At 68.0% G+C, this 113,318-nt stretch carries 106 protein-coding genes and 2 pseudogenes (2 of these 108 running past the window's edge); 58 read left to right on the top strand and 50 right to left on the bottom strand.

What is annotated here, in order from left to right; all coding sequences use genetic code 11:
• A protein-coding gene (locus ACIP5Y_RS08570) for a TetR/AcrR family transcriptional regulator (protein WP_400348787.1) crosses the window boundary here: on the bottom strand, positions 1-264 show its start. 324 nt of this gene lie to the left of the window's left edge; the window shows 264 of its 588 coding nt (coding positions 1-264); its start codon is at positions 262-264; its stop codon lies beyond the left edge, outside the window.
• A 128-nt stretch (positions 265-392) separates the two neighbouring features.
• On the opposite strand from ACIP5Y_RS08570, the gene ACIP5Y_RS08565 reads away from it, so the two are divergent.
• Together ACIP5Y_RS08565 and ACIP5Y_RS08560 are read left to right on the top strand one after the other, a co-directional pair.
• Positions 393-1,238 (top strand): CoA transferase, encoded by an 846-nt coding sequence (locus ACIP5Y_RS08565; protein WP_400348785.1) that lies wholly within the window; start codon positions 393-395, stop codon positions 1,236-1,238.
• Between the two features lie 6 nt (positions 1,239-1,244).
• On the top strand, positions 1,245-2,405 hold the full coding sequence (locus ACIP5Y_RS08560; protein ID WP_400348783.1) for an acyl-CoA dehydrogenase family protein: 1,161 nt from the start codon (positions 1,245-1,247) through the stop codon (positions 2,403-2,405).
• Here the strand turns inward: ACIP5Y_RS08560 and ACIP5Y_RS08555 are convergent.
• A complete protein-coding gene (locus ACIP5Y_RS08555; RefSeq protein WP_400348781.1) occupies positions 2,386-3,009 on the bottom strand; it encodes a TetR/AcrR family transcriptional regulator in 624 nt (207 codons plus the stop codon). The genes ACIP5Y_RS08560 and ACIP5Y_RS08555 overlap by 20 nt on opposite strands.
• Before the next feature lie 69 nt (positions 3,010-3,078).
• Between ACIP5Y_RS08555 and ACIP5Y_RS08550 the strand changes: the two genes are divergently transcribed.
• Both ACIP5Y_RS08550 and ACIP5Y_RS08545 read left to right on the top strand, forming a co-directional pair.
• Complete coding sequence (locus ACIP5Y_RS08550; protein WP_400348779.1) at positions 3,079-3,741, top strand: MSMEG_1061 family FMN-dependent PPOX-type flavoprotein; 663 nt, start codon at positions 3,079-3,081, stop codon at positions 3,739-3,741.
• Between the two features lie 21 nt (positions 3,742-3,762).
• Positions 3,763-4,671 (top strand): PDR/VanB family oxidoreductase, encoded by a 909-nt coding sequence (locus ACIP5Y_RS08545; RefSeq protein WP_400348777.1) that lies wholly within the window; start codon positions 3,763-3,765, stop codon positions 4,669-4,671.
• 100 nt (positions 4,672-4,771) lie between these two features.
• Here the strand turns inward: ACIP5Y_RS08545 and ACIP5Y_RS08540 are convergent, their stop codons facing one another.
• Positions 4,772-5,194 (bottom strand): nuclear transport factor 2 family protein, encoded by a 423-nt coding sequence (locus ACIP5Y_RS08540; RefSeq protein WP_400348775.1) that lies wholly within the window; start codon positions 5,192-5,194, stop codon positions 4,772-4,774.
• On the bottom strand, positions 5,185-5,991 hold the full coding sequence (locus ACIP5Y_RS08535; RefSeq protein ID WP_400348773.1) for an MBL fold metallo-hydrolase: 807 nt from the start codon (positions 5,989-5,991) through the stop codon (positions 5,185-5,187). The genes ACIP5Y_RS08540 and ACIP5Y_RS08535 overlap by 10 nt, the downstream gene beginning before the upstream one ends.
• Positions 5,992-6,055: 64 nt before the next feature.
• Here ACIP5Y_RS08535 and ACIP5Y_RS08530 point away from each other — a divergent pair, with 64 nt between their 5' ends.
• Positions 6,056-6,946: an AraC family transcriptional regulator gene (locus ACIP5Y_RS08530; protein WP_400348772.1), complete on the top strand. Its 891-nt coding sequence runs from the start codon at positions 6,056-6,058 to the stop codon at positions 6,944-6,946.
• A gap of 3 nt (positions 6,947-6,949) precedes the next feature.
• Here the strand turns inward: ACIP5Y_RS08530 and ACIP5Y_RS08525 are convergent, their stop codons facing one another.
• Positions 6,950-8,269, bottom strand: coding sequence for an MFS transporter (locus ACIP5Y_RS08525; protein WP_400348770.1), 1,320 nt, complete (start codon positions 8,267-8,269; stop codon positions 6,950-6,952).
• A gap of 1 nt (position 8,270) precedes the next feature.
• On the bottom strand, positions 8,271-8,912 hold the full coding sequence (locus ACIP5Y_RS08520; RefSeq protein WP_400348768.1) for a GntR family transcriptional regulator: 642 nt from the start codon (positions 8,910-8,912) through the stop codon (positions 8,271-8,273).
• A gap of 159 nt (positions 8,913-9,071) precedes the next feature.
• Here ACIP5Y_RS08520 and ACIP5Y_RS08515 point away from each other — a divergent pair, with 159 nt between their 5' ends.
• On the top strand, positions 9,072-9,536 hold the full coding sequence (locus tag ACIP5Y_RS08515; RefSeq protein ID WP_400348767.1) for a PaaI family thioesterase: 465 nt from the start codon (positions 9,072-9,074) through the stop codon (positions 9,534-9,536).
• Positions 9,537-9,601: 65 nt separating this feature from the next.
• Here the strand turns inward: ACIP5Y_RS08515 and ACIP5Y_RS08510 are convergent, their stop codons facing one another.
• Both ACIP5Y_RS08510 and ACIP5Y_RS08505 read right to left on the bottom strand, forming a co-directional pair.
• The gene (locus ACIP5Y_RS08510) at positions 9,602-9,994 is read right to left on the bottom strand and encodes a hypothetical protein (protein WP_400348765.1); all 393 of its coding nucleotides are present in this window, start codon (positions 9,992-9,994) and stop codon (positions 9,602-9,604) included.
• Between the two features lie 109 nt (positions 9,995-10,103).
• Positions 10,104-10,559, bottom strand: a complete 456-nt coding sequence (locus ACIP5Y_RS08505; protein ID WP_400348764.1) for a cytochrome P450 — start codon at positions 10,557-10,559, stop codon at positions 10,104-10,106.
• A 252-nt stretch (positions 10,560-10,811) separates the two neighbouring features.
• Here ACIP5Y_RS08505 and ACIP5Y_RS08500 point away from each other — a divergent pair, with 252 nt between their 5' ends.
• Together ACIP5Y_RS08500 and ACIP5Y_RS08495 are read left to right on the top strand one after the other, a co-directional pair.
• Positions 10,812-12,395: a carboxylesterase/lipase family protein gene (locus ACIP5Y_RS08500; protein ID WP_400348762.1), complete on the top strand. Its 1,584-nt coding sequence runs from the start codon at positions 10,812-10,814 to the stop codon at positions 12,393-12,395.
• A 126-nt stretch (positions 12,396-12,521) separates the two neighbouring features.
• Positions 12,522-14,231 carry a hypothetical protein gene (locus ACIP5Y_RS08495; RefSeq protein WP_400348760.1) on the top strand — a complete coding sequence of 570 codons (1,710 nt, stop codon included), beginning with the start codon at positions 12,522-12,524 and terminating at the stop codon, positions 14,229-14,231.
• 5 nt (positions 14,232-14,236) lie between these two features.
• Here ACIP5Y_RS08495 and ACIP5Y_RS08490 read toward each other — a convergent pair whose 3' ends face one another.
• The 5 genes from ACIP5Y_RS08490 to ACIP5Y_RS08470 form a co-directional block, all read right to left on the bottom strand.
• The gene (locus ACIP5Y_RS08490; protein ID WP_400348758.1) at positions 14,237-15,031 is read right to left on the bottom strand and encodes an SGNH/GDSL hydrolase family protein; all 795 of its coding nucleotides are present in this window, start codon (positions 15,029-15,031) and stop codon (positions 14,237-14,239) included.
• 135 nt (positions 15,032-15,166) lie between these two features.
• The gene (locus tag ACIP5Y_RS08485) at positions 15,167-15,562 is read right to left on the bottom strand and encodes a nuclear transport factor 2 family protein (protein ID WP_400348756.1); all 396 of its coding nucleotides are present in this window, start codon (positions 15,560-15,562) and stop codon (positions 15,167-15,169) included.
• 74 nt (positions 15,563-15,636) lie between these two features.
• Positions 15,637-16,647 carry an NADP-dependent oxidoreductase gene (locus ACIP5Y_RS08480; protein WP_400348755.1) on the bottom strand — a complete coding sequence of 337 codons (1,011 nt, stop codon included), beginning with the start codon at positions 16,645-16,647 and terminating at the stop codon, positions 15,637-15,639.
• Positions 16,648-16,673: 26 nt separating this feature from the next.
• Positions 16,674-17,204, bottom strand: a complete 531-nt coding sequence (locus tag ACIP5Y_RS08475) for a TetR/AcrR family transcriptional regulator (protein ID WP_400348753.1) — start codon at positions 17,202-17,204, stop codon at positions 16,674-16,676.
• A gap of 4 nt (positions 17,205-17,208) precedes the next feature.
• Entirely contained in the window at positions 17,209-17,901 is a 693-nt protein-coding gene (locus tag ACIP5Y_RS08470) for a type 1 glutamine amidotransferase domain-containing protein (RefSeq protein ID WP_400348751.1), read from the bottom strand.
• Between the two features lie 133 nt (positions 17,902-18,034).
• Here ACIP5Y_RS08470 and ACIP5Y_RS08465 point away from each other — a divergent pair, with 133 nt between their 5' ends.
• Positions 18,035-18,976 (top strand): LysR family transcriptional regulator, encoded by a 942-nt coding sequence (locus ACIP5Y_RS08465; protein WP_400348750.1) that lies wholly within the window; start codon positions 18,035-18,037, stop codon positions 18,974-18,976.
• Between the two features lie 4 nt (positions 18,977-18,980).
• Here the strand turns inward: ACIP5Y_RS08465 and ACIP5Y_RS08460 are convergent.
• The 5 genes and pseudogenes from ACIP5Y_RS08460 to ACIP5Y_RS08440 form a co-directional block, all read right to left on the bottom strand.
• Positions 18,981-20,397: pseudogene (locus ACIP5Y_RS08460) on the bottom strand (oleate hydratase).
• Between the two features lie 10 nt (positions 20,398-20,407).
• Complete coding sequence (locus tag ACIP5Y_RS08455; RefSeq protein ID WP_400348749.1) at positions 20,408-21,265, bottom strand: 3-hydroxyacyl-CoA dehydrogenase; 858 nt, start codon at positions 21,263-21,265, stop codon at positions 20,408-20,410.
• Positions 21,266-21,269: 4 nt separating this feature from the next.
• A complete protein-coding gene (locus tag ACIP5Y_RS08450; RefSeq protein ID WP_400348747.1) occupies positions 21,270-21,920 on the bottom strand; it encodes a TetR/AcrR family transcriptional regulator in 651 nt (216 codons plus the stop codon).
• A gap of 81 nt (positions 21,921-22,001) precedes the next feature.
• A complete protein-coding gene (locus ACIP5Y_RS08445) occupies positions 22,002-22,973 on the bottom strand; it encodes an MBL fold metallo-hydrolase (RefSeq protein WP_400348745.1) in 972 nt (323 codons plus the stop codon).
• Positions 22,974-23,047: 74 nt separating this feature from the next.
• On the bottom strand, positions 23,048-23,941 hold the full coding sequence (locus ACIP5Y_RS08440; RefSeq protein WP_400348743.1) for a serine hydrolase: 894 nt from the start codon (positions 23,939-23,941) through the stop codon (positions 23,048-23,050).
• A gap of 53 nt (positions 23,942-23,994) precedes the next feature.
• On the opposite strand from ACIP5Y_RS08440, the gene ACIP5Y_RS08435 reads away from it, so the two are divergent.
• Entirely contained in the window at positions 23,995-24,963 is a 969-nt protein-coding gene (locus tag ACIP5Y_RS08435; protein WP_400348741.1) for a LysR family transcriptional regulator, read from the top strand.
• Here the strand turns inward: ACIP5Y_RS08435 and ACIP5Y_RS08430 are convergent, their stop codons facing one another.
• A complete protein-coding gene (locus ACIP5Y_RS08430; RefSeq protein WP_400348739.1) occupies positions 24,964-25,839 on the bottom strand; it encodes a LysR family transcriptional regulator in 876 nt (291 codons plus the stop codon).
• A gap of 104 nt (positions 25,840-25,943) precedes the next feature.
• Here ACIP5Y_RS08430 and ACIP5Y_RS08425 point away from each other — a divergent pair, with 104 nt between their 5' ends.
• The 3 genes from ACIP5Y_RS08425 to ACIP5Y_RS08415 all read left to right on the top strand — a co-directional run bounded on the left by ACIP5Y_RS08425 (position 25,944) and on the right by ACIP5Y_RS08415 (position 29,905).
• On the top strand, positions 25,944-27,218 hold the full coding sequence (locus tag ACIP5Y_RS08425) for an MFS transporter (RefSeq protein WP_400349190.1): 1,275 nt from the start codon (positions 25,944-25,946) through the stop codon (positions 27,216-27,218).
• 93 nt (positions 27,219-27,311) lie between these two features.
• Complete coding sequence (locus tag ACIP5Y_RS08420; RefSeq protein ID WP_400348738.1) at positions 27,312-28,412, top strand: TerD family protein; 1,101 nt, start codon at positions 27,312-27,314, stop codon at positions 28,410-28,412.
• 164 nt (positions 28,413-28,576) lie between these two features.
• Entirely contained in the window at positions 28,577-29,905 is a 1,329-nt protein-coding gene (locus ACIP5Y_RS08415) for a hypothetical protein (RefSeq protein ID WP_400348736.1), read from the top strand.
• A gap of 63 nt (positions 29,906-29,968) precedes the next feature.
• On the opposite strand, the gene ACIP5Y_RS08410 is transcribed toward ACIP5Y_RS08415, so the two are convergent.
• Positions 29,969-30,673 carry a haloacid dehalogenase type II gene (locus ACIP5Y_RS08410; protein WP_400348734.1) on the bottom strand — a complete coding sequence of 235 codons (705 nt, stop codon included), beginning with the start codon at positions 30,671-30,673 and terminating at the stop codon, positions 29,969-29,971.
• Between the two features lie 13 nt (positions 30,674-30,686).
• Complete coding sequence (locus tag ACIP5Y_RS08405) at positions 30,687-31,103, bottom strand: VOC family protein (RefSeq protein WP_400348733.1); 417 nt, start codon at positions 31,101-31,103, stop codon at positions 30,687-30,689.
• Between the two features lie 104 nt (positions 31,104-31,207).
• On the opposite strand from ACIP5Y_RS08405, the gene ACIP5Y_RS08400 reads away from it, so the two are divergent.
• From ACIP5Y_RS08400 to ACIP5Y_RS08390, 3 genes are all read left to right on the top strand, one after another.
• Complete coding sequence (locus ACIP5Y_RS08400) at positions 31,208-32,062, top strand: class I SAM-dependent methyltransferase (RefSeq protein ID WP_400348732.1); 855 nt, start codon at positions 31,208-31,210, stop codon at positions 32,060-32,062.
• Positions 32,063-32,150: 88 nt separating this feature from the next.
• Positions 32,151-33,449 carry a DUF1800 family protein gene (locus ACIP5Y_RS08395; RefSeq protein ID WP_400348731.1) on the top strand — a complete coding sequence of 433 codons (1,299 nt, stop codon included), beginning with the start codon at positions 32,151-32,153 and terminating at the stop codon, positions 33,447-33,449.
• 13 nt (positions 33,450-33,462) lie between these two features.
• Complete coding sequence (locus ACIP5Y_RS08390; RefSeq protein WP_400348730.1) at positions 33,463-34,674, top strand: DUF1501 domain-containing protein; 1,212 nt, start codon at positions 33,463-33,465, stop codon at positions 34,672-34,674.
• A 51-nt stretch (positions 34,675-34,725) separates the two neighbouring features.
• Here the strand turns inward: ACIP5Y_RS08390 and ACIP5Y_RS08385 are convergent, their stop codons facing one another.
• Positions 34,726-35,247 carry a hypothetical protein gene (locus tag ACIP5Y_RS08385; RefSeq protein WP_400348729.1) on the bottom strand — a complete coding sequence of 174 codons (522 nt, stop codon included), beginning with the start codon at positions 35,245-35,247 and terminating at the stop codon, positions 34,726-34,728.
• Positions 35,248-35,501: 254 nt separating this feature from the next.
• Between ACIP5Y_RS08385 and ACIP5Y_RS08380 the strand changes: the two genes are divergently transcribed.
• The 5 genes from ACIP5Y_RS08380 to ACIP5Y_RS08360 all read left to right on the top strand — a co-directional run bounded on the left by ACIP5Y_RS08380 (position 35,502) and on the right by ACIP5Y_RS08360 (position 46,544).
• The gene (locus ACIP5Y_RS08380; RefSeq protein WP_400348727.1) at positions 35,502-36,533 is read left to right on the top strand and encodes an AraC family transcriptional regulator; all 1,032 of its coding nucleotides are present in this window, start codon (positions 35,502-35,504) and stop codon (positions 36,531-36,533) included.
• A gap of 71 nt (positions 36,534-36,604) precedes the next feature.
• The gene (locus ACIP5Y_RS08375; RefSeq protein ID WP_400348726.1) at positions 36,605-37,873 is read left to right on the top strand and encodes an LCP family protein; all 1,269 of its coding nucleotides are present in this window, start codon (positions 36,605-36,607) and stop codon (positions 37,871-37,873) included.
• Between the two features lie 120 nt (positions 37,874-37,993).
• On the top strand, positions 37,994-39,040 hold the full coding sequence (locus ACIP5Y_RS08370) for an aldo/keto reductase (RefSeq protein WP_400348724.1): 1,047 nt from the start codon (positions 37,994-37,996) through the stop codon (positions 39,038-39,040).
• 274 nt (positions 39,041-39,314) lie between these two features.
• Positions 39,315-45,428, top strand: coding sequence for an amino acid adenylation domain-containing protein (locus ACIP5Y_RS08365; protein WP_400348723.1), 6,114 nt, complete (start codon positions 39,315-39,317; stop codon positions 45,426-45,428).
• Positions 45,429-45,479: 51 nt separating this feature from the next.
• Complete coding sequence (locus tag ACIP5Y_RS08360) at positions 45,480-46,544, top strand: LLM class flavin-dependent oxidoreductase (RefSeq protein ID WP_400348721.1); 1,065 nt, start codon at positions 45,480-45,482, stop codon at positions 46,542-46,544.
• On the opposite strand, the gene ACIP5Y_RS08355 is transcribed toward ACIP5Y_RS08360, so the two are convergent.
• Positions 46,496-48,292 (bottom strand): ABC transporter ATP-binding protein, encoded by a 1,797-nt coding sequence (locus ACIP5Y_RS08355; RefSeq protein ID WP_400348719.1) that lies wholly within the window; start codon positions 48,290-48,292, stop codon positions 46,496-46,498. The genes ACIP5Y_RS08360 and ACIP5Y_RS08355 overlap by 49 nt on opposite strands.
• 83 nt (positions 48,293-48,375) lie before the next feature.
• Between ACIP5Y_RS08355 and ACIP5Y_RS08350 the strand changes: the two genes are divergently transcribed.
• Positions 48,376-48,804: a MarR family winged helix-turn-helix transcriptional regulator gene (locus ACIP5Y_RS08350; RefSeq protein WP_400348717.1), complete on the top strand. Its 429-nt coding sequence runs from the start codon at positions 48,376-48,378 to the stop codon at positions 48,802-48,804.
• A gap of 15 nt (positions 48,805-48,819) precedes the next feature.
• Here ACIP5Y_RS08350 and ACIP5Y_RS08345 read toward each other — a convergent pair whose 3' ends face one another.
• Together ACIP5Y_RS08345 and ACIP5Y_RS08340 are read right to left on the bottom strand one after the other, a co-directional pair.
• The gene (locus ACIP5Y_RS08345) at positions 48,820-50,406 is read right to left on the bottom strand and encodes an adenylate/guanylate cyclase domain-containing protein (RefSeq protein ID WP_400348715.1); all 1,587 of its coding nucleotides are present in this window, start codon (positions 50,404-50,406) and stop codon (positions 48,820-48,822) included.
• A 20-nt stretch (positions 50,407-50,426) separates the two neighbouring features.
• Positions 50,427-50,996, bottom strand: coding sequence for a TetR/AcrR family transcriptional regulator (locus ACIP5Y_RS08340; protein WP_400348714.1), 570 nt, complete (start codon positions 50,994-50,996; stop codon positions 50,427-50,429).
• 67 nt (positions 50,997-51,063) lie between these two features.
• On the opposite strand from ACIP5Y_RS08340, the gene ACIP5Y_RS08335 reads away from it, so the two are divergent.
• Together ACIP5Y_RS08335 and ACIP5Y_RS08330 are read left to right on the top strand one after the other, a co-directional pair.
• On the top strand, positions 51,064-52,377 hold the full coding sequence (locus ACIP5Y_RS08335; RefSeq protein WP_400348713.1) for a family 1 glycosylhydrolase: 1,314 nt from the start codon (positions 51,064-51,066) through the stop codon (positions 52,375-52,377).
• 104 nt (positions 52,378-52,481) lie between these two features.
• Positions 52,482-53,015, top strand: a complete 534-nt coding sequence (locus ACIP5Y_RS08330; RefSeq protein WP_400348711.1) for a GNAT family N-acetyltransferase — start codon at positions 52,482-52,484, stop codon at positions 53,013-53,015.
• Here ACIP5Y_RS08330 and ACIP5Y_RS08325 read toward each other — a convergent pair.
• Positions 52,962-53,693 (bottom strand): PP2C family protein-serine/threonine phosphatase, encoded by a 732-nt coding sequence (locus tag ACIP5Y_RS08325; protein ID WP_400348709.1) that lies wholly within the window; start codon positions 53,691-53,693, stop codon positions 52,962-52,964. The genes ACIP5Y_RS08330 and ACIP5Y_RS08325 overlap by 54 nt on opposite strands.
• A gap of 152 nt (positions 53,694-53,845) precedes the next feature.
• Positions 53,846-54,592, bottom strand: coding sequence for a VIT family protein (locus ACIP5Y_RS08320; protein WP_400348708.1), 747 nt, complete (start codon positions 54,590-54,592; stop codon positions 53,846-53,848).
• Positions 54,593-54,781: 189 nt separating this feature from the next.
• On the opposite strand from ACIP5Y_RS08320, the gene ACIP5Y_RS08315 reads away from it, so the two are divergent.
• Positions 54,782-55,291 carry a nitroreductase family protein gene (locus ACIP5Y_RS08315; protein ID WP_400348707.1) on the top strand — a complete coding sequence of 170 codons (510 nt, stop codon included), beginning with the start codon at positions 54,782-54,784 and terminating at the stop codon, positions 55,289-55,291.
• Here ACIP5Y_RS08315 and ACIP5Y_RS08310 read toward each other — a convergent pair.
• Complete coding sequence (locus ACIP5Y_RS08310) at positions 55,275-56,705, bottom strand: PLP-dependent aminotransferase family protein (RefSeq protein ID WP_400348706.1); 1,431 nt, start codon at positions 56,703-56,705, stop codon at positions 55,275-55,277. The two genes, ACIP5Y_RS08315 and ACIP5Y_RS08310, sit on opposite strands and share 17 nt — an antisense overlap.
• Before the next feature lie 146 nt (positions 56,706-56,851).
• Here ACIP5Y_RS08310 and ACIP5Y_RS08305 point away from each other — a divergent pair, with 146 nt between their 5' ends.
• The 5 genes from ACIP5Y_RS08305 (at position 56,852) to ACIP5Y_RS08285 (ending at position 62,493) form a co-directional block, all read left to right on the top strand.
• Positions 56,852-57,724, top strand: coding sequence for an NAD-dependent epimerase/dehydratase family protein (locus ACIP5Y_RS08305; RefSeq protein WP_400348705.1), 873 nt, complete (start codon positions 56,852-56,854; stop codon positions 57,722-57,724).
• A 47-nt stretch (positions 57,725-57,771) separates the two neighbouring features.
• Positions 57,772-58,521, top strand: a complete 750-nt coding sequence (locus tag ACIP5Y_RS08300) for an isocitrate lyase/phosphoenolpyruvate mutase family protein (protein WP_400348704.1) — start codon at positions 57,772-57,774, stop codon at positions 58,519-58,521.
• Positions 58,522-58,678: 157 nt separating this feature from the next.
• Entirely contained in the window at positions 58,679-60,769 is a 2,091-nt protein-coding gene (locus ACIP5Y_RS08295) for a neutral/alkaline ceramidase (protein ID WP_400348703.1), read from the top strand.
• A gap of 67 nt (positions 60,770-60,836) precedes the next feature.
• Positions 60,837-61,706 carry a class II glutamine amidotransferase gene (locus ACIP5Y_RS08290; protein ID WP_400348702.1) on the top strand — a complete coding sequence of 290 codons (870 nt, stop codon included), beginning with the start codon at positions 60,837-60,839 and terminating at the stop codon, positions 61,704-61,706.
• A 22-nt stretch (positions 61,707-61,728) separates the two neighbouring features.
• A complete protein-coding gene (locus ACIP5Y_RS08285; RefSeq protein ID WP_400348700.1) occupies positions 61,729-62,493 on the top strand; it encodes a dienelactone hydrolase family protein in 765 nt (254 codons plus the stop codon).
• A 4-nt stretch (positions 62,494-62,497) separates the two neighbouring features.
• On the opposite strand, the gene ACIP5Y_RS08280 is transcribed toward ACIP5Y_RS08285, so the two are convergent.
• Positions 62,498-63,103 (bottom strand): cysteine hydrolase family protein, encoded by a 606-nt coding sequence (locus tag ACIP5Y_RS08280; RefSeq protein ID WP_400348698.1) that lies wholly within the window; start codon positions 63,101-63,103, stop codon positions 62,498-62,500.
• 43 nt (positions 63,104-63,146) lie between these two features.
• On the bottom strand, positions 63,147-63,473 hold the full coding sequence (locus ACIP5Y_RS08275; RefSeq protein ID WP_397011080.1) for a hypothetical protein: 327 nt from the start codon (positions 63,471-63,473) through the stop codon (positions 63,147-63,149).
• A 121-nt stretch (positions 63,474-63,594) separates the two neighbouring features.
• Between ACIP5Y_RS08275 and ACIP5Y_RS08270 the strand changes: the two genes are divergently transcribed.
• The 4 genes from ACIP5Y_RS08270 (at position 63,595) to ACIP5Y_RS08255 (ending at position 66,914) form a co-directional block, all read left to right on the top strand.
• Positions 63,595-63,939, top strand: a complete 345-nt coding sequence (locus tag ACIP5Y_RS08270; RefSeq protein ID WP_400348697.1) for a winged helix-turn-helix transcriptional regulator — start codon at positions 63,595-63,597, stop codon at positions 63,937-63,939.
• Between the two features lie 28 nt (positions 63,940-63,967).
• A complete protein-coding gene (locus tag ACIP5Y_RS08265; protein WP_400348695.1) occupies positions 63,968-64,885 on the top strand; it encodes a ketopantoate reductase family protein in 918 nt (305 codons plus the stop codon).
• 298 nt (positions 64,886-65,183) lie between these two features.
• Entirely contained in the window at positions 65,184-66,167 is a 984-nt protein-coding gene (locus ACIP5Y_RS08260) for a GlxA family transcriptional regulator (protein ID WP_400348693.1), read from the top strand.
• A 15-nt stretch (positions 66,168-66,182) separates the two neighbouring features.
• Entirely contained in the window at positions 66,183-66,914 is a 732-nt protein-coding gene (locus tag ACIP5Y_RS08255; RefSeq protein ID WP_400348691.1) for a DJ-1/PfpI family protein, read from the top strand.
• Positions 66,915-66,947: 33 nt separating this feature from the next.
• Here the strand turns inward: ACIP5Y_RS08255 and ACIP5Y_RS08250 are convergent, their stop codons facing one another.
• A complete protein-coding gene (locus ACIP5Y_RS08250) occupies positions 66,948-67,382 on the bottom strand; it encodes a DoxX family protein (protein WP_400348689.1) in 435 nt (144 codons plus the stop codon).
• A gap of 98 nt (positions 67,383-67,480) precedes the next feature.
• On the opposite strand from ACIP5Y_RS08250, the gene ACIP5Y_RS08245 reads away from it, so the two are divergent.
• The gene (locus ACIP5Y_RS08245) at positions 67,481-68,053 is read left to right on the top strand and encodes a TetR/AcrR family transcriptional regulator (protein WP_400349188.1); all 573 of its coding nucleotides are present in this window, start codon (positions 67,481-67,483) and stop codon (positions 68,051-68,053) included.
• A 3-nt stretch (positions 68,054-68,056) separates the two neighbouring features.
• On the opposite strand, the gene ACIP5Y_RS08240 is transcribed toward ACIP5Y_RS08245, so the two are convergent.
• Positions 68,057-69,289: an ROK family protein gene (locus ACIP5Y_RS08240; RefSeq protein WP_400348687.1), complete on the bottom strand. Its 1,233-nt coding sequence runs from the start codon at positions 69,287-69,289 to the stop codon at positions 68,057-68,059.
• Between the two features lie 157 nt (positions 69,290-69,446).
• Between ACIP5Y_RS08240 and ACIP5Y_RS08235 the strand changes: the two genes are divergently transcribed.
• From ACIP5Y_RS08235 to ACIP5Y_RS08190, 10 genes are all read left to right on the top strand, one after another.
• A complete protein-coding gene (locus ACIP5Y_RS08235) occupies positions 69,447-70,496 on the top strand; it encodes a substrate-binding domain-containing protein (protein ID WP_400348685.1) in 1,050 nt (349 codons plus the stop codon).
• Positions 70,487-71,995 carry a sugar ABC transporter ATP-binding protein gene (locus tag ACIP5Y_RS08230; protein WP_400348683.1) on the top strand — a complete coding sequence of 503 codons (1,509 nt, stop codon included), beginning with the start codon at positions 70,487-70,489 and terminating at the stop codon, positions 71,993-71,995. The genes ACIP5Y_RS08235 and ACIP5Y_RS08230 overlap by 10 nt, the downstream gene beginning before the upstream one ends.
• A 9-nt stretch (positions 71,996-72,004) precedes the next feature.
• Entirely contained in the window at positions 72,005-73,072 is a 1,068-nt protein-coding gene (locus tag ACIP5Y_RS08225; protein ID WP_400348681.1) for an ABC transporter permease, read from the top strand.
• Between the two features lie 20 nt (positions 73,073-73,092).
• A complete protein-coding gene (locus ACIP5Y_RS08220; protein WP_400348677.1) occupies positions 73,093-73,992 on the top strand; it encodes an SMP-30/gluconolactonase/LRE family protein in 900 nt (299 codons plus the stop codon).
• Between the two features lie 127 nt (positions 73,993-74,119).
• Positions 74,120-74,875 carry an SDR family NAD(P)-dependent oxidoreductase gene (locus ACIP5Y_RS08215; RefSeq protein WP_400348675.1) on the top strand — a complete coding sequence of 252 codons (756 nt, stop codon included), beginning with the start codon at positions 74,120-74,122 and terminating at the stop codon, positions 74,873-74,875.
• 110 nt (positions 74,876-74,985) lie between these two features.
• Positions 74,986-75,978 carry an alpha/beta hydrolase gene (locus tag ACIP5Y_RS08210; RefSeq protein ID WP_400348673.1) on the top strand — a complete coding sequence of 331 codons (993 nt, stop codon included), beginning with the start codon at positions 74,986-74,988 and terminating at the stop codon, positions 75,976-75,978.
• Between the two features lie 2 nt (positions 75,979-75,980).
• Positions 75,981-76,880 carry an SDR family NAD(P)-dependent oxidoreductase gene (locus tag ACIP5Y_RS08205; RefSeq protein WP_400348671.1) on the top strand — a complete coding sequence of 300 codons (900 nt, stop codon included), beginning with the start codon at positions 75,981-75,983 and terminating at the stop codon, positions 76,878-76,880.
• A 1-nt stretch (position 76,881) separates the two neighbouring features.
• A complete protein-coding gene (locus ACIP5Y_RS08200; RefSeq protein ID WP_400348669.1) occupies positions 76,882-77,802 on the top strand; it encodes a ferritin-like domain-containing protein in 921 nt (306 codons plus the stop codon).
• Entirely contained in the window at positions 77,799-79,289 is a 1,491-nt protein-coding gene (locus ACIP5Y_RS08195) for a flavin-containing monooxygenase (protein WP_400348667.1), read from the top strand. Before ACIP5Y_RS08200 ends, ACIP5Y_RS08195 begins: the two co-directional genes overlap by 4 nt.
• A gap of 30 nt (positions 79,290-79,319) precedes the next feature.
• Positions 79,320-80,087 (top strand): MerR family transcriptional regulator, encoded by a 768-nt coding sequence (locus ACIP5Y_RS08190; protein WP_400348665.1) that lies wholly within the window; start codon positions 79,320-79,322, stop codon positions 80,085-80,087.
• Positions 80,088-80,127: 40 nt separating this feature from the next.
• On the opposite strand, the gene rplL is transcribed toward ACIP5Y_RS08190, so the two are convergent.
• Positions 80,128-80,514, bottom strand: coding sequence for a 50S ribosomal protein L7/L12 (gene rplL, locus ACIP5Y_RS08185; RefSeq protein ID WP_400348663.1), 387 nt, complete (start codon positions 80,512-80,514; stop codon positions 80,128-80,130).
• Positions 80,515-80,558: 44 nt separating this feature from the next.
• Complete coding sequence (locus tag ACIP5Y_RS08180; RefSeq protein WP_400348661.1) at positions 80,559-80,726, bottom strand: hypothetical protein; 168 nt, start codon at positions 80,724-80,726, stop codon at positions 80,559-80,561.
• A gap of 167 nt (positions 80,727-80,893) precedes the next feature.
• On the opposite strand from ACIP5Y_RS08180, the gene ACIP5Y_RS08175 reads away from it, so the two are divergent.
• Both ACIP5Y_RS08175 and ACIP5Y_RS08170 read left to right on the top strand, forming a co-directional pair.
• On the top strand, positions 80,894-81,955 hold the full coding sequence (locus ACIP5Y_RS08175; protein WP_400348659.1) for a saccharopine dehydrogenase NADP-binding domain-containing protein: 1,062 nt from the start codon (positions 80,894-80,896) through the stop codon (positions 81,953-81,955).
• An 11-nt stretch (positions 81,956-81,966) separates the two neighbouring features.
• Positions 81,967-82,812, top strand: coding sequence for an NAD(P)H-binding protein (locus tag ACIP5Y_RS08170; RefSeq protein WP_400348657.1), 846 nt, complete (start codon positions 81,967-81,969; stop codon positions 82,810-82,812).
• 5 nt (positions 82,813-82,817) lie between these two features.
• Here the strand turns inward: ACIP5Y_RS08170 and ACIP5Y_RS08165 are convergent, their stop codons facing one another.
• From ACIP5Y_RS08165 to ACIP5Y_RS08145, 5 genes are read right to left on the bottom strand one after another with little or no spacing between them, the layout of a single operon-like run.
• Entirely contained in the window at positions 82,818-83,657 is an 840-nt protein-coding gene (locus ACIP5Y_RS08165) for a class II fructose-bisphosphate aldolase (protein WP_400348655.1), read from the bottom strand.
• A complete protein-coding gene (locus tag ACIP5Y_RS08160; protein WP_400348653.1) occupies positions 83,654-84,625 on the bottom strand; it encodes a hexose kinase in 972 nt (323 codons plus the stop codon). Before ACIP5Y_RS08160 ends, ACIP5Y_RS08165 begins: the two co-directional genes overlap by 4 nt.
• Positions 84,613-85,764 (bottom strand): N-acetylglucosamine-6-phosphate deacetylase, encoded by a 1,152-nt coding sequence (locus ACIP5Y_RS08155; RefSeq protein ID WP_400348651.1) that lies wholly within the window; start codon positions 85,762-85,764, stop codon positions 84,613-84,615. The genes ACIP5Y_RS08160 and ACIP5Y_RS08155 overlap by 13 nt, the downstream gene beginning before the upstream one ends.
• Positions 85,765-85,774: 10 nt before the next feature.
• Positions 85,775-86,701 carry an ROK family protein gene (locus ACIP5Y_RS08150; protein WP_400348649.1) on the bottom strand — a complete coding sequence of 309 codons (927 nt, stop codon included), beginning with the start codon at positions 86,699-86,701 and terminating at the stop codon, positions 85,775-85,777.
• A 33-nt stretch (positions 86,702-86,734) separates the two neighbouring features.
• Positions 86,735-87,643: an SIS domain-containing protein gene (locus ACIP5Y_RS08145; protein WP_400348647.1), complete on the bottom strand. Its 909-nt coding sequence runs from the start codon at positions 87,641-87,643 to the stop codon at positions 86,735-86,737.
• A gap of 153 nt (positions 87,644-87,796) precedes the next feature.
• Here ACIP5Y_RS08145 and ACIP5Y_RS08140 point away from each other — a divergent pair, with 153 nt between their 5' ends.
• The 4 genes from ACIP5Y_RS08140 (at position 87,797) to ACIP5Y_RS08125 (ending at position 91,588) form a co-directional block, all read left to right on the top strand.
• Positions 87,797-89,041: an extracellular solute-binding protein gene (locus ACIP5Y_RS08140; protein ID WP_400348645.1), complete on the top strand. Its 1,245-nt coding sequence runs from the start codon at positions 87,797-87,799 to the stop codon at positions 89,039-89,041.
• A gap of 71 nt (positions 89,042-89,112) precedes the next feature.
• Positions 89,113-89,976, top strand: a complete 864-nt coding sequence (locus ACIP5Y_RS08135; protein WP_400348643.1) for a carbohydrate ABC transporter permease — start codon at positions 89,113-89,115, stop codon at positions 89,974-89,976.
• Positions 89,973-90,800 carry a carbohydrate ABC transporter permease gene (locus tag ACIP5Y_RS08130; protein ID WP_400348642.1) on the top strand — a complete coding sequence of 276 codons (828 nt, stop codon included), beginning with the start codon at positions 89,973-89,975 and terminating at the stop codon, positions 90,798-90,800. The genes ACIP5Y_RS08135 and ACIP5Y_RS08130 overlap by 4 nt, the downstream gene beginning before the upstream one ends.
• Positions 90,797-91,588 (top strand): DeoR/GlpR family DNA-binding transcription regulator, encoded by a 792-nt coding sequence (locus ACIP5Y_RS08125; protein ID WP_400348640.1) that lies wholly within the window; start codon positions 90,797-90,799, stop codon positions 91,586-91,588. Before ACIP5Y_RS08130 ends, ACIP5Y_RS08125 begins: the two co-directional genes overlap by 4 nt.
• Before the next feature lie 16 nt (positions 91,589-91,604).
• On the opposite strand, the gene ACIP5Y_RS08120 is transcribed toward ACIP5Y_RS08125, so the two are convergent.
• Positions 91,605-92,231 carry a peptide deformylase gene (locus ACIP5Y_RS08120; protein WP_400348638.1) on the bottom strand — a complete coding sequence of 209 codons (627 nt, stop codon included), beginning with the start codon at positions 92,229-92,231 and terminating at the stop codon, positions 91,605-91,607.
• A 149-nt stretch (positions 92,232-92,380) separates the two neighbouring features.
• On the opposite strand from ACIP5Y_RS08120, the gene ACIP5Y_RS08115 reads away from it, so the two are divergent.
• Positions 92,381-93,424, top strand: a complete 1,044-nt coding sequence (locus ACIP5Y_RS08115; protein ID WP_400348636.1) for an alpha/beta hydrolase — start codon at positions 92,381-92,383, stop codon at positions 93,422-93,424.
• A gap of 396 nt (positions 93,425-93,820) precedes the next feature.
• On the opposite strand, the pseudogene ACIP5Y_RS08110 reads toward ACIP5Y_RS08115, so the two are convergent.
• Positions 93,821-93,952: pseudogene (locus tag ACIP5Y_RS08110) on the bottom strand (helix-turn-helix domain-containing protein); the annotation flags it as partial.
• 89 nt (positions 93,953-94,041) lie between these two features.
• The gene (locus tag ACIP5Y_RS08105; RefSeq protein ID WP_400348633.1) at positions 94,042-95,559 is read right to left on the bottom strand and encodes a cytochrome P450; all 1,518 of its coding nucleotides are present in this window, start codon (positions 95,557-95,559) and stop codon (positions 94,042-94,044) included.
• A gap of 162 nt (positions 95,560-95,721) precedes the next feature.
• Between ACIP5Y_RS08105 and ACIP5Y_RS08100 the strand changes: the two genes are divergently transcribed.
• Positions 95,722-99,216, top strand: coding sequence for a protein kinase (locus tag ACIP5Y_RS08100; RefSeq protein WP_400348631.1), 3,495 nt, complete (start codon positions 95,722-95,724; stop codon positions 99,214-99,216).
• Here the strand turns inward: ACIP5Y_RS08100 and ACIP5Y_RS08095 are convergent.
• Positions 99,213-100,475, bottom strand: coding sequence for a glycosyltransferase 87 family protein (locus ACIP5Y_RS08095; RefSeq protein WP_400348629.1), 1,263 nt, complete (start codon positions 100,473-100,475; stop codon positions 99,213-99,215). The genes ACIP5Y_RS08100 and ACIP5Y_RS08095 overlap by 4 nt on opposite strands.
• 94 nt (positions 100,476-100,569) lie before the next feature.
• Positions 100,570-101,439, bottom strand: a complete 870-nt coding sequence (locus ACIP5Y_RS08090; RefSeq protein ID WP_400348627.1) for a LysR substrate-binding domain-containing protein — start codon at positions 101,437-101,439, stop codon at positions 100,570-100,572.
• A gap of 83 nt (positions 101,440-101,522) precedes the next feature.
• Here ACIP5Y_RS08090 and ACIP5Y_RS08085 point away from each other — a divergent pair, with 83 nt between their 5' ends.
• Positions 101,523-102,572, top strand: a complete 1,050-nt coding sequence (locus ACIP5Y_RS08085) for a bile acid:sodium symporter family protein (RefSeq protein WP_400348625.1) — start codon at positions 101,523-101,525, stop codon at positions 102,570-102,572.
• Positions 102,506-104,125: an FAD-binding oxidoreductase gene (locus ACIP5Y_RS08080; protein WP_400348623.1), complete on the top strand. Its 1,620-nt coding sequence runs from the start codon at positions 102,506-102,508 to the stop codon at positions 104,123-104,125. The genes ACIP5Y_RS08085 and ACIP5Y_RS08080 overlap by 67 nt, the downstream gene beginning before the upstream one ends.
• A 3-nt stretch (positions 104,126-104,128) precedes the next feature.
• Here ACIP5Y_RS08080 and ACIP5Y_RS08075 read toward each other — a convergent pair whose 3' ends face one another.
• Together ACIP5Y_RS08075 and ACIP5Y_RS08070 are read right to left on the bottom strand one after the other, a co-directional pair.
• Positions 104,129-104,791: a hypothetical protein gene (locus ACIP5Y_RS08075; protein ID WP_400348621.1), complete on the bottom strand. Its 663-nt coding sequence runs from the start codon at positions 104,789-104,791 to the stop codon at positions 104,129-104,131.
• Between the two features lie 95 nt (positions 104,792-104,886).
• Complete coding sequence (locus tag ACIP5Y_RS08070) at positions 104,887-106,344, bottom strand: sensor histidine kinase (protein ID WP_400349186.1); 1,458 nt, start codon at positions 106,342-106,344, stop codon at positions 104,887-104,889.
• A gap of 158 nt (positions 106,345-106,502) precedes the next feature.
• On the opposite strand from ACIP5Y_RS08070, the gene ACIP5Y_RS08065 reads away from it, so the two are divergent.
• A complete protein-coding gene (locus tag ACIP5Y_RS08065; protein WP_400348619.1) occupies positions 106,503-107,270 on the top strand; it encodes a glucose 1-dehydrogenase in 768 nt (255 codons plus the stop codon).
• Between the two features lie 2 nt (positions 107,271-107,272).
• On the opposite strand, the gene ACIP5Y_RS08060 is transcribed toward ACIP5Y_RS08065, so the two are convergent.
• Both ACIP5Y_RS08060 and ACIP5Y_RS08055 read right to left on the bottom strand, forming a co-directional pair.
• On the bottom strand, positions 107,273-108,802 hold the full coding sequence (locus ACIP5Y_RS08060) for an alpha/beta fold hydrolase (RefSeq protein WP_400348617.1): 1,530 nt from the start codon (positions 108,800-108,802) through the stop codon (positions 107,273-107,275).
• 79 nt (positions 108,803-108,881) lie between these two features.
• Positions 108,882-110,273, bottom strand: a complete 1,392-nt coding sequence (locus ACIP5Y_RS08055; RefSeq protein WP_400348615.1) for an ammonium transporter — start codon at positions 110,271-110,273, stop codon at positions 108,882-108,884.
• Positions 110,274-110,355: 82 nt separating this feature from the next.
• On the opposite strand from ACIP5Y_RS08055, the gene ACIP5Y_RS08050 reads away from it, so the two are divergent.
• The gene (locus ACIP5Y_RS08050) at positions 110,356-110,520 is read left to right on the top strand and encodes a hypothetical protein (protein WP_400348614.1); all 165 of its coding nucleotides are present in this window, start codon (positions 110,356-110,358) and stop codon (positions 110,518-110,520) included.
• Positions 110,517-111,245: a nicotinamide riboside transporter PnuC gene (gene pnuC, locus ACIP5Y_RS08045; protein WP_400348613.1), complete on the top strand. Its 729-nt coding sequence runs from the start codon at positions 110,517-110,519 to the stop codon at positions 111,243-111,245. The genes ACIP5Y_RS08050 and pnuC overlap by 4 nt, the downstream gene beginning before the upstream one ends.
• A 41-nt stretch (positions 111,246-111,286) precedes the next feature.
• Here pnuC and ACIP5Y_RS08040 read toward each other — a convergent pair whose 3' ends face one another.
• Positions 111,287-112,804: an Hsp70 family protein gene (locus tag ACIP5Y_RS08040; protein WP_400348611.1), complete on the bottom strand. Its 1,518-nt coding sequence runs from the start codon at positions 112,802-112,804 to the stop codon at positions 111,287-111,289.
• Positions 112,805-112,926: 122 nt separating this feature from the next.
• A protein-coding gene (locus tag ACIP5Y_RS08035; RefSeq protein ID WP_400348610.1) for a hypothetical protein crosses the window boundary here: on the bottom strand, positions 112,927-113,318 show its 3' portion. 37 nt of this gene lie beyond the right edge of the window; 392 of the gene's 429 nt are visible here — the last part of the coding sequence; its start codon lies beyond the right edge, outside the window; the stop codon is at positions 112,927-112,929.

Below are 113,318 nucleotides of genomic sequence, written 5' to 3'. Positions count from 1 at the left end.
GGTGACCTCGGCGGGGGTTCCGGTATCGGTGACCGAATGCACGGCTTGGTAGAAGTACTCGCCGATCAGCTGGTCGACGGCGTCGCGGAGGCCGGCCTTGGTCTTGAAGTGGTGCTGGACCAGGCCGAGGGTGACGCCGGCCTCGGCGGCGACCGCGCGCAGGGAGACGCGGGATTCGCCGTATTGGGCGAAGAGGTCCATGGCGGCATTGCGGATGCGCGCCTTGGCGGTCAGGTCGTCGTTGGTCGCTCGTGGATTCAGCATCGCGCCTCGATCGCCCTCGCCTCGTCGTCAGTGGTCGGGTCAGTCTACGTCGCGTAGTAATTGCTGGTCGTATGCCATGGAACCGCTACGGTTGACCCAATCACTATACAAACGTATCGTTCGCTTTCATGGAGGTTCCAACGCTGCGCCCCCTCGCGGGGATCGAGGTCGTATCACTCGCGGTGAATCTGCCCGGCCCGCTCGCGGCAGCCCGATTGGCCGAACTGGGTGCGACGGTCACCAAGGTCGAACCGCCCACCGGCGACCCGCTCGCCGCCGCCGCGCCGGATTGGTACACCCGCCTGGTTGCCGGGCAGCAGGTCGTCACCCTGGACGTGAAGCAGCAGGCCGACCGCGGCAAGCTCGACGAACTGCTCGAATCCGCCGATCTACTCATCACCTCGATGCGGCCGACCGCGCTGGCCCGGCTCGGTCTGGCGCAACCGCAGGAACGGTTCCCGGGGCTGTCGCTCATCGAGATCGTCGGTCACGCCGATGATCCGGAGGTCCCCGGCCACGACCTCAACTATCAAGCCGTGCACGGCACCCTCACTCCGCCGCACATGCCGACCGTGCCCGTAGCCGACATGCTCGGCGCCGAACGTGCGGTGTCCACCGCGCTGGCGGCCCTGGTCGCACGCTCGAAAACCGGTGTGGGACAGCCGTATCGGGTGGCGTTGGAAGAAGCCGCCGCCTGGGCCGGTAATGCCGTGCGCTATCGGCTGATGGGGGCGGGGGCCGTACTCGGCGGGGCCTTCCCCGGCTACGGCATCTACGCCTGCGCGGACGGGCATGTGGCCCTCGGCGCGGTCGAACCGCACTTCTTCCTGGGCGCGCTCGCCACCTTCGGCGCCGACGGCACCCACGAGAGTTTCGCGCAGGCCTTCGCCGACCGGACCATTGCCGAACTCGAAGCCATCGCGGCCAGAGAAGACCTGCCGCTCAACGGTATTCGCACCAACTCCGGAAAGTAGACACCGATGTCCGAACTGTTCCCCGACTACCGCCCCAGCTGGGAAACCGATCAGCACCGCGAGCTGCGCAAGCACGCGGCCGAATTCTTCCGCAAGGAGATCGCGCCCAACCGGGAACGCTGGTCCAAGCAGCACATGGTCGATCGCGAGTTCTGGAACAAGGCCGGCGCCGCGGGCCTGCTCGGCCTGGACCTGCCCGAGGAATTCGGTGGCGCGGGCGGCGATTACGGCCTGCAGTCCGTCGTGCAGGAGGAGCTGGTCTACGCGCACGACAATGGCTTCGGTTTCTCGGTGCACTCGCCGATCGTGTCGCACTACATCTACAACTACGGCAATGAGGAGCAGCGGGCGCGGTGGCTGCCGGGCATCATCAGCGGTGAGCTGGTGCTGGCCATCGCCATGACCGAACCGGGCACCGGCTCGGATCTGCAGTCGGTGCGCACCACCGCCATTCGCGAGGGCGACCATTATGTCGTCAATGGTTCGAAGACGTTCATCTCCAATGGAACTCACTGCGATCTGCTGGTGATCGTGGCCAAGACCGATCCGAGCAAGGGCGCGGCGGGCGTCTCGCTCATCGTGGCCGAGACCAAGGATCTGGCCGGCTTCGAACGTGGCCGGGTACTGGAGAAGATGGGCCAGCACGGGCAGGACACCCGTGAACTGTTCTTCTCCGAGATGCGCGTACCGGTGGCGAATCTGCTCGGCGCGCAAGAAGGTCTGGGTTTCTATCAGCTGATGGAGCAGCTCGCGCGGGAGCGGCTGATCATTGCCAGCCTGTGCTCGGCGCTCGCGGAGGCGGCGGTACTGGAGGCGCTGAAGTACTCGAAGGAGCGCGAAGCCTTCGGCCGCCCGATCGGCAAGTTCCAGCACAATGCCTTCACGCTGGCCGAGGTCAAGACCGAGGCCTTGGCCATCAAAACCCTTGTCGACTATGCGATTCAGCAGTACATCGACGGCAAGAACGATCCCGCCACCGCCTCGATGGCCAAGCTGTTCGCGGCCGAAACCTCCGACAAGGTGGTGGACAAGTGCCTGCAGCTCTTCGGCGGCTACGGCTACATGATGGAATACCCGATCGCCAATATGTACACGGGTTCCCGCGTGAACCGCATCTACGGCGGCACCAGCGAGATCATGAAGGAAATCATTTCCCGCTCGCTCTGAGATAACCGAAAAGCATTGCGGTGAGCTCGTTCTCGAAACGGGGCAGCTCGACCGGCTCGCGGGACGCGATCAGGTGGTGGACCACCAATTCGATCGTGGAGACCACGAGCCGGGCCGCGGTGTAGGTATCGGCGACCCCGACCTCGGGATGGTTCTCGAGCAGGTGCTGGATGTAGGCGATCCGTTCCCGCTGGTGCGCGCCGATCTTCTCCCGGAGTTCCACCGAGGGCTGCATCTGCTCGATCATCACGCGCAGCAGTTGCGGGTCGTCGAGATGGTTCTCGATGGCGATCCGCACCAGCATGCGCAGGATCTCCTCCAGCGAGTCGGGCACTGGCTGTGTGCTGAGGCGTTCGACGGCGGCCTGTCCCGTATCGAGGTGGCGGAGCATCAACTCGACCAGGATCGCATCCTTGTTCGGGTAGTACTGGTACAGCGAACCGATCGAGATTCGCGCCTGTTCGGCAATCCGGTTGGTGGTTCCCGCGGCGTACCCGTATTCGGCGAAAACGTGAGCAGCCGCGGCGAGGATCCGCTGCCTGGTGAGCTCGGCCCGGTGCTGAAGCGGCTGTTTACGTGGGTGTAGCCGACGCTGGTCGGACATCCTGACACCTCCAGATGGGCCGCCGGAAAGCGAGTATTCACGAAGCGAGTAATTGCTCATAATAGTGGCATGACCAGCGGCGAAGTAATGGACAGGCCCATGCTGACCCGTTCGGGACCCCGGCCGCGACGGGTGTCATTGGACGAGATCCGCGCCCGGCTCGGCGAGCCCGAACCCATGATCAAGAGCAAAGTGCTCGACCACATAGACGAGTACTCGCACCGTTTCATCGCGCACTCACCGTTTCTGGCGCTCGCCACCGCGAACCGGGACGGGCTCGGCGACTGTTCTCCTCGCGGCGACTATCCGGGGTTCGTCAAAGTGCTGGACCAGCGCATGCTGGCGATCCCCGACCGCCCCGGCAACAAGCTCGCGGACTCCTTCCACAACATCGTCGAAAACGACGGCATCGGCCTGCTTTTCTTCATCCCGGGCATGCGTGAAGTGCTGCGCGTGAACGGCCGCGGCTACGCCACCGACGAACCGGATGTCCTGGCCCGCATGCGTACCGAGGCCAAGGAACCGATCCTCGCCATCATCGTCGACGTCGCCGAGGTCTTCTTCCATTGCGGCCGCGCCCTCACCCGCTCACGCCTGTGGGATCCCGCGAGTCAGGCGCTCGCACAGGAGATGCCGCCCGTCGGCGAGGTCGCCGTCAAACAGATGGGCCTGGACCTCGACCCGCAGCAGATGACCGACCGGCTCGAAGACGCTTACCGGAAACTCTACTGAGCGAACAGGAGTGATTCGACGATGCAGCACGCCGTGCTCGATCGCATGGACCGGGTGACCGACGACGTTCTATCCCTGGTCCTCCGCGGCGCTGAAACACCGCTGGCCCCATGGGAACCCGGTGCCCACATCGACCTGGCCCTCCCGAACTGGCTGACGCGCCAGTACTCCCTGTGCGGAGACCCAGCGGTCCAGGAGCACTACCGCATAGCAGTCCGCTACGACCCCCTCAGCCGAGGCGGTTCGGAATACGTCCACCTCTTCCTGGAACAGGGCCGCACCCTCGATATCTCCCTGCCTCGCAACAACTTCCCCCTCCTACCCGCCTCCCACTACCTCTTCATAGCGGGCGGTATCGGCATCACCCCCATCCTCCCGATGATGCGTACCGCCACCGAGGCCGGAGCCGCGACCACTCTCCTGTACGTCGGCCGATCCCCCGAAACAATGCCCTTCACCGAAACCCTCCGCTCAACCTACGGCGATCGCGTCCGCACAGTTGCAACCCGAGTGGACGGCAGACCCGACTTCCGCACCCTGGCAACAGAACTCGACCCCCACGCCCTCGTCTACTGCTGCGGTCCGACCTCGATGATGGACCAGGTCGAATCCGTCTTCCCCGCCGACCGGGTACACATCGAACGATTCCGCCCCACTGCCCGCCCCACCGCCCCGAACACCCCCTTCGAGGTCCGCTGCGCCCGAACCGGCGACACAGTCCAAGTCCCCGAAGACATGTCGATGCTCGACGCCCTCAAATACGCCGGCCACCCCCTGCCGTCCGGCTGCCGCGAGGGCGTCTGCGGCAGCTGCGAACTCACCGTCCTCACCGGCACCCCCGACCACCGCGACGACATCGGCGCACCCCCCGCCCGCATCTACCCCTGCGTCTCCAGATCCCTCTCCCACCACCTGGTAGTAGACCTCTGACGCGGGTTTCCCAACGGGAATCGTGTGGAAGCGGCGGATAGCCCTGCACTCGGATCGGCAGGTCGCCGAAGTGCTGGGACCGGTCATCCGCCGTACTTGATCACGGGCGGTCGGGGGTCGCGGCGTCGCGTACCAGTGCGGTGTCGACGAATTGTTCGAAGCGGACTATGAGGCCGGCTCGGACTGTGAAGTGGTGTACCACACGGGTATTCAACGGCTTGCCGGTTGATTTGTGGGTGGCGGTGTAGCGGGCCAGGACTGCTACGTTTTCGCCTTCGGTGATGTAGGTGTCGTCGTGGGCGGTCCAATCCGTCCAGTCCTGGGCGAGTTTTTCCATCACGTTGGTGGTTACGCCGGTGGGGGTGCGGTAGGTGCCGGCCAGGGGGAAGCCGGCCATTTCGGTCCATTCCACGTCTGGGGCAAGCGTTTCGCGGAGGGCTGCCAGGTCGCCTGCTGCCGAGGCGAGGTACTGGCGGCGGACGACGGCGGCGGGGGACTGGTCGGGGATCGGTGTCAGCCCCATGTCATTTCACCCTTTGCGACCTTGGTGCCGAGGGTGGCGGCGATTCTGAGGCCCGCGGCGGGGTACGCCTCGAGGAGGGCGCTCTCGGCGGTGGCTGCGTCGGGGGAGTCGGCGATGACCTTTTCGAAGCGGCGGAGGTAGTCGCGGGTGTGGTGGATCGCGGTGAGATCGGTGGGGGCCGCGGCGATGCGGTGGCCGGCAGAGACGAATTGCGGGTGCAGGGACTCCAATTCGTCGAGGACGCGGAGCCATTCGGTGCGCTGCTCGGTGGTCGGGGTGTCGGCGGTCCAGACGTGCAGGCCCTGGAAGAGGAGGACGCCGCCGAGGAGGGCGCGGGCGGACGGGTCGTAGACGTACCAGGCGCGGTCGCCCAGTTGGTCGGTGGCGCGGCGGATTTCGAGCGGGGCGCCGTCGACGGTGATCGTCGAGGTGGTCAGGGGAGAGATGTCGACGAGGCGGGTGGGGAGGTTGGCCCCTAGATGCGCCCAAGCCTGGCGTTTGCCTTCGTACGACGCGTGGATGTGGTCGATGACATCGGTGGGCGCCAGGAAGACCGCTTCGGGGAAGGAATCGGCGATCACCTCGGCGCCGAAGTAGAAGTCGGGGTCGCCCGCGGTGATGAGGACGGTGGTGAGGCGTTTGCCGGAGTCCAGGAGCTCGGCGACGATGCGGTGGCCGTCGGCGCGGGTGAAGGCGGCGTCCACCACGACGGCTTCGGCCGGGCCGGTGACCAGGACGCTGGTCTTGTTCAGGGAGGAGTCGGCGGAGTCGATGATCCGGTAGTCGAGGTTTGTCATGACACTCACGGTAGGAGCGTGAACAGGGGTTTTCACGGTCGCCGCGGGACGTAGCATGGTGAAAATGGGACATCCCCCAGGTGCGGCCATCCGCCCGGTCCGCTATACGCCGCCGCCCGGTGTGACCGGCGAGATCGAGCTGACCTCATTGGCCCGAATGCGTGAGCGTGGCGGAACCACCGAGTTCCTGACGCCGCAGCGCCTCGACTTCGACCTGCTCATCCGCATCACCACGGGCAGCGCCGTGCATACGGTCGACTTCACCGGGTATCGGCTGGGCGCGGGCGACCTGATCTGGGTACACGCGGGACAGGTGCAGCAGTGGGGAGCCATCGCGGACATCGAAGGTCCGGTCGTGCTGTTCACGCCGGCGGTACTGGATGCGGAGACCAGGGATCGAATCCGCACGGCGAGCGTGACCGATCCGAACTATTGGCCCGCGGCGAGCCTCGGCCCGGCGGTCGCGGCGCTGGACGCCCTGCATGCGACGACCCGGGACGTCACCGACGACACACCGAACCCGGTGGCTACGAACGATATTCGAGATGCGGCGAGAGTGCGGCTGCTGGCCGGAACGCTCCTGCTGCTACTCGCCGACGTCCCCGGGATCGACGAGCAACAGCGCCCGCCTGCCCGCGAAGCCTTCCTCTGGTTCCGTGACGAGCTCGAATCCGGCTTCCGCGCCCGGCATCAGGTCGCCGATTACGCTGCCCGCCTGGGCTATTCGACCCGCACCCTGAACCGCCTGGCCCGCGAGCACACCGGCCTGAGCGCCAAGCAGTTCATCGACGAGCGCATTGTGCTGGAGGCGAAACGCCTGCTGGCGCACGGCCGAGACCCGGTGGCCCGCATTGCGGACCAGCTGGGCTTCGACGATCCGTCCAACTTCTCCAAGTACTTTCAGCAGCGCACGAGCGTCACTCCGGCGGCTTTCCGCCTGAGCGTCGCCCGCTAGCGGTCACACGGAGATCCGGCGGGAGCGCACGATCAGCGTCAGGCACGCGATCGCGCCGGCGGTGAGCACCCCGAACATGACGGGATAGCTGACGCCGGTGGCATCGTGCAGCAGCGCCATCACCACCGGGACGCCGAAGCCCAGGTAACTCACCGCGTAGAACACGGCGTTCAGTCCGGCCAGATCGTCGGGGCGGGCAATGCGTTCGATTTCTTGCAGTCCGGCCACCATGCCGATGCCGTAGCCGAGCCCGAGCATGATCGCCGTGGCGACGGTCAGCCACAGGGTGAGCGCCGCGGAAGCGGCGACGGCCAAGGCCATTCCGGCGATCACGAAGGTCAGGGACAGTGCGGTCAGCCGGATCGTCCCCGGCTTGTCGATACGCCGCGCCACCGACTGGATGCCGAACCCGCAGCCGAGGGTGATGACCGTGATCAGCGCCGAGAAGGCGATGGGAGCGCCGTGCACCTTCGGCATCATGAGGGTCGGCATGATCGCGTAAGCCGCTGCGGAGCAGGTGAACAGCCACAGCGCGAGCGGCAGCGCCACCCGCCGGAAGCGCCGGTGCGCGGCGGCCGGCACCTTCAGATCATCGAGCAGCCGCTTCGGATTCTGCTGCGGGGAAACGGTTTCCGGCGCGCGGATCACCCACACCGCCGCACCCAGGCAGAGCGCGACATTGATCAGATAGGGCAGCGTGTCGGGCAGCGGACCCCACTGGGCCAGCACCCCGGCCACACCGGCGCCGATGCCGAAGCCACCGGTGAGGCTCATGGCCGAGCGTCGCGCACCCACACCGGGCGCGGCGTCCGGGGTGAACGGCGGCTGCGAGAGCTCCTTGAGCCAGCTGGTGCCCACCGCCATGGCCAGACCCAGCGCGATACCGCACAGCACCCGCCCCGCGGAAAGCATCGGCACGGAGGAAGATCCGAAGGCCAGCAGCAGCGACCCGAGCGCGGCGACCAGCGGCGCGGGCCGCATGAGCGGCCGGCGGCCGTAGCGGTCGGAGAGCGGTCCGCCGATCACCAGCGCGGGAATGATGCCTAGCACGTATTCGAACAGCAGCAGATCGACCGTGGTGACCTGCAGGCCCTCGCCCTTGTACATGACCAGCAGCGGGGTGAATTCGTTTCCGCCCCAGGCGATGGCGAAGACGGCCGCGGCGACGCCGAGCCACGCTCTCCTGTTGCCGGAGCTGCCTCTGACGCCCGCGCGAACGCCGTGGCCGGCGCGGGTGCCATCGGCGGTGCGAGTTCCGGTAGCTCGGGCGCTGACGTTCTCGGCCTCGCTGTCGATTGCGGCGGCCGTTGTCGATGTCGCCAAGTCACTGTCCTCTCAAGGTCACGCCGTGCACCGCGGTGAGGTGCTCGGCCAATGCGGCGGCGAAGCCGTCGGCATTGCCGGCCTCGATCAGGTTCGCGATTCGGGTGTGCTGCTCGATGATTCGATCCGTCCGCGTCTCGCCGCGGCGCAGCGCGGCGCTGTTCATGCGGCGCTGGCGTTCGCGCAGGGAGTCGTAGAACCCGGTGAGCAGCGGGTTGTTGGCGGCGATCACGTATTCGCGGTGGAAATCGGCGTCCACGACGGCGAATTCGTCCAGCTCGCCCGCGGCGGCGAGCACGCGCTGGCGGTCCAGCGATGCGCGCAGGCGCGGCAGCAGTGCGGCCCGGTCGTCCGGCGAGAGTGCCCGCACGGCTCCGGTTTCCACGATGTAGCGCGCGTGTGCGACATGGTCGGCCTCGTGTGACGGCACCGGCACCACGAGCGCACCCCGTTTGGGGTACAGCCGCATCCAGCCCTCGGTTTCGAGCCGCAGGAACGCCTCGCGTACCGGTGTGCGTGAGGTGCCGAGTTCGCCGGCGATCTCGTTCTCGCTCACCAGTTCGCCGCCGGGCAGCGCACCGGTCAGGATGCGCTCCTTGATCTCGCGATAGGCCCGCTCAGCAGCCGAATAGGTCTTGGACACGACTTGTATACTAGATGTAGACATCGGATGATTTGCTGGGATGTGTCCAGGGTCACCGGCGGGTAGGGCGGGACTTGCGCGGATCGGGCCGGGCCGACGATGATTCACGTTGTTGGCAGGATGTCAGTAAGCCTGTGAAGTAGGACTGAGGAGGTCCGTGTGTCGACGAGCGACGCCCCGCCCTTGAAAGATGTCGTCAATGGCGCCCTGGAATACACCATTCCGATCGCGCACAAGATGGGAGTCGAGGCGCTCGAGGTGCGGCCCGGCTATGCCGCCAGCAAGGTCCCGGTGGAAGGGAACGGCAATCACTTCGGCGTCATGTACGCCGGTGTGCTGTTCACCGTCGCCGAGATCCTCGGCGGTGCGCTCGCCATCGCGAGCTTCGATACCGCGAAGTACTTCCCGCTGGTCAAGGACCTGCACATCTTCTTCCGCAAGCCCGCCGCCACCGATGTGACCGCCGCGGCGACGCTGTCGGAGGAGGAGATCGCCCGCATCACCGCCGAGGCCGACGCGAAGGGCAAGTCCGACTTCACCCTGAAGGCCGTCGTCACCGACGCGAACGGCGTGGTGGTAGCCGAGACCGAGGGCCTGTATCAGCTGCGCGCCCACGGCAAATAGCCGGGCGAAACAGATGAGCCGCACCCCGGAAAGGGTGCGGCTCATCGGTGTTCGGGTAGCCGGCGTCAGGCGACGATGATCCAGCCTTCACAGCCGGTGCCGGCGCTGCCCGGCCAATCCGAGCCGGAGACCCGGAACGGGATCGCGCCCGGCATCGGCGTGCCGAGATCCACGGTCGTGGTCACCGTCTTGTAGGTATCGGGAAGCGGCGTCACCTTCCCCGCCATATCGATCTTGGCGTCGTCGGTGAAGTTGTTGGAGGTGGTGATCTCCAGCGTGGTCGGCGTGAAGGACGACGCGTGCAGCGTGGTAGCGCCGCACCGCCCCTTCTGGTAGTCGAGCGTGATCTTCTGCGGTGCCGCATCGGCCATGGCGGTCGGCGCGGGTGCGGCCAGCACCGTGGCGCACCCGAGTGCGATGGCGGCCAGGGTGACGCGGCGGAAGTGCACGGTATTCACGAACAGAACCCCTTTTCCTGTGGTCACGGCTTTTCGGCCCCCCGATCGACGAAGATCATGCCGGGTAAGGGGCCTCGACAGCCGGTGACGCGCGGAAGAATTCGGCTCTTCACCGGACGCGCAGCGGCAGGCTCGTGTGGCGGCGCACGAAGATGCTCGGAAACCACTGCGGGGGAGCCGCTTCGATCAGTTCGAAGTGCGCGGTGCGTTCCAGCAGTGCGGTGAGCGCCGCGGTGGCCTCCAGCTTGGCGAGTGCGGAACCCACGCAGAAGTGCACGCCGCGCCCGAAGGCGAGATTGTTCGCACCGGAACGGCGATTCCAGCCGCAGCGCCTCGTCCAGAAAGGCCGGGACGAGCGCCGGTTCGCGGCGCAACTCCGCCTGCAAGGCAGGCGCGCCGGCGAGCAGCCGGGCGGCCATACCCGTCGCCCAGTCGATGCGGTCACCGTCCAGCTGCTCGGACCAGAGCCGGTCGACCAGGGCGTCCACCGCCGGTCCCAGGCCGCGAATTCGTTTGGCCAGCAACGGCTGCACGAGCCTGCGATGTGCGAGATGCACCGGATCATCGGCGGTGGCGAGTACCTGTACCGCCTGACCTGCGCTGTCCATATCGAAGGTGGCGGGCGGCCCGCTCGGCTGCCGCAGCAGCACCCCGTGAGGTTGGACGAGAAGTCAGCGGTGCGAGTCACCAGCGGATTTCCGGCCTTGGACAGAACTGTCGACATGTCTCGTGGCGAGACTGTCCCGGGCCGGTCGGTACGCACGACTAGTATCAGAGGCCCTGTCGGGCGAAACGTGGTGCGGCCGAGGAGGCTCCGGTGATCGTGCGTGATCGGGCAAGGTCAGCGGTGGTGGCGATGCTGGCGGTGGTGGTTTTCCTGTTCGCGGTACCGCCGGGCGGGGTGCGCGCGGACGCGGTCGTGAATGCCCCGGACACCGTCGGTATCGACAGCGGTCAGGTGCAGGGCGGACTCGGCGACGGGTATCGGCTGTTCGACGGAATCCCTTATGCCGCACCGCCGATCGGTGACCTGCGCTGGCGCCCGCCGCAGCCGCCCGCGCCCTGGCCGGGGGTGCGCGCCGCGCGCACCGCCGGGCCGAGCTGCCCGCAGCAGACCGGTATAGGCGGGCCGCGTTCGAACGACGAGGACTGCCTCTATCTGAACGTATGGACACCGCGCACCCTCCCGGTGGATCGGGCGCTACCGGTGATGGTGTGGTTGCACGGCGGCGGCTTCGAATCCGGTTCCGGCAGCATGTACGGTGCCGCTCCGCTGATTTCGCAGCCGGACGGCGACAGCATCGTCGTCACCGTCAACTATCGGCTCGGCGCCTTCGGCTTCCTGGCCGCCTCGGCCCTGAACGAGGGTGCGGGGGCCGGCGATTACGGGCTCATGGATCAACAGGCCGCCCTGCGCTGGGTGCAGCGCAATATCGCGGCCTTCGGCGGCGATCCGGGCCGGGTGACCGTCGCGGGCGAATCCGCGGGCGCCATTGCGATTTGCGCCCAACTCGCCGCGCCGAGCAGTGCCGGACTGTTCCAGGCGGCGATCATGGAGAGTGGCCCCTGCTCGGCGCAAGCGCTGCCACAGGCCGAGGCGGCCGGGGATGCCTGGGCGCAGCGGAACGGTTGCCCCGGACCCGGCGCCGCGGGCTGTCTGCGGGCGCTCCCGGCGGCGCAGCTGGTGGATCAGCCGCTCGATCCGTCGAATGCGGTGTACGGCAATGATTTCCTGCCGCGAGATCCCGCCGCCGCCCTGAAATCCGGTGGGTCGAGATCGGTGCCCGTCCTCGTCGGCTCCAACCATGACGAAATGGCGCTGTGGGCCTGGATGAAGTACGGCATTCCGTTCGGGCCGCAGCTGGCGGCGGCCGACTATCCGCAGGCGCTGGTCAGCAGCCTCGATATCACGTCCGCGCAAGCGGATCGGGTGCAGCGGGAGTATCCGCTCACCGCCTTCCCGCAGCCCGCGCAGGCGCTGACCCGGGCGTGGACGGACGATATCGTATGCGGCGCCTCGGGGGAGAAGGCCGACTTCGGCCGCCGGAGTCCCACCTATGTCTACGAATTCGACGATCCGGCTCCGGTGGCCCCGCCCAGTACCTTCCCGATGGGTGCGTTCCACGCCAGCGAACTGCCGTCGCTGTTCGATCTGGCGGAAGCCGGCGGGTTCCTCAGCGGCGTCATGTCACCGGATGAACGCCGCCTGGCCGCGGAGATGCGCCGCTACTGGATGCATTTCGTCATCGACCACCGCGCCGATCCGGCGGGCTTGCCCGCCATCCCGCAATACGATTCCGGCAGTGCGCGGTTCATCTCCTTCCGGCCGGCGGGCAGCGTGATCACGGATTCGTTCGACGCCGATCATCGCTGCGATTTCTGGTCGGGCCTGACGCCGTAGGGCACTTTCACAGTGCGGCGGCCGGTTTGCTGATCAGCTGCCTAATGACGTGGCGCGGGCCACTTCGTCACGATGCTGGATATGATGCGTTCTTTAGGGCGGGGTTCGCTCTTTTTCGCTGCCGGCGTGTGTTTCGCTGTGCTGCAGCCGATTTCCCCGGTCGCGCACGCGACCGCACCGGTCAGCGCCGCGACGGACCGGCAGGAGCAGGTAATCGACCGGGGTGACGGCGTCATCGTCTCGCAGGTCAGTTTCCTGCTACCGCTACCGCCGAACGCGCCACCGCATCCGCCCGCCTGTGATCGGACGAGCTTCCTGCGTTATCGTGCCGCGGACGGGCCCGCGGATTCCGCCGACGCCGATTCGGTGGTGGTGCAGCAGCAGGGGCTCGACGGCGGTTCCATGAATTCCGACAGCGTGGCCCGCAATACCGTGCGCTCGGCCCATGACACCGGCCGCAAGGTGGAATTCTGGGCCCTCGCCCGGCGCAGCACCTGCCTGGACGAGTCGACCGGATTCGATTACGCGCTGCGTACCCACAACTATCTCGACGCCGTCGATTACTACTTCAATGGCAAGCCCATCGACGGCCGGGTGTTCCCCGGCTTCCGGAATTCCCAGGATCTCGCCGTACTCGATTCGATGGGTCTGGAGCGGGTGCTGCGCGATCAATACGAGATCATGCTGCACGAGATCCCGGATCAGGTTGTACGGCAGCACAAGTACGTGTGCACCGGCATCTCCCTGGGCGGCCTGGTCACCGGATTCTTCGCCGACTGGGATTTCGGCGGCGGTGATCCCGACGCGTCGGGCGACAGCCAGTGCGCCGCCTACGTGGCACAGGATTCCATGGTGTCCTCGGACCCGGCGGCCCTGGAGAACACCCCGTTCCTGAAGGATCTGACCAATGCGCTGATCTCACCGGTGAACAATGTCCTGAAGGCGGTGCAGAATGCCGGCGTGCTGCCGCGCATTTTCGGCGACACTCCCGTCATCGGCACCAAGGCCATGATGTTGTACCGGCTGGCCGGATTGGCGGCGTACCTGGATCCGGGCGGGGAAAGCCAACTGCTGGCGCATCTTCCGCACGATCCGGCCATCGATTCGACATTGAACTTCCTCTTCAGCTCGACCTGGGCGGATTTCGTCACCGATGGCGCGGACGGTTCGGGCACCATGCGCGACTACCGCTTCACCAATACCGCGCTACTGGGCGAGCTCATCGGCAATACGTCCGGCAATTTCGAACTGCTCCAGCAGGGTGTGGGCGCGCTCGACGGCGGCCCGGTGCGGCCGAAGAGTTTCCCGAATCCCGGTGACGCCACGCAGATTCCATTGATCGGCAACTATCTGCGGTTGACCGCGGGACCGCAGGATCGGGTGGCTCCGGCCGATCGCAGCGTGCTCTACACCTGGCGCAACTACAACAATGTGGTGGGCGTCCCGTACACCTCGCCGGGGCATCAGGTCGCCGATATCCGGGATGTGGCAAGGCAATTGGCCTCGGGATCGCCTTCGGCCTATTGGGAGACCTACTTCCCGCTGCGCGTCGTGCTCGATATCGCGGCCGGATACGGTGGCGCCCGCACCGGTGACATGGCGAATCTGCGCTATCACGGCTTGAGCCGGCTCAAGCCGAATCTGGTGTTGTGGGCGGGTGACAGTATCGTGCAGTTCGGTCCCGGCACGGTATTCCCGGTGCCGCAATCGGCGATCGTGCAGACCCTGCCCGGCTACAACCACATCGACACCATCGGGGCGGCCGCCGTGCAGAACAACGGCCAACCCGATTACAGCGGTCGCTATCTCGCGGAATTCCTGCACTCCCTGAGTTAGCGCGATTACGAGGTCAACGTCCGCGGCACCACCGGCAGTGGCTGCGGACGTTTGGCCCGCCGGCGATCCCCCGAGGACTTGCCCTGGATGCGATGCATGATCCACGGCGCCAGCGCGGTTGCCGCCCACTGGAATTCGGTGGCGATGGCATCCATCAGCGCACGATTCGGCAGCGGCGGGGTGAGCGGGCGGGTCCAGGAATGGTCGCTGCCCGGCAGGCGCAGCGCCTCGGCGACGGCGTCGGCGATGCGCTGATGCCCGATCGGGCTGGCGTGCAGGCGATCCGGGCTCCACAGTCGCGGATCGGAGACCACCTCCAGGTGCCCGGTCTCGGCGACGATCACGCCGTACCGGGCCGCCGCCGAGCGCATCCGCTCGTTGAGGGCGTCGACCCGGCGGCGGATCGGCTTGGTCACCGGAATGATCTGTGCGACATCGGGGAAGGTCAGCGTCGCGACGACGGTGCCCTGCGCGGTGAGCGCCGCGAACATGGCGTCGATGTGCCCGTACACCTCGTCCGGGTCGAAGCTGGGGCGCAGCAGATCGTTCATGCCGGCGCACACGGTGGCCAGATCGGGTCGCATGGCGAGTGCGGCATCGAGCTGTTCGGCGCGGATCTGGCGGGCCAGCTTGCCGCGCACGGCCAGATTGGCGTACTCCACATCGGGATTGCCGTGTGCCAGCCAGTCGGCCAGCCGGTCCGCCCAGCCCCGGAGCCCGGTCCGGTCCGTCCCGTCGCCGACCCCTTCGGTCTGGCTGTCGCCCAGCGCGACATACCGCGTATACCTGCCATCGGTCATGGCGGATCGCCCTTTCGCGGAGGTGTTGATGATTCCTCTCAGGAAACCTGAACGGGTCCGCCTGGTCGACCGGTGTTGGGTGAGCACGGCGTAAACCTTTGCCGTGCATTCGAGCTACGGACGTTGACGTCCGCCCTACAGGCTCGCGCGGGCGTCGGCTTCGATCTGTGGGAATTGCGCGGCCATGGCGGCCGCCAGCGCATTGGCGCCGGACAGCGGGCGGACCATGACCATCAGTTCCTCGATCTTGCCGTCGGCGTTGTAGCGCAGGAAGTCGCAGCCGGTGATCTGCTTGCCGTCCACCTTGGCCTCGAAGACCAGCGCGTGGTCGGCGCTGCCGTCGGAGTGGATCTCCCGGAGGTAGCGGAAGTCCTCGAACACCCGCAGCACCCCGCGCAGGATGGCCGCGGTGATGGCCTTGCCCGGGTACGGCTTGAACGCCACCGGGCTGATGAAGACCACGTCATCGGCCAGCAGGGCGTCGAGAGCAGTGGCGTCGCGGGCCTCGACGGCGGCGCGGAAGGAGTTCATACGATCACCTCTCATAGTCAACTAGTTGCATATGTAGGGTGTACCGTGACGCGCCGCTGGTCAAGATCCGAACCTCACTCGGGCAGGCGGACCAGCATCTTGCCGGTGTTCGCGCCGTTCATCATGGCGGTGAACGCCGCGAGGGCCTCCTCGATGCCGTCGACGACGGTCTCCTCGGTGCGCAGCGTGCCCTCGGCCAGCCAGCCGGCGGCCTTGCCGATCCACTCCGGGATCAGCTGGGAATGATCGGAGACGTTCATGCCGCGCAGGTTGATCCGCTTACCGATGGCGAGCGGCAGATGGCTCGGGCCGGGACGCAGCTCGGTGTCGTTGTAGACCGAGATCGCACCGCACAGGGCGACGCGGCCGAAGCGGTTCATGGTCACCAGCGCGGCATCCAGGTGATCGCCGCCCACATTGTCGAAGTAGACGTCGATACCGTCGGGCGCGGCCGCAGCGAGTGCCGAGTAGATATCGCCACCGCGGTAGTCGATGGCGGCGTCGTAGCCGAACTCGTTCAGCAGCCGGGCCGTCTTCTCGGGGCCACCCGCCGAGCCGATCACCTTGGCCGCGCCCAGCTGCTTGGCGATCTGTCCCGCCACCGAACCGACCGCACCGGCCGCGCCGGAGATGAATACGACATCGCCCTCCTTGACGGGGGCGACCTCGGTGAGACCCGCGTAGGCCGTGATGCCGGTGACGCCGAGTACACCCAGATACGCCTGTGCCGGAGCGAGATTCGTGTCGACCGGCTGCACCGCGCCCGCGGACAGCAACGCGTACTCACGCCAGCCCTCGAAGTGGGTCACGGTCGCGCCGACCGGAATCGCATCGGAGCCGGAGGCCACCACGGTGCCCACGGCAGTGCCGGTCATGGCCTCGCCCAGCACGAAGGGCGGAATGTAGGACTCGGCATCGTTCATGCGGCCGCGCATGTAGGGATCGACGGAGAGCCAGTTGTTGCGGACCAGCACCTGACCCGGGCCGGGATCGGCGAGGGTGACGGTGGCGAGTTCGAAATCGGCGGGCTTCGGCTCACCTACGGGCCGGGCGACCAGGCGCCATTCGCGACTTGTGACGGGCATTGTGTTCTCCTTCAAGGGGTTTCGGTTCAGAAGTATTGCGCGGGCAGTACGGCATCCGTGGCCGTGCGCAGCAGATCGGTGCGGCCGGTCGAGAGCAACCCGACGGTCACGGCCAGCAGGATCTGCGCGGTATCGGCGGGTGCGGGCAGACCTGCGCCGGTGAGGACTTCGGTGAGCAGCGTGGCCAGCTCGCCGGTGAAGCTGCGGCAGATATCGCCGCACAGGCGGGCCTGTTCGTCGATCAGTTCCGCGGCATGCGGCGATCCGGCGAACGGACCGGTCGCGAGTTCGACCTTGGCGCAGAGTATTTCGTACACCCGCCCGGCGAGCGGCAACTCGGCGGTGGCCGCGGTCCGGGCCCGGTCCAGGGCCTGATCGTGCAGGCGGTCGGACAGCCGCCGCACGGCATCGTCCTTGTTGCGGACGTACTGATAGACCGCCGACCGGGAAACGCCTGTCTCCGTGGCGATATCGTCCATGGTCGTGCGCCGCACCCCGTAGCGCAGCAGGCAGCGCAGGGTGGCGTCGAGTACCTCGGAGGTCCGGTCGGCGGTCATGGGTTCAGAGCGCCTTCAGGAGCTCCGCGGCGAGCGGTGCGGACGAGGCGGGGTTCTGGCCGGTGTACAGATTGCGGTCCACCTCGACGTGCGGGGCCCACGGCTCGCCCTCGCGGTAGTCCACGCCCAGCGCGATCAGGCGATCCTGCAGCAGCCACTTCGCCTTGTCGGCGAGACCGGCCTGGGTCTCCTCGGCATTGGTGAAGGCCGCGACGCGGTAACCGGCGAACGGGGACTTGCCGTCGGCGTCGGCGGTGGCCAGCAGGGCGGCGGGGGCATGGCAGACCACGCCGAGCGGCTTGCCCGAGGCGAGGGCCGCGGTGAGCAGCCGGCCGGAGTCGGCATTGACGGCGAGATCCTCCATCGGACCGTGGCCACCGGGGTAGTAGACGGCGTCGTAGTCCGCGAGATTCACATCCTCCAGCCGGATGGGGGAGGTCAGTTCGGTGGCCTTGCGCAGGGTTTCGGCGATCTGCTCCGCGCCCTCGGGTCCGCCATTGGCTGCGGGAGCCAGGCTGCCCGCATCGACCGGCGGGACGACCGCGCCCGGAGTGGCCACCACGATCTCGTGGCCCGCCGCTGTGAACGCCTCATACGGCGCGGCGAACTCCTCGGCCCAGTAGCCGGTGGGGTGTTTCGTGCCGTCGGCCAGCGTCCAGTAGTCGGCGCCGGTCATGACGAACAGGATTTTGGCCATCGCTTCTCCTCGGATGGAAGGTGGGTGTGGAAGGTCCGTGGCCGACGTCCTGACATTTCGTATGCGATGTGTCAGTTCGTCGCGAGTTCTACGCTAGGTAGACATTCATCGATAGACCAATAGAATCGCCTATATGGGACATCGGAATATGAATGGCACCGTGGAGTTGGCGCAGCTCCGCACGTTCCTGGCCGTCTACCGGGCCGGATCCGTCACCGCGGGCGCGGCGCAGACCGGCCTGTCCCAGCCCACCGTGACCACCCAGCTGCAGGCCCTCGAACGTCAGCTCGGCCGCCCGCTGTTCGAGCGATTGCCGCGCGGTGTCGCCCCCTTGGCCGCCGCGCACGATCTGGCCGCCCGCGTCGCCGCGCCACTGGACTCGCTGGAGACCGTGCTCGGTGAGACTCCCGCCGACGGCGTCCCCGCGCCCGAACATCCGGTGCTGCTCGGTGGTCCGGCCGAGATGCTGGCCGCGCTGGCGCTCCCGGCGTTGTCCTCGCTCGTGGCGGACGGCGTACGGCTCACCGTCACCACGGGTTTGGCCGATGACCTGCTCACCGATCTGCGGGTCGGCAAGCTCGATCTGGTGCTGTCCACCATCCGGCCGCGGGGCCGCACAGTCCTGTCCGAACCGCTCGCGGACGAGGAATTCGCGCTCGTCGCAGCGCCTTCCATGGCCGCCCGCATCGACCTGGATCGGCTGCGCGGCGGCGACCACACCGCCCTCGCGGCGGTCCCGTTGGTCAGCTACGCCGCCGATCTGCCGATCCTGCGCCGCTATTGGCGGCACGTCTTCGATACCCGGCTGGAGGCCGAGCCCGCACTGGTCGTCGGCGACCTGCGCGCGGTCCTGTCCGCCGTCGTCTCGGGTGCCGGCATCAGTGTGCTGCCGCGCTACCTGTGCAGCCGCGAATTCGCCGCGGGAACGATTGCGGCGCTACTGGATCCCGAAGATCCGCCGATCAACACGGTCTTCCTCGCGCGCCGCGTGGGCGGACCGGCGCAACCCCATGTGGATCGCGTCAGAGACCGCCTCGTGCAGGAGGCGGTCGTCTGGCGTACCTGCGACTACTGAGTTCCTACTTCTCGGTCTCGATCAACCCGAACTGCTCGAGCAGTTCCCCGACCTCATTGTTGCCCAGGCGCTTTGCGATATTGCGCCACAGCAGTTCCGGTCCGGGCAGGCTGATCGGGTCGCCGTCGCGCAGGCGGCTCATCCCGGCGAGCAGACTCCGGATGTCGTAGGTGGAGTTGAAAACCTCCGGGACGCCACGCTCGATATCGAGCAGGCGATACGCGGCCTCCATCCCGGTGCGCACCGAGTATTCGGTGGTGAAGATGCAGTCGCGGGAGGTCTCGGCGAACTGGCCGATGAAGGCGAAGTTGACCGCGCCCTCCGGGACCACCTCGGGACGGTCACCGGCCTTGCGCGGCATGAAGAACGCGGTGACATAGGGCATCATGACCGGCACGCACTTGGCGCCGCTCGCGGCCAGCTCCGGAATATCGGCCTCGGGAACGCCCATGTGGTACAGCCACTCCTGGGTGATCTCCTCACCTGTGCATTCCTGCGTTCAGCTTGGCAGGGGTGTGGTGGTCGCCCTCGTCGGAATTCTCCACCAGCGAGCCGATGGTCATGAGGAGCAGATCGTTCGGGCCGAGGTCGACGCCGCCCTCCTTGCCCTGCTCCACCCAGTGAATCCTGGTGGCCTGCTTGCGATCACCCTTGGTGTCGAAGTCGACATCGGTGACCGTGGTCTCCCACTGGAAGTTGACGCCCTGATCCAGCAGCCACCGGTACAGCGGCAGGACAAGGGATTCGTACTGGTTGTATTTGGTGAATTTCAGCGCCGAGAAATCCGGTAGCCCGCCGATGTGGTGGATGAATCGGTGCAGGTACAGCTTCATCTCCAGCGCGCTGTGCCAGTCCTCGAAGGCGAACATGGTGCGCCAGTACATCCAGAAGTTGCTCTCGAAGAAGTCCTTCGAGAACACCTCGTTGATGCGCTTGCCCTCCATTTCCTCGCGGGTGGCGAGGAAGATCTTCGTAATGTCCTGCTGCGCCTTGTCGTTCAAGGTGAACAGATTCTTCGTCTGCGCGCTCTGGCCGCGGTTCACGGTGGCGCGTTCCAGCGAGAAGTTGGGGTCGTCCTTGTTGAGCCAATAGAACTCGTCGAGGACGCTGCCCTCGACCTCGATCGAGGGGATGGTGCGGTACAGGTCCCACAGACATTCGAAATGGTTCTCCATTTCGCGGCCGCCGCGGATCACGAAGCCCTTCTCCGGTTCCCGGATGCCGTCGAGCGCGCCGCCCGGCAGCTTCAGCTCCTCCAGAATGGTGATCTTGTCACCGGGGAGCTGCCCGTCTCGGATCAGGAACGCCGCACCGGACATCGAAGCGAGGCCGGCGCCGACGAACCAGGCCGTCTTACCGTCCACTCCGGCCGGCTTGCGGGGCCGGGCGAAGGCTTCGTAATTGCCACTGCTGTAGTACATGTGCGCTCCTTTACGAGTACTTGTAGAAGCCTTCGCCGGTGGCGATGCCGAGCTTCCCCTTGTCGATGTAGTTCTCCTTGAGCCACTGCGCGAGTTTCTTCGAGGTGTCGTCGCCGTGCACCAGGATGTTGTAAGGCGTGGTGAGACCGATGACGTCGAGGATCCGGAACGGTCCGGCCGGTGCGCCCGTGCCGATCTGCCAGGTCTGGTCCACCGCCTCGGGATCGGCGTAGCCGCCGGCCGCGAGGTTCATGGCGGCGTCCAGCAGCGGCACCAGCAGCGAGTTGAGGACGTAGCCGGCCTTCTCCTTGTGCAGTTCGATGGGCACCATGCCGATCTTCGTGGCGAAGTCGACGACCGCCTGATACACCTGCGGATCGGTATCCGCGGTGCCCATCACCTCCGCGGTATTGAAGTGCCACACCTGATTCGCGAAGTGCAGGGCCAGGAACTTGTCGGGTCGGCCGGTGAAATCCTTCAGGTCGCTGGGCAGCAGCGTGGAGGAGTTGGTGGCGAAGATGGTCCGCTCGGGTGCGAGCTTGCCCAGCTGCTCGTAGGTGTCCTGTTTGATGGACAGGACCTCGGGAATCGCCTCGATGACCAGATCGGCATCCTGAACCGCCTGTGCCAGATCGGAACTCAGGGCGATACCCGCCGCGGTCCGCTCCGCCTTGCCGTCGCCGCCGCCGGGGACCTGGGTCGCGTACACCGCCGCGAGCTTGCCGAGGCGCTCCTTCGCGGCGGCCAGGGCCTTGTCGTCGATGTCGTAGGCGGTCACCGTGAAACCGCTGAAGGCGGTCTGGAAGGCGATCTGGGACCCGAGCACCCCGGTACCGAGCACGGTCACCTTGCGGATGTCGATGGTCATGTGTCTATCTCCTCTCGACTGTTGCGAAGAATCCGGCGACGATCTGGGCGATCTGCGCGTGCAGGTCGGCGGCGGCGTCCTGACCGGGATGCGCCCCGGTAGCGGGTTGGGCGAGCATCAGATGGGTGGCGGCGAAGACGGTCCGGCCCGCCAATTGCGCTTGACTGTCCAGGTTTTCGGCGACGCCGCCGCGGGACCGGGCCGCGGCGGCCAGTCGCTCGGCGATCATCGCCTCCAGCCGGGCGACCAGGGCCAGGCCCTCGGATCGGTATTTGTCGGCCGGCGATCCGAACAGCAACTCGCGCTGATAGGTGACGGTGTTCTCCGGATGCCGCGCGGCCCGCAGCAGCGGGTCGATCATGGCGAGCACGGCCGCCACCGGATCCGGCGTGCCCTGCGCGGCCTCCGCCCCGGCGTCGAGGGCGGTCCGCAGGTCCTCGTTGTAGACCATGAGCAGCAGCTCGCCCTTGGTGGCGGCGTATCGGAAGAGGGTGCCCGCGGCGATCTCGGCGCGATCGGAGATCTGCTGCGTGGTGACCCCTTCGAACCCGCGCTCGGCAAACAATGTCGCCGCGGCCTCGAAGATGCGGGCCTGTTTATCGCTGACCTTGAGCAGGCGCCTTCCGACCTGTGCGGATTCGGGTGACGCATTCATCCGACACCTCCTACCGGAGATCAAAACTGAGTGAACTCATTTCTGAGCGTACTCCCAGTTACTGATTGTGCAACCCCCGTGTCAGAACCGGTACGAAGTCAGGTAATCCGGCACGATTACCTTGGTCCGGGGACTCGCCGCCCGCACCGCGGCCACGAACGCATCCAGCTGTTTGCGGTCGTCGTCGCCCAGCGGTGGCGGATTCTGCAAGGGGGATTCGAACTGGTCCCAGTGCACGGGCACGACGGTCGCCGGATGGTCGAGGGCGCGCATCAGGCGCGCCGCATAGTCGTGGGTCGCGGTGGAGGAATTGACGGCGAGCATGGCCACGTCGGGAGCCAGGCCGCGCACATTGCGTTCGACGAAATCGCTTGCGCCCATGAAGAACACCGACGGTCCGCCCTTGATGCGCAGCTGGAAGTTCAGCGTGTCGCCCTCGGGCAGATCGGCGATGGTGGCGGGGATCTCGGGACGGCTGATCCGCACGCCCGGGGAGAACATGCTGTAGGACGCGGTGCGGCTGTGCAGCGAGCCGACGACTTCCACGGTGTAGGAATCGAAGTCGAAGACCTCACCGCCGCGCACGGTGCTCAGCTGGGACGGCGGCACACCCATGGCCTGCGCCAGGTTGTAGGCGGTCAGCGTGCCGAAGACCCGGGCTCCGGTGCGGGTCGCGATATGCGGCACATCATTGAAGTGGTCCCAGTGCGTATGCGTGACGAAGATGTGTTTCGGCGTGCCCGCCTGCGGGTCGACGGCGGCCGGATCGACCCGCAGCGGAGTGGCGGTATCGAACGAACCGGAGGCGATGCCGACCGGGAATCGGGTCAGGTACGGGTCCACCAGTACCGTCTCCCCGCCGATGTCGATGCGCCAGCCGGCCACCCCGAGCCAGCGGAATTCGGCAGTGGCGGAGGGTGTTTCGTGCTTCGTTCCCTCGCCGTCCTGATGGTGCGATGCGATGGCGCCCGCCGCGGCCCCGGCTGCGGTGAGTCCGGCGCCGGCGGTGGCCGCGCGGCGCAGGAAGCGACGGCGGTCGATCTGTGAAGTCATGCGCCCGACCAAAGCACCCGCCCCCGCCCGGTGTCCAAGATCGAGCGGCGAATCGCCTGATACTCCGGGCGATATCAGTCCTGGTCGCTGCGGGTGCGGAGGTGCTCCACGGCCAGCCGCGCGGCATGGCTCATGGCCAGGTCCACATCGATACGGCGGGTGCGCAATTCATCGGTGCGGGCGAAGACCGCGACCGCGTACCGGCCGCCGTCCGGATATTCGACGACCCCGGCCTCCATATGCAGTCCGGGCAGGGTCCCGGTCTTCGAGGCCACCTGGACCTCCTCCGGGAAGCCGGCGGCCAGCCGGGTCCAGAACAGTTGCCGCCGCATGAGATCCCGGGTCAGCGCGCACGCGGCGGTCGTGCCCGCCCGGTCGGTCCAGATGAGGGTGAGCAGCCGGGTGATCTCGCCGGGCGTACTGGAGGTGGTATGGTCGGGCCGGAAAACCCGCATGGCGGCGACCTTTTCACGGGTCAGCGTGGGATAGATGCGGGCGAACTGCGCCCCGTCCGCCGCCCCGGCATCGGCGAACATGCTCTCCAGCAGCTGCCGCGGGCCGCCGATGACGCGGGTGCGCTCGAGCCCGAGTTCGGCGGCCAGCAGACCCGGCGTATCCGTCCCGATGCGGCGCAGCAGCAGATCCGCCGCGGTGTTGTCGCTGACCGACATGGCGAAGAAGGCCAGATCCCGCAGCGACATCTCGACATCGTCGGCACACCCCGCACTGCCCCACCCGCCGAGCCGGTCGCCCGCCCGCACCAGCACCCGCTCGGTCGGATCTACCTGCCCCGCGGTGACCTGGCGGCAGAATTCCAGCACCAGCAGGATCTTGAAGATCGACGCGATGACCACCTGATCATCGCCGCGCAAGCCGAACTCCCGGCCGGTATCGACCTCCCGGACATGCAGCCACCCGTCGACCGGGATGGCCGCGAAGACGTCTCGAATATCCTCCGCAACCGGCACCCGGACACCGTAGCGGGACGGGCGATCCATATCGAATGGCCTATCGTTGCCGCGTGGATCTCACCCGGCAGCTGCGTCACTTCCTGGTGGTCGCCGAGGAATTGCATTTCGGCCGGGCCGCCGAGCTGCTCGGCATGGCCCAGCCGCCGCTGAGCCAATCCATCCAGCGCCTGGAACGCGAACTGGGCGTGCAGCTGTTCGACCGCTCCCGCCGGCAGGTGGAACTCACCGTCGCGGGGCGGCTGTTGATCGAGGAGGCGCATCGCCTGTCGGCGGCCGAGGAACGGCTTCGCACCGTCATGCGCAAAGTTCGCGACGGCGACCTCGGCACGCTGCGGGCCGGTGTCCCGCCCGACCTGCCCGCTCCGGTGCTGCAGGCATTGTTACGCCGGCTCGATACCGAATTGCCCGGTGTCGCAGTCGATCTCCTGGAACTGACCACCACCGAGCAATGCCGCATGCTGGCGACGGGCGGCCTCGACACCGGGCTGGTGGACCATCCGGTCGACGCCCCCGAACTCCGCTTCGGCGCGGAGATCGAACTGCCGCTCGGCGTCGTACTGCCGCGTACCTCACCGCTGGCCCGGCTGCGTGAAGTCGCCCTGGCCGATCTGGCCGGGCACGATCTGGTGCTGTTCCCGCGTGAGACCGCGCCGGGATGGTATGACCGGCTGCTGGAACTGTGCCGCACAAAGGGTTTCGTGCCCGCACGCGTTCGCACGGCGCGCAATCCGGAGTTTCTCTTCGGCCTGGTGCTCGCCGGACAGGGTATAGCCCTCGAACGAGAATCGATCGCCCGCCGCGAACCCCGGGTGGCCTGGCGGCCCTTGACCGATCGCCCGCTGGCGCGACGCCTCCTCGTCGTGGGCCCGGACGCCGCCTCACATCCGGCGGCCCCGAGATTCGCCGAGCTGGCCACCGAAATCCTTCGCGCGGAGGCGAATCCGGTGGTGCTGGCGAATATCGGTGCGACCGGACCATGGTCGGTCGTCTACGACGCCGCGGCCGCCGACCATCCCTGATCAGTCCGTCCGAGGCGGGTGGCGGAGGGCGTCGATGACGGTGCGGGCGGCATTGGACGGTGTGCGCTGGGCATCGTGGGCAATGCAGAGCACCCAGGGGACAGGGCGGTCGGCATGTTCGGCGAAGACGATGTCGGGGGAGCGGACGGCGACCGAGCGGGGGAGCAGGACCGCGCCGAAGTTCTTGGCGGCGAGTTCCAGGGCGAAGATCTGGTCCGCGACCTCGATGACGGTGCGCCGCGTGCGGAAATGGGTGTCGGCGATGGTGCGAATGCCCCAGCCGGGCGGGAAGTCGATGAAGCGGATCCCGGTGAAATCGGCTGCGCGCCAGGGTTGCCCGGCCAGCGGATGGTCCGGCGCGGTGCACAGCACCAGGGTTTCGGCGCTGAGAAGATGTGTGGTGAGGCCGGGGAAGTCGGCGGTCATGGCGGCCAGCAGCGCGACGTCCAGGGTCTGGTCGCGCAGGCCCGCGATATTGCCGGCCACGCCCGAGATGCTCTGCCGCATCTGCAGGGTGACCGCGGGATGCCGCCGGTGCAGATCGGCGAAGATGCTCGCCAGGTCCAGGCTCTGGATGGTCATGAGGTTGCCGACGATGACCTCGCCGCGGATCTCGCCGCGTGCGGTCTCGATGGCGTCCACGATGTCGCGGCGGGCATTGAGCAGGGTGCGCGCGGGCTCGACCATGGCGCGCCCGGTCTCGGTGAGTTCGAGGGTGCGCGGGGTGCGGTCGAACAGGCGGGTGCCGAGTTCGTGCTCGAGCTTGGCGACGCTGGTGGAGACGGCGGACTGCACCATGTTCAGGGCGCGGGCGGCCGCGGTGAACGAGCGCTGGTCGCAGCAGGCCAGGAAGCATTCGATCTGACGCAACTCCATGCGCCCAGCGTAGCGCTGCTATCTCTAGAGTAGATGGCAGCATCGAAACTCATCGCTTTTATTGATTGCGCGCGCATAAGACTATTGGTCACGTGACTTCTTCGATGACCTCCCGCGCCGGGGCGCAATTGACCCGTGCGGTGATCCTGATCTTCGCCGTGACCGCGGGCACCTCCGCGGCCGGTCTCTACTACCTGCAGCCGCTGCTGCACGATGTCGCCGCGGATCTGCGGATCTCCACCGCGACCGCGGCGCTGCTGGTGAGTGCGGCGCAGGTCGGCTACCTGGCCGGGCTCGCCTTCCTGGTCCCGCTCGGCGACTTCCTGGAGCGCCGCCGCATGGTGCCCGCCCTGATCCTGGCTTCCTTTGTGGCCCTGGCAGTTTCGGCGGCCGCGCCGAACTTCGCGGTGCTGCTCGCCACCACCTTCGCCACCGGTGTGGCCGCCTCGGCCGCCCAGGTGGTGGTGCCGTGGTCCTCGTCGCTGGCCGAGCCGGAACGCCGCGGCGAGGTCGTCGGCACCGTGATGAGCGGTCTGCTGCTCGGCATTCTGCTGTCCCGGCTGCTGTCGGGCACCATCGCCGAGTTCGGCGGCTGGCGCACGGTGCTGCTGGTCGCCTCGGGCATCCAGTTGCTGATGGCGCTGGCCCTGTACCTGAAGGGCCCGGCGGGCGGACAAGCCGCGGCCGAGGAGAGCTACCCGGAGGTGCTGGTCTCGATCCTCACGCTCATCCGCCGGCACGCGGTGCTACGGCAGCGGATGATCCTGGGCTTCTTCGCCATGGCCTGCTTCTCCGCGGTGTGGACGGCCATCGCCTTCCTGCTGGCGGGTTCGCACGGCAGTCCGTTCCACTTCTCGGAGTTCAGTATCGGACTGTTCAGTCTGGCCGGTGTCGCCGGTGCGCTGGGCGCGCCCGTGGTCGGGCGGCTGGCCGATCGCGGCTACCTGCGCACGGTGACCACGCTGGTGTGGATCGTGGTGCTGGGCAGCTGGGGTCTGCTGGCCTGGGGTGGCCACAATGTGATCGCGCTCGTGGTGGCGTTGCTGGTCTTCGACTTCGGCATCCAGGGCATCCAGCTGAGCAATCAGAGTGCGATCTACGCACTGGATCCCGCCGCGCGCAGCCGCCTGACCACGGCGTACATGGTGATGTACTTCCTCGGCGGCGTGGCCGGGTCGGTGACCGCGGGCGCGGCCTACCAGGCCGGCGGCTGGGCCCTGGTGTGCGAGATCGGGCTGGGCGCAACGGTGGCCGGGCTGCTGCTGTGGACGGTGTTCGCGGTCCGCGCCCGGTGGCAGGGTTCGGAGGAATCGGATGAATCGGATGAATCGGTCGAATTGGTCACTGAGACCCGGCCGGCCATGGCCTCCGGAATCTGATCGCCTGCCCATTGATGTTGTGGCGTAGAACGATTCGACGGCGATATCGGATTGCCTGGTCCCGGCGATGCCGAACTCCCATAGAGTGGTGCCGTGGCCGCACTTCTCACGCAGGGGCAGACAGGTGAGCTGGGCGTCGCCGATATCACCGTCACGGTGAACTACAGCGCGCGGATCGACCTGGCCGCGCTGCTGCTCACCAAGAGCGGCTCGGTGCGCTCGGACGAGGACCTGATCTTCTACAACCAGCCCGCCGCACCCGGCATCCACCTGGTGCCCGGGCAGAACGCCATGGCGATCAGCCTGCAGGCGATTCCCAAGGGCATCGACCACATTCGCATCGTCGTCGCGATGGAGGACCGTACCGGCCGCCTGGGCGATCATCCGGCGCCGCACATCGGCATCGCCGGTGATCAGGGCAATGAACTGTACGAGTACGTGATCGAGGGGCTCGGCGCCGAATCGGCGGTCGCCGCCGTGGATCTCGATCGGGGCGAACACGGCTGGTTCGCCCGCGCCGTCGGCTACGGGCACCACGGGGGCTTCGCGGCGCTGCTCGCCGATCACGGTGTGTCCGTGAGCAATTCGCCGCGCACCGCACAGCAGCAACCGGCCAGGCAGATCATCAAACCCGTACTGCGGCCCGGCGAGACCGCGCCGCTGCGGCGGCAGGGCGCCGACCTCACCTTCGTCAAGATGGGACTGGGCTGGGACCCGGTCCCCGTGCAAGGCAGGTACGGCGTGCGCCCCGCCGAGATCGACCTGGACGCTTCGGCCCTCATCTACGCCGGAAACAATCTGGTCGATGTGGCCTACTACGGGCGGCTGGTGACCGGCGACGGCGCCATCCGGCATTCCGGCGACAACCTGACCGGTGAGGGCAAGGGGGACGACGAGGTCATCACCGTGGACCTCACCCGCATGCCGCCCTACGTCACCGCCATCGTCTTCATCATCACCTCGTATGCCGGGCACACCTTCGAACGGGTGCGCAACGCGTTCTGGCGGTTGATCGACGGCACCACCAACTCCGAGCTGACCCGGTCCAACCTCAGCGCGGGCGGCGCGCACACCGGCATGGTGGTGGCGAAAGTCTCTCGGGAGGACGGTGTTTGGTCCGTGCAGGCGCTGGGTCATCCCATTCAGGCCGGGCATCCGGTCGAGGCGGCCTCGCAGGTGGTCAGGTATCTCTGAGTTTGTTGATCTTTCCGGCGGGTCGCCGGTGCGCCGCGCGATAACAGGTTCATACGACCCCGCCTGATCCGTGGCTGCGGCCATACTGGCGAGCGCTTTGTGTGGTTCACCGTTGTGCAGTTCTACCCCTTCCATGCTGAAATGAGGTAGCTCACATGTTGTGCGTGTCCCGGTCAACCAGATCTTCGCTGAAGGTGTTGCGGCCCTTCGTTCTCATCGCTATCGCCGGGCTGGCGATCAGCGGCTGTTCCTCCTCCCAAGCCTCGTCCACCGCCCCCGGCAGGCTGGATTCGAGTTTCGGATCCGGCGGTAAGGCGGTCACCGATCTCGGGTCACCGGCCGACGTCGCCAATGCCATTGCCGTGCAGTCCGACGGCAAACTCGTACTGGCGGGCAGCACCCGCGACGCCAACCAGGGCGACAACTTCGCCGTGGTCCGCTACACCCCGGACGGCCAGCTGGACAGCGCCTTCGGCGACGGCGGGAAGGTGACCACCGATTTCGGCGGCAAGGCCGATGTCGCCGCCGCGGTGGCGGTGGCGCCCGACGGCAAGATCGTCACCGTGGGCACCAGCCACGGCACGGCCACCGGCGACAATATCGCCATTGCCCGCTACACCACGGATGGCAAGCTGGACAGCGGATTCGGCACCGGCGGCCAGATCAGCCAGGACCTGGGCACCAAGGCGGACCACGGCAACGGCGTCGCGATACAACCCGACGGCAGGATCATCGTGGTGGGCAGCACCCAGGATCCCTCGCAGGGCGACAACTTCGCGGTGCTGCGCTACACCACGGACGGCAAACTGGACCCGGCCTTCGGCGTCGGCGGCAAGGTGAGCACCGATTTCGGCGGCAAATCCGATATCGCCAAGGCCGTCGCGGTGCAGTCCGACGGCAAGATCGTGGTGGTCGGCACCAGCCACGGCACCGCCACCGGCGACAATATCGCCATTGCCCGCTATACCGCGGATGGCAAGCTGGACAGCGGTTTCGGCGTCGCCGGGCAGATCAGCGAGGACCTGGGCACCAAGGCGGACCACGGTAACGGGGTCGCGGTGCAGTCCGACGGCAGGATCATCGTGGTCGGCAGCACCCAGGATCCCGCCCAGGGCGCGAATTTCGCGGTGCTGCGCTACACCACGGACGGCAAGCTGGACTCGGCCTTCGGCAACGGCGGCAAGGTGACCACCGACTTCGGCGGCAAGGATGACACCGCCATGAGCGCCGTGCTCCAGGAGGACGGCAAGATCGTGGTGGCCGGCACCAGTCATGGCACCGGCACCGGCGACAATATCGCCGTGGCCCGCTACAACCCGGATGGCCAGCCGGACAGCGGTTTCGGCAGCGGCGGCCAGGTCAGCACGGATCTGGGCACTCAGGCCGATCACGGCAACGGCGTAGTGCTGCAGAACGGGAAGATCGTGGTCGGCGGTTCCAGCAAGGATCCCAAGTCGGGCGACAACTTCGTGGCTGTGCGGTACACCGCGTAGCGCACGGCCGGCGCGGGGGCTCACCGGAGGCAGCCCCCGTGCCGTCAGCGCCGTCCGATCCGATCAGCAACCGAGCTGATCGGCCAGATCCAGGAAATCCGTGGCGTTGATATCGAATTCGGGCGAGAAGTCGGCATCGGCCAGGGCCGCGTCCCCGTATTCCAGCGGGCGCGCGATGAAGGCGGTGTGGAAGCCCAGTCCGGCGGCCGCGCGAATATCGTATTTGTGGCTGGCGACCATCATGATGTCCGTCGGCTCCAGGCCGAGATAGCGCGCGGCGAGGTGATAGGTGCGCGGATCCGGCTTGAAGACGCCGACCATCTCGGCGGCGAAAATGGCATGCCAGGGCAGATCGCCGTGCCGTGAAATCTGCACCACCGCACTGACATCCGCATTGGACAGGGTCGCCAGGGTGAACTGCTTGCGTAGCCGATGCAGGCCCGGCACGGTGTCCGGCCACGGATCGAGGTTGGCCCAGGCGCCGGCCAGTTCGGCGCGCTCGGCCTCCCCGAGCTCGAATCCCCTGGCGTCCGAGAGGGTATCGAGGGTGCGGCGGTAGACAACCGCGACGCTCTCCCAGGCCGCGTGCTTGGGACGGCTGGACGTCTCCCTGAAATAGGCTGCGCGCCAGTCGTTCACGAAGGCGGACCAGTCCACTTCCGGATATCGTTCCCCGGCAATGGTCGCGGCGGCGCGCCGGATGGTGGAGTGGAAGTCCGTCGCGGTGCCCTGTACATCGAACAGCAATGCCTTCGGCCGGTCGTTCATTTACTCGCCCTCCCTAGCTGTGCTGATTGTCCGGGTAGACCGCGATTTCGATCAGATTGCCGTCCAGGTCGCGGCAGTAGTGCGAGACCATGTCACCGAGGGCGCCCGACTTGAGGACCGGCCCGTTGGTGATCTCGACGCCGCATGAGATCAGATGTGCGGCAACCTGTTCGGGTGCGACGGTGGTGATGAAGCAGAGATCCTCGGATCCGGCCGCCTCGACCGCGCCGGTCGTCCAGGCCGGGTCGTGGTCGAGCGCGCCGAGCGGGCGCAGATTGATCTTCTGATTGCCGAACTTCAGCGCGGTCCGGGCGGCGGGCCCGAACTTCTCCACGGTCATCCCGAGCACCCGCTCGTACCATGCGGCGGTCGCCGCGACATCGCGGCAGTTGAGGACGATGTGATCGAATCGTTCGACGGTGAAGCTCATGCTGGAGTCCTCTCCATTGCTCGGCTGCGCACGATCCTAACAGTACGCGCGTACTGAGTACGGTCGTACTCCTTGTTTTGGGGGCTTGCAGTAGGTTGTCCACCATGGACATCGGGGAACCCAGCCGGACCGCGCAGGCGACGGCTTATGCGCGCGCCTATCACCAGGTCGCGGACGAACCGCGCATCTTCACCGATCCGCTCGCCGCCCGGCTGCTCGGCGTCACGGACGCGGAGCTCGTCGAATTGGACACGGCCACAATGGATCACCCGGGCCACGCCGGTGCCAGCAATCAGCCTCGACGCCTGTTCCTCGCCGCCCGCGCCCGCTTCGCCGAGGACTCGGTGGCGGCGGCGGTCGGCGCGGGCGTCCGGCAGGTGGTCATCCTCGGGGCGGGCCTGGATACCTTCGCCTACCGCAATCCGCACCCGGGCCTGCACGTCTTCGAAGTCGACCACCCCGCCACCCAGTCCTGGAAGCGAGAACGTCTCGCCGCGGCCGGAATCGACCTGCCCGAGACACTGACCTTCGTGCCGGTCGACTTCGAAACACAGACGCTGGCAGCGGAATTGGAGTCCGCCGGGTTCAAGCGGTCGGAGCCGGCCGTGTTCGTGTGGCTGGGGGTCATCTTCTACCTGACCTCCGACGCCATTCGCGGCACCCTCGAATACGTTGCGGGCCAGGCCGGGTCGACCGAACTCATCTTCGACTACCTGCAACCAGCCGACAGTGACGAGGATCGCGCGGCCATGCAGGATCGCGCGGATCGGCTGGCAGCGGTCGGGGAACCCTTGTTCAGTATCTTCGCGCCCGACGAGATCGCCGCACAGCTGCGGTCTCTCGGCTTCACCGGGATCGAGGACCATTGGGCCCCGGACCTCATCGCCACCTACCTCGACGGGGTGGACTCACCGGCTCAGGTGCTGCGGTCGAGCCGCATACTCCGCGCGAGTCGCTGAGGGATACCGCGCGCGAGCCGCTGAGGATTGCCTGAAGGTTCCCCGGCTGCGGTTACTCGTCCGCGCCCTGCGGTCCAATACTCGGGGCATGGGCAAGCCGGTGGAGTGGATGCATACCGCGCGCACACTGCGGCGGACCGGATTCGGCGTCACCGGCGCCGAGGTCGACGCCGTGCCCGACCCGGTGGCCTATCTGAAGTCCGCGCTCGCCGCCGACCCGGAGCGGGATCCCGGCGCGGCGCCCATGCCGGAATTCGCACCACTCACCGCACCCGGCCGGGGCGCCTCGGCCGATGTGCGCAAGGTGTACCAGTCGCAGATCGCCGGCCAACTGGACACGCTCACCGCCTGGTGGCTGCGCCGGATGGCCGCGGTCCGGGTACCGGTGCGGGAGAAGCTGACCCTGGTGTGGCACAACCACTTCGCCACCTCGGCCGTCAAGGTGCGCAGCGCCGCCGAAATGGCCGGGCAGAACCGGACCCTGCGCACCCTCGGCAACGGCGACTTCGGGACGCTGGCCTACGCCATGCTCACCGATCCGGCCATGCTGCGCTGGCTCGACGGCGTTGCCAGCACCGCCAAGGCCCCGAACGAGAACCTGTCCCGCGAATTCATGGAGCTGTTCGCGCTCGGTCACGGCAACGGCTACACCGAAACCGATGTGCGCGAGGGCGCCCGGGCGCTGACCGGATGGACGATCGCCAATGGTGTGGCGTTCTTCGATGCCAAGCGCCACGACGCGGGCTCGAAAACCTTTCTGGGCGTGACCGGTTCGCTCGATGCGCGCGGCTTCTGCGCCGCCGTGCTGGCCCGCCCCGAATCGGCGCGGTACGTGGCCGCGAGCCTGTGGCAGCGGCTGGCCTCCGATGATCCGCCGTCGGCGGCCGCGCTGGATCGGCTCACCGCCGCCTATGGTCCGGACCGGCACCTGTCCGCGCTGGTGACCGCCATCTTCACCGATCCCGAATTCGTCAACGCCCGAGACACAGTCGTGCACGGCCCGGTCGAATGGCTGGTCGGCGCGGTGCGGGCACTGCGGGTGCCGCTCACCGACGACGCCGAAGTGCGCCGGCTGGCGGGTGTGCTGCGCACCCTCGGGCAGCTGCCGTTCTATCCGCCCGATGTCGGTGGCTGGCCGCGCGGGCAGGGCTGGATGTCCAGTGCGGCAGCGCAATTGCGGCTCACCACCGCGACGAATCTGGTCGCGAAGGCGGACCTGTCGCCGATCTCGTCGGCGGGCCGGTCCGATCGGGTGGACGCCGCCGGCTATCTGCTCGGCATCGGCAGCTGGTCGGATCGCAGCGCCAAGGTGCTGTCCGCGGTCGCCGATCATCCGGACCGGCTGGCCGTGCTGGCCGTCAATACACCCGAATACCTCACGAGCTGAAAGCCGCATCGCCATGACCCGAGTCAGTCGCAGGCAGTTCCTCGTCGGCTCCAGCGTGCTGGGCGCGCTCGGCGTCGCGGGCATCTCCGCCGTCACCTGGGACGAGTTGCAGCAGCGCGCGAGCGTCTCCCCGCTGGCCGCCGGTTCCGGAATCCTCGTGGTGCTCACCCTCTACGGCGGCAACGACGGTCTGAACACCGTGATTCCCTACGCGGACAACGCCTATCACGATGCCCGGCCCGAGCTGTCGTATCGCCCGGAGGAAGTGCTGCACCTCGACTCGCAGCTGGGCCTCAACCCGGCCATGAAGGGACTGGCCGACCTGTGGCGCGACAAGAGTCTCGCCATCGTGCGCGGCGTCGGCTATCCGCAGCCCGACCACAGCCACTTCCGCTCCATGGACATCTGGCAGACCGCCGCACCCGGCTCCGCCGCACCCGGCTCCGCCGTCCCGACCGGCTGGATCGGCCGCTGGCTGGACGCCACCGGCGATGACCCGATCCGCGCCGTCAATATCGGCTCGGTGCTGCCCCAACTGGCCCTCGGCACGAAACATACAGCGGCAGCGCTGGATCCGTCCTCCGCGCCCTTGTCGCCCACGCTGTCGGCGGCACTGTCCGGCCTGGCCGCCACCGATCCGGCGGACACCACCGCGCAGGACTGCGTCTGCATCGGATACCAGTCGGAACAGACTGTGACCAAAACCTTTTCGTCGATCACGCCGCCGGACAAGTCGAAGAAGGCCGCGAATCCACTTGCCGCACAACTGGACCTGGTATCCCAGTGCGTCAAGGCAGGCGTCCCGACCCGCGTCTACTCGGTCAGCCTGGGCGGCTTCGACACCCACGCCGACGAACGCCACACCCAAGAGCAACTCCTCGGCCGCTTCGACGAAGCAGTCTCCGGTTTCCTCCGCGACATGGCTGCCCACCCGCGCGGTAAGGACGTGGTGTTGCTGGCCTACAGCGAGTTCGGCCGCCGGGTCCACGCCAATGCGTCACAGGGCACCGACCACGGCACCGCCGGCCCCGTCTTCGTAGCCGGCGCACCCGTCAAGGGCGGCTGGTACGGCGACGAACCCAGCCTCACCGACCTCGACAACGGCGACCTCAAGACCACGGTCGACTTCCGCGACGTCTACAACGAACTGCTGCAGAAGGTGGTGAGCACCGATCCCGTCCCGGTGGTCGGCGCCGGGCGCCGAGACCTCGGTTTCCTCGCCTGAGCCGGATGCGGTGGTGGTTCCCGGGCGGGAACCACCACCGTCACGCGGCAGTCAGCCGATCCGGGCGTTGGTGATGGGGATCGACGCATTGCGGGCATTGCCGGCCAGACAGGGACCGGTCATCGCGACGCCGTCCACCGGGCCCTGCGCGATGGTGAGCTGCTGCCCCGCGCCCGGTCCGCCCGTGATGGCGACCGTATTCGTCTTCGCCGCACCGGCACCGCCCGGGACGTCGAACGGCCCGGATACCGTGCTGGTTTCGCCGTCCGACCAGTTGATGACGCCATTGACCTGGCCGTTCACATCGAGACAGCTGCCGGTGCCGGAGAAGTTGCCCTGCAGCGTGCCCGCCGCGGCCGGGGTGCCCTGGCAGCCGGTGAGATCACCGCCGAAGTTGGCGGTGGTCGGCGCCGCGACCAGCCCGATCGGGCTGCTGTCGAAGGAGATCCGGCCACCCGAGCACGCGCCGGCCACAGGGGCCGCCTGTGCCGATCCGGCCAGGGCGAGGGGAGCGGCGAGCGCAGTGAGGACGAGTGTGACGGCCGCGAACGCGGCCTTTCTGGAAGCGATCATGACAAGCCGACCTTCCTGGAGATTCGTGTGGGATAGGGACGAAAGCTCTTCCAGCTGGGCGAACCATGGGCGCAAAGCGAGAGTAATAGCGAAAACGCATGGCGGATACTGTGATCCGGGCCACCGGTGCGCTCCATCCTCGCCGGACGGCTGAACCCGCCACCCCCGTGTCCGAAGGTGCACATTTCCTGGCCGATAGCGACAGGCCGCGGCGGTGATTGTCGCGGCCGCCCGGGGCGCGCACGATGAGTCGCATGTTCGACTGGGATCTGGTGCGCAACACCTCCAGCGTGCATGTCCTCATGCAGCTCGCGGCGGACCGTGGCATGCCGCCGGAGCAGTTGCTGGCCGGGACCGCGCTCACCGAGCGGACCGTGCTCGATCCGGACGCGGAGGTCACCGCGCGTCAGGAGGTCGCGGTGGTGCGGAACCTGCTGGCCCGGTTCGGTGATGAGCCCGGCCTGGGCGCCGAGGCCGGGCGGCGGTATCACATCTCGCTGTACGGGTCCTGGGGTCTGGCCCTGCTGTCCAGCGGCAGCCTGCGGCAGGTCATCGACGTGGCGCTGCGGTATCTGGATCTCGCATTCGTGTTCGGGCAGCTCATCTTCGAGGAGGGCGCGGAGGAGAGCAGGCTGATCTTCGATGGTTCGGAGGTGCCGCTCGATGTGCGGCCTTTCCTGGCCGAGCGCATCGTGTCCGGTATTCAGACCATCGGGCGCGAGCTGTATGCGGCCGGGGTGCCCGCGACCCGGGTCACCTTCATGCACGCCGCGCCATCCGATACCGCCCACTATCGCGAGATCTTCGGTGTGGAACCGGATTTCGACGCCGCCGAGGATGCCATCGCGTTCGCGAGCGTCTTCCTGGACTTCCCGCTGCCGCAGGCGGACGAGTGGACGCGCAGCACCTGCGAACGACTCTGCCGGGAGCTGCTGGAGCGTCGCCACGCGCGTACCGGGACCGCCGGTCTGGTGCGGGACCGGTTGGCGCGTACTCCGGGGGCGCTGCCCGATCAGGCCACGGTGGCCGCCGATCTGTTCATGAGCCCGCGGACGCTGGCCCGCCGCCTGCGCGAGGAGGGCACCTCCTTCCGGGCGCTGCTGGACGAGGTCCGGCGGCTGCTGGCCGAGGAGCTGCTCGTGCAGACCGGATTGTCGAGCGAACAGGTGGCGGTCCGGCTGGGCTATGCGGATGCCGCCACCTTCATTCGCGCTTTCCGGCGCTGGACCGGCTGCGCACCGCGGGAATACCGGCATCGCTATCCGGGGCGCACCCTCCGGAAGTGAGTGATATCGCATGTGACCTGCGACTATTCTTCAGCTAAATCACAGATCAGGGCGGGACCATACCTATTGGTATGGATGACGGCGGAAACTCTGGCAGCAAGGCCGGGCCCAAGCGGCTGCGGCTGGCTCTGCGCGGGTTCGTCGCCCTCACGGCGACGGCCGTGGTCACCATTACCGGCGCCGGGTGGTACGCCAGCGCCAGCCTCGACAAGGGGTTCGTGCGCGCGGACGTCATCGACAAGAACGATGCGGCCACCCTCGGCGGCGATCTGAACATCCTGCTCATCGGGCTCGATACGCGGAAGGATCTGGACGGGAACGATTTGCCGCAGGCGATTCTCGACCAGTTGCACGCGGGGGACAGTGATGTGGGCGGCTATAACGCCAATTCGCTTATCCTGGTGCATATTCCGAAGGATATGAAGCACATCGTGGCCTTCTCCATCCCGCGTGACGACTACGTGCCGGTGACCGGCATTCCGGGCTACGACCACGCCAAGATCAAAGAGGCGTACGGGCTGAAGAAGGCCGCGGTCGAGCAGCAGCTCATCGATCAGGGCATGACCGATCCCGTCGAACTCGAGCATCGCGGGCGTGATGCCGGGCGCGCCTCCATCGTGCAGACCGTGCGGGCGCTGACCGGGGTGCCCATCAACCGGTTCGCCGAGGTGTCGCTGGCCGGGTTCTACGACCTGGCCAATGTGCTCGGCGGTGTCGATGTCTGCCTGCGCAATCCGGTCGACGACAGCGAATACTCCGGCGCGGTCTTCCCCGCCGGACGCCAGCATCTGAACGCCTCACAGGCCCTGTCCTTCGTGCGGCAGCGGCACGGGCTCCCCGACGGCGACCTCGACCGCACCCACCGGCAGCAGGCCTTCCTGGTCTCGGTGGCACAGCAACTGAAGAAGTCCGGCACCCTCACCAATATCGGCGAACTGCAGGGCCTCATGGATGCCGCGCATCGCGACATCGTGCTGTCGCAGGACTGGAACCTGCTCGACTTCGTCTCCACACTCGGCAAGGCACAGTCGCCGTCGGTGGAGTTCCGCACGCTGCCGGTGCTGCGCTACGACGTGATCAATGACCAGGACGTCAACATCATCGACCCGGACGCCATCAAACGGGAGGTGCGCACCGCCTTCGGCATGGATCCGGGACCGGCCGCGCCGACCACCGGCGCGTCCGCCACCGGCTCGCCGGATGTGGACGCCGATACCCAGTCGACCGACGGGTCGGGCGGAACCGTCACCGCGCCGACGACTTCCGGTGATGTCGCGCCACCGAACTCGGGCGGCCCGCTGACCACCGGTATCGACGGCGACATCCCCTGCGTCAACTGATCCGGCCACACTGGTCACGCGGTGCCCAGGCTGGGCTTGCCTCTGGGTAACCCCGCGCGCATCCCGAAACATCGAGTGCGGCGCCGCATCGGGCGGCGATACCGACGAGGAGCATTCGATATGGGAAACATTCCCACCAGCAGGCTCGGCAGCACGGATATGGACATCAGCCGGATCGGCTTCGGCGCGTGGGCGATCGGCGGCACGGACTGGAGCTTCTCCTGGGGTCCGCAGGACGACGCGGATTCGGTGGCCACCATCCACCAGGCGGTGGAATCCGGCGTGAACTGGATCGACACCGCCGCGGTTTACGGGCTCGGCCACTCCGAGGAAGTCGTCGCGAAGGCGATGGCCGGACTGCCCGAGGCCGACCGGCCCTACCTGTTCACCAAGGCCGGTCTGGTCTGGAACGCGAATGATCGCACGTCCGCACCCAAGCGCATCATGGCCGCCGCCAGCGTGCGCCGCGAGCTCGAGGACTCGCTGCGGCGGCTGCGCGTCGAGCGGATCGACCTCTACCAGGTGCACTGGCCCGATACCGGTGCCGCCCTGGAGTTCTCGGGCCGGGAGGATCCCGAGGCCGTCGCGCCCACTCCGCTCGAAGAGTACTGGCAGACCATGGCCGACCTCGTCACGGAGGGCAAGGTCCGTGCCATCGGCCTGTCCAATCATGATGTGCCGCAACTGGAGATCGCCGAATCCATTGCGCACGTGGATGCCGTCCAGCCGCAGTTCTCCCTGCTGAAGCGCGCGTCGGCGGGCGAACTGTCCTGGGCCGCAGCGCATCGGACCGGCGGCATCGTCTACCAGCCGCTGCATTCGGGACTGCTCACCGGCGCGTTCTCGGCCGAGCGGGTGGCCGCACTGCCGGATGACGACTGGCGCAAGCGATTCCCGGAGTTCACGAGCGAACTCGCGGCCAATCTCGCCCTGGTCGAGGCACTGCGCCCGATCGCCGCGGCGCATCACACCTCGGTGTCGTCGATCGCCATCGCCTGGGCCCTGGCCTGGCCGGGCGTCAGCGGCGCGATCGTCGGCGCCCGCCGGCCCGAGCAGATCGACAGCTGGATCGATGCCGCCGCAATCGAATTGACCGCGGCGGACCTGGCGGGCATCGACTCGGCCCTGCGGGCCACCGGTGCGGGGGAGGGGCCCACGCGCCCATGAGTTCGGGCCGGGCGGTTTAATTATGCAGGCTAACTGCAAACAGCTACGGTGGCCGCGACAATGGGTGTGAGCAGGCGTGCGAAAGCGGTTATTCGCGGTCTGCATGAATTTCCGCGGCGTTACCAGCATTTTCGCAGGATTCGGTAAGGATTTACCTAAGATTTGCCGTGGTAACCTGTCGCAACATATACGAATTGCGCTATTGCTCACTGCTGTTCGACAAGGTTAAGTGGTCGCGAACAGCAGGGGCCGAGTACGTCCGAAAGGGGAACCGGTGAGTGCCGATGTTCACGCGGCACGCCGGGGACAGCGCCCGCGTACCCGCCCTTCGCGAGTACCGACTCTGCCACAACTGCTCGAAACCGCCGTCGGCATCGACCCGGCGGCGCCCGCCGTACGCTGCGGTGACCACACCCTCACCTACGCCGGACTCGACGAGCGATCCAACCGCTTGGCCCGCCTGCTCATCGCGCGCGGGCTCGGTCCCGGCGATCGCGTGGCCCTCGCCCTGCCGCGCTCGATCGAGGACATCGTCGCGGTCTGGGCGGTGGCCAAATCCGGCGCCGCTTTCGTCCCCATCGATCCCCGCTACCCCGCCGACCGGGTTCAGCACATGCTCGGCGATTCACGTGCCGGATTCGGTCTGCGGCTGACCGGGTCGCCCGTGGACGGCGATATCGACTGGCTCGAACTCGATTCACCGGAGTGCACGGCCGAACTCGAAAGCCTTTCCGGCGAGCCGGTGCACTTCGACGAGCGCACGCGCCGCCTGCGGAACAGCAATATCGCCTACGTCATCTACACCTCGGGATCCACCGGGCTGCCCAAGGGCGTGGCCGTCACGCACGGCGGACTGGCCGGGCTCTGCGCCGAGCAGGTCCAGCGCTTCGGGGTGACCGCGGAATCGCGGACCCTGCACTTCGCCTCCCCGAGCTTCGACGCGTCGATCCTGGAACTGCTGCTGGCCGTCGGCGCGGGCGCGCTCATGGTCATCGTGCCCGCGGACGTGTACGGCGGCGGCGAGCTCGCCGAGTTGCTGCGCGCCCAGCGGGTGACCCACGCCTTCATCACCCCGGCCGCGCTCGCGGGCCTGGGCGCGGACTTCCCGGATCTGGCCGCGCTCGTCGTCGGCGGCGAGGAGTGTCCGCCGGACCTGGTCGCCCGCTTCGCGCCGGGCAGGTCCTTCTTCAACCTCTACGGGCCGACCGAGACCACGGTCGCCGCCACCATCAGCGACCCGCTGCACCCCGGGGATCCGATCACCATCGGCGCGGCCATTCCCGGCATGACGGCGCTCGTGCTCGACGCCAGGCTGCGGCCGGTCCCGACCGGCACGCCCGGCGAGCTGTACCTCGCCGGACCGGGTCTGGCCGAGGGCTACCACGGCCGGGCCGGGCTGACCGCCGCCCGCTTCGTCGCGCATCCCGACGGCGACGGCGCTCGCCTCTACCGCACCGGCGATGTGGTGCGCTGGGCCGCGGGCCCCGGCGGCGCACCGCAATTGGAGTACCTCGGCCGCTCCGACACCCAGATCAAGATCCGCGGCTTCCGGCTGGAACCCGGCGAGATCGACGCCGTGCTCGTGGCCGACGAATCCGTCTCCTTCGCAACGACTCTCGTGCGCACGCTGCCCAGCGGCATCGATGCGCTGGTGTCGTACGTGGTGCCCGCACCGGGCGCGACGGCCGACCCGATCGCCTTGACGGACCGGGCCCGGCGGCAGCTGCCCCGGCACGCGGTGCCCGCGGCCATCGTCCTCATCGACCGCATACCGCTCACCCCGGTGGGCAAGCTCGACCGCGACGCTCTGCCCGAGCCCACCGTGACGGCGCGCCCCTATCGCGAGCCCGCCACCTCGACCGCGCGCGCCGTGGCCGCGAACTGCGCCGATCTGCTCGGCCTGGACCGCGTCGGCGCGGACGACGACTTCTTCGAACTCGGCGGAAACTCGCTGCTGGCAACGCGATTGACCGGCCGCCTGGGCGCCGAGGCCGGGCTGCGCATCCCCGCCCGCATGGTCTTCGAGCACCCGATCGTCGCCGACCTGGCCGAGGCCATGGACCTGCTCGACGCCGGTTCCCGTATCCCGCTCGTCGCCCGTGCTCGCAACGGTGAGCATCCGCCGCTGTCCCCGGCGCAGCAGCGCATGTGGTTCCTCTCCCGCCTGGACCCCGCCTCCGCGGCGCACAACATCCCCATCGCCCTCCGCCTCACCGGAGCGCTGGATGTTCCTGCGCTGCAAGCCGCCATCCACGATCTGCTGGGACGTCACGAGATCCTGCGTACCGTCTACCCGGAACGCGGGGCCGAGGGGTACCAGCTCGTGCTTCCCAGAGAATCTGTAGCGCTGCAGGTCGTTTCCGGCAATGCCGCGGATGAGCCGGGTGTGCTGTCGCCGGTGGATATCGCCGAATGGGACCTGCAGACGGAGCTGCTCGCCCTGGCGGGCACTGGATTCGATGTGACGGCGGATGTGCCGTTGCGAATCCGGCTGTTCCGCCTCGCGTCCGAGGACTACGTGCTGGCCGTCGTGGTGCATCACATTGCGGCGGACGGTTTTTCGCTGGGCCCGCTGACCCGCGATCTGATGATCGCGTACGGCTCCCGCGCCCACGGATCGGCGCCGGAGTGGACGCCGCTGCCGATCCAGTACGGCGACTATGCCCTCTGGCAGCGTGAAATGCTCGGAGCGGCAACGGATCCGGAATCGCTGCTGGCGACCCAGCTCGGCTTCTGGCGGGACCGCCTGGCGGGGCTGCCGCCGCTGCTGGAGCTGCCGACCGATCGCCCGCGCCCGCCGGCGGCGAGCAATCGCGGCGCCGTACTGGACTTCCGGATCGAACCCGAGCTGCATCACGCGCTCGAACAGCTCGCCCGCGACAGCGGGGCCACCCTGTTCATGGTGGTGCACACCGCGCTGGCGGTGCTGCTGGCCCGGCTGGCCAATACCGAGGACGTCGCCATCGGCACCCCGGTGGCCGGCCGTGGCGAACCCGAACTCGACGATGTGGTCGGCATGTTCGTCAATACGCTCGTGCTGCGCACGCGCCTCACGGGCGCGGAGAGCTTCACCGGGCTGCTCGCACAGGTGCGCGATGCCGATCTCGCCGCCTTCGCGCATCCGGAGCTGCCCTTCGAAACCCTGGTGGCGGAGCTGGATCCGCTGCGCACCCGGGCGCACCACCCGCTGTACCAGGTCGCGCTGTCGTTCCAGGAGTTCGACGAACGCGTGCTGCGGCTGCCCGGGCTCACCGTCGCGGCGGTCGACCTGGCCGACGCGGTGGCCCCGATCGACCTGCAGCTGACCGTCGTACCGCAGCACCGTGCCGAAGAGGCTGCCGGACTGCACTGTTCGTGGCGCTACGCCACGGATCTGTTCGATGCCGCGACGATCGAGGCCCTGGGATCGCGACTGGCCGAACTGTTGCGGGTGGCGGTCGCCGATCCGGACCGGGCGGTCGGTGACCTGCCGCTGCTGGAGCCCAACGAGGCGGTCGCCCTGCAGGTGGTGAGCGCGGGCCCGGATCGGATCGTGCCCCAGCGGCAGCTGCTCGAGGCCTTCACCGGGCACGCCCGCGTGCGCCCGGAAGCCCCCGCGGTGACCTGCGATGACGTGACGATCTCCTACGGTGAGCTGGCTGCCCGCTCGAATCGCCTGGCGCGCAGGCTGATCGAACTCGGTGCGGGACCCGGGACGATCGTCGGCCTCACGGCGTACCCGTCGGTGGAACTGGTCATCGGGCTGTACGCGATCGTCCAATCGGGCGCGGCCTACCTGCCCATCGATCCGGAGCTGCCCGCGGACCGGGTCGCGCACCTGGTCGAGACCGCCCGGCCGCTGACCGTCCTGACCGCCGCCGACCTCACCGCGGACGGCTACTCGGACGCCCCGATCACCGACGCCGAGCGCAATCGGCCGCTGCACGAGCAGGATCTGGCCTATGTCGTCTTCACCTCCGGGTCGACCGGCCGGCCCAAGGGCGTCGGCGTCCCGCATTCGGCGATCGTCAACCAGGTCGCATACATTCGCGCGGAACATCATCTGACCGCGAAAGATGCGTTCCTGCAGCTGATTCCGTACACCTTCGACGCCGGCCTCATCGGCTACGCAGCCTCGCTGAGCGCGGGGGCGCACCTGGTGATCGCCGCCGCCGAGGGCCGGACCGATCCCGAGTACATCTCCGCGGCCCTGACCCGTCATCGGATCACGACGGTGGTCTTCGTGCCGTCCCTGCTGGAGGCGCTGCTCGACGCCGCTCCGGCCTCGGCCTTCGCCACCCTGCGCGAGGTCTTCGTGGGTGGTGAGGCGCTGCCCGCCGACACCATCGCCCGCTTCGCCGCGATCAGTCCTGCCCGCCTGCACAATCTGTACGGCCCGACCGAGGCGGCGGTGTCCATCACCGGCGCGGATGTCACCGAGACCGGCGACGGCGTGGTGTCCATCGGCCATCCGCACTGGAACTCCCGGACCTATGTGCTCGACGCGCGGCTGCGCCCGGTCCCCGTCGGGACGCCCGGTGAATTGTATTTGGCCGGTACGCAACTCGCCCGCGGCTATGTCGCCCGCCCGGACCTGTCGGCGGAGCGCTTCGTCGCCGATCCGTACGGACCGCAGGGCGCCCGCATGTACCGCTCCGGCGATCTCGTCCGCCGGCTCCCGGACGGCGGCCTGGAGTACCTGGGGCGCAATGACTTCCAGGTGAAGCTGCGCGGACTGCGTATCGAGCCTGGCGAGATCGAGACGGTGCTGCGCGCGCATCCGGCGGTCGGCCGGGCGGCGGTCGCGGTGCGCCGGGAACGGCTGATCGGCTGGATCACCGCCGCGGAGGGCGCGCGGCCCGATCCCGCGCAGGTGCTGGACGCCGCGCGGAAACAGTTGCCGGGCTACATGATTCCCGCGCAACTGATGCTGCTGGACGAGTTCCCGTTCGGTCCCACCGGCAAGCTGGATCGCGCCGCCCTGCCCGAACCGCAGGCCCCGGAACGCGATTACCGCGCACCCGGCACCGCCGACGAGCGGATCGTGGCCGAGGTGTTCGCGGAGGTCCTCGGCGCCGACCGGGTCGGCCTGGACGACGACTTCTTCGTGCTCGGCGGCACCTCGCTGTCGGCCATCAAAGTCCGTGCCGCACTGGCCGAACGGCTCGGCGCTCCGGTGCCGCTGCGCGAACTCTTCGCGCATCCGATCGTCGGCGAGCTCGCGGCCACGCTGCGCGGCGAATCCGCCGAGGCGAATACCGGAGCCGAACTGCTGGCGGACGCCATCCTCGATCCGTCCATCACCATCGAGGGCCTGGCACCCGCGCGGACGGCCGCACCCGAAACGATCCTGCTCACCGGCGCAACGGGTTTCCTCGGCGTCTTCCTGCTGCGCGAGCTGCTCGAACAGACCCGGGCCACCGTGCACTGCCTGGTCCGCGCCGCCGATGAGGATGCCGCACTGCGGCGCGTGCGCGCGGTCGCCGACCAGTACGGCATCGACCTGAGCGAGCACGCATCCCGGATCGTGGCGGTAACGGGCGATCTCGCGCGGCCACGGCTCGGCCTGACCCCGGAGCGGTTCACCGAACTGGCCGGCCGTATCGACGTCATCTACCACAATGGCGCACAGGTCTATCACCTCGCGCCCTACGCACGCATGCGCGATGCCAATGTCGGCGGTACCGCGGAGGTCCTGCGCCTGGCCGCCACCGCCCGCGTGAAACCCATCCGCTACGTCTCCACGGCCTCGCTCACCGGCACCTCCGCCGACACCCCGCCGCTCGGCGCACCCGGCTACACCCTCACCAAATGGGTTGCCGAACAACTGATCCGGGGCGGTGTCGACCGCGGCATCCCCGTCACCATCATCCGGCCCGGCCTCATCACCGGCGACTCCCGCACCGGCGTCACCGCTCCCGACGACGCCTGGTGGACCATGCTGCGCGCCGTGCTCGTCCTCGGCCAGGTACCCGATCCGGGCACGGCCGTGATGGACATGTTCCCGGTCGACCAGGTGGCCGCGACTCTGGTCCGCAATGCCCGCGTCCCCTCGGGCACGATGTTCACCCTCGACCCCGACCACCCGGTTCCGCTGCGCACGCTGCTGGACCTGGCCCTGCGCCGCGGCTACTCGCTGCGGCTCGTGGATCCGGTCGAATTCGCCGCGGCCCTGACCGAGGAAGCGGAACGACGCGCCGCGGCGGGTGACGACTCGCTGTCCCGCGCCGCGGCCTTGAGCGTCAACTACAGCATCAATCCCGAACCCGGCCCGGACACCGAGGCCGAGCCGGCGGAGGCGGATTCGGCGAGCGCTCGGTGCCACGGCGTGGATGTCGCCGTGCTCACCCGCTACTTCGACCACTTCGTGACCACGGGCTTCTTCCCGGGACCGCAACGCACCAAGTGAGCGCCGCCACCCGCCCGGAATCATCGCCGGGCGGGGGCGTTGACATCGATCATGAGTGCCGCGCTGCAGGACGTCCGCTTCTCGATCCTGGATCGCTCCCGGGTCCGGCAGGGCCAGGGGCATCCCGAGGCGCTGCGGGAGACCGTCGAATTCGGGCGGCTGGCGGAACAGTGGGGATATCACCGGTTCTGGGTGTCCGAGCATCACAGTGTGCCGGGCGTCGCCGGCTCCGCGCCGACGGTGCTCGCGGCGGGAGTCGCCGCGGCGACCGAACACATCCGGATCGGTACCGGCGGGGTCATGCTGCCCAATCATCAGCCGCTGGTGGTCGCCGAGCAGTTCGGGGTGCTCGAATCGTTGTATCCGGGGCGGATCGATATGGGGCTGGGGCGTTCGGTCGGGTTCACCGGCGGCGTGCGGCGCGCGCTCGGGCACGGTAAGGACGATGCCGACGACTTCGATGCGCAATTGACCGAGCTACTGGGCTATTTCGCGGGCGGCCGCGACGGTGTGCACGCGTGGCCCGCCGAAGGATTACGAATTCCGGCCTTCCTCTTGGCCACCGGCTCGGGTGCGGCGCGGGCCGCGGCCTTCGGGCTGCCGCTGGTGATCGCGGCCATTGCCGGTGAGGAGGCGATGATCGAGGCGATCGAGCGCTACCGCGGCGAATTCCGTTCCGGCCCTTGGGGCGAGCGGCCCTACGTGATGGTGTCCACCTCGGTGGTCATCGCCGATTCGGCGGAACAAGCCCGGCGACTGCTCCTGCCGGAGGCCTGGTCCGCCGCCTACTCACGGACCAAAGGTGAATTCCCGCAGCTGATCTCGCCGGAGCAGATCGACCGCGAGCCCATGACCGAGCGGCAGCGGGGGATCTTCGAGGAATCGATGCGCGGTCACCTCCACGGCACCGAGGAAACCGTCCTACCGGAACTGGAGGGGCTGATCGCCAGGACGGGCGCGGACGAAATCCTGGTGCACACCAGCACTTTCGACCGCACCGCCCGGCTGGAGTCGCATCGGCGGCTGGCCGCGGCGGTCGGTCTCGGCCGCGCGGCCGACGCCACGGTTCAGCCGACCGGATCGAACAGCTCGTCGCGGGCCAGCAGCGCCGCGTAATAACCGTTGCGCTCCAGCAGTTCCCGGTGCGTGCCGCGTTCCATGACGTGGCCCTGATCCAGCACCACGATCTGGTCCGCATCGCGGATAGTGGACAGCCGATGCGCGATGGTGATGGTGGTGCGGCCCCGGGAGAGGGCGTCGATGGCGTCCTGCACCTCGCGTTCGGTGCGGTTGTCCAGGGCGCTGGTGGCCTCGTCGAGCACCATGATCGGCGGATTGCGCAGGATGGCGCGCGCCACCGCGAGCCGCTGCTTCTCACCGCCGGAGAACCGGTAGCCGCGCTCGCCGACCAGGGTGTCGTACCCGTCGGGCAGGCTCGCGATGTGGTCGTGGATCTGCGCGGCGCGGGCCGCGGCCACCAGTTCCTCGTCCGTGGCATCGGGTTTGGCGAAGCGGAGGTTCTCCGCGACCGAGGCGTGGAACAGGTAGGTCTCCTGCGAGACCACGCCCACATTGGCGGACAGATCGGCGAAGGACAGATCGCGTACATCGGTGCCGTCGATGGTGACCCTGCCCTCGGTGACGTCGTAGAGCCGCGCCACCAGATAGCCGAGAGTGGTCTTGCCCGAACCGGTTTCGCCGACGATGGCGAGGCTGGTCCCGGCCGGGACGGTGATATCGATATCGCTCAGCACCTTCCGATCGGCGTCATAGGAGAAGCCGACATGCTCGAAGCGGACCTCACCATCGGCCTCGGCGGCCGGATGCGATACGGGCAGCACCGGTTCCTCGATATCCGGTCGCAGATCCAGGTATTCGAAGATGCGGTCGAACAGGGCGAGCGAACTCTGCATGTCCACGCCGGTGGACAGCAGCTGCACGGTGGGCCGCAGCAGGCTGGTCTGCAGGGTGGTGAACGCGACCAGGGTGCCGATCGACACCAGGGGGTGGCCGTGGGTCATGGTGAGCCCGGCCGCCCAGTAGATGACCGCCGGCATGGCGGCCATGACGATCTGAATGGTCGACTGCCGCCACCGGCCGGCCATGTTCGAGCGGATCTCCAGATCCACCAGCCCGCGCGATTCGTTCGAGAAGTCCGCGATGAGGGCGGGGGAACGGCCCATGGTGCGGGACAGCAGGATGCCGCTCACCGACAGCGATTCCTCGACGATCGCCGACATGCCGGCCAGCTTGCGCTGCCGTTCCCCGGTGATCTTGCGGCGTTCGGTGCCGACCCGGCGGCTGATCCATACGAAGAACGGCAGCATGATCAGCGAGACCAGGGTGAGCAGCCAGTTCAGCGCGAACATGGCGATCACGGCCGCGACGACCGTGGTGAAGTTGGAGACCAGCGAGGTGGCGGTGGAGGTGACCGTCGACTGCATACCGCCGATGTCATTGGCGATGCGCGACTGCACCTCACCGGTGCGGGTGGTGGTGAAGAAGGACAGCGGCATGCTCTGCAGCCGGGCGTAGACCGCCGAGCGCAGGTCGTGCATGACCTCCTGGCCGACGGCGGTGGAGATATAGGTCTGCAGCACGCTGAACACGGCGGTGAGCGCGGCCACCACGATCATGCCGGCGGCCAGCAGCGTCAGCAGGCCGGTGCGGCCGTGCGGGAGCGCGGTGTCGAGGATGGCGCGCAGCAGGAACGGCGAGGCCAGGCCGATGATCGAGGAGAGTCCGACCAGTGCGGCGACCCCCGCGAGCTGTGCGCGGTACGGGTGGAAGAGCCGGACGATCCGGCGAAGTCTTGCATGCGAGGTCTGTGCCTGCGAGGGCGGTGACGCTTGTTGCGAAGTCATAGGCGCCTCCTTTCGGGGGACTACACGCCATAACTGAGTCTGACTCATAATTGTTCCCGGAACAATGAGTTATGCTCGGAATCATGGCGAGCACCCCCGATGACGACCTACCCGACCTGTTCCTGCGCACCAGCAAGCGCATCCGCGGTAACCAGGTCGCCCGCCTCGCGCCGCTGGGCCTCACCCCCGCTCAGGCCCGCGCGCTGCGCATCATCGGACGCGCCCCCGAACCGCTCACCATGTCCGTCCTGGCCGAGCACCTCGGCATCGTGCCGCGGTCCGCCACCACCGTCGTCGACGCCCTCGCCGCCGCGGACCTCGTCACTCGCGCCCCCGACCCGGCCAACCGCCGCTCGACCCTGGTGACCGCGACCGAAGCCGGGCACAAGGTGCTGGAGAGCATGGCCGACGCCCGGCGCGCCGCCGCCTCGGAACTCTTCTCGGCGCTGACGCCGGAGCAGCGCACGACCCTGCACGACCTACTGGAAGTACTGCTCGGCGACGCCGAATAGCCGAATGCCGGCGGCTCAGCCGACCTCGCGCCGCCGCTCCGGCCGCGGGCGGGCCAGCGTGGTCGGCTGTACGCGTCCCCGCAGCGTGACGGACTCGCCGAGCTCCCAGTGTCGCTGCTCGTGACTCGCGGCGGTCTGAATGGTGTTGGCGGAGGCCAGGACTCGCAGCTCATCGGTCTTGGCCAGTTCGCACAGCCGTGCGGCCTCGTTGACGGCATCGCCGATCACGGTGAACTCGTAGCGGCGGTCCGCGCCCACATTGCCCGCCACCACGCGCCCGGCCGCGACCCCGATACCGGCATCGAAAGCGATTGCCGCACCGGACAAGCGCTTGCGAATGCGGCGGGCGGCGGCCAGTGCGGAACCCGCGGCGTCGGGTAGCGGGGCCGGGGTGCCGAAGACGGCCAGTGCCGCATCGCCCTCGAACTTGTTGAGCAGCCCGCCGAATCGCTCCACCTCGTCCACCACGATGGCGAAGAAGTCGTTGAGGATGGCGACGATCTCGGCCGCGGGCCGGGTGGCGGTCATGGTGGTGGACCCGATGATGTCGATGAACAGGGCCGCCGCATCGCATTCCACGCCGCCCAGCTCGGGCACGCCGCTGAGCGCCGCGGCCGCGACATCGTGGCCGACGTGCCGGCCGAACAGGTCGCGCACCCGTTCCCGCTCGCGCAGGCCCTCCACCATGTGGTTGAAACCGCTTTGCAGCTCACCCAATTCGGTGCCGTCGTAGACGGTGACCACGGTATCCAGGTGGCCGTCCTCGACCCGTCGCATGGCCTTGCGCACACCGCGAATCGGCGCGACGGTGCCGGCCAGCGTCTGCGCCATCAACAGCAGACCGAACAGCAGGGCCGCGCCACCCAGCGAAAGCACGCACACCGCAAGGCGTTCGCGGCTCACGTCGGTGCCGGCCAGCGCCAGCACCGCCACGATCATGAGCAGCGCGACCGGCGTCCCGGAACCGAGCGTCCACACCAGCAGGGAGCGGCCGAACACGCCCAGTCCCCGGCGGCGGCGCGAGGTCGCGGCGTTCAGCACCCGCGCGGTCACATGGCGCAGGGCGAATTCCGAGACCAGATAGGTGTACGCGCACACCACGACGGCACTGAATCCGATGCCCAGCACGAACTTCGGCACGAAGGCCGGATCGGTCAGCCCGTACAACGGGGTGAGCAGCAGCAGCGCGCCGAACCAGAGCCCGGCCTGCAACAGCATCAGCCGCCGCGGAATGGCGGTGGCGGCAGCCTGTTCCGACTCGTTGGGCACGTGTGCGGGATCGTTGGCCCAGCGCAGCGTGCGCAGTCCCCAGGCCGTGCCCCACCCCAATCCGATCAGGACGGCCAGCCCGCCGTAGATCGGGACGGCGATGAAATCCATCAGGACCAGGTCGTGGGTCAGCAGCGAGGGACCCGGCAGCACCCAGGCGATCAGCACGATGGCCACGGCGATGCCGAGCAGATTGGCCGCCATGGTCGGCACGGTCAGCAGGATCTGCGTCCGCACCCGGCGCATGATCGGGCCCTCGTCGGCCCGGCCCAGCAGTCGTGAACCGTAGGGGTCCGGTCCCAGCGCAGTGGGCGTCACCTCGCTATCGACCATGGGTGCAGCGTAGGCGGGCGCTACGGCCGGGAAGTGAAGCGGCTCCAGGCGAGTGTCAGATGCGCGGTCATATCGATGCTGGGATCGATGAGCCAGCGTGACTGCAGGCCGTCGCTGAGGGCGAGGAAGGTGGCGGCCATGGCTTCCAGATCGGTTCCGGCGGGGACGGTTCCGTCGGCCTGCATGCTGCGCAGGGCCTCGAGGAAGCCTTCGGTGCTGCGCCGGTAGTGCTCGCGCATGTACTCGTGGGCGGGGTGGGCCGGGTCGGCCGCGGCGGCCTGCATGTGGGTGAAGAGTTCGATCAGGCCGGGGACCTCGGTATTGCGGCGGATGAGGCCGATCAGGGATTCGGGGGTCGGCGTCTTGACGATGGCCCGCTCCACCTCGTCGCGTCTGCGCAGGACGGCGATGAACATTTCCTCCTTCGACCCGAAGTAGTGCAGCAGGCCGCTCTGGCTGAGGCCGACCGCCTGGGCGAGTTCGGCGACCGAGGTGGCGTGGAATCCGCGTTCGGCGATCGTGCGCAGCACGGCTTCCAGGATCTGGTCCCGTCGTTCGATGCCCTTGCCGTACGGTCCGCGTTTCGCCACCGATCGAGTGTAAACGTCCTGGTGGGCCCCCTTCCCACCTGAAAACCGTGTGTTGTACGGTTTTGGTATGCGATTCCGACCGCGTTCCATCGCCCTGATCGTCATGGCCGCCTCGGCCGCCCTCGTCACCGCCGCCACCCCGGCCTCGGCGCGGCCGGAGCCGCCGGCGCGGATCGAACCGCTGGGCCCCGGCTTCCTGTGGGGTGTGGCCGCCTCCGGCTTCCAATCCGAAGGGCATGCGCCGGACAGCAACTGGTCGCGGTACGTCGCGGCCGGGAAGACCGAGGACCCGTACCGGGACTCGGTGGACTTCTTCACGAACTTCCGCTCCGACATCCAGCTGGCCGAGCAGCTGGGCGTGAAGGTGTACCGCATGGGCATCGAATGGGCGCGGGTGCAGCCGCAACCCGGCGTCTGGGACGAGAACGGCCTGCGCTTCTACGACCAGGTGATCTCGGATATCACCGCCGCCGGCATGCGGCCCATGCTGACCATCGACCACTGGGTGTTCCCGGGCTGGGAGGTGGATCGCGGCGGCTGGAACAACCCGGGCATGGTCGCGGACTGGGTGGCCAACGCGCGCACCGTGGTCGACCGGTTCGCCTCGTACGATCCGCTGTGGGTGACCTTCAACGAGCCGCTCATGTACCAGCTCAACGAAATGCGCAACGGCGGTCTGCCGGCCACGCAGCTGGGGGTCATGCGGGATCGGATCGCCCAGGCGCACAACGAGATCTACGACTACATCCACCAGGTGCAGCCGGGAGCGATGGTCACCAGCAATGTCGCCTACGTGCCCGCCGTCGAGGACGCCGCCGACGGGCCGCTACTCGACAAGATCGGCGCGAAGCTGGACTACATCGGCATCGACTACTACTACGGTATGTCGCCGGATCAGATGTACACACCCAGCCAGGAACTGTGGAAGAACCCGCTGCAGCCGGAGGGCATCTACTATGCGCTGCAGCACTATTCGAACAAGTACCCGGGTAAGCCGCTGTACATCGTGGAGAACGGCATGCCCACCGAGAACGGGCAGCCGCGCGCCGACGGCTACACCCGCGCCGACGATCTGCGCGACACCGTCTACTGGGTGCAGCGCGCCAAGGCCGACGGCATGAACGTCATCGGCTACAACTACTGGAGCCTCACCGACAACTACGAATGGGGCTCCTACACACCGCGATTCGGGCTGTACACGGTGGACGTGCTGACCGATCCGACGCTCACCCGCAAACCCACGGACGCGGTGCGCGCCTACACGGCCATCACCCATGACGGCGGCGTGCCCGTCGACTACCGGCCCACTCGCGATCCCAAGGCGTGCTCGTTCGTGGATGCGCCGGCCAGCTGCACCGACCCGGTGACCGTGCCGCGCTGAGCTTTCGGGACCGAACGGGCGTGCGTCGGGGGCGCCCGTTCGGGAAATGATCTCGGTGAGCGCAACCGGTTCGCCGCGGCCGGTCCGTGGTTAGCGTGCCGCTCATGACCAGTGCGCGCGCCGAACTCGAGGCGACGGTGGCCGTAGTCGACTGGGAGCACCCGGATGCGGTGCTGCTGCGCGATGAGATGACCGCCGAAGTCCGTCCGCGCTATGCCGAGCTGCTGCGGTCGCTACCGGACAACCCGCAGGTTGTCGCGGCGGAGACGGTGGTGCGGACCTTCGTCGCCTACGTATCCGGACCGGCCGGGCACGTGGCGATCCGATGGAATGCCGGTGCGATCGAAGTGAAGCGCATGTTCGTGCGCCCGCGATATCGCGGCACCGGCGTGGCCGGATTGCTCTTGTCCGCCGCCGAGGCCGCCGCACGGGAAGTGGGTGCGCCACGGGTGATCCTGCAGACCGGGCATTTGCAGCCCGAGGCGGTGCGCTTCTACGAACGCAGCGGCTATCACCGCATTCCGCTCTTCTCGCCGTACGAGAATCTGCCGCTGTCCAACTGCTTCGCCAAGCAGTTGGCTGCGTCAGTGCCGGTCGATCACGATGGCGGTGGAGTTGTCGGAGCCGCCGGCGCGTAAGGCGCTGTCCACCAGGATGTTCGCCGCGATGGCCGGGGTGGCGGCACGCGACAGGGCGTGCTTGATGGCCGGCATGGTGAGCGGTTTGTGCGCGCCGTCGGTGCAGAGCAGCAACCGGCCGTGGCTGGATCCGGTGGCGGCGTGACCGATGGCGTCGGGTTGCACGGTGCGGACCGAAGTGGTGACGACGTGGCTGAGCCGGGGTGCGGCCTGGATGCCGCGGGCGCGCAGGTATTCGGCGACGGTGTGATCCGTGGTGATCTGGTGCAGCATCCGGTCGTTCCACCGGTAGGCGCGGCAGTCGCCGACCCAGGCGATATCCGTGGGGAGATCGGGGAGGCCGGGTCCGGGCAGCACCGCGACCACCAGGACGCAGTCGGCCTGGGGTTCCGGGAACTCGTGCAGCAGCTGTTCTTGCGCCGCAAGGATTCCGGCGCGGGCGCCGTGGCGGGTGGCGGCCAGTGCGGCGGCGGCCGCGGCGACGCGGGCGGCCCGGGCGGCCAGCAGGTGATCGCCGATGCCGTCCGCGACCGCGAAGGCGACGCGGCCCGATGCCGGATCGGTGCGGGTGGCTACCGCATCGGCATTGAGCGAGCGCGAGCCGCGCCGGGTCGCCGAATCGGCGACGAGCGTGGCGAACGCGCTGGGCGGTATGACGATTGCCGCTTCAGTGTCCACGGCCTGACTCCTCGGAGTGGGGTGTCGGTGCTGCCGACCAGCACATGACCAGTCAACGGGTATTGCCCGTGCCCGGGGCCAGAATCACCCGTGCGGTTCCTGTGAATCGTGAACTCGGTGCGCCGACGGCAATCCGGGTGCCTCGAACCGCTTCAGATCGCCAACCCCACCAGGTGTCCGATGCCGTAGGTGACCGCCATGGCCAGCGCACCGCCGAGCGCCACCCGCGCGGTGGCGCGCAGCCGGGGCGCACCGCCCAGCACCGCACCGCCGAAACCGGTGACGGCCAGCGCCACCACCACCGCCCCGAAGGCGATCGGCACCCGCAGCGACGGTCCCGGCAGCAGGATGGCGAGCAGCGGCAGCAGTGCGCCCAGCGTGAAGGAGATCGCCGACGAGATGGCCGCATGCCAGGGGTTGGTGAGTTCGTCCGGGTCGATGCCCAATTCGGCCTCGGCGTGCGCGGCGAAGGCGTCGTGCGCGGTGAGTTCCTCGGCCACCAGCAGCGCGGTATCGGCCGAGAGGCCCTTGGCCCGGTAGATCTCGGCCAGTTCGGCCAATTCCGCCTCGGGCTGTTCCAGCAGTTCGCGGCGTTCGGTTTCGAGCAGGGAGCGTTCACTGTCGCGCTGGGTGCTGACCGATACGTATTCGCCGAGCGCCATCGAGACCGCGCCGGCCACCAGGCCCGCGATGCCCGCGGTGAGGATCGGGCCGCGGGCGGTGGTCGCGGCGGCCACGCCGACCACGATGCCCGCCACCGAGACGATGCCGTCATTGGCGCCGAGTACGGCCGCCCGTAACCAGTTGAGCCGCACCGACGTATGCGTCAGGTGGGGCTCGCCGGCATGCTCGCGCGGTGCGGGCAGTGTGCTGCCCGGAGTGGTCAGATCGACGCTCATGTGCGGAACGGTAACGTTTATAAACGCGCTCCACCAGCAATGGAAGGCTCACCGAAGTGAGGTAACCCATTGCGTGGCAAGGGTTTACATACCTAACTCCGAGGGCTTGTCAGCAAACCGCTGGCATCCCGCACCGGTCTGCCGGTCACGGACAAGATCGACCCTGGGTGGTCGCGATAGGGTCGCCGGGTGGATGAGGCGATTCGAGGACTGCGCGCGGTCCGGCGCTTCCTGCCGGACGACATCCCGGGCCCGGTGCTGGAGCGCATTGTCGACGCGGCCCGCTGGACCGGATCGGCGCGCAACCGCCAGCCCTGGCGCTTCGTCGCTGTAACAAACCCGCAGGTACGCAACGCCTTGTCCGGGTTCGGCGGCTATGCCGTCCATCTCGCCACCGCACCGCTGGTCCTGGTGCTGGCCTCGCGTGACAACGGTTTCTCCGACACCGAATTCGATATGGGCCGGCTCACCCAGTCCGTCTGCCTGATCGCCGCCGCGCACGGTCTGGGCAGCTGCCCGACCACCCTGCACCCCGCCGCGAATGTTGCCCGCGCGGCCGAATTGCTGCGCCTCGATGCGGGCTGGCTGCCCCGGCACGCGATTGCCCTCGGTTATCCGGACCCCGCGGCCGCGCACTCGCCGACGGCCATACCGCAGGGCCGCCGCCCGATTGTGGAATTGCTCACTTGGCTTCCGTGATTCGCGCGAGTGTGCCGAGCAGTGCTTCGAGGGCCGCCGCGTAGGCGCGTTCGGGCGGGGTGCCGTAGCCGATCACCAGCGCCGATGGATAGTGCGCCCGATCGCCGCGGAGATAGTCGCCCAGCGGCTGAGTGCGTACCGCCGCCCGCCGCAACTCCTCCAGGGCCGCCTGCTCACCGAGCCCGGCGGGCAGCTCCAGGATGGCGTGCAGACCGGCGTCTATGCCGTGTATCCGACTGTGCGGCAGCGTATTCCGGACCGCGGCGGCGAGCAGATCCCGGCGGCGGTGATAGCTGCGCCGGACGGTGCGCAGGTGCCGGTCGTAATCGCCGGTGTCGATGAGGTGGGCGAACGCCAGCTGATCGAGGTGCCGCCAGTCGCGGCTGCGGCGTTTGGCGGCGAGGACCGGTTCGAGTAGCGCCGGGGGACAGGCGATCCAGCCCAGCCGCACCGCCGGGCCGATCGTCTTGGACGTGGAACCCACATAGACGATCCGGTCGGGCCGCCGGGATTGCAGGGCGGCAATGGGCTTGCGGTCGTAACGGAATTCACCGTCGTAGTCGTCCTCCACGATCCAGCCGCCGCGCTCCTCGGCCCAGCCCAGCAGCGCGGCCCGCCGCTCGGGCGGCATGGCCACGCCGATCGGAAACTGATGCGACGGCGTGCACACCGCGATCTCGGCCGCCGACGCGGACAGCGCATCGATGGACAGCCCCGAATCATCGAGCGGTATATCGGCGACCCGCATGCGGGCGGCCGCCAGCTCGACATGATCCGGGATGGACGGATCCTCCATCCCGATGCTGGTGAGCCCGAGCTCGGTGAAGGCCTCCACCAGCAACCCCAGCCCCTGCGTGTATCCCGAACAGATGACGAGGTTTTCGGGATCCACCCGCACCCCACGCGATCTGCCGAGATACGCGGCCAGCGTGCTCCGCAACTCGATCCGCCCCCGTGGATCCCCGAACCCGAACGCCTCCCCGGGCGCTTCCCGCAATGCCACCCGCATCGCCCGCGCCCACGCATTACGCGGAAACGCCTGCGTATCAGGCCGACCGGACCGCAGATCGAACCGCGCCCCGACAGGCGCCTGCGAGCCCGCGACGACTTCGCTGATCGCAGTGCCGCCGGTGAGTCCGGTGACCGCGGCGTCCGCAGCGACGGTGGTGCCCGCGCCATGGCGGGCGGTGAACCAGCCTTCGGCCACCAGCTGTTCGTAGGCGGCGGTCACGGTGCCGCGCGAAAGGCCCAGCTGCGCGGCCAGGTCGCGGGTCGAGGGCAGGCGGGTGCCGGTGGGGAGGCGGCCGTCGCGGATGGCCGTGCGCAGGGTCTCTTCCAGGGCGCGGCGGCGGCTGCCGCGGGCGGGGAGTTCGAGTAGTAGTTCGGGGCCCAGGGGCGGGCGTGGGTCGGCCATGTAAGTGGTCCAATCTATCGGCCTCGAAGTGGACCATTCTATTGGACTATTCGTGGACTAACGTCATTGGCGAACGAGACGCCGCGCTCGTGGGGTGTGCGGCGAATTCGATTCCAGAACAAGAGATTCGGGAGTGAGGAGTCATCATGCGGGTGTTCGTGGCGGGCGCCACCGGCGCTATCGGCCGTCCCCTGGTCGAGCAGTTGGTCGCGGCCGGGCACCAGGTCACCGGGACTTCCCGCACCCCGCAGGGCATCGAGCGGGTGCGGGCGCAGGGCGCCGAGGCCGTGCGGCTGGACATCTTCGATGCCGACGCGGTGGCCGATGCGGTGGTGGCCGCGGCGCCGGACGTGGTGATTCATCAGCTGACCGCGTTGAGCGGGGGAATACCTGCGGAGAATGGGCGGATTCGCCGGATCGGGACGCGGCACCTGGTGGATGCGGCCAAGCGGGCCGGGGTGGGGCGGATGATCGCGCAGTCGATCTCGTGGGTGTACCGAGCGGGCGAGGGGCCGGCCGATGAGGCGACGCCGCTGGATCTGGCGGCACCCGAGCCGCGCGGGGCGACGGTCGGCAGCGTGCACGCGCTGGAGGAGACGGTCGCCGAGATCGATCGGCACGTGGTGTTGCGCTACGGCTTCCTGTACGGGCCGGGCACCTGGTACCACCGCACGGGTGTGGCGGCCGAGGTGTTGCGCGGCGATACCGGAAATCCGGCTGCCGCCTTCATGTCCGGTCTGGTCCCCAATGACGCCGTCGCGTCCTTCGTACACGTGGAGGACGCCGCCCGCGCCACGGTCGCCGCCCTCGAATGGCCCACGGGCACGGTCAATATCGTCGACGACGAACCGGCCCCGGGCCGGGAATGGGTGCCCGCCTTCGCCGCTGCCGTCGGCGCGCCTCAGCCGGCCCCGGCCTCCGGCCGCGCGGAGTGGGAGCGCGGCGCCACCAACGCGCTGGCCCGTTCGCTGGGCTGGACCCCGGTCAACGCGAGCTGGCGAACCGGCTTCCTCGCCTGAGTATTTCTTCTTCTCCACCTGAGCAATTCATCCGAAGGGATATGGCCATGACCTCTCTCGCCGACAAGGCCGCGCTTTTCAAGGACCTGCACCGCCCGGGTGATCCGGTGATCCTGCCGACCGTGTGGGATGCGTGGTCGGCGGATCTGGTGCGGCAGGCCGGATTCGCCGGGTTGACGATCGGCAGTCATCCGCTGGCCGCGTCGGCCGGGGCCACGGATCGGGAGGGGATGGCGTTGGGTGAGGTGCTGGCCCGGGTCCGGGAAATCACGGCGGCCGTGGATATTCCGGTGTCGGTGGATCTGGAGTCGGGATACGGGGCCGACGCCGCGAAGCTGGTCGACGGCGTGCTGGCGGCGGGCGCGGTCGGATTCAACATCGAGGACACGGTGCACGCCGAGGGCGGCCGGTTGCGGGAGCCGCGGGAGCATGCCGATTTCATCGCCGAATTGCGCAGTGCCATCGATGCTTCGGGGGTGCCGCTGGTATTGAATGCCCGCACCGATCTGTTCCTGCGCCAGGACGGCGATGCGGCCGATCGGGTGGATCGGGCGGTGGCGCGGTTGCGGCTGGCAGCCGCGGCGGGTGCGGATGTGCTGTATCCGATCGGCCGGCTCGACGACGAGGCGCTGCGGCGGTTGACTGCCGAGTTGCCGTTGCCGGTCAATGTGGTCGCCATGCCCGAGAGCGGGGATCGCGCGCATTTCGCCGAATCGGGTGTGGCGCGGGTGAGTTTCGGCCCGTTCCTGCAGAATCATCTCGCCGCTACCGCGCTGGGCGTGTTGCGGCGCTGGTGACGGGGGATTGCCGACCGGCCTGGATATCGTTCGACCTGTCACCGCGTGGTTAATTTTGCGCGACCGGCTAGCCAAATGGTCATTTGACCAATAGTCTTCGCGGAACGCGTTTTGTAACACGTGTCACTCCGGTGTCAAAGGGTTGAAGGAGCCAGATGTGACGGTATCCCGGCGATCGATGCTGGCCGGCGCCGCGGGCGTGACGCTCGCGGCCGGTGCGGTGACCGCGGCGGCGGCAGGATCGGCCATGGCGAGTCCCGCTGCGGGGCAACCCCTGCGGCGCGACGCGGACGGCCAGGGCTACCTGGTCGGCTGCGGTATGGCCGATGCCACCGGCGCCCCCGCCGGGCAGGGCATGATGGGCTACTCCGAGCTCGACCAGGTCGCCACCGGACTGCTCATGCGGACCTGGGTGCGCGCGTACATCATCGTGGACCGCGCCACCGGCGACCGCGTCGTCTTCGCGTCCGCCGATATCGCCTGCCTCTTCCAATCGGTGCATCTGGCGGTCCTGCAGCAGCTCGCGCAGCGCTTCGGCGACCTGTACACCGAGCGCAACGTCAATATCAACGCCACCCACAATCACAACTCGTGCGGCGGCACCGCCCGCGAATACGCGTATTCGCTGGCCGCCTACGGTTTCCAGCAGAACTCGCACGACGCCGAGGTGAACGGCATCGTGAATGCCATTGCCGCCGCGCACGACCGGCTCGCGCCGGGCACCCTGCTCCTCGGCACCGGCGAACTGCACGACGCCAGCGCCAACCGCTCCAAGGTGGCCTTCGACCTGAATCCGCCCGAGGACAAGGCCGAATTCCCGGCAGCCATCGACCCCATGCTGACCGTGCTGCGACTGCGCCAGGGCGGCAGGGACATCGGGGCCATCACCTGGTTCGCCACCCACGGCACCTCGCTCACCGACCGCAATACCCTCATCTCCGCGGACAACAAGGGCTACGCCAGCTACCGCTGGGAGCACGACGAAATGGGTGTCCGGCATCAGGACGGCCCGGCGGGCTTCGTGGCCGCCTTCGCGCAGACCAATGCCGGCGATATGACGCCCAACCTGAACGTGATCCCGTGGCATCCCAGCGGCCCCACCGAGGACAATCGCGCCAACTGCGCCATCATCGGCGAACGCCAATTCCAGGCCGCCCGTGCGGCTTTCGATTCCGCACGGCCCATGCGCAGCGGCGGCGTGGACTCCGTGCTGCGCTATGTGAACATGGCCGACACCGCCGTCGACGGTGACTACACCCCCGACGGCAAGCCCGCCCGCACCTCGCCCGCCATGATGGGCGCCTCCGCGGCGGCCACCAGTTCGGAGGACAACTGGAACACCCAGCTGCCCTTCCTGCAGGAGGGCGATACCAACCCGCTGGTGGCGGCGCTCGGCGGCCTCGACGGGCCCATCGAGCAGTGGATGCGGGATGTGCAGGCGCCCAAGCTGATCGTGGCTCCGCTGGGCACGCTGCCGCCGCGCCCGTGGAATCCGCAGGTGCTGCCGATCCAGATCATGCGCATCGGCGAGATCGTGCTGGCCTCCGGTCCGGCCGAATACACCATCGTGTCGGGCCTGCGCATCCGGCGGCTGGTGGCCCGCGCCCTGGGCGTGAGTGTCGAGAACGTGCTGTTACAGGGTTACGCCAATGGCTACAGCGGGTATGTGACCACTCCCGAGGAGTACGTCTCCCAGCAGTACGAGGGCGGCGAGACGCTCTACGGCCGCTGGACCCTCTCGGCCTACATGCAGGAATTCGACCGGCTGGCACGGGCTCTGGCGGCGCGTACCGATCTCGGCCGGGGGCCCGCGCCGCTGGACTGGACCTCGGGACTGCAACCGGACTTCCTGCCCGCGGTGCCGCCGGACGTGCCCGCGGCCGGTCACGCGTTCGGTGATGTGGTGACCCCGCCGGCCGCGAACTATGGCAGCGGTCAGACGGTGGCCGTGGAGTTCGCGGGCGCGCACCCCAACAATGATTTCCACACCGGCGGAACGTATTTCGAGGTGCAGCAGGCCGCGGGCGCGGATTGGCGGCGGCTGTACGACGATAACGACTGGTGTACCGAGCTGCACTGGTCGCGGCCGGACGGTCAGCCCGCCGCCTCGATCGTGCGCATCCAGTGGACCGTGCCGGACGGCGCGCCCGCCGGGCGCTATCGCATCCAGTACACCGGCGACAGCCGGGACGCGGGCGGCACGCTGACGCGTTTCACCGGCACATCGGGCGAATTCACCATCGGCTGAGCACGGATCGGACACCCGGGCCGCTACCCTGGCTTCCGGGGGACGGACGGCTCGGGTAGGAGTGCCCATGTGTCGCTTGTTCGGTCTGTCGGCCGCACCGTATCGGGTGCGGGCCACCTTCTGGCTGCTGGATGCGCCGGACAGCCTCTCGGAGCAGAGCCGCCGCGAACCGGACGGTGTCGGCCTGGGCACCTTCACCGCCGACGGCGTGCCGGTGGTGGAGAAGCAGCCGGTGGCGGCGTACCGGGACGCGCAGTTCGCCCGGGAGGCTCGCGAACGCGAATCCACCACCTTCATCGCGCACGTCCGCTACGCCTCGACCGGCGGCCTGGAAGTGCGCAATACCCATCCCTTCGAACAGCATCGGCGTCTCTTCGCCCACAACGGAGTGCTGCACGGCCTCGACGACCTGGAGAAGGAGCTCGGCAGCTACCTCGGACTCGTGCACGGCGACACCGACTCCGAACGCTTCTTCGCCCTCATCACCCAGCGCATCGACAGCCACCGGGGCGATGTCTCCGCCGGCATCGCCGACGCCGTGTGCTGGGCCGCGGACAACCTTCCCGTCTACGCCCTCAACCTCATCCTCACCACCGCAACCGAACTCTGGGCCCTCCGCTACCCCGACACACATCCGCTCTATGTGCTGGAGCGTCCCGCCGGTGGGGCCGACGGCAGCAGCACGTTGGAACAACACACCGGTCGCGTCGGTATTCGGGCCCGCAGTGGCGCGCTGGCCGACCATCCCGCCGTGGTGATCGCCAGCGAGCGGATGGACTCCGATCCGGGCTGGCGCGAGCTCGGGAGCGGCGAACTCCTGCATGTGGACGCCGACCGCCGGGTCGATTCGACCGTCATCCGGGATTCCCCGCCCAAGAACCTGCTCTCCCTCGCCGATCTCGGCGCGCACGCGGCGGCCTCACAGGCCGGTCGCTGAAGCCGTGTGGTAAGCAGCAAGCATGAGCGCATCCGTTGCATTCGACACCATCGAGATCGCACTTTCCGACGGTACGGCAGAGGCTTATCTGGCCCATCCCGACGACGGCGCCGCGCACCCCGGCGTCCTGCTCTACATGGACGCGTACGGTTTGCGGCCATGGCTGGGTGAGATCGTGAAAACCATTGCGGCGCAGGGATTCACTGTCGTCGCGCCGAATGTCTTCTATCGCACCTGGTCGCTGGCCGATGCGCCGGAGGTCGACTTCGACAAGTCGCATACCGCCTTCTTCGCGGCGCTGGGGCCGGCGCGCGAACAGCTCACGCCGGAGGCGGCCATGCGGGATGCGGACGGGTATCTGGCCTGGCTGGCGGCGTCACCGCTGGTCGCGCCCGCGCCCTATGCGACGCTCGGCTACTGCATGGGCGGGCGGCTGGCGCTGCGCGTCGCAACGGAATTCGGTGATCGGATCGCGGCGGCGGCCAGTTTCCACGGTGGGCGCCTGGCCGCCGACGAGCTGCCGGACAGCCCGCATCACCGGGCCGGCGGCATCACGGCGGAGGTGCTGGCGGCGCACGCCGACAATGATTCGTCCATGGACGCCGCCGCGATCGAGCGCTTCGACAAGGCCCTCACCGAGGCGGGCGTCACCTTCACCTCCGTCGTGTATCCCGAAGCGCAGCACGGGTTCACGATGCGGGATACCCCGGCCTATCAGGAGGCCGGGTATCACCGGCACATCGACGATCTGCTGGCGTTGCTGCGCCGGAAGTTCCCGTCGGCCTGACCGGTCAGCCGGGAGCCATCAGCTTGGTGAGGGCGGCGGTGTCGGTGGTGCGCGAACCGCCCGCGAAAGCCAGTGCGGCGTGGGAACGTTCGGCGGCCTCCGGATGGCCCGCGCCGCAGGCGTCGGTGACCACGATGGGCAGGTAGCCCAGGTCGGTGGCGTGCCGCACGGTGGGTTCGATGCCCACCTCCATGGCGATGCCCGCAATGGCGAAACTGCCGATTCCCAAGTCGCGCAGAGCGATATCGAGCGGGGTGCCGGCGAAGGCCGACATGGTGATCTTGTCGAAGACCACCTCGCCGGGGCCGGGCGTGAGTTCGGGGACCAGCTGGTACCGGGGCGAACCCTGCGGGAAGGCGGCAACCACCGCCGCCGGGTCGTCGATGTGCTGCCACTCCATGGCGGTACGCAATTGCGCCACGCCCGCGGCGGCCGGCGGCAGTGACATGTGCCGCGTGTAGAAGACACGGAAACCATTGGCCCGCGCCGCTTCTCGTAATCGCACGCAGGCGGCGACGATGCGGTCGCCGTCCGGTATCTGCTCGACTATTCCGGCTTGCATGTCGTAGATCAGCAGCGCCATGCGCGCCGGATCGCAGGCGTCCTCCACGGTTTGCGGGATCCTCAGGCCGTGCGCGAATCGCATGGCCGCGTCACCGGGTCCGGTCGTAGGGTTCGGCGACGTCGACCGACGGGTCCATGAGCGCCTCGATCGGCAGCGGCGCCATCACCGGGACGTAGGTCCATTCCAGGAAGCCCTTTTTGGTGAGCGGGAAATCGTCGACGTAGCGTTTCGCCTCGGCCACGCTGTCGACCTCGAAGACGATCACCACGCCGGGCTCATCGGCGCGCGCATAGTTCTCACGGACGATGCCGGCCTTCCACAGCCGCCACACATTGGCGACCTCCTCGGGCAGGAACGGGGTGATGGTCTCCATGGTGACCCCGGGCTTGAAACGGTCGAAAGTAATGACCTTCATGGGATTTCGAACTCCCTGTTCGCAACGATGCTGCGGCGCGGTGCCGCATCAGTCCATGGAAGCGCGATGATTACAGTGCAACAAGAACGCACTTTTCGGTGAGTACCCGCGGGAGGCCGGCATGCCCGACAAGCGCTACTACTGCCCGGTCGAGGTGACCGTCGAACTGATCGGCGGCAAATGGAAACCGGTGATCCTCGCCCACCTCAAGGAGGGCGTGCGCCGCTACGGGGAACTGCGCCGCCTCATGGCGGGCACCAGCGAGAAGATGCTCATCCAGCAACTCCGTGATCTGGAAGCGGACGGACTGGTGCGCCGCACGGTGTTCGACACCGTCCCGCCGCAGGTCGAATACGATCTCACCGACGAGGGCTGGAGCCTGGTCCCGGTCCTGACCGCCCTCTACGAATGGGGCGAGAAACGCTCTGCGCGTGCGGGAATCGTCATCGAGCCTATGATCGGATGAATCGGTCGATCTTGGAGGTACGGGCATCGTGAAGGTGACTGTTTTCGGCGCGGGCGGCATGGGCCTCTACTTCGCGGCGATGCTGGCCCGCGCAGGGCACGCGGTGACCGTGGTGGGCCGCCCGGAAACCGTTGCGGCAGCCGCACACCCCCTGCGCCTGACCCGCGCCGGTGCGGATCTCGACGTGCCGGGCGTCCGCGCCGTCACCACGGTCGATCCGGAGCCGGCCGACCTCGTGATCGTCGCGGTCAAGGCCTGGCAGGTCTCCGAAGCGGCCACGGCCCTGCGCCCCGCGGTCGGCCCGGACACCGTCGTTCTCCCCTTGCAGAACGGCGTGGAGGCCGCCTCCGACCTGGCCGCGGTGCTGGGCGAGGACCGGATTCTCGGCTGTACCTGCGTGGTCATCGCCCAGCGCGTCGCCCCCTGGGAGGTGCGCTGCCTCGGCGCCGACGCCACCGTCGAGATCGGGCCCCTGACAGGCGAATTCGACCCGATCTTCACGGCTGTCGCCACCGCGCTGGAAGCCGCCGGCATCGGCGTCACCCGCTCCGCGGACATTCAGGCCACCCTCTGGCGCAAACTCATGCTCATCGCCTCCTATGGCGGCGTCGGCGCCCTGTCCCGCCGGCCGGTGGGCATCACCCGCGCCGAACCCGAGACCGCCGCCCTGGTCCGCACCGCCATGCACGAAGTCCTGGACGTGGCCCGCGCCCGCGGCATTGCCCTCACCACCGATGACGTAGACCGAATGATGAAGGTCTACGAATCCTTCAGCCCCGACACCACCTCTTCCATGCAACGCGATCTCGCCGCCGGACGCCCCTCGGAGCTCGCCTATCAGAACGGCGCGGTACTCCGATTCGGCCGTGCCGCAGGCATACCGACGCCGATTCACCAGACCGTCTACGCCTCCCAGCTGCCGGGCGAAACCCTCGCCCGCGGTTAGTCGCTCGAGGATGTCGACAGATCGGGCATCCAGAAACTCGGGACGGTTTTCAGACCGTCCGGGTCGTGGTGATCAGGAGAGGTCGCCGTCGTGGCAGAAGGTGTCGTCCCGGGTGGAGGTCCGAGGCCAGGAGCACGGCGTTCACCCTTGTTTTCGAAGCGGTCCCGAGAGCGGGATCGGGTGGAAGTTAACGCGGATCGCTGTGAGAACGGCCGGTCGGAGCTGGTAACCGGCTGTGTATGGGCGGTGAGCGGCCGGGGTCGATGGCTCGAATTGCAATAGTCGTGTCGTTGACGCCATGGGTGGGTGGCAGCAGGCTGAGGGCATGCGGGTGGTGCTCATGGTCGTGTTCGACGGTTTTCAGCTGCTGGATCTGGCCGGGCCCTCCGATGTCTTCTCGGGTGCGGCGCTGGCGTGCGGGGACGATGGGTATCGGGTGGAGGTCGCCTCGGTGCCGGCCGGGCCGGTGCGCTCGTCGTGCGGGGTGGAAGTGCAGGCGCCGCACGACCTTTCCGATTGGCGGGAACCGGTGGACACGCTGCTGGTGGTCGGCGGGTGGAGTGCCTGGGCCGCGAGCGCCGATCCCGCCTTGGTGGCCGGCCTACAGACGGCCGCGGCCCGCGCCGAGCGGGTGGGATCCGTGTGTTCGGGGACGTTTCTGCTGGCCCGGGCCGGATTGCTGAACGGGCGGCGGGCCACGACGCATTGGTTCGGCGGGGAGTTGCTGGCCCGTGAGTTTCCGGAAGTCCGAGTCGAGCCCGACCGGATCTATGTCCAGGACGGCGCCGTATGGACCTCGGCGGGTGTGACGGCCGGCATCGATCTGGCACTGGCCATCGTGGCGGCCGATTACGGGCCCGGCGTGGCCCGGGAGGTGGCGCGCTGGATGGTGGTCTATCTGCATCGGCCGGGCGGGCAGAGCCAGTTCAGCGCACCCATGGCGGCCGCCCCGCCCAAGCGGAATTCGCTTCGGGAGCTGCAGGTTTGGCTGGAGGAGAATCTGGCCGGGGATCTGTCGCTGGCGGGCCTGGCCGGGCAGGTGGGGATGAGCACCCGCCATTTCTCACGGGTATTCGCCGACGAGACCGGCACCACGCCCGCCCGGTATGTCGAGCAGGTGCGGATCGCGGCGGCGCGGCGGCTGCTGGAGACGACGGATCAGCCACTGGATCGTGTCGCCGCGGCGGTCGGGCTGGGTTGCCCGGAGACCTTGTATCGAATCTTCCATCGCCACTTGGGCATAGCGCCGGGCGAGTATCGCGCCCGGTTCACGAAATTCTGAAAGAGAGAGTGCGCCATGACATTCCAGACGGCCATCGTGCTGTACCCGGGAATGACCGTTCTCGATGCCATCGGACCCTACGAGGTGCTGCGGAACCTGCCGGACAGCGAATTGCGGTTCGTGTCCGATGCGGTCGGGCCGATCGTGGCGGACAGCGGCGTCCTGGCACTGGGTGCGACGCATACGTTCGCCGAGACGCCCGCGCCGGATCTGGTGCTGGTGCCGGGATCCGGGTCGTCGACGACCGAGGCGATGGCGAACAAGGAACTCATCGGGTGGTTGCGTGCGGTGCATCCGGTGACGCAGTGGACCACCTCCGTGTGCACCGGCGCCCTGGTGCTGGCGGCGGCCGATATTCTGCGCGGGCATCCCGCCACCACGCACTGGTCGGCTCAGCCGGGGCTGGCCGCCTTCGGGGCCGAGTCCCGTCCGCACGACCGGATCGTGCGCAGCGGCAAGATCGTCACCGCCGCAGGCGTTTCCGCGGGTATCGACCTGGGACTCTGGCTGGTGGGGGAGATAGCGGGGGTGGAAGCCGCCCAGCTGATCCAGCTGGGTATCGAGTACGACCCCCGTCCGCCGTTCGATACCGGCCATCCGGACAAGGCCCCCGCGGAGCTGTTGCGCCGGGCGCGCCTGGTGGTTGCCAAGGAGGCCGCCAACCCGCGGGTGCCCCTCGATGTAGCGACCGCATTGTGGCGGCTCACGCTGAACCGCATGCGCGACAAGATGGCCGCGAAGCGCTGAAAGCGGTTCGCGGCCATCGGGTTCGGTGTCGGATCAGAATGCGGCGAGTACGCACGCCCCGATGAAGACGATCTGAACCAGCGTGCGCAGGGGGAGCGGCATGGTCTGCAGGCCCTCCCCGCTGCGGGCGGCGCGCACATTGGCCGGGAACATCACCACCATCAGCACCGCCAGGCAGGCGGCCGCGGCCGGAGCGAAGATCGGGATCAAAAGCCCTACGGCCCCGGCCGATTCGAGGATGCCGGTCAGTGTCACCAAGCGGGCGGGGGCGGGCAGCCGCGGCGGCACCATGGCGATGAGGGCGTCGCGGCGCGGCGGCAGGAAGTGGGCGCTCGCGGTGAGCGCGAACATGGCGGCGAGGCCGAGCCGGACGGTGTGCGGCCAGGAGTCGAGCCATGCGGTGAAGCCGAGCCAGCCGACGAAGCGGGTGACACCGGTGACGACGAATAGAACGATGAGCGGTGCCATGGGTTGCTCCTGAAGCATCCAGCGAATCTTGACACCGGCTAGATTATGCTGACCTGCATAACTTGTCAATGACTAGATTGTGGTCGATGATCGGACCCATGCCCGAGAGCGCGTACCACCACGGTGATCTGAAGGCCACGCTGTTGCGGGCGGCGGCCGGACAAGTGGCTTCCGAGGGCGTGGATTCGATCTCCCTGCGCGCCCTGGCCCAGCGCGCCGGCGTCTCGCATGCCGCGCCCGCCCACCATTTCGGCAACCGTCAGGGCCTGCTCACCGAACTTGCCATCGAGGGTTATGGCCTGCTTGCGGCCGAATTGCGCTCGGCAGCCGGTGATTTCCGTGAGATGGCCGTCGCCTACACCCGCTTTGCCCGTCGCTGTCCAGGGCACTTCGATGTCATGTTCCGCCGCGATCTGCTTGCCGTCGACGATCCGCGCCTGATCGCCGCACGCGAGGGATCGACCGCCGAATTGCGTAATGGGGTAGGCGAATTGCACGTCCCGGCGGCCGATGATCCGGTCGTGCAACTGGCCGCGTGGTCCCTGGTGCACGGCTTCGCTACGCTGTGGCACGAAGGCGCACTGGTGGGTTCGGAACTCGGCGGCGCCGATCCGGAGGAGCTCACGCGCCGGATGATCGCCGCCGTCGGCCATCTCGGCGAGCGTCCCTAGCCGTCAGGTGGAGGAGGCGCGCAGCGCGCGCCGGGCGGCCACCGAGCCGAATCGTTCTCTGTCCGCGAGGAATCCCTCGAGGGCGAAGGTGGCGGCGCCGAGGCTGGCCGGATTGTGCGGCAGGCCGCACAACTGCAGCGTCACCGCCGCGAACGGGTCCGACATGGCATGCCGTTCGGCCGACCGGCGCGTCGCCTCCAGCAGTGGTTCGCCCAGTTGCCGCGCGACCAGATCGGTGAACACCATGCGCCGCGGGTTGAACAGATTCACCAGATTGGCCACGGCCACACCGAGATAGTGGCCGGTCTGCTCGATGACCTCGAGCGCCGCGGCGTCCGCCCGCGCGGCCGCGACGGCGATGGCGCGGATGACGGTGGCATCGTCACCGGCGAGCAAGGGGCTCGCCGGATCGATATTACGCAGTGTCGCAACGATTCCCGGTGCGCTCACATACGCCTCGACGCAGCCGTCGCGCCCGCAGGAGCAGGCGCGCCCGCCGGGCACGAGCGTGGTGTGTCCCCATTCGCCCGCGCTATTGGTGACGCCGCGGTAGAGCATGCCGTCGATGACCACGCCGATGCCGACGCCGGCGCGCAGGGTGACCACGATGAGGTCGTCCACATCGCGCCCCGCGCCGAACCAGAGATGTGCCGCCGTACTGGTTTTGAGCGGATTGTCGAGGTAGAGCGGGTACGGCAGCCGCGGTTCGAGTAGCGCCTTGAGCGGTACGTCGTGCCAATGCCAGTAGGGCGAGAACACCGAGATGCCCTGTTCGGGTTCGACCAGTCCCGGCACGCTCAGTCCGACGCCGAGCACCTTGGCGGAGTCCTCCCCGGTCACCTCGCCGATGCCGCGCACGATGAGGTCGGCGATATCGGCGGGTGTGGTGGCGGTGGGATCGACGGGGATCTCGGTGGAGCGCAGCACCGTCATGGCCAGGTCGAAAACGTCGAAATGAATGCTGGTTTCGGCGAGGTCGACGCCGATCAGCAAGCCGCGGTCCGGGTTCACGGCGAGCTGGGCGCGTGGTCGCCCGATACCGGCTGCCTCGTAACCGAGTTCGGCGAGGACGCCGACGTCCAGGAGTTCGGCGATCATATTGCCGACCGTGGCGAAGGACAGGCCGGTGGCCTGCGCGATCTCCTGCCGGCTGGTGTGGCCCTCGGCGGCGTACACCGCCTGCAGCACGGTGAACCTGTTGCGGCGCCTGATGTCCCGCGCGGTCAGCTGGTACACGGCCGGGCCCACTCTCCTTCCGTTGCGCCCGGAAAAGATACCGGACGGCCTGATCGATGACTTCTTCGAACAGTATTTACAACAGTTATCAGAAGTCCTACTGTAACCGGCATCACGACGGATGCCCAACTGTGGGGCAGATCACCTAGGAGTCCTCATGTCCTGGACCCACCGACGCCGATGGACCAGCGCGATAGTCTGCGGCGCCTCGCTCATCCTGGCCGCGACCGCCTGCTCTTCCGGCAAGGACTCCGGTTCGCCGGCCAGCGCGCCACAACACGACACGGGGTCGATCAGCCTCGTCTACGCCCAGAAACAGGGCGATCAGGAGTACTTCATCGACGAGGCCGACGGCGCCAAGGCCAAGGCCAAAGCACTCGGCGTCGATCTGAAGGTGGTGGACCTCGGCAATGACGCCAACAAGGCCGTCACCGAGGTGCAGAACGCGGTGAACCAGAAGGCGAACGGCGTCATCGCGGTCGTCCCCGACCCGTCGGTCGGCCCGCAGGTGGTGCAGCTCGCCAAGGCGGGCGGCCTGGCCTTCCTCACCTCCGATGATCAGGTCTGCACCAATGGCCCGGATCCCTCGAAGTGCGGTAAGGAAAACCTCGTTCCCCGAGTCGGATTCAGCGGCCAGCAGATGGGTCAGCAGGTCGGCACCAGTGCGGGCCAGCTCTTCAAGCAGGCGGGCTGGAAGCCGGAGGACACCGCCATCGTGGATGCCTGGCAACAGGACGTCACCGTCTGCACCGACCGGGTCAAGGCCAATGAGACGGCCTTCAAGACCGCTGCCGGCGCGGATGTGAAGACCATCGAGGTCGGCACCGACAACACCCCCTCGGACGCGCAGAACAAGATCTCCGCCACCGTCGCCGGCAATCGTTCGGTCAAGCACTGGGTTGTCATGGGCTGCAATGACGAGAACGTCAGCGGCGGCGTCGCGGCCATCCAGAACGCCGGCTTCTCCGCCGACAATGTGATCGGCGTCGGCCTCGGCGCGTACCTCGCCTGCAAGGAATGGCGCGGCGGCAAGCCGACCGGATTCAAGGCGGCGCTGTGGATCAACGGCCAGGACGTCGGCTCCCTCGCCGTGCAGACCATGTACGACTACCTGAAGAACGGAAAGGCCATGCCCGCCGAGGTATTCGCGCCGACCAAGATGGTGGACGCGAGCAACTGGCAGCAGTCGGGCATGACATGCAGCTGACCGGACTACGGGTGTCCGGGCTCGCCAAGAGTTTCGCCGGCGTACCGGCACTGCGCGAGGTGAGTCTGGACTTCCCCGCGGGCATGGTGACCGCGCTGATGGGTGAGAACGGCGCGGGCAAATCCACGCTCATCAGAATCCTCGGCGGCGACCACATTCCCGATGCCGGGTCGATCGAACTCGACGGCGCCGCACTGGAATTGACCACCCCGGCGGATGCGCGCGCGGCGGGCATCCGGGTGATCGGGCAGGAACCGGAGATCGTGCCGCACGTCTCGGTCGCCGAGAACGTCTACCTGGGTTCGCTGCCGCGCCGGGCGGGCCGCATGCTCGATCGGACGGCCCTGCGCACCCGCATGCGCGCCGACCTCACCCGGCTCGGTTTCGACCGGGATCTCGATCCCGACATGCTCGGCTCGAAACTGACCGCGGCGCAACGGCAGATGGTCGAGATCATGCGGGCGCTGACCACCGACGCGAAGGTCATCGCCTTCGACGAGCCGACCTCCTCGCTGTCGGAGCACGAGACCGAATCACTGTTCGCTCTCATCGGCCGCCTGCGGGAGCGCGGACTCGCGGTCATCTATGTGTCGCACCGGATGCGGGAGATCTTCCAGGTGGCCGACCGGGTCGCGGTCCTGCGCGACGGCGCGCTGGTCGGGGTGCGCGATACCGGCGACACCGACGATCAGGAGATCGTGCGCATGATGGTCGGCCGCGATCTGTCGGCCATGTTCGCGCGCAAGCGGGCCGAGCGCGGCCGCGTACTGCTCGAAGTGGACGCCGTCACCACCGACGATGTCCGCGACGTCAGCCTGACCGTGCACGCCGGGGAGGTGGTCGCGCTGGCCGGGCTGGTCGGCGCGGGTCGCTCCGAACTGGCGGGCGCGCTCTTCGGGGACCTGCCCATCCGATCCGGTGAAGTGCGCGTGGACGGCCAGCGGGTGCGCCTGCGGCAGCCGCGCGACGCGGTACGGGCCGGCATGGGTTACGCACCCGAGGAACGCAAGGCGCAGGCCCTGCTCCTGCAGCGCGGCGTGCGCGACAACATCACCCTCGCCGTACTGGATCGCCTGCGGCGCTGGCGTTTCGTGCGGCGCGGCGCGGAACAGCAGCTGGCGGCCGAATACGTGGAGGCGCTGCGCATCCGCACGCCCTCCCTCGACCAGGAAGTGCGCAAGCTCTCCGGCGGCAATCAGCAGAAGGTGGTGCTGGCCCGCTGGCTGGCGCGCAAACCCAAGGTGCTGATCCTGGACGAGCCCACCCGCGGCGTCGACGTGGGTGCGAAGGCCGAGATCTACCACATCATCGAGGATCTGGCCGAGACCGGCGTGGCCGTGCTGGTCATCTCCTCGGAACTGCCCGAGGTGCTCGGCCTGGCCGACCGGATCGTGGTCATGCAGCAGGGCCGGGTCACCGGCGAACTGGACCGCGCCGAGGCCGGCGAGGAGGCCATTCTCGCGCTGGCCATGGCGTCCGATCTGACAGCGACATCCTGAGGAATTCCCATGACCGATCAGAAACTCGAATTGCCCACGGAGCCTGCGATGTCCGCGCCGCAGCCGGTGTTCTCCCGATTGCTCGGCGGCGTGACGTCCCTGACTCCGCGCCGCGTCCTCCGCTTCATCGGCACCACCAATCTCAGCTTGATCGGCGCGCTCGCCGTCATCGTCGCGATTTTCGCCTGGCTCAACAGCGGGTTCCTGGATCCGCGCAATATCGCCGGAATCGGTGACGCGGTCACGGTTTTCGGGCTGCTGTCCATGGTGCAGACGGTGGTGATCATCTGTGGCGCGCTGGATGTCTCGGTGGGCTCGCAGGCCGGTGTCGCCTCGGTCGTGAGTGCCATGGCGTTCACCGCGACCTCCGGTAATGCGTTGCTGGGCATGCTCGCCGCGATCGGCGTGGGGATCCTGCTCGGGCTGCTCAATGGCGTGATCATCGTCTACGGGCGGGTCAATCCGGTGATCGCCACCTTGGCCGGGCTGGCGGCGTACAAGGGCCTGGCCCAATTGATTTCGGGCGGCAAGGCGCAGGGTTTCGTGCTCGACAATGACATCTTCATCTTCGTGGCCCGCGGCAAGATTCTCGGGCTGCCGGTGACGGTGGTCATCCTCGCGCTGGTGGCGCTGGGCGTGCACGTGCTGCTGAAGTACACCGATATCGGGCGGAACGTCTACGCCATCGGCGGAAACGACACTGCCGCACGGCTTTCCGGTATCAATATCAACAAGTATTTGGTCGCCGTGTACGTGCTGTCGGCGATCGTGGCGGCGCTCGCGGGGATCATTCTCACCGCGCGCACCGGGTCCGGGCAGCCGGTCTCGGGCAGTGAGGGATTGGAGCTGCAGTCCATCACCGCGGCGGCGCTGGGCGGGTGTGCGCTCAAGGGCGGCAAGGGAACCGTGGCCGGATCCCTGCTGGCGGTACTGCTGCTCGGCGCGCTCGACAACGGCCTGAACGTGGTCGGCGTCAATACCTTCTGGCAGAACGTCGCCCAGGGCGCGTTGCTGGTGGTCGCCGTGGTGATCCAGCAGCGCCGCAGTGGCGAACGCGCCGTCGGACTACCGACGTAATCGGAAAGCGGGAGCAGTCGATGGACATGCTGCGGGCACAGGTGTGCGCACCTCCGGCCGGGCGGTTGTGTGAAGGGCCGGTGTGGGATTCGCGCACCGCGGAACTATTGTGGGTCGATATCCGGGCCGGGCAGATGCACCGGGCGGCCCTGGCCGGTGATCCACCGGACCTCGTGCAGCAGGCGACGATCACCCTGGATCCGCCGCTCAGCGCGGTGCTGCCGACCGCCTCGGGCCCGGTGCTGGCGGCGTTGGGCGACAACATCTTCCGGGTGGCGGACGATGGCACGCGTACGCTGCTGGCGACCCTGCCGCTGCCCCGCGTCGGTGTCCGCCTGAACGATGCGAAGGTCGACCCGCGCGGCCGCCTGCTGGCGGGCACCGTGGCCGAGGATCGGGTGCCCGGCAGCGCGGCCCTTTACCGCCTGGATGCGGACGGCGCCCTGACCGCCCTGCTCACCGGCGTGACCATCTCCAACGGTCTCGGCTGGAGCCCGGACGGCCGCACCCTCTACTACGCCGACAGCGCGACTTTCCGCGTGGACGCCATCGACTACGACCTCGAGACGGGAACACTCGGTGCGAGAAGGAAATTCGTCAGCTTCGACGACGGCGAGCCCGACGGTCTGACCGTCGATTCCGACGGCTGTGTCTGGACAGCGGTCTGGGGAGCGGGCGAGGTCCGCGCCTTCGACCCCGGCGGCCGGCCGCGGGCCACCGTCGCGGTCGGTCCGTCCCAGGTCTCCAGCTGCACCTTCGCCGGTCCGGACCTGGACATCCTGGTGATAACCACCGCCGCGGAGGGCGACGCCGCAGGAGAACCCGGCGCGGGCTGCCTCTTCGCCTGCACCCCGGGCGCAATCGGCCTGCCGGCCACGCCTTTCGCCGATCCGAGACCGGCGCCCGCAGATGGCCGTTGACCCACCGGACCGGGCGTCGCTCGCGTGGGAGCGGCTGTCATGAGGGGTGGCCTGGTAACGCCGGGAGCGGCGTTCGGCCCGGTGGGCAGCGGTACCGACCTTCAGCGATGATCACGAAAGGAAGACGATGACTCGTCTGGCAGACAGGGTCGCGGTCGTCACCGGCGCCGCCTCCGGCATCGGCGCGGCCACCGCGCAACGCCTTGCCGCGGAGGGCGCGACGGTCGTCATCGCCGATATCGACGACACCGGCGGATCGGAGATCGCCGCGAAGATCCGGGCGACCGGCGGGCGGGCCGAGTTCCGGCACTGCGATGTCGCGGCCGAAGAATCATGGATGCTGTTGCGGGAGCTGGTGAACGAACGGTACGGGCAGCTGGACTTCCTGTGCAGCAACGCTTCTCACCAGGAGATCATCCCCGCCCGCGAACTCACCCGCCGCCAATGGGACGACGGCCTGGCCGTCAACCTGACCCCCTTGTTCCTCGGCGTCCGCGCCTTCATCGACGACCTGAGCGCCAAATGCGGCAATGTCGTCGCGATCTCCAGCGTGCACGCCAACTTCGGCCTCCCCGGCTACCCGGTCTACGCCGCCGCGAAAGGCGGCCTGACCGCCCTGGTCCGCCAACTGGCCGTCGAATACGGCCCATCCCGGGTCCGGGTCAATGCCGTCCTCCCCGGTCCCATCCTCACCCCGGTGTGGGATGACGTGGACGCCGAGGGCCGCCAATTATCTGCTCGTGCAACAGTTCTGGACCGCCTCGGTGCCCCCGAGGAGGTCGCCGCCGCGGTCGCCTTCCTCGCCTCGGACGATGCCTCCTTCATCACCGGCGCGAACCTGGTCGTGGACGGAGGCTGGAGCGTCCGGAAGGAGTCTCGGTGAGGCGGGCGTTTCAGGGGCTTGCCCCTGAGAGGCCTGAGAGTTATTAAATGTGCCATTGACAACTGGCACATTAAGCGGTGATGCTACGTGGCATGACGAGAAGCGGGTCAATGGCGACCTTCTCGACGCAGGTCGCCACGGCAGTCCCGAACAAGGCATCGGCGCGAACGCAGCTTGCGGCCACCGCGTCGGTGCTGGGACTGCGGCAGGTCAACGGGGTATTGCCCAATAATCGGATCGGAATCGCGGCGGGTCGGGGACTGATCGCCGGGATCATGGCGGCCTTCGGGCCGACCCTGCCCGGCACCTTCGTGAGCCGGGTGAACTCGGGTGGCGTGCGCGGCGAGTGGGTGCGCGCCGCCGGGGTCCGGCATGGAGACAAGGCCATCTACTACATCCACGGCAGTGGATATGTCGTGTGTTCGGCCCGTACGCACCGGGGTCTGGCTTCCCGGCTGTCGAAGGCGACCGGGCTGCCGGTCTTCGTCGTCGATTACCGGCTCGCGCCCGAGCATCCCTTCCCGGCTGCGGCCGAGGATGCGGCGGCCGGGTATCGCTGGCTGCTCGCACACGGGTATCGAGCCGAGAACCTGGTGATCGGCGGCGATTCCGCGGGCTGTCATCTGACTCTCGATCTGCTGCTGCAGAACCGCGCCGCTGGTGAACCGCAGCCCGCGGGGGCGTTCATGTTCTCGCCGCTGCTGGATCCGACACTGACGCTGGCCGAGCGGCGGGATCGCATCCTGCCCGATCCCATGGCTCCCGCGTGGGTGGGACGCCGGATGATCGAGCACTACACGGCGAACGTGCCGGCCGATTCGCCCCGGCTGCGCTTACAGATTCCCGCGGGGGCGGTCCTGCCGCCGCTGTTCGTGCAGGCCAGTGCCGGCGAGATGCTCGCCGATGACGCGCAGACGCTGCGCGCCATGGCCGCTGCGGCCGGGACACCGTGCGAACTCCAGTTGTGGCCCGGCCGGATTCACGTCTTCCAGGCGCTGCCGCTGCTCGTCCCGGAGGCGGCCGCCGCATTGCGGCACGCCGCGGCCTTCGTGACTTCCGTGCTGGCGCGGGCGAATTCCCCGATTCAGGAACAGGTGGGCTGACCATGTGGCCATTGGACGAGCTGACGCTGGCGCTGGGCGGTCCGCGCCGATCACGCGGCGCCGAAGCCGTTGTCACCGGCGCGGGTAGCGGGATCGGGCGGGCTTTCGCGCTGGAGCTGGCGGCGCGCGGTGGTGAGGTGCTGTGCGCCGATATCGACAAGGATCGCGCCGACGACACCGTGCGCACCATCGAGCAGCGGTACGGCCGCACCGCGCACGCCGTCTTCTGCGATGTCTCCCGGCGCGAGGATCTGGAGAGTCTCGCGCTGCATGCCGAGCTGGTTTTCCACGGCGCACCCACCCTGGTGATCAATAACGCCGGTGTCGGCATCGGCGGAAAACCGGTGGGGGACATCGGGTTCGACGACTGGGAATGGGCGCTCGGGATCAACCTGTGGGGCGTGGTGCACGGCTGCGAGATCTTCGCGCCGCAACTGCGGGCGGCGGGTCGCGGCGGGATCATCAATGTCGCCTCGGCGGCCGGGTTCGCGGCGGCGCCCGGTATGGCGGCCTACAACGTGTCCAAGGCGGCGGTGATGTCGCTGTCGGAGACCATGGCGGCGGAACTATCCGGCACGGGGGTCGCGGTGACCGCGCTGTGCCCGACCTTCGTGAAGACGAATGTGGTTGCCGACGGCCGGATCACGTCCGGTTCGTCGCGGCTGGCGGAGGGGCTCATGCGCTGGACCGGGTTCTCCCCGGAGCGGGTCGCCCGCACCACCCTGGATGCCCACGATCGCGGCGCGCTGTATGTGGTGCCGCAGCTGGACGCGCAGGTGGTGTGGCACCTCAAGCGGCATTTCCCGGCGCTCTACACCCACGCTCTCGGCGTCCTGAATCGCGTCCTGCCGCAGGAGGATTCGGCGCTCGCCGGCAAGACCATCGAGAAGACAGGAGTCTGACATGTCCTTCGACTTCGACAATATGCTGACCAAGATCAAGTCCAAGCAGTGGGCGCTGGCCGATATCGACTGGGAGGCACCGGGAGCCGAGCTCATCGACCCCGAACTGCATGCCAAGTTGAAGCCCTTCATGGCCGATCTCATGTGGATCGAGAATGTCGGGGCGCGCGGCTTCGCGGCCATGGCCAAGAAGGCGCCGACGCAGACGCTGGCGGAGATCTACCGCTACTTCCACGCCGAGGAGCAGCGGCACGCCAATGCCGAGCTGGCACTCATGCGCCGGTGGGGGATGCTCGACGGGGACGAGATCCCGGAGCCGAACATCAATGTGAAGCTGGTGATCGACTTCCTGGACAAGTACGCCGACGGCATGTCGCTGTCCTTCCTGGGCACCGTCATCCCCATGCTCGAGGTGGCGCTGGACGGTGCGCTCATCAAGTTCGTCACCGACGAGATCGAGGATCCGGTCGCGCAGGAGGTCTTCAAGAAGATCAACAATGACGAATCCCGGCATCTGGCCACCGATTACGCGGTCATGGAACTACTCGGCCACTCCAGCGTGCGGAAGCTGGCCACCGACCTGGTCGGCGGCTGGGTCAAGCCGTCGCTGCTGATCGGCGTGCTCAGTTATGTTCCGCTGCTGAACAAGATGCGGGACAACATTGTCGAGATGGGCGTGGACGAGGAGAAGTTGTACGCGGCCATGCAGCGGTTCAAGCAGGTCGGCGAGCGCAATCCGCTGGCCAACCGGGTGCCCATGTACCGGATCGTGAAGATGCACGGCAACTGGGTCATCAACCGCGATCACCCCTACCACCTGTTCGCCGACGCCATGGTGAAGCTGACGGCCCGCATTCCCGACCGGCTGCTGCCCGGGCAGCCGACCTGGTCGCAGGAACTCACCTACGAGCCGGTCGCATGAGCACCGCGAACAAGCCACTGGATGTGGCGATCATCGGCGCGGGCTTCGCGGGCATCGGCGCGGCGATCCGCCTGCGGCAGAAGGGGATCACCGACTTCGTGATCCTGGAGCGGGACGAGCGGGTGGGCGGCACCTGGCGGGACAACACCTATCCCGGGGCCGCCTGCGATATTCCGTCGCGGTTGTACTCGTACAGTTTCGCGCCCAACCCGGACTGGTCGCACACCTACTCCGGCAGTGCGGAGATCCTGCGCTACATCGAGACCATGGTGGACGGTTTCGGCATCCGGCCGCATATCCGGTTCGGGCACACCGTGACCGGGCTGGAGTTCGACGAGGCCACCGGACTGTGGACCGTCGGCCTGGCGGACGGACGCCCGAAACTGCGGGCGCGCAGTGTCGTTCTCGCCTCCGGACCGCTGGCCAACCCGGGCTTCCCGAACATCCCCGGCCTCGACCGGTACGAAGGCCACCGGATCCACAGTGCGCGCTGGGATCACGACTACGACTTCACCGGCAAGAAGGTGGCCGTGATCGGCACCGGAGCCAGTGCGGTGCAGATCATTCCGGAACTGGTGCGCAAGGCCGGGTCGGTGAAGGTCTTCCAGCGCACGCCCGGCTGGGTGCTGCCCCGCGTGAATCGCCGCACCAACGGCCTCACCAAGCAGGTGTACCGGCAGGTGCCCGGCGCGCAGTCGCTGGCGCGCGAGGCCTGGTTCTGGGGACACGAGTCGGTGGCGCTGGGCGTGGTCTGGAAATCGCCGCTGACCCGGGTGGTGGAGCAGGTCGCGCTGGCGCACCTGCGCGGTCAGGTACGCGATCCGTGGCTGCGCCGCCAGCTCACCCCGGACTTCCGGGCGGGCTGCAAACGGCTGCTGATCAGCAACGACTACTACCCGGCGCTGCAAGCGGAGAACTGCAAGCTGGTCACCTGGCCGATCGCGGCGATCTCGCCGCAGGGCATCCGGACGGCCGAGGGGATCGAGCACCGCGCCGACTGCATCGTGTTCGCGACCGGGTTCGAGATCTCCAAGCAGGGCACGCCCATCCCGGTGATCGGCCGCGACGGGCGGGTGCTGGCCGACGAATGGCGCGGCGGCGCATACGCGTTCAAGAGCGTCACGGTCGCCGGCTACCCGAATCTGTTCCTCACCTTCGGACCGAATTCGGGGCCCGGGCACAATTCGGCACTCGTCTATATGGAAGCGCAGATCGACTATCTGACCGATGCCATCGGCCTCATCCTGGATCGGGACCTGCGCATGCTGGAACCGCGCCGGGAGCGGCAGGATCGCTACAACGCGCGCCTGCAGCGGCGGCTGGCCGCCACCACCTGGAATTCCGGCTGCCGCAGCTGGTATCTCACGGAAGATGGTTTCAACGCGACCATGTATCCGGGGTTCGGGACGCAATTCGCCCGCCAGCTGGCCGGGGTCGACCTGGCTGATTTCGAGCTGACCACCCGGGATACTGTCGTCATCAGGTAATCGGCAGCGGAAAGGGCAGGTGCGACTCAGGTGGCGGACTACCGCATCGACGACCTCGCCCGGGCCGCCGGCACCACCACCCGCAATGTGCGGGCCTATCAGGAACGCGGCCTGCTGCCCACGCCGACCCGGCGCAGCGGGCGCGCCCTGCTCTACGACGAATCGCATCTGGCCCGGCTGCGCATCATCGACGCGCTGCTGCAGCGCGGGTTCACCATCGCGCATATCGCCGACTTCATCACCAGCTGGGAGACGGGCAAGGATCTCACCGAGATCCTGGGCCTGCAGCAGGCGGTCACCGCCACCTGGGGCGAACCCGAAGCGCCCGTGGAGATTCCGGTCGAACTGATCGACACCTTCCTCGGCGACGACGAGCAGCATCCGGTGGACGAGGATCAGCTGGAGCGGCTCGGGAAACTCGGGCTGGTCCGGATCCACGGGGAGACGGCCGAGATCACCCGGCCGGATCTGCTGGCGACCTTCGCGGCGTTGAGCAATTACGGTTTCGCGCTGCCCGGTCTGATCGATCTGCACGAGGCCATGGTCGGGCGGCTCGAGGATATTGCGCGCTTGATGGTGACCGCGGGCAAGGACCACATTGTGGCCGAGCACGGCGCGGGCTGGCTGCCGGATACCGACGCCGAGATCGCGGACACCACGAAGATGCTCAATCACCTGCGGGAACTCGGGATTCGCGCGGTGCGGGACAGTCTCGACCAGGCGCTGGATCGCGTGCTCGAATCCGAGTTGAGCGCCTACCTGGAAACCGCCGCGCGCCGCCGGACCGAGACGGACTGAGCGGTTACCGCGGGGCTGCGGTCTATTTCAACGCCGCTGTCTATTTCAACGCCGCGGTCGCGCCCGCGGCCTCCAGCTTGATGCGCGCGGTTTCGGCGGCGCCGCGATCGACCTGTTCGAGTACCCGGGTCGGCGCGGACTCGACGAGGTCCTTCGCCTCCTTGAGGCCCAGGCCGGGAATCACTTCCCGCATGGCCTTGATCACCTGAATCTTCTTGTCCCCGTAGGACTCCAAGATCAGATCGAATTCGCTCTGCTCCTCGGCCGCATCCGCCACGGGCGCGGCGTCCTGGACGGTCTGCACCGCTACCGGGGCGGCGGCGGTCACCCCGAACTCCTGCTCGAAGGCTTTACAGAACTCCGAAAGCTCCAGCAGCGTCATACCTTTGAAAACATCGAGCAGTTCGTCGATGGACATCTTGGCCATGATCATCCCCTACCACCCGCCCGGAACCGGGCAATATATCCAGGTTACGCGGCTTCCTGCCGGGTTTCGGGGCCCTTGTTCAGATCCTCGAAATAGGCCTTGTGCATGGCGCAGCGGTGAACCGGACCGGGCTTGACGTAGGCCGGATCCAGCCGTTGCACGAAGGTGAGGTGGTCGCGTCGCCAGCAGTCGATGCAGATCGGCTCTTTCATGTCGTCCTCCTCGGGCTCCTCGGACTTCTCGTGAAGGCTTGTGCCGGAGGAGTTCCCGTTTACGGTACGGCTCAACGGCTCCGTATCCATCTACTCACCACGTAGCCGCCGGATCGTTATGGATACAACGAGTTTGTCGGTGGTCGCTCCTACGCTGAGGAGCGGGCGTGCCTTTTCGCCCGACCCCGATTCGGGAGTTGATATTCATGACCGTATTCGCCATTTACGGGGCCACCGGTCACACCGGCCGGCTGGTTACCACCGAACTGATTTCCCGCGGAAAGGAAGTCGTGCTGTCCGGGCGGGATCCGGACGCGCTCGCCGAACTCGCCGGCCGGCTACCGGACGGCCGGGGCCGGGCCATGCCCGCCGCCCTCGACGATCCGGCGGCGCTGCGCGCGGTCGCCGCAGCCGCTGACGTGCTCATTCACTGCGCGGGACCCTTTGCCGCCACCTGCGAACCGGTGGCCGTCGCCGCGGTGGAAGGGGGGAGCCACTACGTCGATCATTCCGTCGAAGTGCATACCGTCAAGCGGCTGTTCGACACCTTCCAGGAGTCGGCGCAGCGCGCCGGGATCACCATGCTGCCCGCCGTCAGCTTCTACGGTGGCGTGGGCGATCTACTCGCGGGCGCCGTCGCGCGTGGGGTGTCCGACATCGAGCGCATCACTCTCGCCTACGCCGTGAGCAATTGGATGATGACGCACGGGGCGGTCGAGTCCGCGCGGCTGCTGTTCGCCGATACCGACCGCATCGGCTGGTCCGACGGAAAGCTGCAGCTCGGCTTCGTGGAACCGCGCAATGCGATCTTCGCCTTCCCGCCGCCGGTCGGCCCGCGCAATATGATCGCGCCGGTGCCGTTCCCGGAGGCGGTGACCGTGCCCCGGCATACCCGGACACAGGCGGTGGAGGCACAGTTGACCGCTCGCACCTTCGAGGAGGAGCAGGCGTTCAGCAGTGAAGGCGTGGCCGCCGAGGCGCGTGCGGACTCCGAATTCACGGTCGCCGCGCAGGTACTCGGCAAGGAGCGGTCGGCGGCCGGGTCGGTGCGGGGACGGGATCTCTGGCGGGTCGCCGCGCTCGCCTCGGTGGAGGCGGCCGTGCGGCTCGCCGAGGGCGGGGCCAAAACCGGAGTGGCCAGCGTCGCCGAGGCCTTCGACGCCGCGGAATTCCTGGCGGCCCTGGCCGAGCGGGAGGCCTTCACCCTCGAACTGCCGAAACAGCAGTGAGGAGAACGACTATGGAACCGATACTCGTCACCGGTGCGGCCGGCGGCAGTCAGGGCGGTACCGGCCGCCGGGTGACGGAGAACCTGCTCCGCGCCGGGCTTCCGGTGCGCGCCTTCGTGCACAGCGATGATGCGCGTGCCGCCGAGTTGAAGGATCTGGGCGCGGACGTCGTGCTGGGTGATCTGCGCGAGATCACCCAGGTGCAGCCTGCCGTGCAGGGTGTGCGCCGGGCCTACTTCACGTATCCGGTCACCGCCGGAATGCTGGACGCGGCAGCGGTTTTCGCCGCGGCCGGTCACGAGGCGGGGCTGGAGCGGGTGGTGGCGGTCTCGCAACTCGGGTCGGACCCGAATGCGGGGACTCCGCACATGCGCCGCCACTGGGTGGCCGAACAGGCGCTCGATCGGGCCGGGATCGGCGCGGTGCATCTGCGGGCCGCGGTGTTCTTCGAGAACCTACGGGTGGCCATCGGCGGCAGCGGGGAGCTCGCCTTGCCGCTCGGCTCGCCGGATACCGTCCTGCCGCTGATCGCCGGTTCCGATGTCGCCGATGTGGGTTCCGGTGTGCTGCGGACCGAAGGCCCGGTCGATCCGGTGCTGTGGCTGGCGGGCGAGATCCTGACGGTCGGGGAGGTTGCCGACCTCTTCGGCGTGCCCTACGTCGATGTCGACCCCGACGAATGGGCGCGCCGCGCGATGACGATCTACCGCGACGAGGTCACGGTCGACCATCTGGTCCATTTGTGGACCATGTTCGCCGCCATAGGATCCGGCCACGAACTGTTCCGGGTGACCGAATCCATCGAGCGGTTCACCGGCCGGCCACCCGTCACGCTGCGCGAATATCTCGGGGCCTGAACGGACTACGGCGTGTGCGGGCCGGTGAGCAGGCGCAGGAAATGCTCCACTTCGGCGCGCACCGCCGTTCGCCCGGGACCGAGATAGCGCCGCGGATCCGATAGCTCCGGATCCGCGGCGAGCGCCACCCGGACCGCCTCCGCCAGCACGATATTCAGTCGCGTCGCAATATTGATCTTCGCCATGCCCTGCCGCACCGCCGCCCGCAAACCGGCGTCCGGCACCCCCGACGAGCCGTGCAGTACCAGTGGCACCGGCACCTTCGCCGCCAGCCGCCCGATCAACTCCTCGTCCAGTCGCGCATCCCGGCTGTGCATGGCATGCGACGAGCCGACCGCCACCGCGAGCGCGTCGACGCCGGTGGCCGCGACGAAGGCCACCGCCTCATCCGGATCGGTCCGCGCCCCCGCCGCATGCGCCCCGTCCTTCCCACCCACCTCCCCGAGTTCGGCCTCGACATGCACGCCCCGCTCATGACACCACCGCGCAATCCGCGCGGTCGCTTCGATATTCGCGGCGTAATCGAGCGCCGACCCGTCGTACATCACCGACCGGATCCCGATCTCGACCGCCTCCCTGACCAATTCGTGCGACGTGGCATGGTCGAGATGTACCGCCAACGCGGCCGGACTCTCCTTCGCCACCTCCAGACAAGCCCGCGCAATAGCCTTCAACCCCCCGTGATACCGCACCGTATTCTCCGAAATCTGCAACACCGCAGGCCGATCCGCCGCCTGCGCCGCATCCGCGATCGCCTCCGCATGCTCCAGCGCGATCACATTGAAGGCCGCCAGCCCCCCGGGCCGGGCAGCGGACAGCAGTTCGGAGAGAGAAAGAACGGTCACGCGGGCGACTCCTGAACAGTGGTGCGTAAACGAGTGACGATGATCTGGGACAGCAGCCGCCGGCGCAGGGCGAGATCGACCTCGCCCGCCACCGGAACTGCCACGGCCGCAGCCGATGTCGCGACGGCCTCGGTGAGGGCCGCGGGCCAGTCGGGCTCGGTCGTGCCGGCGAGGGCGGCGACTATCGCGGCGGTGGCGGCATCGCCCGCGCCGGTGGGGTTGCCGGACACAGGTTTCGGGAGCGCCGCCGACCAGGAGCCGGCTCGCGTGCAGGCAACCATCCCTGCCGCGCCGCGGGTGGCGATCACGGCGCGTACGCCCGCCGCGAGGAGGGATCGGGCCGCGGCGATGACGGCATCCGCAGCGGCGGGCCGAGCCGGGCCACGGACTCCGGTGAGGTGGGCGAGTTCGTCTTCGTTGGGCATGAGGACTACGCCGGGGATCGCGGCAGCGGCGATCAGGGCAGGGCCGTCGACATCGCAAATGGTGGGGACACCCGCCGCCAGGGCGGTGCGGGCCAGTTCGGCGGGGAGCGATGGATCCACGCCCTCGGGTAGCGAACCCGAGATCACCAGGCCGCGCAGCGTGGGTAGCAGGCCGGTGATGCGCAGCCGGAGACGATCCACGGCGTGCGGGTGGTTCAGGCGGGCGCCGGGTTCCCAGAGGCCGGTGGTGGTGCCGTCGGCGGATTCGGTGATGACGACGGTGCGGCGGACTCGGGGGAGGGCGGGGATGAAGTCGGCGGGGAGTTCCTGGGCGGCGGCGGAGGCGAAGGTCTCGTCGGAGAAACCTGTTGCGAGGGCTTCGATTCCGAGTTGGCCGAGGATTCGGGCGACGTTGATGCCCTTGCCGCCTATGCGTTGTTCGACTTCGGTTACCCGTTGCACGCGGCCGCGGGCGAAGTGGTCCAGGCGGTAGGTCAGGTCGTAGGCGGGGTTCATGGTTACGGTGAGGATCACGGGAGCCACCGGCCTCTGCGTAGTACGCGGCGTAGGTTCAGGTCGTCGTCGAGCACTATGGCGTCGGCGTACATACCCGGTCGTAGGTCTCCGATATCGGGCAGGCGCAGAGCCGCGGCGGGGATGGTGGTGGCTGCCGCTATCGCATCCGGCAGGGGGACAGCGCATTCGCGGACTGCCCAGCGGAGGCAGTGGAGCAGGGTGGCGGTGCCGCCGGCTATCGAGCCGCTGTGTACTCGGGCCACGCCATTGGTGACCACTACCTCCCGGGGGCCGAGGCGGTAGTGGCCGTCGGGCATTCCCGCGGCCTGCATGGCGTCGGTGACCAGTGCTACGCGGCCGGGAGCGGTCGTGAAAACCAGAGCGGCGAAACCCGGGTCGACGTGGACGCCGTCGCCGATCAGTTCGACGAATGCGTGCTGCTGTGCGGCGGCGAGCAGTGCGGCGGCGACGGGTCCGGGGGAGCGGTGGTGCAGCGGCGGCATGCCGTTGGCGAGATGGGTGACGAGGGTGGCGTGGCCGGCGGGTGCGAGGGCGGCGCGGAAGTCGGCGAAGCCCGCATCGGTGTGCCCGGCCGCGACTACCACGCCGTGTTCGGCGAGTAGTGCTGCGGCGCTGTCGAATCCGGGGCGCTCCGGGGCCAGGGTCATGACGCGGAGGTGGCCGCCCGCCGCTTTCAGTAGTTGCTCGATGAGTGCGGGATCGGGGTCGCGGAGATAGGCGGGATCGTGTGCACCGCAACGTCCTTCGGAGAGGAACGGTCCCTCGGCGTGGATTCCGGCGATCGTCCCCCGGGCGGCGAGTTCGCGCAGTGTCGCGGTCTGTCGCAGCATTTCCGCGGGAGCGGTGGTCACGATGCCGGCGATGACGCTGGTCGAGCCCTGGCCGTGGTGGAATTCCGCGGCGGCCTGTGCCTCCGCCGCATCGGTGGTGTCGAACCGGTGCCCGAGTCCGCCGTGATTGTGGATATCGACGAGTCCCGGCAGCACCGTTCCCGCGAACTCCGGCGGTGAGTCTCCCGGCGGTGCGGTCCATTCCGTGAAGTCCCGCACCGCGACGATGCGTTCACCCCGCACCGTCACCACTGCGTCGGCGCGCACTCCCGACGCCGTGATGACCCGCCCTCGGAGGGTCAGCTGCTCGCTCATCGCCGCGCCTTCATTCGAGACAGCCTTCGCGGGCGAGTAAGGCGGCTCCGACCAGGCCCGCGCGAACGCCGAAGGCGCCGAGGGCCACCCGGGGAACCGGGGCTACCCGCAGCAGTGTGGTCAAGCGCGCGTGCAGGGCGTCGGTGAGGATCGAGCCGGCGCGGGCCAGGCCGCCGCCGAGGACGATCAGTTCGGGGCAGGTGGCGTGAACGGTGCCGAGCAGGCCGGTTGCCAGGGCATCGATGGCGTCGTCGATGACGGCGCGGGCCTCCGGATCGGTGTAGGCGGCGGCGAAAACCTGTTCGGCGCTGTTGATCTCGCGACCGGTCCGGTGAGCGTAGGCGCGGGCGATGGAGGGGCCGGAGGCCACCGTCTCGACGCAGCCGGTATTGCCGCAGGGGCACGGCAGGCCGTCGCTGTGCCGAATCGGAATATGGCCGTATTCGCCCGCCTGGCCCGCCGCGCCGCGCACCAGCCGACCGGCCACCGAGGTGATGCCGCTGATCCCGGTCCCCAGGATCAGCACGCACACATCGTCGAAGCCGCGGCCCGCGCCGTACCGCCATTCCGCCCAGCCCGCGACGGTCACATCGTGATCCAGCAGCACCGGCATGCCCCATTGGTCGCTGAATCTGCTGCCTATCGGCACATTTCGCCAGCCGAGATTGCCCGCGAAGACGGCGACCGCGTGCTCACGGTCCACAATGCCGGGCAGAATGATCGCCGCCCGCGTCACCCGCTCGCGGTGCGCGGGCGGGAGTTCGGCGAGCAGCCTGTCACCGAGTTTGGCGATGGCGTCGAAGGCGGCCTCGCCGTACGGGGTGTCGACGGTGCCGGTGTGCAGGACGGTGCCGCCGGCGTCGGTGATCTCCCCTTTGGTGGTGCTGCCGCCCACGTCGACGGCGAGCACCAGATCCGTTGGTGCGACAGCGTTCACGGCAGACTCCTCACTTCACCGGCGCCGAACGGTTCAGTCCAGTACCACCGAACGGCTCAGGCTACGCGGATGATCGGGATCCAGGCCCAGATCGGCGGCGCGCAGCATGCACAACCGGTGTACCCGAACCAGCTCGGCCATCGGGTCGATATCGCGATGCTCGAAATGCGCTCCGGTGGCTTCGATATCGGCGGCCAGGCCCGGGATCGGCCCGAAGGCCCAGACCGCGCGGCCGGGTGCGGCGATGGCGATCGGGCCGTGCCGGTATTCGGTGCCCAGGTAGGAGTCGGTCCAGGATTGGCAGGATTCGCGCAGCTTGAGGGCGGCCTCGTCGGCGAGGGCGGCGGCGAAACCCATGCCCACGAAGCTGATCTGCTCCGCGTATCGGACTGCCGCGAATGCGGTTTCCGGGTCCTCGGCGAGCACCGCGCGGGCCTGGTCGATCACCGGCGTCAGGTTCTCGCCGAGGTGATGACGCAGCAGCGCCAGTGTCGTGGTGGCGAAACGGGTTTGCACCACGGATTGTTCGTCGACCTCGTCGATGAGGATGGGGTCGGCCAGCTCCAGTGCGGGGGTGCCGGGGCTGGAGCAGATGACGGTGCGCGGTACGCCCGCGGGCAGGCTGGAGAGCGCGTCGATCACCTCGGTGGTGGTGCCGGAGCGGCAGATCGCCAGGTAGCGGTCGTAGCCGCGGCTGGTGTGCGGGTAGCTGGCGGGCCAGGCGTCGGTGAGGCCCTGGCCGCGGGATTCGCGCAGGGTGGCGTAGGCGCGGGACATGAACAGTGAGGTGCCGCAGCCGATTACGGCGACGCGTTCGCCGGGGTGGGGGAGTATCGAAGAATATTCGGCGGCGATGGTGGCGGCGTGTACCCAGTCGTCGGGCTGTGTGGCGACCTCGGTGGCCAAATGTGTTGCGGGTGGGTGCGGTTCGACGGACGACATGTACCCAGCATTAGGCGAGTGATCGTTCATGTCAATTTTACAGCTCAAACGATCACATTCGCGCACTATACGAGTTAGATTCAACCGACCGAATCGTTCGTTCCATCATCCGGCGATTCGGGTCGCCGGGTGTGCTTTTGAAAGGTCTTCGACGTGAAACGTCCACTCCGCGGTGCGCTTTCGTCAGTGGCGCTGCTCACCGGCTTGGTTATGACGATCTCGTCCTGCGGATTCGGCGGGAACAGCTCGGACGACTCGGACCCCAACACCCTCTCCTTCCTAGCGCCGATCTACAGCGACGGCACCAAATCGGAGTGGACCGGCATCATCTCCGACTTCCAGAAGGCGAACCCCGGCCTGAAGGTGAATCTGCAGCTGGAGTCCTGGGATTCGATCAACGACGTGGTCCGCACCAAGCTGCAATCCAAGTCGACCACGCCCGACCTGCTGAACATCGACGCCTACTCCACCTTCGCGACCGACGGGCAGCTGTACCAGGCGTCCGACATCGTGGATCCGGCCGTGCTCTCCGACATCCAGCCGGCCTTCGCCAAGAACGCGTCGATCAACGGAACCCAGTGGGCGCTGCCGCTTTTCGCCTCCACGCGGACGTTGTTCTACAACACCGACCTGTTCGCCGAGGCCGGGATCGGCGCACCGCCCAAGACCTGGGCCGAACTGACCGACGACGCCAAGAAGATCCAGGCGCTGGGCGGCGGCGTCTCCGGCTACGGGCTGCCGCTCGGCAAGGAGGAGACACAGGCCGAAACCTCCCTGTGGACCTTCGGCGCGGGCGGCGGCTGGTCCGACGGTGACAAGATCACTGTCGACACCCCGCAGAACCTGGACGGCGTACGCGCCATGAAGGCGATCATCGATGCCGGTGTGACCGAACCGAACCCGGGCGCCACCGACCGCACCCCGCTGCTCAATGTCTTCATCCAGGGCAAGATCGGCATGATCGAGGGCCTGCCCCCGATCATCAGCCAGATCGCCCAGAAGAACCCGAACCTGAAGTACGCCACCGCGCCCACGCCGACCCAGACCGGTCAACCCGTCACGCTCGGCGTGGCCGACCACCTGATGGCCTTCAAGAAGGACGGCAAGAAGACCGACGCCATCAAGAAGTTCCTGAACTACTTCTACTCCGCGCCGGTCTACTCCAAGTTCGTGTCCGCCGAGCACTTCATCCCGATCACCACCAGTGGCGCGCAGGCCCTCACCGAGGACCCGGTCACCAAGGCCTTCGCGGCCACGCTCCCGGTGGCCAAGTTCTATCCGAGCAGCAACCCGAAATGGGGTGCGGTGCAAGGCAGTATCCAGCAGTTGATGGGTACCGTCGCGCAGGGCGCCGACCCGGCCTCGGTGTTGCAGAAGATTCAGCAGGCGGCGAGTTGAGGGGCGCCGCTACCCGATCCAGGGCGGCGGCGCCTTCCGGACGGGCGGACCTGACCCGCCCCAAGGAGTCGGTGCGCGCGCTGCCCTGGATCGGACCGGTGCTGATTCTCATCGCGGCGGTGGTGGCCTTCCCGGCGGGCTACATGCTGTGGACCTCCACCCGCGATCTCACCGCCTACGGACAGGATCGCGGGCCTGCCGGACTGGGCAACTTCCGCAAGCTGTTCGCCATCGACGAACTGCCGTCGATCCTGTGGCACACCGTGATCTGGGTGATCGCCGTCGTGGCGATCACGCTGGTGCTGTCGGCGGGGCTCGCCCAGTTCCTGAACAAGGACTTTCCGGGCCGGACCGCGGTGCGGCTGGCCATCCTGGTGCCGTGGGCGGCGTCGGTGGTGATGACCACGACCATCTTCGAGTACATGCTGGATCCGGACGTCGGCATCGCCAACCGGTTCCTGGTGGACATCGGTGTGCTGCATCGTGGTTTCGGATTCACCAAGGAGGCCGGACCGGCCTTCCTGGTGGCGATCGGGGTGGCGGTGTTCGTGTCCATCCCGTTCACCACGTACACGATTCTGGCCGGGCTGCAATCGATTCCGGCCGAGATCGACGAGGCGGGGCGGGTGGACGGCGCGAGTTCCTGGCAGCGCTATCTGCATCTGACGCTGCCGCAGCTGCGCCCGGCCATGGCGGTGGCGACCATCATCAACATCATCAATTCGTTCAATTCGCTGCCGATCCTGCAGATCCTGACCGGCAGCATCGCCGGATTCGGGGCGGACACCACGACCACCCTGACCTTCAAACTGATCCGGCAGAACCAGCAGGTGGCGACCGCGGCCGCGATGAGCGTGCTGAACTTCGTGCTGATCGCGGTGATCATCACCGTCTACGTGAAGCTCATCCGCCCGGCGGGGGAGGAGACCCGATGACCGGGCGGAGACGCTGGGAACTGACGGCCGTCGGCGTGGTGCTGGCGGCGATCTTCCTCATTCCCTATCTGGTGATGCTGCTGGGCTCGTTCAAATCACGCTCGGAGATCCTGCGCATACCGCCGACCTATCTGCCGGAGCACTGGCAGCCGGGCAACTACGTCACCGTGTGGAACACGCCGGAGACGCCGCTGCCGTTCAATCTGGTCAGCACCCTGGTGATTTCGGGCTGCGCGACGCTGCTGGTACTGATCGTGGCGGTGCCCGCCGCGTATTACACGGCGCGGCGGCGGTTTCCGGGGCGGTCCGCGTTCCTCGGGCTGGTGCTGATCACCCAGATGCTGCAACCGGTCGTGCTGGTCACCGGATTGATCCGGGAGTTCTTCACGCTCGGCATCAATGACACCTGGCTGGCCATGATCCTGGTCAATGCCGCGTTCAATCTGTCGTTCGCGGTGTGGATCCTGCACAGTTTCTTCGCCGGGGTGCCGAGGGAGATCGAGGAGGCGGCGCAGCTGGACGGGCTCAGCCGGGTGCAGACCCTGACCCGGGTGAGCCTGCCGCTGGTATGGCCGGGCGTGGTCACCGCGATCGTCTTCGCGTTCGTGTCGGCGTGGAACGAATACGCCGCCAGCCTGGTCATTCTCACCACGCCGCAGAATCAGCCGCTGTCGGTGGCGCTGACCAAGTTCATCGGTCAATACGACACGGCTTGGCAATATGTCTTCACCATCTCTACCGTCGGCATCGTGCCCGTTGTCATTCTCTTCGCTCTCATCGAGAAGCGCCTCGTCGCCGGCCTCACCGCGGGCAGCGTGAAATGACGGCTCCCGCGGATCGGTCCCTGCGCTGGAACCGCCTGCTGGAACTGCTGGCCGAGTCCGGCCGGCTCACGGTGGAGGAGGCGTCCGACCGGCTCGGCGTCTCCCTCGCCACCATCCGCCGCGACTTCACGGCCCTGGCCGACCAGCAGTTGGCCACCCGCACCCACGGCGGCATCGTCGCCACCACCGTCGCCTACGACCTCCCCGCCCGCTACCGCGGCACCGGCGGCGAAGCCAAACAACGCGTAGCCGAACACGCGGCCTCCCTGGTGGATCCGTCGGAAGTGGTGGGCCTCAACGGCGGCACCACCACCACAGCCGTCGCCCGCGCCCTCGCCGGCCGCCCCGACCTCCCCACCTCCGCCGACCACGAACTGGTGATCGTCACCAACGCCCTCAATATCGCCGGCGAAATGGTGCTACGCCCCCACCTCCGCACCATCTGCCTCGGCGGCATGGCCCGCCGTGAATCCTACGAACTCCACGGCCCCCTGGCCGAACGCTCCCTCGCCGAATTGCGTTTGGACACAGTAATCCTCGGCGTAGGCGCCATCTCCGCCGAGGGCGGCGCCCAATGCCGTCACCTCGACGAAGCGGGCGTCAACGCCGAAATGGTCCGCCGCGCCCAGCGAGTCATCGCCGTAGCCACCGCCGACAAACTCGACCGCACCGCCCTGGCCCGCATCTGCCCCATCGAGGACATCCACATCCTGGTGATGGATACCGCCGCCGACCCGATTGCCATCGCCGCGATCGAGGAAGCAGGCGTCCAGGTGCACCTGGTCTGAATCCCCGATAACTCGGTCAAGGAAGAGTGAATCCGAGAGTCTGCGCCGCCTCCGCGGGCGTCGGCTGACTCCACCACTTCTGCAGATTCGCATTGGTGGTGATGGACCGGGTATCGGCCTTGTCGATATAGATGACGCCCGAAAGATGGTCCGTCTCATGCTGAAAGATGCGCGCAGGCCATCCGGTAAGCCGCTCGCTGTGTCGGCCGCCATCCACATCCTGGTAGGTGGCAATGATGGATTCGGGCCGCCGCACCACCGCCTGGTATCCGGGCATGCTCAAGCATCCCTCATAGAACCCGACCTCATCCCCATCGGCGGTGTATGTGGGATCGATGATGGTGAACTCCGCCAAGGGGCGCCGCCCCCGGGCCACCGCCACCTCTTCCGCGACCTCGGCGGGATCCCCGATCACCGCCACCTGCAACGGAATCCCCACTTGTGGCGCCGCCACCCCTACCCCCGGAGCCGCCCGCATGGTGGCGAACAAAATCTCCACCATCTCCCCCAGCAACCCTGACTCCACTTGCCCATTCACAGGTTCCGCGCCCCTCCGCAACACCGCATCCCCCACCTCCACCAAGGGCGCTGCCCCACCCCGATACTTCTCCACGAACTCGCCCACCAACCCAGCAATCTCCATCCCCCCATTGTCAGCCAAGATCATCGCCACCGCCGAGACCGCCCGGCGCGAGGCGCTCGCGGGCTGACGTGGATTTACAACCGGTCATTGTGGGGTGGGAGCGGATCGGTTGTTTGAGTAGCTCTCCTATCGGCTGATCTGATGCGGGTATGGAGATTGGGCTTGCGCGGCTGATCGATGAAGAGCTGGCTGACCATGTGGCGGAGAGTCGGCGTTTCAATGCGGGGGCGGTGGCTGTCAGGGGGCCGGCGAGCCTCGCGGAGTTGCGGGTGGCTCGGGAGCGGCATGCCGCGCGGGTGCGGCAGCCTGGGGGACGGGCTGTCGAGCGCATCGTGGAGGCTGCGGGGCGGCGGGTTGCGGTGCGGGTCACCGTTCCTCGGGGGGACGAGATTCGGGGGGTGTATCTCGATATTCCGGGTGGGGGGTTCTATATCGGGTCGGCGGTGGCTGGGGATGGAAGGAATGCTCAGCTGGCCGATGGGCTCGGGGTGGTTGTGGTGAGCGTCGATTATCGGCTGGCGCCGGAAAACCCTTGGCCCGCAGCGCCTGATGATTGCGAGACGGCTGCGTTGTGGCTTGTCGAGCACGGGGAGGAGTTGTTCGGGACCGCTGTTCTGGCGGTGGGCGGGTTTTCGGCGGGGTCGAATTTGGCCATGGCTACTTTGCTGCGGATGCGGGATCGGGGGCTGGCCGGTCGGTTCTCCGGGGCGGTGCTGCAGTTCGGGGCCTATGACCTCAGTGGGGTTTCGCCGGGCGGAAAGCTTTATAACGATGAGTTTTTCATCGAGGCGTACGTGGGGAATGTTGCCGATCGGACCGATCCGGATATATCGCCGCTGTTCGGTGATGTCGGTGGGCTGCCGCCGGCGCTGGTGGTGGTCGGGAGCCTGGATGTGCTGCTCGAGGACAATCTGGTGCTGGCCGCTCGGCTCTCCGCTGCTGGAAACGAGGTGGATGTGCGGGTGTATCCGGAGTCGGGGCACGGATTCACCAATGGTCCGTCGGCCATGGCCGCGGCTGCGTTGCGCGGGATCGAATCTTGGCTAGGGGAGCGGGTTTTCGGGGGTGGAGCGTTGGGCGGCGTCGGCGAAGAGAGTGCCGAGGGCGAGGGCTACGGGGGCGGTGCGGTCGAAGGTGTAGCCGAGTTCCCGGGCATGGCCGTCGAAGAGGTACCAGGCGGAGGAAGTCAGTAGGCGGGCAATGGTTTCGCGGTCGGGGCGGGTGTCGTGTGCGGCGCCCAGGTGCTGGGTGACTATGCCTTCGACCAGGCCGACGAGGCCGTAGACCAGTTGGTGGAAGGGCTGCACGTCGATGCCGAGGACGGCCGTCCACGACGAAAACCGTTGCCACAGGGTGTCGGCCACCTGATGGCGGAAGGTGGCCATGGTGTCGGCGGTGGTGTGGCCGGGGAGCGGGCCGGTCTGGCCGAAGCGGTAGAGGTTGGGGTGGTCGTCGGCCCAGCGGACCACGGTGCGCATCACGTCGAGGATGATGTCCTCGGCGGTGCGGGACGGATCCAGGACCAGGATGTCCTCGAACTCGTCCAGGTAGCGCTGGAAGATGAAGGCCCGCACCTCGGCCTCGAGATCCTCGCGGTTCTCGAATTGGCGGTAGATCACCGAGCGCGCCAGCCCGGCTCGCTCGGCGATCTGCTGAATGGAGACCTCGGCGCCGAGCGCGTTCTCCTCGATGAGTTCCGTCGCGGATTCGAGAATCAGCATGCGCCGCGCGGAGTTGTGCTCACGCCAGCGCGGACCGCCCGAACGCCGGTGATGACGGCGCAGGTCGGCGGGCGGTTTCACGGCTACGACTATACGGCCGTGCCGGTGCGCTTCAGCTCCGGCAGGAACCGCGGGTACATGGGCAGCGGGCCGTCGGGACCGCCGGTGAACGAGATCTGCCGGCGTACCCGCTGGTCGGATACGGCGGCGAACTCCAGCTGCTGAGCGAAGGTGGCGACCACCAGGGTGGCCTCCATGCTCGCGAACCCCGAGGCCACGCACATGCGCTTGCCCGCCCCGAAGGGGATGGCGGCGCGCTTCTGCGCACGCTCGATCCGATCCGGCAGGAAACGGCCCGGATCGAACTCCTCCGGCCGATCCCACACCCCCTGATGGTGGTGCAGCCCGTGCAGGATGATGGCCACGGTCGCACCGGGTTCGATCGGATAACCACCGAGGACGTCGTGATCCTTTGCGGTGCGCGCCAATCCGATGACCGGGGGCAGCAGCCGCATGGTCTCCTGGATGACGGCCTGCGTCCACGGCAGCCGTTCGATATCGGCCGCGGTGGCCGGGCGGGAACCCAGCACCGAGCGGACCTCGTCCTGCAGCCGGTCGCGCGCCTCGGGATGTTCCGAGAGCAACTGCCACACCCAGGTCAAAGCCGTTGCGGTGGTTTCCATTCCGGCGCCGATGAAGGTCATCAGCTCGTCGTGGATCTCCTGATCGCTGTAGCGGTAACCGGTTTCGGGATCTTCGGCGTCCATCAGCAGCGCGAGCAGATTGTCCTTGCGCGTGATGCGCCCGCTGCGATGATCGGCGATCAGCCCGTCCACCACCTGCTCGGCATGGCGCAGATCCCGCATGGTGCGCGGTTCGATGACCCAGCCCGCGGTGCGCATGATGCGCATGGGCAGCCGGGAATTCGCGGCATCGCCGCGCCCGAATCGCCGATGCACCCAGACGGAGATGTGGTGAATGGGATGGCTCGCATTGGTCATGAAGCCGCGCCCGAAGAACCGCAGCAGCCGCGCCAGCACCACCTCGGACATGGGCCCGGTGATATCGGTGCCGAACATGGTGCGGGAGGTGACATCCAGGGTGAGACGGTTCATTTCGGCGCCGACGTCGACCGGCGCACCGGTGGCGCCGAGCTCCCGGATCCGGTCGACCGCGTCCTGCGCCGCCGCCACCATGACCGGGGCGAAGCCGTCCACATTGCGTTTGGCGAAGATCGGCTGCACCAGTCGCCGATTGCGTTGCCAGTTCTCCTCGTTCAGGTCGGTGACGAGGCCGCGGCCGAAAGCCACTGCGAGCATGTCGTATTCGGGGCTCTTGGTGTAGTTGTTCTGGTTGGTCACCAGGACGTGGCGCGCCAGTTCGGGGCTGCGCACGATGACGAACCGGGCGAGCGGCACCCGGGCCACGATGACATCGTCCTCGCCAGGCAGTGCGGCCGCGTAGTCGAGCAGGGTGTGATCGCGGACCCGGGGGAGGATCCCGAGCGCGAGCTTCCAGGACTGCCACCAGCCGACCTCGGTGCCGTGCCAGCGAATGAAGGTCGGCGCCCAGCGGGGTGGGTGCAGGGTGGGATCGGCATCTGTCATATCAGGCTCCTCGGCCTCGTATGAGACGTGATGTCCCACTAACGTTAGTGAGACAGTGTGACCCAGTCAATGACCTTGGTGCGGGCCCCGCCGACCGGCCGCGCAATGGCCGTGACGGGCTTATGCTCGGGATGATTGGCTGGTTTTCGTATCGGGGTCACCGTGGTGCAAATCGATCCGTTCTCCACGCAACGCGACCCCACCTCCGGGTTCGCGGCGGAGCTGGAAGCCGCCGGATTCAGCGGCGCGTCCGAGGTCGGGCGCGGCGGGTTCGGCGTCGTCTACCGCTGCTTTCAGACCACCCTGCAACGCACCGTCGCCATCAAGGTGCTCACCGCCGACCTCGAGTCGGAGAACCTGGAACGCTTCGTGCGCGAACAGCTCGCCATGGGCAAACTCTCCGGCCACCCGAACATCGTCAGCGTCTTCGAGGTCGGCTCCACCGCGACCGGACGCCCCTACATCGTCATGCCGTATCACGCGCACGGATCGCTGGACGCCCGCATTCAGCGGCACGGCCCGATCGGCTGGCAGGACGCCCTGCACATCGGCGTCCGCATCGCGGGCGCGTTGGAGACCGCGCACCGGCGCGGCCTGCTGCACCGCGACGTGAAACCCGGCAATATCCTGCTCACCGAATACGGCGAACCACAGCTGGCCGACTTCGGAATCGCCCGGCTCGCAGGCGGTTTCGAAACCACCGTCGGCACGGTCGCGGGCTCGCCCGCCTACACCGCGCCGGAAGTGCTGCAGGGTCAGGCGCCCGATGTCACCGCCGATATCTACAGCCTGGCCTCCACCCTGTTCTGCGCGGGCACCGGGCACGCGGTATTCGAGCGCCGCAGCGGCGAACAACTGGTGGCGCAGTTCGTCCGCATCACCAGACATCCGCTGCCCGATCTCAGCGAGTCGGGCCTGCCGGCCGACCTGGCCGACACCATCCAGCGCGCGATGTCCCGGGAACGCGGGGAAAGACCCGCCACCGCAGCGGAATTCGGTGACGCGTTGCGCGAGATCCAGGCGCGGCACGGTCTCGTGCCCGATGAGATCCCGCTGCCGATCCCGCCCGCCGAACCGGCCGAACCCGGCTCCCAGCCGACCCCCACGGGCACCGGCTGGCCGCTCAGCGCACGCGTATCGATCACCCGGACCAGGCCGCCCGTCCCCGCGACGCGGCTGCGCCCGCCGGAACTGACCCGGGCGCTGGTGGACCGCCCGCGGCTGCTCGACGCCCTGCGCGCGGGCCGCGACCACGGTGCCGGTGCGCTGCGCCGGCTCGCGGTCATCCACGGCCCCACCGGATTCGGCAAGACCACCCTCGCCGCACAGTGGTGCGCGGCCGCCACCGCCGCGGGGGCCTCGGTGGCCTGGCTGACCGTCGACAAGGACGATGACAATGTCGTCTGGTTCCTGTCGCACCTGATCGACGCCGTGCGAGCGGTACGCCCCACGCTCGCGGCCGAACTCGGCGAACTGCTCGAGGAGCACGGCGACGAGGCGGCCCGCTTCGTGCTGACCTCGCTGATCAACGATATCGACCGGCGCGGCGAACCGCTGACCGTGGTGATCGACGACTGGCACCGCGTCACCGATCCGGCCACCCTCGCGGCCCTGCGCTATCTCCTCGAAGGCTGTAGTCCGGCACTGCATCTCATGGTCGCGAGCCGCACCCAGACCGGACTGCCCATGAGCGCCATGCGCGCCCGCGACGAACTGGTGGAAATCGACACGGCCGCACTGCGTTTCGACCGCGACGAAGCCTCCGCCCTGCTGATCGGGCTGCACGGACTGGACCTGGACCGCGAGGACGTCGACGACCTCACCGAATCCACCGGCGGCTGGGCCGCGGCCCTGCAATTGGCCGCACTGTCCCTGCGCGGCAGCGACGATCCCGGCAAACTCATCGGGCAGCTGACCGGACGGCATCACGCCATCGGGGCGTTCCTGGCCGAGAACGTGCTCGAAACCCTCGAACCCGGCGTCCTCGATTTCATGGTCGCCACCTCGATCACCGAACGCATCTGCGGTGACCTCGCCGCCGCGCTGACCGGCGCCGCAGACGGACAGGCGCTGCTCGAACGGATCGAGCAGGAGGATCTGTTCCTGCGCCGGCTCGACGGCGGCGAATGGTTCCAATACCACCAGCTGTTCCAGGAATTCCTGCGGCAACGGCTGGAACGTGAACCGCCCGAACGGATCGACGCCCTGCACCGCGCGGCCTCGTCCTGGTTCGCCGAGCACCGGCACGTCAGCGAGGCGGTCGACCACGCCCTGCTCGCCGGGGACGAGGAGAGCGCCGTCGACATCGTCGAACGGGACGGCATGTCACTGCTCGAATACGGGCAGATGGCCAGCCTCATCGGGCTGGTGAACAAACTGCCCCCGGCCGTCATCGACACGCATCCGCGGCTGCAACTCGATCTGGCCTGGGCCAATATCCTGCTGCATCGCGCCGAACCCGCGGAACGCGCACTGCGCCTGGCGGAATCGAATCTCGCACGCGGCGACCTGGACCCCGGCACGGTCACCCGGCTGCGCGCCGAGGCCGGCGTGGTGCAGGCCGTGGTGACCGTGCGCGCGGACGTCGTGATCGGCGTGGAGGCAATGCTCGCACCGTGTTTCGCGCGCGCGGACGAACTGTCGCCCTATGTCGTCGCCATCGGCGCGAACGTGGCCAGCCTCGCCGCCGGCTACCGTTGCGACTTCGACGAGGCAGTGCGCATCCAGGAGTGGTCCGCGCCCTACATGCGCCGGAACAAAGGCGTCTACAACAATATTCACGGCCTGTGCTTCCTGGGGATCGCGGCCAGTCTGCAACTCGATCTCGCCGGGGCCGAGCAGTACTTCCGGCGCGCACTGAAGATCGCCAAACAGTCCGGCGGCACCCACTCCTACGGCGCGCGCCTGGCCGGCTCACTGCTGGGCGAACTGCTGTATGAGCGCGGCGAAATCGATCAGGCGGAACGACTGCTCGACGAGGGCTACAAACTCGGCCCCGACGCCGGCGTCGTCGATTTCAAACTCGCCCGCTACGTGGTGGGCGCGCGCATCAAGGCCCTGCGCGGTGATCGGGCGGCGGCCATTCGCCGGCTCAACGAGGGTGCGCGCGTGGCGGAATCGATGTCCCTGCCGCGGCTGCGGGCCGAGGTCGAGAACGAGCGCCTGCGCCTGGGTCTCCCGCCGAATCCCGAATTCGGGCCGCTACCGGTGGTCGATCACGCGCATCGGCGCGAGCCCATCGACTGTATCGACGAATTCATCGTGCTCTACGAGGAATTCACCGCCATCCGCCTGCTGCTGGCCGAATCCACGCCCGCCAGTATCGAATTCGCCTGCACCTGGGCGCAGGAGTGGGTGGACCGGCTCGAATCCGTGCACCGGCCACGGGAACTGCTGAAGGCGCGCCGCCTGCTCGTCGCCTGCCTGGCCGCCGCGGGCCGCACCGACGACGCCAAGACCCTGCTGGCGACCGTGACCGCGCAATGCGCCGAATACGGTTCGGTGCGCTACATCCTCGACGGCGGACCGCATGTGGTTTCCACCCTCGCCGCCCTGCGCGAGGACCGCCTGGCCGGTCGCTGGCGGGCGGACTGGCCCGAGGTGCCCGAAGCCTTCTTGGACGCGCTCGTGGCCGCCGACGCGGCGCAGAAGATCTAAGGCTCGGCGGCGGACCTCGAAACCGGCCGGGTGCGCAGAATTCTCGTGATCAAGCAGCCGAGAATCACGGCGTAGACAATGACGTAGCAGTTCAAGAGGATCGGCGAGATCGGCCACGACGGCGGGAACAGGAACCAGCCGGTCACCACCCAGCGGTCGTTCCAGTGATAAGCCCACGCGCCGACTGCCACATACAGACCCGCGGCCGCCCACCACCAGCGCGCCTGTGACTGAGCGCGATTCACCAGGTCGACCAGCAGCGGCACGAACCAGACCCAATGGTGATTCCAGGCGAAAGGCGAGACCGCGCACGAGGTCAGACCCGCCACCGTCACGCCCAGCAGTACATCGCCGCGCCGGTTCAGTTCGGCGGCCACCCACAAGCCGGCCACCGCGACCGGCACCGCGATGAGCAGCCACAACCACACCGGCGCCTGCCGATCGGTGATATGCGCGATGACCCCGCGAATGGATTGATTGGCGGGCATGGTGTCCGGCGCGATCCGATCGGACTCGAAGAAGGTATGCGTCCAGTACTGCCGCGAATCCGACCGCAATACCGCCGCCGCCACCAGCACGGTCGCCACGAAGGTGATCGAGGCGACCGCCGCCGCCCGCCACTGCCGCAACACCACGAATTGCGCCACGAAGAACAACGGCACCAATTTGATGCCCGCCGCGAGCCCGACGCCGATACCCCGCAACCTGCTGCCGGGCGCGCGTGAGAAGCCCCACAGCACCAAGCCCATGAGCACCAGATTGATCTGCCCGTAGTACAGGGTCGACCGCACCGGCTCCAGGAACGCGCAGGTCAGCGTGAGCAGGGCGCTGACCAGCGCGAGCCGCCCGGTGAGCCGATACCCGAGCACCCGCCAGCACAACAGCACACAGACGTACAGCACGCAGAGGTTCAGCACCAGAAAGGTATTCGTGACCGCGGCCCACGGCACCGCCAGAATCGGCAGGAAGATCAGCGTGGAGAACGGCGTATAGGTGTAATAGAGCCCGCGATGCGTTTGCTCGGTATACAGCGGATGGTGGTGCACGATCTTCCAGGCGCCGTCGCGATAGACGTGGACGTCGAAACCGCCCACCAGCATGCCGGCCTGGTCCAGCCAGGGATCGACGGTCGTGAAGATCAGTACCAATGACAGCACTGCGGCGCCGGATAGCAGGAGAAGCGTTGCGCGACTGCGGGGTAATTCCGGCAGGCGCGCGGAACGTACGACTTTGCCGGTAGCGGTGGATACGGCTGTCACCAGAAGATCACCTCGGATTTAACTCGCTAGGTCGTGCTGGATCTTGCTTTGACGCTGGATCTTGCTGAAACGCTGAAAAATAACCCCGCTGGAGTTATACACCGTCCGTTCCCGCGCCCCGCCGCAGCCGTCGCGCTCCCGAGGCAATGGCGGCGGCCAGGGCCTGTTCCGCCTCGGACAAGGTGCTGCGGCGATGCATGAGAACGAAATCCAGCTCACCCAGTTCGGGCAGGCGCGGATCGTCGATGGTAACCAGACCGTCCGGCAGCACCGACTCCGCATGCGCGATCACCCCGAGCCCGGCCAGTACCGCCGCGCGCAGGCCCAGCAGACTGTCGCTCACACAGGCCACCCGCCAGGTCCGCCCCGCATGCTTGAGCGCCCGCAGCGCCATCTGCCGGGTGATGCTGGGGGCGGGGTAGGTCACAAACGGCACCGGATCCTCGAAATCGGTTGTCCCGGAACGCCCTGCCCACACCAGCCGGTCCCGCCACAGCAGATCGCCGTGCCGCTCGCCGGGCAGGCGTTTACCGAAGACGAGATCGAGTTCGCCTGCGGCCATGCGGGTTTTGAGATTCTCGCTGAGACCGACGGTGAGCTCCAGATCCACACCGGGATGGGTACGCCGGAATTCGAGCAGGATGTCCGGCAGTTCCCGGGCCATCACATCATCGGAGGCGCCCAGCCGGATCAGGCCGGTGAGGGTGGACCCGGAGAAGTACGCATCGGCCTGCGCCTGCGCGTCGAGGATGCTGCGGGCGAAACCGATCATGGCCGCGCCGTCCGCGGTGAGCGCCAGGTTCCGGGTGTCGCGGCGGAACAACTCCCGCCCGGCCGCCTGCTCGAGCCGCGCGATATGGCCGCTGACCGTGGATTGCCGCAGGCCGAGCAGCCGGCCCGCGGCCGTGAAGCCGCCCGCCCGCTCGACGGCGAGGAAGGTTTTTAGCAGCTCGGGTTCGAACATCCTCTAATTATCACGATTCCCGTTCGGATTTAACGAATCCAACGCCTATCGTGATCGGTCGGTCCGGTCCTACCGTGCTAGGAGTGAAGTTACTGGCCAAGCTCCGTATCGATGCCTTCATGCTGGGCATCCTCGCCACCGTGGCCCTGGCCGCCGTGCTGCCCGCACGCGGCACCGCGGCCGATGTCCTGGACTGGGCCGTCAAGATCGCCATCGCCGTACTCTTCCTGCTCTACGGCGCGCGCCTCGAACCGCGCGAGGCGTTGAACGGGCTGCGGCACTGGCGACTGCACTCGGTCGTGCTCGTGACGACCTTCGTGATCTTCCCCTTGATCGGGCTGGCATTGCGGCTGCTGGTCCCGTCGGTGCTCACCCAGGACCTCTATACGGGTGTGCTGTTCCTGTGCCTGGTGCCGTCGACGGTGCAGTCCTCCATCGCGTTCACCTCGATGGCCCGCGGCAATGTGGCCGGGGCCGTGGTCAGCGCCTCGCTGTCGAATCTGCTGGGTGTCTTCATCACCCCGTTGCTGGTGATACTGCTCATGAAAACCACCGGGAACGTGCATGTTTCGGCCTCCGCCGTGGGCATGATCGTGATCCAGTTGCTGCTGCCCTTCCTGGCCGGGCAATTGCTGCGCACCCGCATGACCTGGCTGACGCGGCACGCCTCGGCCGTCAAGGTGGTGGACCGCGGTTCGGTGTACCTGGTCGTGTACTCGGCCTTCAGCGCGGGCGTGACCGAGGGCATCTGGCATGCGCTGTCGCTGAAGACCCTGCTGGCCACCGCCGCGGTCTGCGCGGGCCTGCTCGCCGTCGTCCTGTGCGTGACCTCCTACGGCAGCCGGCTGCTCGGCTTCGACCGCGGTGACCGCATCGTCGTCACCTTCTGCGGCTCCAAGAAGAGCCTGGCCACCGGACTGCCCATGGCCTCGGTGCTGTTCGCCGGGCATCCCATCGGCCTGATCGTGCTGCCGCTCATGCTCTTCCATCAGATCCAGCTGTTCACCTGCGCCGTGCTGGCCCAGCGCTACGCTCGGGAAGCCGAGCCGAAGGAGAGTGAGCCAGCGTGGGAACACGATCGTGGTGGGGTTGGGGAAATGTCGATGACGCCGTCACCGGCGCCGAACGGATAGCCCTCGTCGAGCGGGTCGGGGCCCTGCTGCCGCAGGCGGAACTGGCGGACCACCGGCCGCCGGACATCGATGTCCTCGACCTGCCCGCGCCCCGCATCACCGCGCCCGCCGCGCTGGCGCACCTGTGCTCGGCCGACCCGGCCGACCGCGCCGGGCATGCGCACGGCAAGGCCTACCGGGACGTGGTCCGGAATCTGCTCGGGCAGTTGGATCACGTGCCGGACCTGGTGCTCCGGCCGACGCGGGAGAACGAGATCGTCGCCGTGCTGGACTGGTGCAGCGCCGCGGGCGTGGCCGTAATCCCTTACGGCGGTGGCAGTTCCGTGGTCGGCGGCGTGGAACCGCGACTGGGCAGCGAGTTTCCGGGCGTGGTGAGCCTGGATATGGGCGCGTTGAACCAGATCGTGGAGATCGATCCCACCAGCCGGGCGGCCCGGATCCAGGCGGGCATCCTCGGGCCCGACCTCGAGGACGGATTACGGCCGCACGGGCTGACACTGCGGCACTTCCCGCAATCGTTCGAATTCTCCACGCTCGGTGGGTGGTTGGCGACGCGCGCGGGCGGGCACTACGCGACCGTGCTGACCCACATCGACGACCTGACCGAATCACTGCGGGTGGTCACGCCCTACGGCGTCGGTGAATCGCTGCGGCTGCCCGGCTCCGGCGCGGGCCCCTCGCCGGACCGCATGTTCCTGGGTTCGGAGGGCACGCTCGGCATCATCACCGAGGCGTGGATGCGATTGCAGGACCGGCCGGAATGGCGGGCCGGGGCTTCGGTGTTCTTCGAGGACTACACGTCCGCCGTGGCCGCGACCCGGGCGCTGGCGCAATCGGATCTGCGCCCGGCGAACTGCCGCCTGCTCGATCCGGCCGAGGCGCTGATCAATGCGGGCATCGCGACCGGCGGCGGGGTGCTGGTGCTGGGCTTCGAATCCGCGAATCACCCGGTCGACGCCTGGCTGGAGCTCGCCCTGGAACTCTGCCGGGATCACGGCGGCCGGGTACAGGAGGCTCGCGGCGGCAACGGAAATGGCGGTGGCGCGAAGAGCGACAGCGGGAGTGGCAGTGAAGCGTCGGCCGCCCAGACCTGGAAATCATCGTTCCTGCGCATGCCGTATCAGCGCGATGCCCTCGCCGCGCACGGCATGATCGTCGAGACCTTCGAAACCGCCTGCACCTGGGACCGATTCTTCGAGCTACGGGCCGCGGTCGAGGCCGCCGCCTACGAGGCCCTGGGTGTGGTCGGGGCGCAGGGCGTGCTCACCTGCCGCTTCACCCACGTGTACCCCGACGGTCCGGCCCCGTACTTCGGCATCTACGCCGCGGGCCGGTGGGGTTCGCTGCTGGAGCAGTGGGATCAGATCAAAGCCGCTGTCTCCGAAGCGCTCTCGAAGTCGGGCGCCACCATCACCCACCACCATGCCATCGGCCGCGATCACCGGCCCTGGTACGACCGGCAGCGGCCCGCCCCGTTCGCGGCCGCCCTCACCGCGGCCAAATCCGCCCTCGACCCCGCGGGCATCCTCAACCCCGGCGTGCTGATCGGTTGAGGCTCAGGGCAGATCGCTGGCCAGCGTGTCCCAGAACGCGGTCTCGTAGGAGTGCAGCAGGCGCGGAGCCCGGGCGATGTCCTCGGCGGATTCGCCCGCGGTGAGCCCGGCCGTCACGATGGCCAGGGCCTGGTCGGCGAAACCCGGCGGGGCGGCGCCGAAGAAGGTGAAGAAGGCGACCGCGTCCTCGGCGAGACCGTACTGCGTGCGCAGGGCGGAAGCCGTTCGCACGCAATAGTTTCCCCACTCCTCCAGATTCGCCAGCATGCCGAGGGCGACCTCGGCGGCGGTACCGTAGGCCGCGCGCTGCGCCAGATAGGCGGGATAGGACTGGGCCGCCGGATGCGGTTCGTAGGCGCGGAGATCCTTCTCGCCCATGCCGAGCGCGGCGGCGAAGTCGTGCAGCAGGGTGAAGGCCTGGCCCTCACCCTGCGCCAGTCCCAGAAAGAATTCGCCGGCCGGGGGTTCGGGGAACCGGGCGGCCAGCAGTGCGAAACTGCGGCGGTCACTGTCCACGATCCGGTACTCCTCCCCGGCCAGCCAGGTCAGCCGGGTACGCGGTACCCGGGCATGTTCCAGCAGGTCGAGGAAGCGATTCGGGGTCGCGGAAGCGGAGATGTCCTCGCGGGCGCGGGCGACCAACTCGGCTGCGGTGCGATCGGCCATGACTCCAGGGCAACACCGATCCCGTTCGGAGTCAATCGTTTTACCTCACGATCGAGCACTTGTCCGGGCAGCACCGGGCGTTCGCCGCAGCGGAATCAGGCTCGCGCCGGGGCGGCCGCGAGCCGAGCCGCGGCGGTATCGGGCTTGGCCGGGGCGATGCGCGGCAGGACCACGGTGAAGGTCGCACCCTGGCCGAGTTCACTGGTGACACTCACGGTGCCGCCGTGCGCCGCCACCAGGGCCTGAACGATGGAGAGGCCCAGGCCGCTGCCGCCGCTGGCACGGGTGCGGGAGGCGTCGGTGCGGTAGAAGCGCTCGAAGACCTTGGCCGTGGCCTCCTTCGACAGCCCGGGGCCCGCATCGATCACGTCGATGCGGACCTGCTGGGCGGACGGGGTGAGCCGCACCGTGATCGGCGTGCCGGGCGGCGTGTGGGTGACCGCATTGGCGAGCAGATTGGCCAGCACCTGTTGCAGGCGGGCGGCGTCGCCGATGACCTCCAGCGCGCCTTCGCCGTCGCGCACCTGCAGGCGCACGGGGTGATCGGCGCCCTCGTGCCGGGCCGAGAGCGCCTGGGCATTGTGCACGGCATCGCTGGCAATGGTCAGCAGGTCGACCGGGTCCTTGGCGATGGGCCGCTGCGCGTCCATGCGGGCCAGCATGAGCAGGTCCTCCACCAGCAGCGCCATCCGGCGGGCCTCGGCCTCGATGCGAGTCATGAGCATGGCCGGATCCTGGCTCGCGCCTTGCCGATACAGCTCGGCGAACCCGCGAATGGTGGTGAGCGGGGTCCGCAGTTCATGGCTGGCGTCGGCGACGAACTGCCGCATCTTGGCCTCGGAACGCAGCGCGTTCTCCTCGGACGCCTCGATGGCGGTCATACCGTGCTGGATCTGCGTCAGCATGGCATTGACCGACTGGGCGAGATGATCCACCTCGGTGTCGACATTGCGCACGGGCACCCGGCGGTTCAGATCACCGCCCGCGATGGCGGCCGCGGTCTCCTCCACCTGGCGCAGGGAACGCAGGCTGCGCCGCACCACGAAGTAGCCGCCGACCGCCAGCAGCAGCAGAGCCGAAGCGCCGCAGACGATTTCGAAGACGATCAGTTTGGAGACGGTCGCGCGGTTCTCGTCGAGCGACAGGCCGATGGTGGTCGAGCCGTATTGATTGCTGACGGTCAGGACCCGCCAGGAGCTGCCGCCGTCCTGGGACCGCACCGTCGCCTTACCGTGCGCGGGCAGTTCCGATCGGATCGGCGGCGATTGATTGCGGACGGGCCGTTCCAGGAACATCGTGCCGTCGGCGGTCTTGCGCATCTCGTAGTAGGGCAGCGGCTGATCGGCGGCATTATTGGGTTGTGGCGGCGGTGTGGAGGTCACATCGGCGGGCACCCAGGTGGTCGAATCGGATTGCTTCATCGGCCGGGGCTTGGCCCACGTGTTGACGGCCTGGGCAAGCTGCTCGTCGGTACGTTGGTCGAGAGAGTTCGACAAGGATTGTGTGATCGCGAATCCGCAGGCCAACAGCACGATGCCGGCCAGCGTCACCATTGCCACCACCAGCACGATGCGCAACGGGACAGCCGACACCCGTCGCCCGAGTCGCTGGTACACACTCACCACCCCGACATAATTACTCGGTTACCTGTTGACATCCTGCGAGGAAGTCTTGAGTCTGCTGCGGATCCGCTCGGAAAAGGGAGTGTGACATGCACGATTTGACCGGTAAGACCGTCCTCGTCACGGGCGCCGGCCGCGGCCTCGGCCTGGCGGTGGCCGAACTGGCCGTCCGATCGGGCGGCAACGTCATCCTCACCGACATTACGGGTGACGGGGTCGCCCTGGTCGAGCAGCTCGGCGGCACGGCCCGCTACCGGCATCTCGATGTCACCTCGGAACAGGATTGGCGCGACGCGACCGCCTACGCGCGGACCGAGTTCGGCGGCCTCGACGGACTGGTCAACAATGCCGGCATCGCGGCCAGCCAGTACCTGGAGAACGAGAGCCTCGAGCATTTCCGGCGGGTACTGGACGTCAACCTGGCCGGGGCGTTCCTCGGCATGAAGAGCGCGATCCCGGAGATGCGGCGGCGCGGCGGCGGCTCGATCGTCAATATGTCGTCCGTGGCCGGACTCATCGGGCTCGCCTGGAGCGGCAGTTACGGCGCGTCGAAATGGGGTGTGCGCGGCCTGTCCAAGATCGCGGCGGTGGAGTGCGGCGGCGATCGCATCCGCGTGAACTCGGTGCATCCGGGCGTCACCTACACACGCATGACCGCGGAGACCGGCATCCAGCGCGGCGACGGCAACTACCCCAGCGTCCCGATGGGCCGGGTCGGCGAGGTCGGCGAGATCGCGGGCGTGGTGGCATTCCTGTTGTCGGATGAGGCTTCCTACATCACCGGTGCGGAGATCGCGGTCGACGGCGGCTGGACCGGCGGCGCGATGACGAAGTGGCTCACGGAGAATCGGAAGTAGCCTCACTGCGGGAAGAAGCCCGGATCGGGTTCGCAGGTGATATCCGAGGCGGGCAGCGTGCCGTCCGCGAGATAGGTGTTGACGGCATCGTTCACGCACGGGCTCAGGTCCTTGCGGAAGGCCCCGTGAATCCGGGTGTCCGCCAAGGTGACCAGACGGGAACCCGTCAGATCACCGTGCAGCGCAACACCTTCCTGATACGCGGTGCGGGTGTCGTGGATCGTCGCGAGGATCAATGACGGCACGGCATTGCGCACTTCGGTGGGCGGTTCCACCGGGTCCGGCCAGAACGCGCACGCCGTGATGTTGTTGGCGAAGGCGCCGAACACCGGCTGGGTGGCGCGGGCCGCCTCGATATTCGGGTAATACCAGGCCGGATCGCGCGGCGCGGCCTTGTCACCGCAGATGACGGAGGCCATGCCGCCGGTCTCCAGCGGGGACGCGATGGTGATCTTCCGCTTCAGCGTCTCCATATCGAGCGGCCCGCCGGACACCCCGTCCGAGATCATCCTGACCACGGTCGCGAGGTTCGCGTTCTGCTGCGGATTCGCCAGCAGCGTCAGCAACATCATCGGCACCGTGTGCTCGTCCACCAGGTACATATCGTCGAAGATCGGATGGCCCGCGGCCTTACGGATCATGTCCTCGATGAAGGCGCGGACATCGGCGGCGGTGGCGCCGAAGTGGTAGTCGGCGTCGTGTTTCGCGGCCCAGGCCGCCCAGTCGTCGAGCGCGTACTCGTTGATCGGGCCCATGTCCTGGTACATGCCGATCCAGTAGCGGTCCGGGTCGATCGCGCTGTCCAGCACCATTCGATCACTGCGGTCCGGGAACATCTGCGTGTACACCGCACCCAGGTAGGTGCCGTAGGACGCGCCGTAGTAGTTCAGCTTCCGCTCGCCGAAGATGCCGCGGATGACATCCATATCGCGGGCGGTATTGCGGGTGGTGTCGTAGCGGGCCTTGTCCGCGTCCGGCGCAATGCATCCGGTGGCCAGCGCGGCCGCCAGCGCGGTATCGCGCGCATAACCGAACACGTCGAAGCCCGCCGAGAACAACATGGTGGGCACCGGCAGTGCGCAATTCACCTTGTCGGAGCGGCCGATACCGCGCGGATCCATGCCGATCAGGTCGTATTCGGCGCGCACCTGCGGTGACATGGTCGGCTGGACCATGGCCGTGTAATGCAGTCCGGAGGCGCCGGGACCGCCGGGATTGGTCAGCAGGATGCCGCGCCGGTGATCCGGATCGGTGGCCGCGATGCGGGAGATGGCCAGATTGATCGTGCGCCCGTCGGGCCGGCTGTAGTCCAGCGGCACTTGCACATTCGCGCACTGTGCACCGGCCTGATCCAGCAGCTGATCGTTGCAGGGTTGCCAGGCCGGGGTCTGGTGATAGAACCGATCCAGCCCGGATTGCTCATCGGCGTTCGCGATCGCGGGCATGGTCCGCGTGGCCACGGGCACGGTCACCGTGGCCGAAGCCAGCAGTGTCACACCGAAAACGAGCCGCCGAGCCCACCCCGCACGCATCGCATCTCCTCGCAGTCGACGTTCCGGGTGCGAAGGTTACCGGGTACCGGCAGGTAGTGGAGGGTGGTTCGCGGCGGATTCACCACAGCTGATCCCGGCCGCCGGCCACGGGCGGCGACGGACGCCGCCGCGGCGGCGGGGGTGCGGGCGGGGTACGTGGCGCGGGTGTCGGAGCCGTCATGAGGGCGCCGGAAACGCCGAAATCATAGGCGGATTCGGCGTGCTCGGCCTCGTCGATACCGGTGGCCTCGGCCTCGTATTCGACGCGGAAACCGATGAGCCGGTGGATGATCCAGCTCAGCACATAGGTGGCCGCGAAGGAATAGCTCATGACCGCCAGGGCCGCGATGGCCTGCCGCTCCAGCTGTGTCCAGCCACCGCCGTACAGCAGCCCGTTACCGCCCGCGGGATTCACCGAGCCATCGGCGAACAACCCGATGAGCAGCGTCCCGACCAGGCCGCCGACCAGATGCACGCCGACCACATCGAGCGAATCGTCGTAGCCGAAGGTGAATTTGAGGCTGACCGCGAGCGCACAGCACACGCCGGCGGCAATGCCGATCACCAGCGCGCCGATGGTGCCGACGAAGCCGCAGGCGGGCGTGATCGCCACCAGCCCGGCCACCGCGCCGGAACAGGCGCCCAGCGTGGTGGGCTTACCGTCGCGCAACTGCTCGACAATGATCCACGCCAGCGACGCCACCCCGGTCGCGATGGTGGTGTTGGTGAAGGCCAGCGCCGCGAGATCGCCTGCGGTCAGCGCCGATCCCGCATTGAACCCGTACCAGCCGAACCACAGCAGCGACGCGCCGAGCAGGGTGAACGGCACATTGTGCGGCCGCGGAATACTGCGCGGCCAGCCCTGCCGCCGGCCGATCACCAGCGCCACGGCCAGCGCCGCCGCACCGGCATTGATATGCACCGCGGTACCGCCGGCGAAGTCGAACGCCTTCAGCCGGTTCACGATCCAGCCGCCCACATCGGCGGAGTGACCCGACGCATCGGTATTCGTGAACCCGCTATCGCTGAAAACCCAATGCGCCACCGGGAAATACACCACCGTCGTCCAGGCGACGATGAAGACCATCCAAGCCCAGAAGCGGGTGCGTCCCGTAATGGCGCCCGATATCAGGGCGGTGGTGATGACGGCGAACATCAACTGGAACATCACGAACGCCATGGTCGGAATCTGATGTCCGGCAGGCCCGGACACCGTGCCCTGGGTCCGGCGCAACAGCGCATGCCCCAGCCCGCCCACCAGCCCCTGGAACGCATCATTGCCGAAGGCCTCGCTGTACCCGTACAGCAGCCACAGCGTCGACACCGCCCCCAGCGCGATGAAGTTCATCATCAGCATGTTCAGCACGCTCTTGCTGACCACCATGCCGCCGTAGAAGAAGGCCAGCCCCGGCGTCATCAACATGACCAGCGCCGCACTGGCGAGCACCCATGCGGTATCTCCCGAATTCACACTCGTACCTCTTATCCGTCGGGATTCGCGCACAGCATCGGGAACCGCTGTTTCGCGCAGGCGCTACGCGTGTTTCGGCGCGGTGAATTCGGAACCCGATCCACTGCACGCCCACCTCGCCCAGGTCACCGGCGTGCGCCGGGGCCCGGCGGAATACGCGGTGGCGGCGGCGTGGTTGTTGCCTGCAGTTGGGTACGCTCCGGCAGCGCTCGTCGACGAGCCGGTAGCGCTGATTCATGAGCCGTGAAGGAGATCCGGGATGCCTGCGAAATCCGAGGGATTCGGGACGACCGATCGGCGGGACGCGGCGTGAACGCCGCCTTCCAGCTGTTCGGAGAGCATGTGCTCTGGACCGACGCGATCGGGAACGTGCTCTCGCTGGCCGTGGTGTGGCTGGCCATGCGCAAGACGGTGTGGACCTGGCCCGTGCAATTGGCCGGTGCGCTGTTGCTGCTCGCGGCGTCGCTGCATGCGCATGTGCCAGGTAATGCGCTCAAGCAGATGCTGTTTCTCGTGCTGGCGGTCTACGGCTGGCTGGCCTGGACGCGCGGCACCCGGGACCACCGGGATCTGCTGGTGCGACCCGGCACTCGCCGGGAGCGGCTGACCCTGCTGGCGCTGCTCGTGGTCGGGACGGTCGGAGTGGCGGAACTGTTCGCGCACCTCTCGTGGCTGCATATCGCGTGGTCGCCGTGGGCCAATGCGTACGTGTTCGTCGGCAGCGCCATCGCGACGTTCGCGCAGAGCCGGGCGCTGGTGGACTTCTGGATCATCTGGATGCTGGTCGACCTCGTCGGTGTGCCGCTGGCGCTGAAATCCGGGCTCTATGCCTCGGGGGCGGTTTACGGAGTCTTCTTCCTGCTGGTGCTGCTGGGGTTCACCCGCTGGCGCCGCGAATACCGCACTCGGCGGGACGGTTTCGCGGTCACCGGGAACAACGCTGCGATCACGCACGACCAAGGCGGCCTATAGGTACGACCGGGGTCGGCCCGAGGACAGGACCGGCCGCAAGGTCAGTGGTGGCCGCCCGAATGCGAGGGCGCCTGCTGATTCTGTGCGGGCGCCTGTTGTGCGGGCACCTGCTGAGAGGTGGCCACGGGGCGCGGCCCGGTCGAGTCGGTGTGCGCGAAGCCGACCACCGCGCCGCCGAGGATGGCCAGCACCGCGGCAGCGGCCGCAACGCCCCACACGACGGGCTTGCGACGGCCCGGGCGTGCGCGGTCGGTGTCCATGGCCGGTGCCGGAGTGGGCTGGGCGGGAGCCGAGGACGGGCGGTGCGCCGCTGACGCCGGGCGCGGAGCGGCGGGCTTCGGCTGGGGTACAGCCGATTTCGGCTGGGAGGTCGCAGGCTTCGGCTGCGGAGCCGCCGATTGTGGCTGGGGCGCCAGGGGCTTGGGACGCGACACCGTCGTCGGCCTGGCGGCCGGTGCCGATTCCCCGGGACGCAGGACGCGGGCGGCGGCGTCGGAGCGCGGGCGAGGGCGGTCGTCGGGCCAGGGTCGGTCGTCGGAGCGCGGGCGGGCGCCGAACATGCGCGCGGCCAGCAGGGCGGCGCCACGTACCACTGTGTGACCGGGATCGGTGGCGTTGACGAGAGGGATATCGGTTGCGGCGGAAAGATTTTCGGTGAGCAGCGGGATCGCCGAGCTGCCACCGATCAGGACAATCGCGTCGATGGTGTGACCGGCCCGGATGGCGGCGTCGGCGGACTGGGTGATGCGCTGCACCGCCTGCCATACCGGTTCCGCGATCAGGGCTTCCAGCTCCGAGCGCACCAGGCGCAGATTCTCTTGCGCACCGGGCAGATTCACCTCGATCACGGCGGAGACATTGCTCGACAGCTGACGTTTGGCCTGTGCGATCCGGGTGCGCAGTTCGCGCAGACCGGTCCAGTTCCGGCGATCCGCGGCATCGAATCCGGGGTGGGTAACGGACAATTCGTCCAGGACGTGCTCGACGAGCAGGGCATCGACGAGGTCGCCGCCGAATTCGTGGCAGTGCACCGGCTGGTCGACGCGGACACTGGTGCTGGTCGCGGTCACCACGGTCAGGTCCATCCCCGATTTGCCGGCATTGCAGAGCAGGATCGTCGAGTCCGCGGCGATCTCGTCACCGGCCCGCAGGGCCGCGTAGGCAGCCTCGGCCTCATTGACGAGCTGGGCGCGAGTTTCATGCTGGGACAGTACTTCCCGCAATTCCAGGACGGCCTGTCCGGTCCATACGACGGGATGGGCGACGACGCCGGCCGTGCCTCCCAGCATGAGGTCGATCGAGGTGGCGACCAATTGCACGCCGGTGCGGGGAGTGCCATTGTCGGCGACGACCGGGACCGGGTCACCCACCCGGGTCGTGAAATCGCGGTATTCGCAATCGGAATCGGAATAATTGAATGTGCCGGCCGGTCTGCCCAATGATGCGCGGCTACCGGAATCGAAACGGATTACGGCGGGAATGCGGGTGCTACGCCGCTCATCGTTCGACGCGTGCACGAATGCGTCGGATCCGATGACAATTCCCAGCGCCCCTGTCATGTGGTGGCTCCATTCCGTGGGTTCGAGGCTGTTGCTCGTGCAGAAATATTAGGGACCGAGGCTGGGAGGACGCTGGGTCCCGACTGTGCGCTCACTGTCGGGGACGCTGCCGGCGGCATCCGTCAAAGGCACAGCGCGCTCAGAGCGTCTTGCCAGGTCCGAGCCCTAGCCTCCTTCTCACCTGCCCACGAAAAATGCGGCCCCGGTATCGAGAGGAAACTCAAATGGCTGTCGAAGCGGACACAAACGGTGCGGCCCAGTTCGGACCGATCGGCATTGGAATTGGCGGCGACGCTTTTCATGAAGCGCCCGTCGCGGAATTCGGAAACATCGGTGAGTCGGCGGTATCCGTTACCGTCTCCTCCGAAAATTCGAGTTTCGATGTCGCGCACCAGGATCGCAGCGCCATCGGCCTCAACGACCACGAATTCCAGCAGACCGGCGGCGAGTGGACCTCCGGCCGCCACGCCTTCCCCGAACCCCACTTCTCCCAGGACCAGCACTTCGAAGCCCG

Origin of the sequence: Nocardia sp. NPDC088792 (genome assembly GCF_044750615.1) — a bacterium.
GTDB lineage: Bacteria > Actinomycetota > Actinomycetes > Mycobacteriales > Mycobacteriaceae > Nocardia.
This window is presented reverse-complemented; position numbering and strand designations above follow the sequence as displayed.

Excerpts from the sequence above, each read along its gene's own strand:
- ACIP5Y_RS08405 (WP_400348733.1), bottom strand. The coding sequence starts at position 31,103 with ATGAGCTTCACCGTCGAACGATTCGATCACATCGTCCTCAACTGCCGC.
- ACIP5Y_RS08545 (WP_400348777.1), top strand. The coding sequence starts at position 3,763 with ATGCAGCACGCCGTGCTCGATCGCATGGACCGGGTGACCGACGACGTT.
- ACIP5Y_RS08060 (WP_400348617.1), bottom strand. The coding sequence starts at position 108,802 with ATGCGTGCGGGGTGGGCTCGGCGGCTCGTTTTCGGTGTGACACTGCTG.
- ACIP5Y_RS08320 (WP_400348708.1), bottom strand. The coding sequence starts at position 54,592 with ATGAGCGTCGATCTGACCACTCCGGGCAGCACACTGCCCGCACCGCGC.
- ACIP5Y_RS08300 (WP_400348704.1), top strand. The coding sequence starts at position 57,772 with ATGACCTCTCTCGCCGACAAGGCCGCGCTTTTCAAGGACCTGCACCGC.
- ACIP5Y_RS08215 (WP_400348675.1), top strand. The coding sequence starts at position 74,120 with ATGACTCGTCTGGCAGACAGGGTCGCGGTCGTCACCGGCGCCGCCTCC.
- ACIP5Y_RS08535 (WP_400348773.1), bottom strand. The coding sequence starts at position 5,991 with ATGACAAACCTCGACTACCGGATCATCGACTCCGCCGACTCCTCCCTG.
- ACIP5Y_RS08170 (WP_400348657.1), top strand. The coding sequence starts at position 81,967 with ATGGAACCGATACTCGTCACCGGTGCGGCCGGCGGCAGTCAGGGCGGT.
- ACIP5Y_RS08380 (WP_400348727.1), top strand. The coding sequence starts at position 35,502 with ATGTTCGACTGGGATCTGGTGCGCAACACCTCCAGCGTGCATGTCCTC.
- ACIP5Y_RS08565 (WP_400348785.1), top strand. The coding sequence starts at position 393 with ATGGAGGTTCCAACGCTGCGCCCCCTCGCGGGGATCGAGGTCGTATCA.
- ACIP5Y_RS08410 (WP_400348734.1), bottom strand. The coding sequence starts at position 30,673 with ATGAACGACCGGCCGAAGGCATTGCTGTTCGATGTACAGGGCACCGCG.
- ACIP5Y_RS08465 (WP_400348750.1), top strand. The coding sequence starts at position 18,035 with ATGGGACATCGGAATATGAATGGCACCGTGGAGTTGGCGCAGCTCCGC.
- ACIP5Y_RS08505 (WP_400348764.1), bottom strand. The coding sequence starts at position 10,559 with ATGATCCGGTGCATCTCGCACATCGCAGGCTCGTGCAGCCGTTGCTGG.
- ACIP5Y_RS08355 (WP_400348719.1), bottom strand. The coding sequence starts at position 48,292 with ATGACTTCGCAACAAGCGTCACCGCCCTCGCAGGCACAGACCTCGCAT.
- ACIP5Y_RS08540 (WP_400348775.1), bottom strand. The coding sequence starts at position 5,194 with ATGGGGCTGACACCGATCCCCGACCAGTCCCCCGCCGCCGTCGTCCGC.
- ACIP5Y_RS08390 (WP_400348730.1), top strand. The coding sequence starts at position 33,463 with ATGACCCGAGTCAGTCGCAGGCAGTTCCTCGTCGGCTCCAGCGTGCTG.
- ACIP5Y_RS08260 (WP_400348693.1), top strand. The coding sequence starts at position 65,184 with ATGGGTGGGTGGCAGCAGGCTGAGGGCATGCGGGTGGTGCTCATGGTC.
- ACIP5Y_RS08310 (WP_400348706.1), bottom strand. The coding sequence starts at position 56,705 with ATGGCCGACCCACGCCCGCCCCTGGGCCCCGAACTACTACTCGAACTC.
- ACIP5Y_RS08065 (WP_400348619.1), top strand. The coding sequence starts at position 106,503 with ATGCACGATTTGACCGGTAAGACCGTCCTCGTCACGGGCGCCGGCCGC.
- ACIP5Y_RS08490 (WP_400348758.1), bottom strand. The coding sequence starts at position 15,031 with ATGACCGATGGCAGGTATACGCGGTATGTCGCGCTGGGCGACAGCCAG.
- ACIP5Y_RS08155 (WP_400348651.1), bottom strand. The coding sequence starts at position 85,764 with ATGAGCGAGCAGCTGACCCTCCGAGGGCGGGTCATCACGGCGTCGGGA.
- ACIP5Y_RS08425 (WP_400349190.1), top strand. The coding sequence starts at position 25,944 with ATGACCTCCCGCGCCGGGGCGCAATTGACCCGTGCGGTGATCCTGATC.
- ACIP5Y_RS08130 (WP_400348642.1), top strand. The coding sequence starts at position 89,973 with ATGACCGGGCGGAGACGCTGGGAACTGACGGCCGTCGGCGTGGTGCTG.
- ACIP5Y_RS08485 (WP_400348756.1), bottom strand. The coding sequence starts at position 15,562 with ATGAACTCCTTCCGCGCCGCCGTCGAGGCCCGCGACGCCACTGCTCTC.
- ACIP5Y_RS08115 (WP_400348636.1), top strand. The coding sequence starts at position 92,381 with ATGGAGATTGGGCTTGCGCGGCTGATCGATGAAGAGCTGGCTGACCAT.
- ACIP5Y_RS08385 (WP_400348729.1), bottom strand. The coding sequence starts at position 35,247 with ATGATCGCTTCCAGAAAGGCCGCGTTCGCGGCCGTCACACTCGTCCTC.
- ACIP5Y_RS08550 (WP_400348779.1), top strand. The coding sequence starts at position 3,079 with ATGACCAGCGGCGAAGTAATGGACAGGCCCATGCTGACCCGTTCGGGA.
- ACIP5Y_RS08205 (WP_400348671.1), top strand. The coding sequence starts at position 75,981 with ATGTGGCCATTGGACGAGCTGACGCTGGCGCTGGGCGGTCCGCGCCGA.
- ACIP5Y_RS08470 (WP_400348751.1), bottom strand. The coding sequence starts at position 17,901 with ATGGCCAAAATCCTGTTCGTCATGACCGGCGCCGACTACTGGACGCTG.
- ACIP5Y_RS08555 (WP_400348781.1), bottom strand. The coding sequence starts at position 3,009 with ATGTCCGACCAGCGTCGGCTACACCCACGTAAACAGCCGCTTCAGCAC.
- ACIP5Y_RS08455 (WP_400348749.1), bottom strand. The coding sequence starts at position 21,265 with ATGACCATCGACATCCGCAAGGTGACCGTGCTCGGTACCGGGGTGCTC.
- ACIP5Y_RS08360 (WP_400348721.1), top strand. The coding sequence starts at position 45,480 with ATGAGTGCCGCGCTGCAGGACGTCCGCTTCTCGATCCTGGATCGCTCC.
- ACIP5Y_RS08105 (WP_400348633.1), bottom strand. The coding sequence starts at position 95,559 with ATGACAGATGCCGATCCCACCCTGCACCCACCCCGCTGGGCGCCGACC.
- ACIP5Y_RS08145 (WP_400348647.1), bottom strand. The coding sequence starts at position 87,643 with ATGTCGTCCGTCGAACCGCACCCACCCGCAACACATTTGGCCACCGAG.
- ACIP5Y_RS08480 (WP_400348755.1), bottom strand. The coding sequence starts at position 16,647 with ATGCCCGTCACAAGTCGCGAATGGCGCCTGGTCGCCCGGCCCGTAGGT.
- ACIP5Y_RS08395 (WP_400348731.1), top strand. The coding sequence starts at position 32,151 with ATGGGCAAGCCGGTGGAGTGGATGCATACCGCGCGCACACTGCGGCGG.
- ACIP5Y_RS08120 (WP_400348638.1), bottom strand. The coding sequence starts at position 92,231 with ATGGAGATTGCTGGGTTGGTGGGCGAGTTCGTGGAGAAGTATCGGGGT.
- ACIP5Y_RS08290 (WP_400348702.1), top strand. The coding sequence starts at position 60,837 with ATGTGTCGCTTGTTCGGTCTGTCGGCCGCACCGTATCGGGTGCGGGCC.
- ACIP5Y_RS08305 (WP_400348705.1), top strand. The coding sequence starts at position 56,852 with ATGCGGGTGTTCGTGGCGGGCGCCACCGGCGCTATCGGCCGTCCCCTG.
- ACIP5Y_RS08445 (WP_400348745.1), bottom strand. The coding sequence starts at position 22,973 with ATGACTTCACAGATCGACCGCCGTCGCTTCCTGCGCCGCGCGGCCACC.
- ACIP5Y_RS08210 (WP_400348673.1), top strand. The coding sequence starts at position 74,986 with ATGGCGACCTTCTCGACGCAGGTCGCCACGGCAGTCCCGAACAAGGCA.
- ACIP5Y_RS08235 (WP_400348685.1), top strand. The coding sequence starts at position 69,447 with ATGTCCTGGACCCACCGACGCCGATGGACCAGCGCGATAGTCTGCGGC.
- ACIP5Y_RS08075 (WP_400348621.1), bottom strand. The coding sequence starts at position 104,791 with ATGGCCGATCGCACCGCAGCCGAGTTGGTCGCCCGCGCCCGCGAGGAC.
- ACIP5Y_RS08375 (WP_400348726.1), top strand. The coding sequence starts at position 36,605 with ATGGATGACGGCGGAAACTCTGGCAGCAAGGCCGGGCCCAAGCGGCTG.
- ACIP5Y_RS08195 (WP_400348667.1), top strand. The coding sequence starts at position 77,799 with ATGAGCACCGCGAACAAGCCACTGGATGTGGCGATCATCGGCGCGGGC.
- ACIP5Y_RS08255 (WP_400348691.1), top strand. The coding sequence starts at position 66,183 with ATGACATTCCAGACGGCCATCGTGCTGTACCCGGGAATGACCGTTCTC.
- ACIP5Y_RS08270 (WP_400348697.1), top strand. The coding sequence starts at position 63,595 with ATGCCCGACAAGCGCTACTACTGCCCGGTCGAGGTGACCGTCGAACTG.
- ACIP5Y_RS08070 (WP_400349186.1), bottom strand. The coding sequence starts at position 106,344 with ATGGTGACGCTGGCCGGCATCGTGCTGTTGGCCTGCGGATTCGCGATC.
- ACIP5Y_RS08560 (WP_400348783.1), top strand. The coding sequence starts at position 1,245 with ATGTCCGAACTGTTCCCCGACTACCGCCCCAGCTGGGAAACCGATCAG.
- rplL (WP_400348663.1), bottom strand. The coding sequence starts at position 80,514 with ATGGCCAAGATGTCCATCGACGAACTGCTCGATGTTTTCAAAGGTATG.
- ACIP5Y_RS08530 (WP_400348772.1), top strand. The coding sequence starts at position 6,056 with ATGGGACATCCCCCAGGTGCGGCCATCCGCCCGGTCCGCTATACGCCG.
- ACIP5Y_RS08225 (WP_400348681.1), top strand. The coding sequence starts at position 72,005 with ATGACCGATCAGAAACTCGAATTGCCCACGGAGCCTGCGATGTCCGCG.
- ACIP5Y_RS08335 (WP_400348713.1), top strand. The coding sequence starts at position 51,064 with ATGCGATTCCGACCGCGTTCCATCGCCCTGATCGTCATGGCCGCCTCG.
- ACIP5Y_RS08275 (WP_397011080.1), bottom strand. The coding sequence starts at position 63,473 with ATGAAGGTCATTACTTTCGACCGTTTCAAGCCCGGGGTCACCATGGAG.
- ACIP5Y_RS08345 (WP_400348715.1), bottom strand. The coding sequence starts at position 50,406 with ATGGTCGATAGCGAGGTGACGCCCACTGCGCTGGGACCGGACCCCTAC.
- ACIP5Y_RS08250 (WP_400348689.1), bottom strand. The coding sequence starts at position 67,382 with ATGGCACCGCTCATCGTTCTATTCGTCGTCACCGGTGTCACCCGCTTC.
- ACIP5Y_RS08430 (WP_400348739.1), bottom strand. The coding sequence starts at position 25,839 with ATGGAGTTGCGTCAGATCGAATGCTTCCTGGCCTGCTGCGACCAGCGC.
- ACIP5Y_RS08245 (WP_400349188.1), top strand. The coding sequence starts at position 67,481 with ATGCCCGAGAGCGCGTACCACCACGGTGATCTGAAGGCCACGCTGTTG.
- ACIP5Y_RS08040 (WP_400348611.1), bottom strand. The coding sequence starts at position 112,804 with ATGACAGGGGCGCTGGGAATTGTCATCGGATCCGACGCATTCGTGCAC.
- ACIP5Y_RS08350 (WP_400348717.1), top strand. The coding sequence starts at position 48,376 with ATGGCGAGCACCCCCGATGACGACCTACCCGACCTGTTCCTGCGCACC.
- ACIP5Y_RS08090 (WP_400348627.1), bottom strand. The coding sequence starts at position 101,439 with ATGTTCGAACCCGAGCTGCTAAAAACCTTCCTCGCCGTCGAGCGGGCG.
- ACIP5Y_RS08400 (WP_400348732.1), top strand. The coding sequence starts at position 31,208 with ATGGACATCGGGGAACCCAGCCGGACCGCGCAGGCGACGGCTTATGCG.
- ACIP5Y_RS08230 (WP_400348683.1), top strand. The coding sequence starts at position 70,487 with ATGCAGCTGACCGGACTACGGGTGTCCGGGCTCGCCAAGAGTTTCGCC.
- ACIP5Y_RS08220 (WP_400348677.1), top strand. The coding sequence starts at position 73,093 with ATGGACATGCTGCGGGCACAGGTGTGCGCACCTCCGGCCGGGCGGTTG.
- ACIP5Y_RS08200 (WP_400348669.1), top strand. The coding sequence starts at position 76,882 with ATGTCCTTCGACTTCGACAATATGCTGACCAAGATCAAGTCCAAGCAG.
- ACIP5Y_RS08330 (WP_400348711.1), top strand. The coding sequence starts at position 52,482 with ATGACCAGTGCGCGCGCCGAACTCGAGGCGACGGTGGCCGTAGTCGAC.
- ACIP5Y_RS08450 (WP_400348747.1), bottom strand. The coding sequence starts at position 21,920 with ATGAATGCGTCACCCGAATCCGCACAGGTCGGAAGGCGCCTGCTCAAG.
- ACIP5Y_RS08370 (WP_400348724.1), top strand. The coding sequence starts at position 37,994 with ATGGGAAACATTCCCACCAGCAGGCTCGGCAGCACGGATATGGACATC.
- ACIP5Y_RS08180 (WP_400348661.1), bottom strand. The coding sequence starts at position 80,726 with ATGAAAGAGCCGATCTGCATCGACTGCTGGCGACGCGACCACCTCACC.
- ACIP5Y_RS08285 (WP_400348700.1), top strand. The coding sequence starts at position 61,729 with ATGAGCGCATCCGTTGCATTCGACACCATCGAGATCGCACTTTCCGAC.
- ACIP5Y_RS08475 (WP_400348753.1), bottom strand. The coding sequence starts at position 17,204 with ATGACCGCCGACCGGACCTCCGAGGTACTCGACGCCACCCTGCGCTGC.
- ACIP5Y_RS08125 (WP_400348640.1), top strand. The coding sequence starts at position 90,797 with ATGACGGCTCCCGCGGATCGGTCCCTGCGCTGGAACCGCCTGCTGGAA.